This window comes from Leeuwenhoekiella blandensis MED217 (assembly GCF_000152985.1).
Classification (GTDB): domain Bacteria; phylum Bacteroidota; class Bacteroidia; order Flavobacteriales; family Flavobacteriaceae; genus Leeuwenhoekiella; species Leeuwenhoekiella blandensis.
Genome location: NZ_CH672395.1, coordinates 631,549 through 746,891 on the forward strand (window position 1 = coordinate 631,549; position 115,343 = coordinate 746,891).

Genomic DNA, 115,343 nt, shown 5'->3' on the forward strand with positions numbered 1-115,343 from the left:
TTAGATGATGCTGAATTAACTTCAGGATCTTCAGTTTATGAAGTGCCAATTACAATTGATAGCACCACGCTCGTAAAAGCTGCTGTTTTTGAAAACGGAAAGCAAATGGGCGATGCGATGAATAAGTTTTTTGACTTTCATCAAGCCGTTGCAAAGCCGGTAACGTATAAATTTGACTACAATGCGAATTATGCTTCAACTGGGGCAACAGCTTTAGTTGATGTGCTGCGCGGAAGCAAATATTTTGAAGACGGTCGCTGGCAGGGATGGATCAATAATCCGGCTGTGGTTACGATCGATTTACAGGAATTGAAATACGTGCAGCAAGTGGTTGTAGGAACTTTAGAAGAGCAGGGAACCGGGATTTATTTTCCAGAGGAAGTGAAAGTTGAAGTGTCTCAAGATCGGGCAAACTTTCAGCAAGTAGCGCAAACCACACGAGATTATCAACCCAATCCGGGCGCAAAGATTGAGAATTTTAAACTGGATTTTGAAGCGCAGCAGGCACAGTACATTCGCGTAAGTATTCAGCCTTTGTCTAAAACTCCAAAAGGAGGCGGCGCGTGGTTGTTTGTAGATGAGATTTTAGTGAATTAAGAGAAAATATAAGAGCATGAATTATTTAAAAGTTGCTTTGTTCGTCGCATTATGCTTCGGTTTTGTGGCAACTGCGCAGCAAAAGGATTACACCCAATATGTTAACCCATTTATAGGTACTTCTAATTTTGGAGCTACCCATCCGGGAGCGATCGCTCCGCGCGGGATGGCGAGTGTTTCGCCATTTAACGTTGCTGGGCCTCAAAATGTACTGGAAAAAGACAGCCGCTGGTTGTCTAACCCTTATGTGAACGAGAATACCTTTTTAACCGGTTTCAGTCACCTTAATATGAGTGGTGTGGGCTGTCCTGATCTAGGCGTGATTTTGAGTATGCCCACTACAGGCGAACTCAAAACAGCGCATTTAGAGTATGGTACGACCTATAAAAACGAAGAAGCAAAACCGGGATATTATTCGGTTGACTTAGATAAATATGATGTCAAAACCGAACTCACCGCAAGCACGCGCGTGGGTGTGAGCAGGTATAGTTTTCCTGCCGGAAAGGCCAATCTTTTATTGAATTTAGGCCTTGGTCTTACTAACGAACACGGTGCGATGCTTAAGTTCAATTCACCTACAGAGATTGAAGGCTACCGTATGGTAGGTTCGTTTTGTTATAATAATGCTGAAAGTGCCTATCCGGTATATTTTGTTGCGCGCATTTCTGAAGCACCACAAAATTTTGGTATTTGGGATAAACCGGCAACCTATGAAGGTGTAGAAGCGCAGTGGATGGGTTATAACGGAAAGACGCGTCTCAAAGAGCAATTTATGCGTGAAGTGGTGGGAGATAGTATTGGCGCTTATGTGCAGTATGATTTTGAAAAGCCTACGCAGGTCGTGATGAAAATCGGCGTTTCTTATGTGAGCATAGCAAACGCACGTGAGAATCTTGATAAAGAAGTGGGCGATGCATCTTTTGACGAGGTGTATGAGCAAACCAAAAAAGCATGGAATGATAAATTGAGTGTTGTAGAAGTAGAAGGGGATGATGCAGACGACAAAACCATTTTCTATACCGGCTTGTATCATACGCAGATAGCGCCAAGTATTTTGAATGACAGTAATGGGGAGTACCCCGCGATGAAAACCCGGGCGACTAAAAAAACAGACGGTACCCGTTATACGGTGTTTTCGCTATGGGATACCTATCGTAATTACCACCAGTTGATGAGTTTGCTGTATCCGCAGGAGCAATTAGATATGGTGAATTCTATGCTTGAGATCTATGATCAAAATGACTGGCTGCCCAAGTGGGAACTTAATGCAACCGAAACTTTTACGATGGTTGGTGATCCGGCAGCGGTTGTTCTAGCAGATACATACCAAAGAGGAATCACTGATTTTGATGTGGAAAAAGCTTACTCGGCAATGCTAAAAAGTGCTGACGCTAAAGAGAATAATCCGTTGCGCCCGGGTATAGCTGAGTACATTGATAAGGGTTATGTAAGTGTCGACTCTGACGTTGCGGGTCCTGTTTCTACCACTCAGGAATATAATATTGCAGATTTTAGTATCGCTCAATTGGCTGAAGCGCTAGGAAAAAAAGAAGATGCTAAGCGTTTTACGAAGCGCGCGCTTTCGTATAAAAAACTGTTCAATAAAACATCCGGTTTTTTGCAACCTAAAATGTCTGACGGCACTTGGTACGAACCTTTTGATCCTCTTGCCGGTGCTAATTTTACCGAAAATCCGGGCTTTATAGAAGGTAATGCGTGGCAATATTTATTTATGCAGCCACACGACATCAAGGGAATGATCAAAATGATGGGTGGTGCAAAAAAGTTTGAGGCAAAGCTCGATGCACTTTTTGCGGAAGATCAGTTTGATATGGCTAATGAGCCTGATATTGCGTATCCGTTTTTATACAATTACCTTCCGGGGAAGAGTTATAAGACTCGTGAAAAAGTAGCTGATTTGATCGATACGTATTTTACTAATAAACCTGCCGGGCTTCCGGGTAACGAAGATACCGGGACGATGAGCGCCTGGCTCATTTATGCGATGATGGGCTTTTACCCGATGACTCCGGGCGAAGCAACCTATACACTTTCGGCACCACAATTCAACAAGGTTACTATTCATTTGAATTCTGATTTTTATGCTAACGACACCTTGGTGATACAAAATGTTTCAGAAAACCCAACAAAGGTCTCTGCTGGTTTTTCAATCGACGGAAAATCTATCAAAAAACAAGCAATCACGCATAAAGAATGGGTGAATGCCAGGGAGGTGATTTTTGAGTAAGATGCTCAATATATTTTGCAATTTGATAACAAATTGCAAATACCAGAGCCCTGCAATTGATGTTATTTAGCTTCTTACAGCCGTTGTCTATCGAATCTTTTTTGAAATAGTTAAGAAAATTGGGAATTTCATCCTTAGAAAGCTAGATATTGTAGCGCGGTGATGTAGAAATTTCAAAAAAAGTTAGCTTTTCTAAACATTTTTAAAGTCAGCAAAACTCATTCAGTAGATATGGATTTACAGGTTAAAGATTCAGCATTGATCAAATATGAACCCGCGGGAAAGTTTGAAGAAACGCGTTTTGAAAAGATACACAACATCAGCTTTCAGAATGCTACCGATGCATCAGTGATCGTAGCGCAGGAAATTGCAGATTTAATAAAAAGCAAGGAAGCTGCAGGTGAAAAGTGTGTTTTAGGCCTTGCCACAGGTTCTTCCCCAATTAACGTTTACGCAGAACTTGTGCGTATGCATCAGGAAGAAGGCTTGAGCTTTAAAAATGTAATCACTTTTAATCTTGACGAATACTGGCCAATGGATAAGTCAGACGTGCAAAGTTATCATTACTTTATGCACGAGCATTTATTCAATCACGTGGACATTCCTGCAGATCAGGTGAACATCCCTGATGGGACGATCTCTCAAGAAGAGATCAAGCCGTTTTGTATCGCTTACGAAGAAAAAATTAAAGCTGCCGGAGGACTCGATTTTCAACTTTTGGGAATTGGTAGAACCGGTCATATTGGTTTTAACGAACCGGGGTCGCACTTTAATAGTGGAACCCGAATGATCACCCTAGATTATCTAACCCGTGCTGATGCTTCAGGAGCTTTTAGAGGTTTGTCTAATGTGCCTAAAAAAGCGATCACAATGGGGATCAATACGGTACTTGGCGCTAAGCGAATTGTACTTTTAGGATGGGGGCAAAATAAAGCTGAGATCTTAAAAGAGACCATTGAAGGTGAGATTTCTTCACACGTTCCGGCGACTTATCTTCAGGAGCACGAAAATACCACATTTGTGCTTGACGACGCAGCTGCTTCTGAATTAACCCGAGTGAAAACTCCGTGGTTAGTGGGTACTTGTGATTGGACTAAAGAATTGACTGCAAAAGCAGTGTTTTGGCTTTGCCAAAAAGTAAATAAAACGATTTTAAGTCTTACCGATAAAGATTATAATGACAACGGAATGTCAGACCTATTGGCGCTTCAAGGTTCTGCGTATAATCTCAATATCGAAATGTTTAACAAGCTGCAGCACACCATTACCGGATGGCCGGGTGGTAAGCCGGGAGCTGATGATACTAACAGACCAGAGCGTGCAACCCCAGAGAAAAAACGCGTGATTATTTTTAGTCCGCACCCTGATGATGATGTGATCTCTATGGGAGGTACTTTTGACCGTCTGGTAGAACAAGGGCACGAGGTGCATATCGCTTATCAAACTTCTGGAAACATCGCAGTTTCAGATCACGAGGCTTTGAAGTTTGCCGAAGTTGCAGCCCAAATTGGTAACGGAGATAAAGAAAAATTTGCTGCAATTGCAGAGCAAATAAAAAACAAACAACGTAACGAGATCGATCCGGTTGAAGTACGCCAGTTAAAAGGAATCATCAGACGCTGCGAATCACTAGGAGCAACCCGTTTTGAAGGTGTTGCTGATGAGCACGTACACTTTTTAGATCTTCCGTTTTACGAAACAGGAGGAATTAAAAAGAATCCCATGTCGCAAGATGATGTGGATATTGTAAATGAACTAATCGCGAACGTTAAACCGCATCAAATCTATGCTGCGGGAGATCTTGCAGATCCGCACGGAACGCATAAAGTATGTTTAAATATTATATTTGAATCGCTTGAGCAACTTAAGGGCGAGGCGTATATGAACGACTGCTGGGTGTGGTTATACCGCGGCGCGTGGCACGAGTTTGAAATGCACGAGATCGAGATGGCAGTTCCTATGAGCCCTGATCAGGTGCTGAAAAAGAGACAGGCCATTTTCTATCACCAATCACAAAAAGATGGTGTGATGTTTCAAGGAGAAGACCTGCGAGAATTTTGGGTGCGTGCAGAAGATCGAAATAAAGAAACTGCTAGTAAGTACAGAGCTTTAGGTCTTGCCGAATATGCAGCGATGGAAGCATTTATGCGTTATCATTTTTAAGTTGAAAATAGCCAAAAAAGAACTTTAACGTAAACGAATATTCATCTATGGTAGCTTTAGAAACACTTGATTATGCCATTATCATTGGCTTTTTTGCAACAACCCTGATTGTCGGACTTCTCGTTGCAAAAAAATCAGGTAAAAGCTCTTCTGAATATTTTCTTTCAGGCAGAAACATGCCGTGGTGGTTGTTAGGGGTCTCTATGGTGGCCACAACTTTTTCTACCGATACGCCTAACTTGGTTACTGATATTGTGCGTAATCAAGGCGTAAGCGGTAACTGGGTTTGGTGGGCATTTTTGATCACCGGTTTACTTACTGTTTTTGTCTATGCAAAACTCTGGAGAAAGTCTGAAGTCAACACCGATATCGAGTTTTATGAATTACGCTACGGCGGAAAACCAGCGAAGTTTTTACGTGGTTTTCGAGCAGTGTATTTAGGTGTGATTTTCAACGTAATGGCGATGAGTGCAGTAACACTAGCCGCTATTAAAATCGGGCAAATTATGCTTGGTTTAACACCGTTAGAAACCATAGGATATGCCGGATTGGTTACCGTGATCTTTAGTACGATAGGAGGGTTTAAAGGAGTTGTTTATACCGATTTTATTCTCTTTTTTGCTGCAATGGCAGGTGGTATTGGCGCAGCATATTACTGTGTGAATCTCCCAGAAGTTGGTGGGATGGAAGGCCTAATGGCGAATGAAGCGGTTATTAACAAAATAAATATACTTCCTGATTTTAATGATACTACGACCTTGATCTCACTGTTGATTATCCCGCTTGCGGTACAGTGGTGGAGCGCTTGGTATCCAGGTGCAGAACCTGGTGGAGGTGGTTACATTGCGCAGCGTATGCTTGCGGCTAAAGATGAGAATCACGCGATTGGAGCAACCTTTTTCTTTAATGCTTTGCACTATGCGTTGCGTCCTTGGCCGTGGATCTTAGTAGCCTTAGCTTCAATTGTAGTATATCCTGATATTGCAAGCATTCACGAGGCATTTCCCAATATTGTGGAAAGTAAATTAGGTGATGATTTGGCGTATTCTGCTATGTTGACCAAACTACCAAGCGGATTGTTAGGCTTGGTGATGGCGTCACTGATCGCAGCCTATATGTCAACAATTTCAACGCATTTGAACTGGGGTTCATCGTACGTAGTAAATGACTTTTACGCGCGCTATGTCAAACCGAAAGCCTCTCAAAAAGAGCTGGTAAATGTAGGCCGAATTTCAACAGTATTGTTGATGGTGGTAAGTTCAGGGGTTGCGTTACTGTTGACTAATGCATATCAACTCTTCAACATTATCTTGATGTTTGGAGCAGGTACTGGATTGATATTTATTCTACGCTGGTTTTGGTGGAGAATCAACGCGTGGAGTGAGATCTCTGCAATGTTCTCATCAGGAATTATTTCCATTCTTTTCAACTTTACGTCTTTAGGAGTGGTGCTCTTTGGTACCGCCGAAGCAGATGGTATTTTGCCTAATTGGTCAACCTATCCTGTTGTAGTGCTTTTAACTTCAATTGTTTGGTTAGCAGTTACCTTCTTGACGCGCCCTGAAAAGGATAAAACCTTATTTGATTTTTATAAACAAACACAACCCGGTGGTCCCGGTTGGGAGAAAATTATTATTAAAGCACGTGCCCAAGGTGTTGCTTTAGTGACCAACAATCAAAAATGGTCTGTTCCTGCGGGTATTTTAGCCACATTGGTAGGTTGTGTCACAATATATGGTGCGCTTTTTAGCACCGGATACTGGATTTACGGGTATTATACCCAAGCCAGCATCCTAACGTTACTCACGCTGATTGCAACCATAGCCCTGGTGAAGCTATGGCAGCGCATAAAAACGAGAGTTTTTTGAGTTTTTTTAAATTGTTTCTGGTGAAAAGGGTGCTCGCAAAAGCACCCTTTTTTTGTTTAAGCGCAGACCTGCTTTGGGATTAACTTCAAACTAATTTAATATTTAATTTTTAAATCAAGTACAACGTTTTCAAAGGCTGGAGGCGATTACACCTACTTTACAAACATTTAAAAAAATCTTAATATTTAGCGTTACTAAGCTACGTTCAGCGGTTATTCAGCGATTATTTTTCAAATCTGTTTAATGTTCTTTTAGTTTTAAAAAGCTTATTGTTGAAATTCTAACGTAAAGTTTGCGTTTTTCACAAAGCGATACCAAAATTGATAAAGAACCTTATGTGTTATATTTATTTGAAGAAGTTGTTTGCCACTGTGTTCGTGCTTGTTTTCGCAGTGGCGCAGCTTTGCGCTCAAGAAGAAGTGCCTGCAAATGCAGTCTATAAGAATGCGCAGGCGCCAATAGAAGATCGCGTTACCGATCTCGTAGAGCGTATGACCATCGAAGAAAAGGTAGGACAACTCACCACACTTTTGGGATGGAAAATGTACACAAAAACTGGTAATTCAGTTAAAGCCAGTGAGGCTTTAAAAGAGGCGATTGCCATTCAAAAAATAGGCGCTCTTTGGGGCGTGATGCGTGCCGATCCTTGGACGCAAAAAACTTTGTCAAATGGGCTGAATCCGGAACTCGCTGCAAAAGCGACTAACGCCATTCAAAAAGTTGCTGTCGAAGAAAGCCGATTAGGAATCCCATTATTTCTGGCGGAAGAAGCGATGCACGGCCATATGGCTATTGGGACTACCGAATTTCCATCAGCTATCGGTCAGGCGAGTACCTTTAATCCGCAATTGAATAAAAAAATGGGAGCGGCAGTTGCAAAAGAATTGCGCGCTCAAGGTGCCCACATCGGTTACGGGCCTATTTTAGATTTAGCACGTGAACCGCGTTGGTCTCGGGTAGAAGAGACCTTCGGCGAAGATCCTTATTTGATTTCTGAAATGGGATTGGGTGTCATCGAAGGCTTTCAAGGTGAAGGAATAGAAAATCCTGAAAGTGTAATTTCTACTTTAAAGCATTTTGCTGCATACGGCGTTTCAGAAGGTGGTCACAACGGTGGTGCAGTACATATTGGGCAACGCGAACTCATGCAAGATTATATGTATCCGTTTAAAAAAGCAATCGATGCTGGTGTGCTTTCTGTAATGACGGCGTACAGTTCGGTTGATGGAATTCCGAGTACTTCAAACAAAGCCTTGCTTACCGGTTTATTGCGCGAGCAATGGGGTTTTGAAGGGTTTGTGGTCTCAGACTTAGCAAGCATCGAAGGTATTAAAGGTGATCATCACGCGGCTGCAACTTTTGAGGATGCTGCTGCCTTAGCGATGAACGCCGGTGTAGATGCAGATTTAGGCGGAAATGGTTTTGATGATGAATTGCTCAACGCTTTTAAAAATGGAAAAGTTTCTGAAGCGCGCTTAGACGAAGCCGTAAAATATGTATTGCGTTTAAAGTTTAAAATGGGGCTTTTTGAAAATCCGTATGTAGAAGAAAAGGCGCCTAAAAAAGTGGTGCGTAGCGCGGCACATATTGCGATCGCAAAAGAAATGGCGCTGGAAGGCGTGACCTTACTTAAAAATGAGAATGGGTTGCTTCCGCTTTCTAAAGAGCTTAAAAAAATTGCAGTGATCGGTCCTAACGCTGATATGATGTATAATCAATTAGGCGACTATACTGCACCACAAGAACCCGAATTTATCGTAACGCCTCTGGAAGGAATTCGTGCCAAAATGCCAAAGGCTGAAATCACTTATGTAAAAGGAACAGCCATTCGCGATACCACTCAAACTGATATTCCTGCGGCGGTTGCAGCGGCCAAAAGCGCTGAAGTAGCTATTGTGGTGCTCGGTGGTTCTAGCGCTCGTGATTTTAAAACAGAATACTTAGAGACGGGTGCAGCGACCGTTTCCTCAAAAGAGGATCAAGTTTTAAGTGATATGGAAAGTGGAGAAGGTTATGACCGTTCTACTTTAGATCTTATGGGAAAACAATTAGAGCTTTTACAGGCGGTAGAAGCGACAGGAACTCCCACAATATTAGTGTTGATTACCGGCAGACCTTTGTTGATCAATTGGCCTGCCAAACACATTCCTGCGATCATAGACACGTGGTATCCCGGCTCACAGGGAGGTCACGCGCTGGCAGATGTTTTATTTGGTGATTATAATCCGGCGGGGCGTTTGCCGGTCTCGATCCCAAAATCGGTAGGGCAATCTCCGGTGTATTATAACCACTGGTGGCCTAAACGCCGAGATTATGTTGAAGAAACTTCGGCACCATTATATGCTTTTGGTCACGGCTTGAGCTATACCACTTTTGACTATTCAGATTTGAAAATTTCGCAAAGCGGAAATGCTACAAACACAACCATTGAAGTTTCGGTTGAAGTTACAAATACCGGAGATCGGGATGGAGACGAAGTCGTTCAACTGTACCTGAGCGATGTGGTGAGTAGCGTGGTCACTCCGGTAAAACAATTACGCGGATTTGAACGCATTCATTTGGACAAAGGCGAAAGCAAAACAGTGACTTTTATCTTAACACCGGCAGAATTAGCGCTGTTTGATGCCGAAATGAATCATGTAGCCGAAGCCGGCGAATTTGAAGTTCAATTAGGAGCTTCTTCTCAAGATATTAGACTTAAAGAACGTTTTGAACTTTCAGAATCTATACAACTTACTAACAACTAACAATACTTATGCGGGACCTTTCATACTCTAAGTTTTTTTATGTTTTAGCTGTGCTGCTGGGATCCCTATCCGGCAGCAACGGCTTATTTGCTCAAGGGGGTAATTTGCACGAACAATCCAAAATATATCAAGCACCTAGCGATCCTCAGGTAAAGGAAAAACTTTCCGTTTGGGGAGATCAAAAATTTGGAATGCTTATTCACTGGGGTGTGTATGCAGTTCCCGGGATTATCGAAAGCTGGCAAATTTGCTCTGAGCCTTGGCTGGAGCGTCCTGAAGGAATCTCATACAACGATTACAAAAAATGGTACTGGAATCTGAGTTCGGTTTTCAATCCTGTGAATTTTGATCCGGATCAATGGGCCGAGGCTGCAGCTGATGCCGGAATGAAATATGTGGTTTTTACTACGAAGCACCACGACGGTTTCAATATGTTTGATACCCAGCAAACCGATTATAAAATCACCAACGGACCTTTCAAAAACCATCCAAAAGCCAATGTCGCCAAATATGTATTTGAGGCATTTAGAAAGAAAGATTTTATGATCGGCGCTTATTTTTCTAAACCAGACTGGCATTCGCAAGATTTCTGGTGGGATAAATATGCAACACCAGACCGTAATGTGAATTATGACATCAGAAAGTATCCTGAAAAATGGAAAAGCTTTCAGGATTTCACATTCAACCAGATCAGTGAGTTGATGCAGGATTATGGGTCTATAGACATTTTATGGTTAGATGGTGGCTGGGTACGCCCGCGTGAGACGGTGACCGATGAAGTGCGCGCTTGGGGAGCTCCAATTCCAGAATTCAGTCAGGAGATCGATATGCCACGCATCGCAAAAATGGCACGCGAAGCACAGCCGGGAATCATCTTTGCAGACCGTACCGTTCACGGGCCTTACGAGAATTATCAAACTCCTGAGCGTTCGATCCCGGAAACCAAACTAGATCATCCTTGGGAAACCAATATGACCTTAGGAAATAACTGGGGTTATGTGCCTAATGATAACTTTAAAACTTCGGCAAAAGTGATTCACAGTTTAATTGAAGTGGTAGCCAAAGGTGGAAACATGCTTTTAGGTGTTGGCCCACAACCAGATGGTTTGCTGCCTCCTGATGCGCTACCTATTCTTACTGAAATAGGAGATTGGTTAGATACAAACGGTGAGGCAATTTACAGTACCCATGCAATTGACAATTATCACAGTGAGGCAACGTATTTTACGGCAAACGACAAAAATACCTTTGCAATAACTTTATTGACCGAAGGTGAAGCGGTACCCAATACGGTGAGCTGGGAAGGTAACCTTCCTAAAAAAGGAAGCAGTCTTAAACTGGTAAGTACCGGAAAAAAAATAAACTATACGATTAAAGATAATGTGGTAACTGTAAGGCTTCCTGCTTCAGTAAGAAACACCGCAAAAGCAGCGCTTGCATTTTCTTATAAATCAGAATAAACGCTTTTTATGAATAGATTCTATATTCCTTTTTTAAGTTTTTTATTGTGTGGTCTTGTGGCCTGCGAATCTTCAAATGATGGTGTCCCTGAGCCTTATGGTGCAGTGCCTTCAGAAGATCAACTCGCTTGGTATGATATGGAAATGAATGCCTTTATTCATTTTACCATAAACACCTTTACCGATAAAGAATGGGGTTATGGAGACGAATCTCCAGAGCTTTTTAATCCATCTGCATTGGACACTGATCAGTGGATGTCTGTTCTGGAAGAAACCGGTTTTAGCGGAACCATTCTAACTGCAAAACACCACGACGGTTTTGCTTTATGGCCTTCTGCATACACGGAGCACGATATAGCGTCGAGTCCGTATAAAGATGGAAAAGGGGATTTAGTAAAAGAAGTTGCAGAAGCAGCCAAAGCACATGGATTGGAGTTTGGCGTTTATTTATCACCTTGGGATCGTAATCGTGCCGATTATGGTGAGGAATCTTACATCAGATATTACCGCAATCAACTTAAAGAGTTATTCACCGGTTACGGACCTGTTTTTGAAATGTGGTTTGATGGTGCTAACGGAGGTGACGGCTATTATGGCGGCGCCAATGAAGAGCGCAAGATCGATCGTCAAAATTATTATGATTGGCCCACAACGTTGAAAATGGTTGATTCTATGCAGCCGCCTGTGTTGTTTTTTAGCGATGCAGGACCAGATTTGCGTTGGGTAGGAAATGAACGCGGAATTGGCGGAGAGACCCATTGGAACACCATTACAACAGATACGCTTTATGCCGGTAAAGCAGGGATTGAAGAACTCTTGCAAAGTGGAACTAAAAATGGCAAAAGCTGGATTCCGGCAGAGGTAAATACTTCGATTCGTCCGGGGTGGTTTTATCACGCTTCAGAAGATTCGCTGGTGCGTTCTCCAGAAAATTTATTTGAATTGTATCTGACTTCGGTAGGTCGCGGTTCAACCTTATTATTGAATATTCCGCCAGACCGTCGCGGTTTATTTCACGAGAATGATGTGGCGTCACTTCGTGGATTCAGAAAAATATTAGACAGCGTTTTTGCTGAAAATTTAGCCGAAAAAGCCACTGCTACCGCAACTCCTGTGCGTGGCGATAAGCCAGTTTATGCTGCAGACAAAGTGCTTGATGGCGATGCAGAAACTTATTGGGCAACAAATGACGGTGTAACTACCGGAAGCATCGAACTGAGTTGGGAAGCGCCGCAAACACTGAATTATATTTCGCTTCAAGAGTATATTAAACTAGGTCAGCGCGTGGCTGCGTTTACGGTTTCGGTTTGGGAAGATGGTGCTTGGAAAGAAGTGCAAAACCAAACAACGATCGGGCATAAACGCATCCTGAAATTAAACGGAGTGGAAACGTCAAAACTTAAAATCGAGATCACCGAAGCACTAGCTTGCCCATTGATCTCTAACATCGAAGTATACTAGATTCTATGCAAGTTGTAAGAACAAACTTTTTCGCTTTAGTCTTAATTGTGTTGAGTTTTGGCTTTGCTCAAGCTCAAGATGATGCATCATTCAAAATAGAAAATGGCTCTTTTGTATATAATGGGAAGCCGACGCCTATTTACTCTGGCGAGATGCATTATGAGCGTATTCCGAAGGAATATTGGCGTCATCGCATTCAGATGATGAAAGCGATGGGTTTGAATACCATCGCCACCTATGTGTTCTGGAATTATCACAATCCGGCGCCCGGAGTTTGGGATTTTGAAAGCGGAAACCGCAATGTAGCCGAGTTTATTAAAATCGCCAAGGAAGAAGAGATGTTTGTCATTTTACGCCCTGGACCTTATGCCTGCGGTGAGTGGGAATTTGGCGGGTATCCTTGGTTTTTGCAAAACATTCCGGGACTTAAAGTGCGTGAGAACAATGCGCAATTTTTAGCAGCTTGTAAAGAATACATCAACGAACTCGCTAAACAGGTGGCGCCTTTGCAGGTCAATAATGGAGGAAACATCATTATGACGCAGGTAGAGAATGAGTTTGGTTCGTATGTGGCTCAGCGGGAAGATATCGCTCCGGAAGATCATAAAGCATACAAAGAAGCTATTTTTAAAATGCTGAAAGATGCCGGTTTTCAGGCACCATTTTTTACTTCTGATGGTGCGTGGCTTTTTGAAGGCGGAAGTCTTGAAGGCGTATTACCCACAGCTAATGGAGAAGGAAATATCGATAACCTGAAAAAGGTGGTCAATAAATTTAATAATAACGAAGGGCCGTATATGGTTGCTGAGTTTTATCCCGGTTGGTTAGATCATTGGGCAGAGCCTTTTGTGAAAATTAGCGCTTCAGATATTGCAAAACAAACTGAAGTGTATCTCAAAAACGGTGTGAATTTCAATTTTTATATGGCCCACGGCGGAACCAATTTCGGTTTTACCTCAGGAGCCAATTATAATGATGAACACGATATTCAGCCGGATATTACCAGCTACGATTATGATGCGCCAATTTCTGAAGCTGGTTGGGTAACTCCTAAATATGACAGTATTCGCGCATTGATGCAAAAATATGCACCGTATGAGATCCCGGCGGTACCGGAGCAAATTCCGGTGATTGAAATTCCACAGATTCAATTGGCAAAAACAACGGATGCGCTTACGTTTATCAAAAAGCAAAAACCAGTGACGAGTGATAGTCCGCTTACGTTTGAGCAACTCGAGCAAGGTTTTGGTTATGTGTTGTATAAAAAACGCTTTACGCAACCTATCACCGGAACGCTTAAAGTGCCCGGGCTACGCGATTTTGCGACCGTTTATGTAAATGGTAAGAAAGTAGGCGAACTCAACCGCGTCTTCAACTCGTATGAAATGCCGATTAAAATCCCTTTTAATGGGAGTTTAGAGATCTTGGTAGAAAATATGGGCCGCATCAATTACGGAGCAGAGATCGTAAATAACCTTAAAGGAATTACCGCTCCCGTGAGTATCAATGATTATGAGATCACAGGTGGTTGGGAGATGTATAAAGCGCCTTTTGCGGAAGTGCCGGAAGTTATAAATTCAACGGAAGTAAAAACAGGAAGACCGGTCGTGTATTCCGGAAGTTTTGATTTGAAAAAGCAAGGAGATACCTTTCTTAATATGAGTGAAATGGGTAAAGGAATCGTTTTTGTAAACGGACATAATTTAGGGCGTTATTGGAAAGTAGGCCCACAGCAAACGCTGTATGTTCCCGGGTGCTGGTTGAAGAAAAAAGGCAATACCATTACCATTTTTGAACAGCTTAATGAAGTTGCGGCGACTTCTATATTTGCACAAAAAACACCGATTCTTGAGGATCTAAAAAATTAAACAAAGCCCCTATGTCAAAAAAATATATCAAAGAAGCTTGCGTAGAAAGCCTGGCTCAGGCTATTAAAGCCGAAGAAAAAGGAGCAGACCGCTTGGAGCTTTGTGCTTACCTCGCTTTTGACGGTTTAACGCCGGCTCCAGATCTAATTTCTGAAGTGATCAAGGCGGTTAAGATCCCGGTACGCGTGATGATCAGGCCGCGTAATGGCGACTTTAATTACAATGAAGAAGAGCTTGAACATATGAAAGCCTGCATAGCATTTTGTAAGAAAGAAGGCGCTGAGGGTGTAGTTTTTGGCGTTTTAAACGAATCTAAGAAACTCAATATTGAGGCTATTAAAATGCTTACTAAAGCAGCAAAGCCTTTAAAAGTGGTGATTCATAAAGCCATTGATGCAACACCAGATATTGACGCAGCTTTAAAAGAGCTTTTGCAGGTTGAAGGTGTAGATACTTTACTCACTTCTGGAGGGAAATCTAATGCGTTTGATGGGGCGGAAAATTTAAACCGACTAATAACAATGGCGGGAAATAAACTTCAGATTATGCCTGCCGGAAAAATCACTCAATTCAATTTAACCGAACTTCATCATCTCGTGGAAGCAGAAGCATATCACGGAAGATTGATCGTTGGAGAATTAGCCTAATCAATGCATTCAGAAAAGATCAAAGTACAAGTAGTCGTTTTAATTTTAGGTGTGTTTACTGCGTGTCAAACGAGCGAAACGCCTAAATTAAGTATCGTACAAGAAGGGTTTATTTATGAGGAAGCACCTTTTCCGCAGTGTCACGCTTCAACCTTGGTTGAGGCCCAGGACGGAAGTATTATCGCAGCTTGGTTTGGTGGGGAATACGAGCGGCATCCCGAAGTAAGTATTTATCAAAGTAAACTAACGGATACCGTTTGGTCAACACCGCAAAAAATCGCTGACGGTAAGGTAGAAAACGATACACTGAGTTACCCTACGTGGAATCCCGTGCTTTTCAAAAATGCCGAAAATACATTGATGCTGTATTACAAAGAAGGTCCGTCGCCATCTTCCTGGTGGGGAAAATTGAAAACTTCTGAAGATAACGGCGCTTCGTGGTCAGCATCAGAGCAATTACCCGATGGCATTTTAGGTCCTATCAAAAATAAGCCTATTCAACTTGCAAACGGAAGTATTGTAAGTCCGTCTAGCGTAGAGTCAGAAGATGGTGCAGTTTGGAAATCTCATATCGAATTATCAAGCGATAACGGCTATACCTGGGAACGCGTTGCGATACCTTCAGTAGATACAGTTAAAGTTATTCAGCCTACCTTGATTCAGCTTCAAAATGGAAATCTGAAAGCACTTTTACGCAGTGATCAAAATTACATTTTAGAAAGTGAAAGTTCAGATCAGGGAAAAACCTGGTCAGAAGCTACCAAGGGAACGATGCTTAATCCCAACAGCGGGATTGATGCGGTTACGCTTAAGAGCGGAAATTTTCTTTTGGTTTACAATCCTACCGAAGCCGGAGCTGATTGGTCAGACGGGCGCAATAAACTCAATCTGGCGTACAGTACAGACGGTTCGCATTGGGAAGACGTGTTGCAGTTAGAAAATGAGGCTGAAGGCGAATTTAGCTACCCTGCGATCATTCAAGATTCAGAAGGTTTGGTGCATATTACATACACGCATAACCGGTCAAAAATTAAATACCTGCAACTTAAGCTAGAGTAGTCTAGACCAAGGTTAATTTAATTCCCATCTCGCGAATACGCTCTGCATCAGCGGCAGATAGGTCCTTATCTGTGATGATCTCGCTGATCTCATCAAGCTCACAAATCTTTGCCAGACTGCGCTTTCCAAATTTTGAAGAATCGGCTAGAATGATGGTTTTTTGAGCAGCTTCCATCATTTTTTTATTAAGAATGGCCTCTTCAATATTGGTTGTGGTACAGCCAAAATCCAGATCAATCCCGTCTACGCCCATAAAGAATTGATGCGAAGAGATGTGGTTGAGAATGTGCTCGGCATAGTGACCGGTAACAGAGCCAGAGCGGTGTCTTATATTTCCACCCAACTGAATGATGTCTATATCGCGATGTTTCATCAACTCAATCGCAACGAGAAGCGAGGAGGTGATTACGTTGAGCTTGCCAATGGGTTTAATCGCTTTCGCCAGCTGTTGTACGGTTGTTCCGCTTGCGATAATGATAGAATCGTTTTCCTGGATGCGTTGAGCAGCCGCTTCTGCAATCAAAGATTTTTCTTCGGCAGATATTGAAGCTTTTTCGCTTACGTCGCGCTCATTCATATAAGGATTTTCTAAAGAGGCACCACCGTGCGTTCTAAAGAGTAAACCTTTATCTTCCAGAAGTTTCAAATCTTTTCTTATGGTTACGGCTGAGACATCGAGTCGCTCACAAAGGGTCGCAACTTTAACATGTTTCTCTTTTTTTAAAAGATCTAAAATTTCCTGATGACGTTCCATTACTATAAGGTTTGAGTGCATAAAAGCACTACAAATATAAGGTCTTAAAGCGTTTTTAAAAACGCTTTCTTTTAGTTTCGTTTTTAATCGTTATTGTGAATTTTAACGAAACTTTAACTTTCAAATGAAATCGATTTAGTATCATTTTATATATATTTGGCAGCATAAAGAAAAATTAAGAAACCAAACGATGGCGAATATATTTGCGCGTGAGCATTTGACAGGACAACTTTCACAAACCAAAAAATGGGATGTGATTGTGATTGGAGGAGGAGCTACCGGACTGGGTGTTGCTTTAGATAGTGCTACTCGAGGCTATAAAACCTTGTTGTTAGAGCAGGTAGATTATGCAAAGGGAACTTCTAGCCGAAGTACAAAATTAGTGCACGGTGGCGTGCGCTATCTTGCACAAGGAGATATTGACCTGGTTAAAGAAGCTTTATACGAGCGCGGATTATTGGCGCAAAACGCACCGCATCTGGTGAAGAACCAAAACTTCATCATTCCAAACTACAGATGGTGGGAAGGAATTTATTATACCATCGGGTTAAAAGCTTATGATTTTCTAGCCGGAAAATTGAGTTTAGGAAAATCGAAGCATATCAACAAAACCAAGACTACAGAGCGTCTTTCAACCCTAAGACAAAAAGGACTTTATGGTGGAGTCGTATATAAAGATGGGCAGTTTGATGATTCGCGTTTGGCGACGAATATCGCACAAACCGCAATTGAAAACGGAGCTACTTTACTCAACCATTTTAAAGTCATTGATCTTTTGCAAAACGATACCGGTAAAGTCATAGGTGTCGAAGCGAAAGATACCGAAACCGATGCGCATTACAGGTTTTCAAGTGATGTGGTGATCAATGCAACCGGAGTATTTACCGATGAGATCCTGCATATGGAAAACGCCGAAGCTAAAAAATCGGTAGTGCCAAGTCAGGGGGTGCATCTAGTTTTTGATAAATCATTTTTGCCGGGAGACGATGCGATTATGATCCCTAAAACCAGTGACGGTCGCGTGTTGTTTGCTGTGCCTTGGCATGATAAAGTGTTAGTGGGTACTACAGATACCAATCTGGATGATCATAGTTTGGAGCCTCAGGCACAGGAGCAGGAAATTGAATTTATCCTACAAACCTTCAATAATTATTTGAATAAAAAAGTGACGCGCGCTGATGTACGCAGCATTTTTGCCGGTTTGCGTCCGCTTGCTGCGCCTAAAGATGATTCTGAAAAAACAAAGGAAATCTCGCGTAGCCATAAAGTGATCGTTTCAGAAACTGGATTGATTACCATCACCGGCGGAAAGTGGACGACCTATCGCAGAATGGCGCAAGACACGATAAATAAGGCTATTTCGCTTAAAAAGCTTCCGAAGAAAGCCTGTGAAACTGCGCATTTAGCAATTCACGGAGCAACGGCTACAGAAGATCGTACCAATCATTTATACATCTATGGTAGTGATCAAAAAGGGATTGCGAGTCTGATAAAAGAACAACCGGAATTGGGTGAGAAATTACACGAGCGTCTTCCGTTTTTGAAAGCGGAAGTGATCTGGGCCGTGCGTTATGAAATGGCGCGTACAGTTGAAGATGTGTTGGCTAGACGCGTGAGAGCTTTGTTTTTAGATGCGGCTGCTGCCCGTGAAATGACTGCTGAGGTAGCGCGATTGATCGCAGCTGAGCTGAATCGTGATGAAGCCTGGAAACTTAATCAGATAGAAGAATTTACAAAATTGGCTAACCACTATTGCATTGAAGGCAATACGGTTACCGCATAAATAAAATCGGCACTACGGCTTTAACGTCGCAGTGCCTTAATCTTTAAACCTATATTATACAACATGGACCAGTTTATATTATCCCTGGATCAGGGAACAACAAGTTCGCGCGCAATCGTTTTCGACAAGAAAGGTGGAATTGTGTCGATAGCTCAGAAAGAATTTAAACAATACTTCCCTAAACCGGGTTGGGTAGAGCACGATCCTCAGGAGATATGGTCTACGCAGGCAGGTGTTGCAGCAGAAGCAACGGTTTCTAAAGGTTTAAATGGAAAAAATATAGCAGGGATCGGGATTACCAATCAGCGGGAAACAGTTGTTGTTTGGGATAAAAACACCGGTGAACCCGTATATAACGCGATCGTTTGGCAAGACAAGCGTACGGCAGATTATTGCGAAGAACTGAAAGAAAATGGCAAGGCTGAAATGATTCAGGAGAAAACCGGATTGGTGATCGACTCGTATTTCGCCGGGACCAAAGTAAAATGGATTTTAGATAATGTGAAAGGTGCACGCGAAAAAGCCGAAGCCGGAGATTTGATCTTAGGAACGATAGACACGTGGTTGATCTGGAAATTCACCAAAGGTGACTTACACGTGACCGATGTCACTAATGCGTGTAGAACCTTGCTTTTTAACATCAATACGATGGAATGGGATGAGGAGCTTCTTGAGCTTTTTGATGTTCCTAAAAGTATGCTTCCGGAAGTTAAAGATTCTAGTGAAGTGTATGGGCATACCAAAACCACCATTTTTGCATCTAAAATTCCTATTGCCGGAATCGCGGGAGATCAGATGGCAGCATTGTTTGGGCAGATGTGTACCAAAAAAGGAATGGTTAAAAATACCTACGGAACGGGTTGCTTTATGTTGATGAACATTGGAGATAAACCTATTCTTTCTAAAAATAATTTATTGACCACGGTTGCCTGGAGAATTAACGGTAAAACCGAATACGCACTCGAAGGAAGCATTTTTATTGGTGGTGCCGTAGTACAATGGTTACGCGATGGTTTAGGAATTATCAATAAATCTGAAGATGTAGAACCGCTGGCAGAGTCTGTTGAATCTACAGATGGCGTATATTTTATTCCAGCATTTGCCGGTCTTGGTGCACCGTATTGGAATCAAAAAGCAAAGGGAACTATTTTTGGCGTAACCCGCGGAACCACTGATGCGCATATCGCACGTGCTTCGATAGAAGCGATCGCTTATCAAACGATGGATATTCTAAAATCTATGGAAGCTGATTCAGGAATTGATATTAAAGAACTGCGTGTTGACGGTGGCGCTTCAGTAAATGAAACCTTGATGCAATTTCAGGCAGACGTATTAGATTCAATAACAGTGCGTCCTAAAATCACCGAAACTACTGCTCTGGGAGCTGCATATCTTGCAGGTCTTGCCGTAGGCTTCTGGGAAAGTAAAGAAGAGATTCAAGAGATGTGGCAAGAAGATAAACGCTTTGAGCCTGTTAAACCTAAGGAGGATGTAGAAGCCGGGATCAAAGGTTGGTACCGCGCAGTTAAAGCACTAGAACACTGGACTAAATTATAAGAATTATGACACCATTTATAGCAGAAGTTTTAGGAACGGCTTTATTGATCCTTTTAGGAGGAGGGATTGTAGCTAATGATATTTTAAACAAAACCAAGGGAAATGGTGGTGGTTGGATGACCATCACCACCGCTTGGGGACTTGCAGTTTTTGTAGGTGTTGTTGTTGCCGGCCCATATAGTGGGGCGCATTTAAACCCAGCGGTGACCATTGGTCTGGCAGCCGGTGGATTGTTTCCGTGGGCAGATGTACCTACGTATCTCGCAGCAGAATTTATTGGGGCGATGATTGGTTCGTCCTTGGTGTATGTGATGTACAAAGACCATTTTGATGCTACCGAAGACGGCGGACTCAAACGGGCAGTTTTTTGTACAGACCCGGCGATCCCAAACAATTTTAGAAATATAGTAAGTGAGATTTTAGGGACTTTCGTGTTGCTTATTTGTGTATTCTATTTTTCTGATGCAGAAATTGCCGACGGTACAGGAACTAAAGTGGGTCTGGGTTCTATAGGAGCGATTCCTGTGGCATTCGTCGTGTGGGGAATTGGTCTTTCTTTAGGAGGAACCACTGGTTATGCCATCAATCCCGCTCGGGATTTAGGTCCGCGTATCGTGCACGCTATTCTTCCTATAAAAGGAAAGATCGATAGCGGTTGGAGTTACGCTTGGATTCCCATAGTAGGTCCAATTATCGGAGCCGTGCTGGCAGCTTTACTCTTTTTAGTCTTAAACTAATTTATATCTAAAAAATCATTTTATGAAATTATTGAAAACGGCCTTAGCGCTGTGGTGCATTCTCGCACTTCAGCAGCTACAGGCACAGGAAGACTTACGCTCTTCTGATCTTGAAATTACTGATTCTACAGCAACCGAATACAAGCCTTTTTCGTTCAATCTGAAGGCAAAAAATATGCACTTATGGAAGGGTTTGCGCGTTACCGATGCTCCGGTTCTGGATGTAGATCTTAACTATACCTCACGCGACGGCAAGTTTAAAGCCGGACTTTGGGGCGGTGCGGGTGTTACAGGATACTACACCGAATTTGATTATTATGTTTCCTACAGCACCAATGGTTTTTCACTTAGTGTTTGGGATATCAACAACTACAGTGATTTTCCTGACGCCGGAATCTTTGATTATGACCGAAGCACAACATCTCATTTTATCGATGTAACCTTAGGCTATGAGTTTAAGCCGATTCCTTTAAAGCTTTCCTGGAGTACCATCGTGCAAGGACGAGATACGTATCTTGCTGATAATGGCGAGTTGAAGAATGCCTTTTCAAACTATGTTGAGGTAAGCTACGGTCTGATTCAGAAAAAAGACTGGTCGCTAAGCGCATTTGTAGGTGGGGCCTTTTCTTTTGAGAATGAAGCGCACTTTTATGGTGATAAACCTAATGTTACCAATCTAGGGATTATTTATGCTAAAGAAGTTCCTGTGCTTAAGAAATTCACCATCCCAATGGCTGCAACCGCCATGTGGAATCCCGAGCAAGAGTATGGCGCGATCGAAGTTGCTATAACCTTATTCTAAGAATTAATAAATTTTCTAATGTCTTTATTGGCACCATAAAGTACCAAGATGTCGCCATGCTCTAAAAGTAATTGGGGGGTGGCGACACTTTGAACATCAATAATCGTTTTGGTCTTTCCTATTTCGCTGTCTACACGAGCATTCTTCAGTGTAGTTAGAACAAGAAGATTGTAGCGTTCTCTAAACTGTACCTCTTCAACAGTTTTATTTTCATAATGCTTAGGCAATTTTACCTCTACAATACTGAAATAATCATTCAACTCAAAAGAGTCTACTACGCCGCGCATACATAATTTTTTTGCCAGACGCTCTGCACTTTCTTGTTCAGGATGCACGATCTCATCTACACCAATGGCGCTTAACACATTTTCGTGCAAAGGATTTACTGCACGACTGATGAGTTTTTTCACCTTCAGGTTTTTAAAAAGTGCGGTAACCATCACATTGGTTCCTTGGTTTTCCCCAATGGCAACAATGACCATATCGGTATCTTTAAGTGGTAAACCAGAAACGGTAGATTCATCTGTCGCATCAAGGCAAATGGTGTGCGTGATCTTTTCTTTTAAGGCATCTACGCGATTCATTTTAATATCAATGCCAATAACTTCGTTTCCTTGCCCGGTAAGTTTTTCGGCTAATGAAGCTCCAAAACTTCCTAGTCCCACAATGATATATTTCATAATCTAAAGCTTTTAGTTGATCAAAATTTCTTCGGTAGGATAGCGGTAAGCTTTGTATTTCATTTTTCTGAAAAGTGCGATCAGAATGGTAAGCATACTTACTCTCCCTATAAACATAACTACGATTAAAACACCTTTACTTCCTGCAGAAAGATTAGCGGTAATTCCTAAACTAAGTCCTACTGTACTGTATGCTGAAAAGCATTCAAAAGCGATGCTCAGCAAGGTTTTGTCAGGGTCAAATGCTGCGATAGCGATCACCGCAAAACCAATAACCACTAGCGATAGCGAGATAATGGCAAAGGCTCTTCTTACCGAAATATCTGCGATCTCTCGTCGATAAACTTCAATACGTTCTTTTCCTTTAGCGAGACTTAAAAAGTTTAAAGTGGCAATGGCAAACGTACTGGTTTTGATTCCACCTCCTGTTGAAGCCGGCGAGGCACCAACCCACATTAACAAGAAAATCATCATCAGGGTAGAAAAATGCAGCTGGTTCATATCTAAGGTGTTGAAACCGGCAGTTCTGGGTGTTGTTGCTCCAAAAAGCGCGGTAACCAATTTTCCAAATTCGTTATGTTCTGCCAGTGTATTTTGATATTCGTTAGCATAAAATACGGCAGTTCCTAAGAGCGCTAACGCAGAGGTTGTGATCAAGGTGATGCGACTGCTCAAACTTAAAACCCAGGGTTTGTAGATGATTCCGCGGTTGCGATATTTGATCGGATTTATGATCTTATATTTTAAATATTTTAAAACATTGATCACTATTGGGAATCCCAATCCGCCAAATACAAACAGTGCTATGAGCGTGAGCTGTAAAAAATAATTATATCTAAAGTTGATGTCGTAGATCCCGTTAGATAAGGTAGAAAAACCAGCGTTACAAAATGCAGAAACAGCATGAAACACCGAGAAAAAGATGCGGTCTGTAAGGTCTTGGAAGTTTTCGGCTTTAAGACTGATGAATATCAATACGGCACCTACCGCTTCGATAGAAAAGGTAATGACTAGAATACGCTTTAACGTAGAAAACACTTCGCCGATCTTATTAGAATTATTCATATCGCTCAAGACAACTTGATTCTCAAAAGAGGACATTCCTTTAAAAAAATAGCTGAAATAGCTCGCAAAAGTCAAGATCCCCAATCCGCCTAGTTGAATGAGAAAAACAATAATATTTTGTCCTAGAGGAGTGAAATAACTTCCGGTATCTACAACGATAAGTCCCGTTACGCAGACGGCGCTTGTTGAGGTGAACAACGCATCTAGAAATGAAATTCCCTCGTAAGTTGCTTTGGGCAACATCAGTAAAAAAGTGCCTAATAAAACGATCGCGATAAAACTGGCGATAAAAAGCTGTGCCGGGTTGAGATGACTTTTTTTATAATCGATACGTTGCTCTGCAAACTCTCGTATGAATGTGAGTAAAATCGCGGCTTTCACCCATTTGTCATTGTATAAAAAACTCAGGTGGTTGTGTGCTTCGGTACCCAAAAAATGAATGCCAATAATGTACAAAATGACCAGAATACTCAAGGCGTCAAATAGGATGACCTGGGTGCTTAGTCGTTTTGATTGTGTGAAGTAACGTACCAGTGTGGTAGCTATTCCTATAAAAAGAATAAAAAGGTAGTAGGCATTTAAAAAGGTTTGAATGTGTTTTGATTGTTCATAACCAAAGTCGAGAATGAAAGCAAAAACACCCAGCAGACTTAATATAAAAACAGTGCGAAACAGCGTCTGTAGCTTAAACACGTTAGCTAATGTCTCTCTCAAAGCTTTTCTATTAAAATTACGGGGCAAATTTACGGTATTACGACATACTCCTCATTTTTAGGTCTTAAAATAAACCCAAAGTTGGGCCGACTTATTTTCGGCTGAAAAGGATAAGGCTTCAAGGGTTTTTAGCTGAATTTAAAGCCGTATTTTTGCGAAAAATTGAATAGCGATGGAAGCAAAGGATACAGCGCGTTTAGAATTGTCTGAAGAACAAATGCGTGATTACGGTTATAAAGTGGTAGATGCTATTGTAGAGCATCATCTTAACCAGCATAAAAAGAAACCGGTAGCACAAGCGAGCCGAGAAGAAATGGATTCTTTATTGCGAGAGCACGCTCCAGAAGCGCCAACTTCGGCAGACGAGGTGTTTGATACTGTAATGGAAAAAGTGATGCCTTTTACAAACATCATGAGTCATCCTAAGTTTTATTCTTTTGTTCCCGGGCCTAGCAATTATGTGAGTGCGATGGCAGATGCTTTGGCTACAGGATTTAATGTGTTTTCTGGAGGTTGGGCAGCTTCGCCGGCAGCAGCAGAGCTCGAGATTATCACCATAAACTGGTTGCTGAGTTTATATGGTTTTCCTAAAAAACGCGGTGGCGGAATTTTCACCAGCGGTGGCTCGATGGCAAATCTTACTGCATTGATCACGGCACGCAATATTAAGTGTGGTGATGATTTTTCTAAAGCAGTGATTTACCTTTCAGATCAGGCGCATTCTTCAAACATCAAGGCGATTCGCGTGATGGGTTTCAGAAAGGAACAAATACGCTTAATCCCAACCGATATTGAATTTAAGTTCGCGATCAATAAGCTGAAAAATGCGATTAATAAAGACCGTCTCGCCGGTTGGAAACCGTTTTGTTTACTGGCTTCAGCGGGTACAACAAATACGGGAACTGTAGATCAATTGACCGAACTGGCCGCGATTGCAAAGGCCGAAGATTTATGGTTTCATATTGATGGGGCGTATGGTGGCGCAGCAATTCTGGCTAAGAATGGAAAGCAATTGTTGAAAGGTGTTGAGAAGGCCGACTCGCTAACGGTAGATCCGCACAAATGGTTTTATCAGCCTTATGAAATGGGATGCTTGCTTGTGCGCAATCACAAGTGGCTAAGCGGAACGTTTACCGAAGTTCCTGAGTATCTTAAAGATGTAGAAGGTAATAGTTCTGAGATCAATTTTTACGACCACGGAATCCAATTGACGCGTCGATTTAGAGCGCTTAAATTTTACATGAGTATCAAAACCTTTGGCCTAAAGGCCTTTAGAGAAGCGGTGCAATACAACTTTGATCTGTGTGAAAAGGTAGAGAGCATTCTACGGAAAAGTAAAAAATGGGAAGTGGTTTCTCCGGCTACTCTGGCAGTGATCAATTTTAGATACAATCCTATTGATCAAAACCTATCTGAGCAGGAGCTTGATGCGCTTAACACCAAAATCTCTGAAGGTGTTGTCAATTCTCGAGAGGCGATGCTGGTTACCACTATTCTTAACGGGCAGACCGTTTTACGTATGTGTTTGATCAATCCGCGTACGACGCTGGCAGATGTAGAAGAAACCATCGCATTGTGCGAGAGCATGGCAGAATAAGTACTCGGTAATCGAGGTTTTAATTCTTTATATACTAAAGGCTAAAATGGACTATTCTTCCATTTTAGCCTCTATTTTTTCTATAGGAACCGGAGCATTAGCACCCTTGGTTCCGGCTACGAGAGCACCAAGCGCACAAGCAAATGCTAAAGATTTTTCGGGTGTGTTTTCAACTTTAAAAAGTTGGTAGATGAGTCCGGCTAAAAATGAATCCCCGGCACCCACGGTATCCACAACTTGGGTGCTGTAACCGCTATTTTTGGCGATAGCTCCATTTTTATAAAGTAGAGCACCATCAGCGCCTAGAGTAATACAAATAATATCGGTATTGGTAAGTTTACTTATAGCTGAAAGTTGCGCTTCAATACTAAGATTTGAGATGTCTAAAAACTGAGCAACTTCTTCAAGCTCCTCGTCATTCATTTTGATCATTTGTGCTTGCTTCATAAACTCGATGAGCGTTTCCATCTCATAGTGTGGCGCGCGCAAATTCACATCAAAAATAGCATAGTTAGCCAGCTGAAGCAGGCTGTTAAGCGTTTCGCTAGATTCTTTACTACGAGCTGCTAAAGAACCAAAAATAAATAGATCGGCATTTTTAACGGCTTTACTATTTTTTTCGGTAAGCCTAATAGTATCCCAGGCAACCGGTTTTTTTATAGTGTAAGAAGCACTGCCTGAAGCATCGAGAGCGACTTCTACTTGGCCGGTTTCTAGTTTATGATCTTCCTGAATGAGATTTTGATCGAGTTCAAAAGTTTTGATGGCTTCACGGGTTTCTTCAGCTAAAGCATCTTGTCCCAATTTACTGATCATTTGCATCGTGACGCCCAGACTTTTCATACGCAAGCACAAATTGAGCGGAGCGCCGCCTAAAGCTTTTCCGTCAGGAAAAACATCCCATAAAATTTCACCGAAACAAATTGCGTTTAAATACTCTTTCATTATCCCAATATTTTTTCTTCTAGTTCTTCCAAGGAAATTCCTTTGGTTTCAGGCATCATAAATTTGGTAAACAATAATTGTAAAAACATCATAAACGCAAAAAAGGCAAAAATTGGCCACGGATTGTCTTTGAAAATTCCGTTTTCCCCATCTAGGAAAACCGGAGTTAAAAGCGTGATCAAAGCGGCAAAAACCCAATGCGTTCCCGTTCCCCAAGATTGCCCGTAAGCACGTACTTTATTAGGGAAAACTTCAGAAATAAATACCCAAATTACGGCACCTTGACCCACTGCGTGTGAAGCGATAAAGATCAAGATAAAAGTGAGCAACACTGCCGAACTCGCTCCGCTGTAAAAACACCAAGCAACCGTAACGAGACTGATGATGTAACCAAATGAGCCAATAAACATCAACGTGCGACGTCCCAAACGATCGATCAAACCAACACCAACAAATGTAAAGACCAGATTCACGACGCCGATTGAAATAGAGTTTAGTAAAGAATCTTCAGTAGCTAAACCGGCTTTTACCAAAATTTCAGGGGCATAATACAGAATAAAATTAATCCCGGAAACCTGATTGAAAAAGGCGATTAAGAAGGCCAGAATCAGTGGTTTTTTAAAACGCGCGGTAAAGAGTTTTACATCATCGGTAGTTTTTGCTAATTCGGTTTTAATGCTGTCAATTTTACGCTGTGTTTGCAATTTGTCATAAACCTGATTAAGCACGGCAAAAGCAGCTTTTTCATCCTTTTTCTTATGAAGCAGCCAGCGCGGACTTTCAGGAACGGTCATTACCAGAACCGTATATAAAAACGCAGGAATCGCTTCAACACCCATCATCCAGCGCCAGTCATTTTCACCTTGAAAACCTTCTAAAAGATAATTTGAAAAGAATGCGATAAGAATACCTAATACCAGATTAAATTGATACAGAGCGACCAGCTTACCGCGATTAGAAGCGGTTGTGATTTCTGAAATATACGTAGGCGCAGCTACGGAAGAAGCACCAACACCCACACCCCCAATAAATCTAAAAAAGGAAAATAAATAGGGGTCGGGAGACAAGGCAGAACCTAAAGCCGAAGCAAAATAGAGAATCCCGATCCAGAATAAAGTCTTTTTACGCCCGAACTTGTCACAAGGGATTCCGCCGGTCAATGAGCCCAGAACGGTACCCCAAAGTGCCATAGACATAATGAACAGGCCGTGAAACCAAGGTGAGAGATTCCATAATTCTTTAACCGGTAAATTAGCTCCAGATATTACTACGGTGTCAAAACCAAATAAAAAACCGGCAAGTGCTACCGTGACAGACCATTTTTGTACTGCTTTCATAAACTTGTATTCAATTAATTATTGTCCTTCCAGATCGAAGGAATAGGGGTGATTTTTAAATTTTTCACTTCGTCTTCAGTAGTGATACTGAATTGCGTGTAAGGCTTATTTGGGAAAAACTGTGCGGTGATCGCATTAGCGCCGCTATCTGCAAAAAATTCTATCGAAGACGCATCCAGAAAAATTTGAAATTCCGCTGAATCGCTGTCGATGAAGTCAGCAGGAGCTTCCATTATTGGGAGTGCAAATTTATCTGAAAAATCGGTTAAGCCACTTTTGCTTCGGTCCAAACTGTATTTTGAGGCTTGTGCGTCAAATGAAATAGTAATTTTCTCATCTTCTGCATTCCCCAGAACAATAGTGAAATCTTTAAGTGGTTTGGGTAGCTCAAAGGAGACTGCTGATTGGTTGAGGTCTTTATGTGAAAATGAAGATGTGTTTTCCTCTTTTGAAATTTTGATGGAAGCTTCGCTTAAACCTTCAGTAATTGAAGCTACCGGAGTATTTGCTAAAAAGTAATCCTCATTTTTATGTAAGCTCACTTGCTGTGGAAGCGTCATAGCGCTGCGCCATTTTTCGGTAGGTGTTTCTTGGCCGTATTCCCAGTTGCTCATCCAAGCAATAAACGTGCGTTCTTCATCAGGTAAGTTGTTGTAAGTGATCCCGGCATAATTATCACGGCCAAGGTCGATCCATTTTTCATCGGTTTGGTTGGTTGTAAACTGTTTTCCGTCAAAGTCACCAATAAAATATTGTGTTCCCGAACCGCCGTTAGGAGCGCCCGGATTGATGCTGATAAACAAAACCCATTTGGTCTCGCCGGTTTCTTTTACGATCAACGGAAATAAATCAGGACATTCCCAAACGCCACCGTGAGCACCGATGTCTTTGCCAAATTCGCTGAGGTAAGTCCAGTCAATTAAATTATCAGAATTGTAAATCATCGCACGATCGCCGGCAACTAGCACTAAAATCCATTTATTAGAGTCTTCGTGCCAGAAAACCTTCGGGTCTCTAAAATCTATAAGGTTTTCGTTATTCGGCACAACGGGATTGCCGGCATACTTTGTAAACGACTTTCCGTTATCAAGACTGTAAGCAATTCCCTGATATTGATAATCTGAAGTTTTTGCCTCAGCACCTTTGGGTTCGTGATAGGTGAACATGGCGATCAGCGGCGGGTTTTCGGCAGTGCCTAAGCCAGAAGAATTGTTGTGATCAACCACGGCACTTCCTGAAAAAATGTAGCCTAATTCATCCGGCTCAAGTGCAATTGGCTCGTTTTTCCAATTTTTTAAGTCCTCACTGGTCGCGTGCCCCCAATGCATAGGTCCCCAAACGGTAGAATCTGGGTAAAATTGATAGAAAAGATGATAGGTTCCGTCATTGTAAACCAGACCGTTAGGGTCGTTCATCCAGTGTGCTTCGGGCGAAAAATGATATTGTGGGCGAAAATTTTCGTGATATGATTTAACTGCCGTATCTTTAGGGGTATCATTTGCGGTGTTTTCTTTTTTACAAGAACTCATAATTAGTGTGATTAACAGAATGGAATGTACATATTTCATGATAGACTACATTAATTAAACCTTTCGGTCAACAAGAGTCGAAATTTAAAACAAATTAAGAGAACTTAATCGATTTAGTCGCGTAAATTTGCCACAAGTAGTAATTATCAATAGTCTTTCAAGATAGACAAAAAGAATTAAACCGATTTTTCAAATTATGAAAAGAAAGTTAACCCTAAAATCAATAGCAAAAGAGCTGGGTGTTTCGATCTCTACCGTTTCAAAAGCGCTTAGAGACAGCCCGGAAATCAGTGAAGAAACGCGTGAGAAGATCAAAGCTTACGCAAAACTTTATAATTACAAACCCAACAATATTGCGTTGAGTTTAAAAAACCGTAAGACCAATACGATAGGAGTTATTATTCCTCAAATTGTACATCACTTTTTTACTACCGTGATTTATGGTATCGAGCAGGAAGCGCGAGAAAATAATTATAATGTGATCATCTGTCTGTCAAACAACGCTTTTGATAAAGAAGTTCTTAATATGGAGCTTTTGGCCAACGGAAGTACAGACGGATTTATTCTTTCTGTATCAAAAGAAACAATGATGAAAGAAGATTATCATCATTTAAATGAAGTGATCGATCAAGGAATGCCGGTGGTTATGTTTGACCGTGTGGTTGAAGGTATTCAATGCGATCGTGTATTGATCGATGATAAAGCCGGAGCTAAGAAGGGAGTTTCTCATATGATACGTTCAGGATGTCGTAAGATAGGAATCATCACAAGTGAAGATTATGTAAGTGTAGGACGTCTGCGTACTGAAGGTTACCTTGATGCTCTTGATGATTTTGGAATCAAGGCAGATGATAATCTTATCTTGAAGCTTGATAATATTGATGACCTTTCAGATAAATCTAAAAAGCGCATCGAAGATTTTATAACCAACAATGATCTTGATGGTGTGTTTACCGTAAACGAATTATTTGCAGTGCACGCTTCACGGGTGATCAATGCATTAGGTAAAAAGATTCCAGATGATATTTCTTTGGTATGTTTTACAGACGGTCAGTTGTCAGAACATGCTGTGCCAAGCCTAACCGCTGTAAGTCAGCACGGGGAAGAAATGGGGCGTAAAGCAGCTTCTATTCTTATCAATAAATTAGAAAGCGCTGAAGACGAGGAAGAAGAATATAGCACAACCTATATTGATACCAGTCTTGTAGAGCGTGAATCTACTAAAGAAGTAACGCGCAGATAAGGATGGGTAAAAAAGGTTTTATTTTTGACTTAGACGGAGTAATTGTAGATACGGCCGGATTTCACTACTTAGCGTGGCGAAATCTGGCTCATGAATTGGGTTTTGAATTTACCGAAAAGCAAAACGAGCGTTTTAAAGGTGTGAGCCGGGTGCGATCTTTAGAAATCCTTCTGGAGATAGGAGGAGTGCAAGCTACTCAGGAACAAAAAGACGGATGGCTCATTTCTAAAAACGAAGAGTACCTGAGCTATATCTCAAAAATGACTGCAGATGATATTTTGCCGGGTGTGCTTAAAGTACTCAATTATCTAAGAGATAAAAACATACCTATGGCGTTGGGCTCTGCAAGCAAAAATGCACAGCCTATTTTAAAGCGTGTAGGGCTTTTTGAGCGTTTTGACTGTATTGTTGATGGTAACCACGTTACCAAGGCAAAACCCGATCCAGAGGTTTTTACCATTGGGGCAGATGAATTGGGAGTTGCTTATGAAGATGCGATAGTTTTTGAAGATTCAATTGCAGGAATTCAAGCAGCAAACCGCGTCAATATGGTGAGTGTGGGTATTGGCGATGCTCAGGTTTTGAACGAAGCCGATCATAATTTTAATGATTTTACAGAGATCGATACCTCATTTTTAGATCAACTAATCAACGCATAAACTATGAATCAAGATTATATCATTCCTGCTCCCTGGGCAGTTATAGAAGAAGGATTTGAAAAGGAACGCGTAAAATCTTCAGAAAGTCTTTTTAGTATCGGAAACGGTGCTATGGGACAGCGCGCTAACTTTGAAGAAGAATACAGCGGAAAAACCTTTCAGGGAAGCTATATAGGAGGTGTTTATTATCCTGATAAAACTCGAGTTGGCTGGTGGAAAAACGGCTATCCAGAGTATTTTGCAAAGGTGCTTAATGCTCCGAGCTGGATCGGGATCAAAGTAACCGTAGATGGTGAGTCTCTCGATTTAAATACCGTAAAGACGGTGTCAAAATTTCGTCGCGAACTCAATATGAAAGAGGGTTGGCTGGGACGTAGTTTTGAAACCGAATTGCAAAACGGAACACAGCTGAAAGTGAAAGCAAAACGCTTCCTGAGTTTAGAACACGACGAGTTGGGCGCGATCCATTACGAAGTGACCCCGCTCAATAAAGATGTGAGTATAAGTTATGAACCGTATTTAGATAGTGGTATTACCAACGAAGATACCAACTGGGATGATAAGTTTTGGAATACGCTTGACGTAGAAGAAGACGGAAACAAAGCCTACATTACAGCGCACACGATGAAAACGATGTTTTACGTGTGTACGGCAATGTCAAACACTTTTACCGTTGATGGGAAAGAGATTTCATTAACGCTTAAAACCAACAAAACAGAAACCTATATTGGCCACGTTTATGAGACCGATATCAGAGAAGGAGAGACTTTTGCTATTCAGAAATATGCAGGTTATATCACTTCCTTCAATCACGATAAAGACGAATTAAAGCAAGCTGCAGAAGCTGTTCTTGATACCGCTTTAGAAACAGGTTTTGAAGGTTTATTGAACAAACAAAAAGAAGACTGGGCGGCGATCTGGTCGATGGCAGATATTGTTATCGAAGGAGATGTCAAAGCACAGCAAGGTATTCGTTTCAATATTTTTCAGCTGAATCAAACCTATTTGGGTAAAGATGCTCGATTGAATATTGGGCCCAAAGGATTTACCGGTGAGAAATACGGCGGTTCTACCTATTGGGATACCGAAGCCTATTGTTTGCCGTTTTATATGGCGACCAAAGATCAGCAGGTAGCGCGTAATTTGTTAACCTATCGTTATAACCATCTTGAGAAAGCCATTGAAAATGCTGAAAAGCTAGGTTTCAAAAATGGCGCAGCCTTGTACCCGATGGTTACGATGAACGGCGAAGAGTGCCATAATGAGTGGGAAATCACTTTTGAAGAAATTCACCGTAATGGCGCGATGATCTTCGCGATCAGAGATTATGTCAATTTCACAGGTGATTTTAGCTACGTTCCAGAAAAAGGTTTAGAAGTGATGATCGGGGTAGCGCGTTTCTGGAAACAACGAGCAACCTGGTCAAGCACAAAAGAGCAGTTCGTGATCCTTGGCGTGACCGGGCCTAATGAATATGAGAACAACGTAAACAATAATTTTTACACCAATTATCTGGCAAAATGGTGTTTGAATTATGCAGTTGAAAACGCCAAGAAAGTAAGCAAAGAGTTTGCTTCTGATTATAAACGAATTGTAGAAGCTACTGGGATTTCTAATGAAGAATTGAATTCGTGGACCGAAGTAGCAGAGAAGATGTACTTACCTTTTTCTGAAGAAAATGGCGTGTATTTACAGCAAGATGGCTTCTTAGATAAAGAATTGGTAACCGTAGCCGATCTGGATAAAGCCGAGCGCCCAATCAATCAAAAATGGAGTTGGGACCGCATCTTGCGATCACCTTACATTAAGCAAGCCGATACGCTACAAGGTTTTTATGTTTTTGAAGATGATTTTTCTCAGGACGAACTCAAAAAGCATTTTGATTTTTACGAGCCATTCACAGTTCATGAATCTTCGTTAAGTCCTTGTGTGCATTCGATTCAGGCGGCAAAATTAGACCAGATGGATCAAGCGTATGCGTTTTATTTGCGCACGGCACGTTTAGATCTTGACGATTATAATAAAGAAGTGCACGAAGGACTACACATTACCAGTATGGCGGGAACTTGGTTGAGCATTGTTGCCGGTTTTGGCGGAATGCGCATCAAGAACGACAAGCTTTCTTTTGCGCCAAAAATGCCAAAAGCCTGGGACGGTTTTTCTTTTAAATTGAATTTTAGAAATCAGATCGTGAAAGTAGCTGTTTCAAAAGATAAATATACCTTCAGCCTGGATGGAGGAGATGATCTTGATATTTTGGTAGACGGAAAAGAGATTACCATTTCTGCAGATGAGCCTACCGAAGTTTAGTACTATACTATAGTTTTAATTGAAGCCTTTGTTCTGTAAAGAACAAAGGCTTTTTGTTTTATATGTTAATATGAACTTATACCGACTCAAAAATAGACCGGCACTTCAACAAGAAGGTAAAGCATTTAAAAAGCAAGAGAAGCTCAATACGCTTTTAGCCGAATTGGAAACGCGCAACTTACCTGAATCTTTAAGCAATACTATAAATAAAAAGGTCGAAAAACTCAATGATCTAGAAGGCTCAGAAAAGGAATTGTATAAAGCGTATATAAAATTTCAACATAACATCTTACGGTTGCTCAAGGAGGAAATAGGCATTGTTAAAAAGGGCCATTATAAACAAATGTGGACGGCTTTAGGGATGAGTGTTTTTGGAGTGCCGTTAGGGGTAGGCTTTGGTACGGCATTAGGAAATATGGGATTTTTAGGTATAGGTTTTCCTATCGGAATGGTTATAGGTGCAGCTGTTGGAACTAAAAAAGATAAGGCAGCAGCAGCAGAGGGGAAGGTGCTTGATGTAGAGATTTAGTTGTATTTTCGTTTTATACTCAAATCTAGTTTACGTCGTATGGATGAGCTATTAACCTATTCAATTTCAGTATTCACGGGCTTTTTTGCCATTATGAATCCGGTTTCTAACATTCCTATTTTTATATCGCTAACCGAAGGCGCCAGCAAAGCCGAAAAGCAAAAGGTGAATAAAAAAGCGGTACTCGTCGCATTTATCATCATCGCTATTTTTGTGATGGTTGGTAAATTTATATTCGAGCTTTTTGGGATCACAATTCCAGCTTTTAAAATCACCGGAGGAATTTTAATTTTCTTTGTAGGCTTTGAGATGCTTCAATCTAAAAGGTCAAATGTTAAGCACTTAAAAGAGCCTAATTTTGACGAGAATATTGCGGTTTCACCACTTGCGATTCCTATTCTTGCGGGACCCGGGACGATCGTAACCGCGATGAACTTTGTATCAAACGCCTCGTATGTAAATATTGGTCTGGTTATTTTGATCTTCGGTTTAATGTGTGCGCTTACCTATGTTGCCTTCAGTTTAAGCGATTTTATTGCGCGCAAATTAGGAAACAACGTGATCTCTGTAATAGGCAAAATCATGGGATTGATCATCGCCATTATTGGTACCACTATGGTGATTCAAGGATTGAAACTTACTTTTGATTTTCTAGCTTAGGTTTATTCTAAAGGAGAATCTTGCTTCAGCGGTAAGTAGATGTCTGCTTTCCAGTCGAGTTCATTTCCGCCCATATTCGGGTTGTTGTAGAATATCTCGACCGGCTTCTTTTCAACCTCTAGATTGTTGTTTTTAGCATATTCCAGTAACGCATACCATGCACGGTCTGAGGTGATATAATTACCATTATAAACCGCGTGAACTGCTTCCTTCTGAAACAGACGTTTGTACTTGATATCTTTTGAAATGGGTAGATTCTCAGACCGAATTATAGGGAAGCAAAAGTTGTAGGAAATACTATCGGTTTCAGTATCCCAGTCTGTAACTTCAATGATCGGCGGGCCGTTTAGTTCTACATTGTTTTTAAGCAAAACATCACCTATATAGCCGTAATATTGCATCATTCCACGTGCTTTTTCTACCTGTAATCCTTTCAGCGGAACATAGGCGACAAAGGTTGAACGTGTTTGATCTAAGCCGGTAACTTCGATGTTGATCTGGTCTAAATGCTCCCGAAGGATCTCAAAAAAAGTTTCAACATTTTGAGTGCTTCTCTTTCTAAATAGCGTGTTTTGAAAAGGAACCGTAAGCCTGTTGATCAAACTATGGTCAAGATCTTTTACTCCAACGCTTACTTGAGTAACAGAGTCGTTGATCATTTTAGCCTCGTAACTATAATTCACTACCGAATCGCCAAAATGCCGCTGTTGTACCACTTTATGTAGTCCGTCTTGAGCTATGATCTCGCTGTCGGGCACATCATAATTCCAGCTTTTTACTGATTGTGTGACGGTACCCGGTGTGGTCACGACTTTAAAATTGATGATGTAATCGCTGGGTTTTATAAAAAGATACCAGATCAAGGCTACGGCAACTATGATTAAGAAGCCAACTCCGATTTTTTTAAGCATAATTCTTAGTTAGAAGCTTGAGCCGTATTTGATTTCATTTGTAGATTTTGCGCAACAAACTGTCCTAATTGACGCCCTTGTTTAAGCCCTTCTTCAATTGCTGCACGATAGTGAATTCCACCATAAAGACGACTTAAAGCGGCTTCTGAAGAAGCATTTCTAAACGAATCAAAACTGCGTACGGGCAAACCATAAGCGGTTTCTGTATCATCGTCAAACTGAAAATTATCTCCGTAAATTTGGGTAAGCACTTCTGCCGCTGCTCCTGAAACTACAGAGTGACCGCTGCTGTATTCTGGGAATGGCGGAGTTTGTAAAACAGGTGCCCAGGCATCGTCAATGTATTGATTGATGAGCGTCTCAGGACGGATGAGGTTACTGCGGTATTTCTCATCCCAACAGCTGATGAAGCCGTCAAAAAGGGCTACAGAAGTCTTGGTGTACACATAAACCGTTTCCATCAAGTCAGCATTGACTTTTTTGGTAGCGATTTTTACAATCCCGATCCAGTGACCGCCGGGCGTGATCTTTTTGGTCGCAAACATTAAGTGTCCTTTGTGTGTAGATACATAAGGATTGCAATCCCAAAATTTGGCGATTTCCATTTTTTCTGAATCATCACCTTCTTCGGTCATAGCGTTACGCACGTCATAAACTTCCATCAATTGTTTGTGAAATTCAGAACCTTCTTCCATAGAAAATTCAGGTGGAGGAATCGGCATAAATTGATCTGCAGAATCAATTACCAGCGTTCTGATTTTCATCCAGTGTGGCTCAATGCCGTCCATATACGCGGGAGGCGTAGGTTGCCAACGCGAAGGATTATCAGGGTTAACTGAGAATTTTGGCATGGTACGCGTTTGCTTGTACATATCACCATCCATCCAAGCTTTGATGTGATCAGCAACTTGGAGTCCGTAAGCTTTTGAAGCGGCCAACTCGGTTGGGTTTTGCTCTTCCCATTGCATATACAAACTGTCACGCATTTCGGTAATGCGATCTTCAGAAAAGATGAGGCTTTTAGCCATTTCCATCTGTGCAACAAGCGCAGCCACATCATAATTTACAGCAGTCTCAGCATCAGGTTTTGGCGTTTCTCCTAATTCGTGAATTTGACCCGCGAGACTTTTATACTCAGGATGATTTTGCACCAAAACTTCGTAGGCAGCCATATTGGAGTAGGCGTAAATTCGGCTGGCCACTGGTGGCGAAAAAATATCATGAATGATCACCTCGGTAACTTTATCTACAGCATTATTGTAGTCGTCTGGAGTTACGGTTAAAGGTGTTTCCTCTTTAGTACACGAAGCAAATGCTACAGTGATTAAAAGAATTGAGCAGATTTTTTTCAACATAATCTTCAAATTATTTTAGGGAAATCTTGATGAAAACGATTTCTTAAACTTAAAATTTTAGGGGTACAACAGGTTGTACACTAGTTTAATTTATAAAGTTGGCTGGTGGCGTTGTTAGGCGTCGCAAGTAAATACTTTTGACCATTTAATGAAAGTATTGAAAGATCTCTTATTGATTTTCGTGCAAAATCTAAACCGATTTGATCTCCCGGAATCACCGTATTTTCATTTTTGATCAGGGCGCCGTTAAAGCTGTCTAATCTTCCGTGAAAGGGCTGTACACCAAAGTAATTTCCGGCTGCAAGAACTTCTTCTTTACCATCATTATCGAAGTCAAATTTACAAAAACTTAACACCGGTGCAACCTGAAAATCACGACCTAAAGCTACAAATTTAAATTTGCCGTCGTCATTACGCAGATAACCGGTTTCTAAGGTTTGTACTTCCAGTTTTGTACTTGTTTCTAACTGTTCTTTGCTAAGAATTTGTTCGATGGTTTGACCGGCAAAATCTCTGTAATTCTGGTACTTTTTTCTGAAAGAAACCACTTGAGAAGCCAGCGCATCAAGTCCCATTAAAGGATAATACTTGCCTTCTTTGGCTGTAGTAACAATAGTTTCCGTTTGGCCATTATTGTCAAAATCATTGTAAAACATCACCATAGGAGCATCGGCCGAAGCTTTAAATTTGCTGTTTTTTCCCCAGTTCCCAACCAGGTAATCTTCATCACCATCGCCGTCAATATCAAACGGAATCACGCTTTGCCAAAGTCCGTTCAGATTATCGGTTCCTAAATCGACTTTAGTTAATCTGCCATTTTTATTTTCTAGAAAAGTGGGTGCCATCCATTCGCCAACGACCACAAGGTCTAACTTTCCGTCCTTGTTAAAATCACTCCAAACGGCAGCGGTTACCATTCCGAGATCTTTAAATTCTTGCACTACGCGGAAACTTCCGTTTTCATTTTCTAAAAGATAGGAAACCGGCGTTTTACCAAAACTTCCTGTTATGGCTTGTGTTCCGGCAAAAACATCAAGATCGCCGTCCCCGTCATAATCATAAGTTGCAAGAACCGAAGTATTGTCAAAAAGCTCAGGCATTGTAGCTGAAGAAAAAGCTGCGCCGTCGTTAAGGTAAAGTCCGTCAATCAAGGGTTTTGCTCTGTTAAAAAAGTCGCCACCTGCTGTACCGGTCATCAAATCGTTTTTTCCGTCTTGGTTGAAGTCAGCGATAACAGCGGTTACCTCTTCATTGATCGAATCCTTTTTAATGCTAGCAAATTCTGTTTTTACAAAAACTGAATCCTGTTGAATAAAGACTTGTGACGGAATGTATTTCGATCCGCCAAAAAACACGTCATCGTTCCCGTCTCCATCAAGATCGCCAACTGCAACAGCCGGACCGCGATCACCTATTTGATAAGGAATTAATTTCTCACGATCAAAGTCGGAATAGGCATCTTCAATGTGTGTAAAATCAAGGCCTAAAGAATCGGTTACTTTTGAGAACAGCTTTTGCTGTTTGGGTTTTAAACGGTTGTAATCAAAAGTCTGTGTGTTTTCTTGATTCACTACAAGACTTTGATTGGCACTGATGTCTTTAAGCATTTGACTTGTCTTATCGGGCCAAATGATTCGCACAGAGTCAACGGTTTTGGCATCGCCTAATCCAAAATGGATCATTGGTTCTGAAGAAGCCTGAAAACCACGCACGGTAAAAAGTTCTTTAAACTGCTTGATTCCGTTAGCATACGCATACACTTTAGCGCCGATGGCATAGGTGTTTGAGCTTTGCGTTTTCAGTTTTAGCTTAAGATAATTGGCTTTCTCATCGGTTTTATTGATGTAAAAGGTAGGCGAAGCATTGATGTTATTAGTGATTAAATCCAGGTCGCCGTCATTATCAAGATCGGCGTAGGCCGTCGCTCCGGAAACAATGGTGTCTTTTGCGATCCATTTACCAGACTGATCTTTGAATTGTAAATCGGCGCTTCCTTCATACACATAATTATGTGTTACTCCAGAAGGCATCAGATCGAGCGCCTTAGTGTCGATCAATCCGGTGTTATTGATCTTACTTTGAATCTGCTCGTTTGATACAAACTTGATGTAATCGAGGTCGTTCGGGCGTTTTGGGATTCCGTTAGAGATAAAAAGATCCTGCTGCATATCTTGATTAAAATCGGCAAACAAAGCGCTCCAACTCCAGTCTGTAGCGGCGACTCCGCTCAATAACGCGCTTTCTTGGTAATCCTTCCCGTCACGATTGATGAACAACATATTTCTCGTAAACTGATAGTGGTACCCATATCGATCTGTGCGCAAGCGCTGCGTCTGAATATTATCATCACCTTCGGAAGCTTTCAAAACGTTCTCATCCTGCGGAAGCATATCTAGCGAAATCAAATCGGGCCAGCCGTCGTGATTGAGATCAGCCACGTCGCTTCCCATCGAAAAACGGCTGGTGTGGCCAAAATGATTTTTTAAATCTTCGGTAAAAGTGCCATCACCGTTATTGATGTAGTAATAATCATCTTCGTGAAAATCATTACCAATATACAGATCTGGATATCCGTCAAGGTTAAAGTCAGCAACCGCAATTCCTAATCCGTAGCCATTAATTCCACCATAAATTCCTGCTTCTTCACTAACATCGGTAAATGTTCCGCCGTCGTTACGCATCAGGCGATCTCCGGTTTGTTGATTGCGTTCGTAACGTAAATCTGCCTTTCCAAATGAACTCTGTGTATGCACCGCGTGATTGAGAATGTAGATGTCTAGATCGCCATCCAGGTCATAATCTAAAAATGCGGCAGAAGAAGAATAGGTGTCCAGATCAAGACCATATGCTGCAGCGCGTTCGGTAAATGTGCCATCGCCGTTATTGATAAAAAGTTCGTTGTATCCGTCCAATCCATTGAGGCCAACCACCGCACATACATAAATGTCTAGAAAGCCATCACCGTTTACGTCACCCATAACGGCACCGGTGTTCCAATCGCTGTTTCCTGCAACTCCGGCTTTTTCGGTTATATCTTCAAATTTTAGATTTCCCTTGTTCAGATACAGTTGATTTTTAACCTGATTTCCTGAAAAGTAAATATCTGGCAAGCCGTCATTATTGATATCGCCAATTGCGAGTCCGCCGCCATTATAAAAATAGAGGTAGTCCAGAATATTCATATCGTCAGTTGCCTCGAGTGTATTTTTAAATGTCACCCCTGTTTTTTCAGGGCTTGGATTTAAAAATAATTCCGGCTCGTCTTTACAAGAAACCAGCGATAAACCTAAAATGAGCAGTGAGAAAAACTTATTCATTGAGCACAAAGGTTTTTGGTTTTTGATCATTAACCGAAGCGATTAAATAGGTAGTTCCATTTTTATCTTTGAAGGTAGCAAGATGCTTTACTTCTCCTTTTACGAAAAAGCCGCTCTTGTCATAATTCTGCCAAGCATAAGATGCATCACCTTCATTGAGTAATACGTTACCAAAGCTGGCATCTAGCTGAGAATATTGCGGTTTGAACTCAAAGTTGTTGCCCGCCATAATCAAATCGGCTAAACCATCTTTATTAATATCGGTCGCGACAATATCGCAAACGCATGACAATTGCGTTTGATAGGGAAGTGGCTTTAAACTGAAATTACCCTTACCATCATTTACAGCGATCATAGATTGCGCATATTTTACCGATTTTTTAATCGCATTCTGAAGGCTTTCTTTTGAGAAAATCTCGTCAATATAACGGTTTGCATAATCTGAAGCTTTGAGGTTTTGCTTTTTAAGCGAACTCATTTGCGCGGTGATCTCTTTCTTTTGATGTAACGGGTAATCCTTCCCATTTTTATGCATCGTAGTGATTTGCTCGATCGTTCCGTTGTTGTCAAAATCGTTGATGTACATAGACATTGGGCGTTGCTCAGAAGGGAGATAGTGTAGATTTTCTCCTTCATTACCCAATACTAAATCCATATCACCGTCATTGTCGATGTCAACCGCTGCGATAGTGTTCCACCAGCCAGTTTTATCGCTTAAACTTGTTTCTTTTAGCGAAAGTCGTCTTCCTGAATTTTTATATACAAGCGGTGCACCCCATTCTGACACCGTGATCAAATCAGCTTTACCGTCTTCGTCTATATCCAGCCAAAGTGCGTCAGTCACCATTCCTGCATCTTTGGTGTCGTAAGCCAAACGCTCGGTCGCATCTACAAAAACACCATTGCCGGTATTTTCTAAGAAGAGTTGTTTAGGGTCTACCCCATAAACGCCAACCACGCTGCGAGAGCCTATAAACACATCCATATCGCCGTCGCCGTCAAAATCGTAAGGCGCAACAACGCTCATATTTTGAAATGCTGAAGGCAACTCTTCGGGGGCTTTGTTGAAGTTTCCTTTGCCGTCGTTTAAATACAATCTAGGTTTTAATTGTTCTTTTTTACCTACTTCATTTCCGCCGGAAGCAACCATTAAATCCAGATCACCATCACCATCGGCATCAAAAAGGGCAGCAGCGGTGTCTTCATAAAAAGCATCTTCAGTAAATACCGACTGATTTTTGATATTCAGCTTGCCTTTGCCTTGATGTAAATACAGCGTTCCTGCGCTTCCACTAGGAGCTCCCACATAAACATCTTCATTACCATCGCCATCAACATCTCCTATAGCTAGCGCCGGACCTTCCTGCGAAAGTTTTTTAGCGATCAAACCTTCGTAATCAAAGTCGTTATAATTGTTTTCGGTATTTGCTTTGAGCTTCTCGTTGCTTAATTCGGTAAGCAATTGAGCTTGTGGCTGTCGCTTTTTTGGAATGTAGGTTTCCGTAGCATCAGCTTGAGCTAAAGCTAAAGTTTGATCGGTCGCAACTTGGGTTAAAAGCTGTGTTTTATCATTAGGCCATAAAACGCGAAGTGAATCAATAGTTTGCGTAGCGCCTAAACCAATTGTCATTTTATAATCTACAGAAGATTGAAACCCACGCACTGGATACAATTCCTGAAAAATCTCCTGATCATCAAAATACAAACGCACCGAAGCACCTACGGCAAATGGGTTTTGCTCCCCGCCTTTAAAGGTTAGGCTCAAATAGTGGTTTTGCGTTTGTTGCGCAGCTTCATTGCGGTAAATGAAGGTTTGCATATTTACGTTGTTCACAACCAGATCGAGATCGCCATCATTATCCAAATCCCCGTATGCTGAACCATTAGACATACTCGGCATATCAAGTCCCCACTTTTTACCGGCATCTTCAAAAGTCAAATCTTTTTTATTGCGATATACCGCATTAGGTAGCGGCTTTTTAGGCATTTTATCAATGATCGAATCTATCGCTTGACGCTTACCGGTCATCGCCATATTTTGAATGATCTCATTGGCAAAAAAGTCAACAAAGTCAAGATCAGTCAAATCGTGGTTGATTCCGTTGGTGACATAGATATCACGATATCCGTCATTATCTAGGTCGACAAGGAGTCCGGCCCAACTCCAGTCGGTAGCATCTACGCCACTGTAATAGGCGGTTTCAGAAAAGGTGCCGTTACCATTATTTACTTGAAGTGTATTCTGAATAAACTGCTGATAAAAATCTTTACTCTGTTTGAGTTTGTACACATTATAATTGTCAAACTCCATTACCGATTTTACACGCTCTTCCGGCTCGGGAAGCATATCGGTAATAAAAATATCTTGCAGTCCATCGTTATTGATATCTGCCATATCAACACCCATCGCAGATAGAGATAGGTGGGAAGTCCATTCTTTTATTTCTTCTTTAAAAGTGCCATCTTTTTGATTGATGTAGAGATAATCACGCTCGTAGAAATCATTGGAAATATAGATATCCGGATACAGGTCATTGTTGATGTCTGTGATCATCACGCCAAGGCCAAAACCAATTAAACTACCATAAATACCGGCTTCTTCACTAACATCGGTAAAAGTTCCGCCGTCGTTACGCATAAGGAGATCGCCCACACCTTTAAAAACATCAGGAACATTCTCCCAGTTTTCTGCACGCGTATCGCGCTGCTCAGCATATCCCAAGCCGCTTACAGGAACGTTGCTGTTATTTAAAATATACACATCAAGGTCACCATCTTTATCATAATCAAAGAAACTCGCTTGCGTAGAAAATCCTGATTTTGCAAGATTAAATTCCTGTGCTTTTTCGGTAAAAGTGAGATCACCGTTGTTGATGTACAGGTCATTGTCGTGGTTGTTACCTTTCATATTTCCGGCATTGCTCACATAAATATCCAGCAAACCATCAGCATTTACATCTGCCATCACCACGCCTGTAGACCATGGCTTGTTTCCGCCTACACCGGCTTTTTCGGTAATGTCTTCAAACTTAAAATCTCCTTTGTTGAGGTAAAGTTTGTTCTGGCCCATATTAGCGGTCAAGTAGATGTCTGCAAGGCCATCATTGTTGATGTCTCCAATAGCAACACCACCACCATTATAGAAATTTCGGTATTTAAAAATATTGAAATCGCTCTGATTTTTGATAGCATTCACAAAGTCGATACCGGTTTCCTCGGTAGACATTGTGGTAAACAAAGTAGGCTCTTGATCAATTACAGCATCATTTTCTTGCTTATCCTGATCACAAGCAGCGAAAGCTAAACAAATACCGATAAAGTATATTTTCTTAAAACTAATCATGTGCAGTCTCTTTTCTAATAAAAAGCGGTTTATCATTATTACGACCTATAATGTAAAGAAGGTCGTCTTTAATTTTCAGTTTTGAGTTGCTGCGGGCAGCGCCTCTAAGGTCAATATTGTGGTTGCCGGTATAGTTGAAACCCGTTCCTGTATTCAGCAAAAACACACCGTGTGAGGCATCGAGTCTGCCCAATTGGGTGCTGATCTCACTGTCATTTCCTAAAAGCAAGATGTCTAGTAAACCATCAGCATTAAAGTCTTCAGTGATCATTGTTTTTACACTCGAAATCTGTGCCATTTGTGGTAAAGCTTTTGCTTTAAAGCTTAAATTTCCTTGGTTTTCAAAATACGTGGTCTCAAGCGTAAATACTTGCTTTTTTTCAGCTTTTTCAAGTTTTTCTTCAGAAAGTAAATCAATGATGCCGGCTTTTGCAAAATCGTGATAGCTCAAGAATTTCTTATTCAAGAACGGAAGCTGCTTAACCAACTCATCTTTAGTCGCCAAAACGGTTTCGGTTCCCTTATAGAAATAGGTAGTGATCGGATCTATTTTACCGTTTTTATCAAAATCGAAACGATACAGATTCAAGGGTTTTTCAACAGAAGCGGTCAGGCGGGTATTCAAGCCCCAATTGCCGACAATCAAATCGATATCGCCATCGCCGTCAAAATCTTCAGCACGAATGCTATTCCAGAGGCCGTTTGTGTTGTTAAGACTTTCTGAGTTTAAAAGGCTTAGATTTTTACCCGAATTCATAAAGATCATAACTGGCATCCAGTGGCCGCAGACGATGGCATCTTTAAAACCGTTGTGGTCAAGATCGACCCAGATAAGATCCTTTACATTTCCTGCGGAAGAAAAGTCGGGAGCGTAGCTTGATGTAACATCAGTAAAATTTCCATTACCGTCATTTTTAAGAAGGAATTGCTGCGGAGTAGCACCAAAGTGTTGAGGGACCAAATCGCTGGTTAAAGCAAGATCTGTGTTGCCGTCGTTATCAAAATCTACAGCAGTGATCGCTGAAGCATTAAGCGTCAAGCCTTCAAATGCATTACTCACTTTTGTAAAACCTTCTTCCGAATTTAGGTAAAGGCGAGGCGTGAGTTGTCTTCCGCTGGTAAATTCATTCCCGCCGCTGGCAATGATAATATCGAGGAACTCGTCATTGTTGACATCAACAAGTGTCGCAGTGGTGTCTTCGTTGATCGCGTCTTCTTCACTTTTTGGGAGGAACGCTTCGGTGAAACTTCCGTTTTCTTGCTGGATGAAAATACTTGTTTGTTGCGCTTTGGCACCTAGAATCAAAATATCGTCAAGACCGTCATTATTCAAATCTCCGGTTTCTATTGTCGGACCTGTGTTGGTGCTGGCATAAGGAACCAAAGGATCACGACTGAATTCAATAGCGTTTCCGTCTTTATGTAGAAAGTCAATTTGAGTAGTGTCTTGGACCCAAACAAGATCAGATTTGTAGGCCTTTTCAAGGCTTGATGTTGATGCGTTTTTTTCATCTAAAACAAGATCAGCCTTCACGTTTTTAATTATTTGAGATGTTCCGGAAGGCCAGAGCACTTCTAACGAGTCTAACTGCGAGGCGTTGCCTAATCCAACAAAAATGAAAGGAGCAACTGCCGACATAAAGCCTCGTGTGGTATAGTTTTCAAAAACCTGAATATTGTCAGAACTATAAGCGGTGACTTTGGCACCAATGCCAAACGTGTTGGGTGCAGTTCCTTTAAAATGAATGGAGATTCCGCTCGTGCCTTCGGCGGTTTCCACAGTGGTGTTTTTTAAAATAGATGCCTGCTGATTGACGTTATTTACGACCAAATCAAGATCGCCGTCATTGTCCAGGTCTCCATAAGCAGCACCATTGCTGAAGGTTTTTTCATTAGAGGTCCATCGTGCGGTAACATCTTCAAAAGTGCCGTTGCCTAAATTTTTATAGGCATAATTGGCTGCATTTATTTCTGGAAGTTTGTTGATGAATTCCATCTCAGCTTCAGACATATTTTTGCCTAAACGCTTTTGAATACTTTCGTTAGAGATGAAATTCACAAAATCCATATCGTTTGTAGCACCTAAAATTCCGTTTGCGATATAAATATCTTTAAAGCCGTCATTATCAAAGTCGGCCATTAGAGGGCTCCAGGACCATTCGGTTGCAGCGATACCACTTTGAAATGCCGTTTCTGCAAATCTTCCATTGCCTAAATTGAGCTGTAGGGTGTTTTGCATAAATTGGTAATCGTAACCGTTTCTTAGCTGATTTTGATAAATAGGATAGGCATATTCATTACCCGATGCTTTCAAAACCTGAAGATCTTCGGGCAACATATCTAGACTTAAGATATCTACATTTCCATCGTTGTTGATATCTGCAATGTCGCTTCCCATTGAAAAATGTGAAGTATGCCCAAGTAAGTTTTGTGTCGTGTTGACTTCAGAAAAGGTACCATTTTGATTGTTGAGGTAGACATAGTCATTCTCAAAAAAGTCGTTTGCAATGTAGATGTCGGGATAACTATCGTTGTTTAAATCTGCTACGGAAACGCCTAAGCCATAACCAATTTTACTGCTGAAGATGCCGGCTTGTTGGGTTACCTCGGTAAATTTCCCATCGTCATTGCGATAAAGTTTATCTCCGCAAAGACTGTCTGAAACCTTGCGAATCGCGGCTCTACCATAGTTTGAGTTGGGATGAACAGAATGATTGAGCAAATACATGTCAAGGTCGCCATCTTTGTCATAATCAAAAAAACTAGCTTGTGTAGAAAGCCCCGCGAAATCCAGTCCATATTCCGAGGCAGCTTCCTTAAATGTTGGAATTCCATTGGTGGTACCTTGATTGACGTAAAGTTTGTTGTGGCCTTTTAAATCCAAATGTCCGCTCACAGTACAAACATAAAGGTCTAAAAGTCCGTCTGCATTGATGTCTACTGTAGTAACACCTGTATTCCAAGAAGTAGATGAAGTATCTATGCCAGCATTGCCGGTAATGTCTTTAAAATGGAAATCCCCTTGATTAAGGTATAATTTATCTGATACCTGATTTCCTGTAAAATAAATATCTAGAAAACCATCGTTATTAAAGTCGGCTAGTGCTGTTCCGGCTCCATTATAAAAATAAAGATAGTTGAGAATATTGAGTTGAGGTGTGCTTTTGAGTGTGTTGGTGAATGTAATCCCAGAATCTGATACCGACTCAAATTTTGGAGTCTTGGTCTCTGTGCTGCACGATATACTTAAAGCAAGCAATACACTTAAAAGAAAAGGGTACAATCTTGTCATAGGTTTTACGCGCAGTTTAGGGAAAATATGGAGTTTGATTTAAAACTAGGAGACTTCAGTTTAAAACAAAAACTATTTGAGAGATAAAAGTTGGATAAATCGTTTAATTTAAAAGGAGGGTCAAAATTGACCCTCCTTTCTTATTATTTGTGTGCTAAATCTTAAGATCTAGTAACCCGGATTTTGAGTCAAGTTCGGGTTAAGAATAATTTGACTTGCAGGAATAGGGAATAAGTTTCTGTTTTCATTTCCTATTTGAGAATCTGCTTTCAATTCCCATCCTCTGGTGTATTGACCAAAACGAATCATATCATTACGTCTCCAGAACTCAGCATAAAGCTCGCGACCTCTTTCATCTAAAATATCTTGTTCTGTTACCGAAGTAAAAGGAGTAGCCTCACGAAGACCACGTAGCACATTCATCATCGCAGTAGGATCTTGACCTGCTCTAAACATGGCTTCAGCTTTCATCAAATACGCATCAGAATAACGGAAGAAAATCTCGTGCTCCACAAAACCTCCATAACGTGCGTTGTACTTTTGAACACGAATTCCTGTAGACTCACTGTTATTGATGAGACTAGGGTTTCCATTACCATCTGTGAAATCTCTTTTAAAGGTAAGCGGGTTTCCACCACGGTCGTTAAGTGCAGAACCGTCATAATCATACTGTTGACCTACTAAGAATCCAAAACCAACATTTGATCCATCTGCATATCCATCATCATTAGAATCTGTAGCACCATCAAAAGAACCAGCAGGTAAACCTTCGGTAGGAACATAACCACGACGCTCTTCTTGACCAGAACCAGGAGTGTTTACGTTAGCATCACCTTCAAACATATCATAATATTCTGCAAGTGTTGCAAAACCATTCCAACCACCACCTGCAATTTCAGGTGCTTGATTATAGTGAAGACCATTCCAGATGCGGTTACCTACAGAAGTAGGAATAAACCAGATCGTTTCATCATCTAATTCATTTCTGAAAATATCAAAGTAGTCATCTTCAATAGCATAACCTTCTGCAGTAATAGCATCTACAAGATCGATTACCTGTTGCATATCTGCGGTAGTCGGCTCGCCGCCTACATAAATGTGTTTGTTAAGAAGCACTTTTGCCAATAAATAACGTGCAGCGGCTTTAGAAGCTCTTGCGTGATCTGAAGTTGCTGTACCTACTCCTGATCCAGGTCCTAAAGCAGGTAAACCAGCGATAGCTGTATTTAGATCAGCAATGATATAATCTACAGCCTCTTGACCCGTGATCACTTCTGGATTGTCTAGAAGCGATGCTTCGGGATCACGAATGGGCACTTGACCAAAGTTATCCAGTACAAAAAATACCCCTAAAGCTCTTAAGAAAGAAGCTTGAGCGCGTTGCTGCTCGTTAGGATTAGATAAGTCTGATAAGGCTTGTGAAGCCGCAAACTGAGTTTGGTTCCACTGGTTGAACGTGTTTGTGATATACTGGTGATCTGTTCTCCAGTCGTGCTGGTGAAGCTGTCTCCAGATACCATTATCACCCCAGTCTGAACCTCTGGTAGGAACCAACGCAGCATCTGTTGTTACTTCACTTAATGCGAAGAAGTCAGCCTGGTTACCAATGATACCGTTTAAACTGTTATAAATTCCGTCAATGAATAGATCTACATCACCCACACCTTGAAAGTCTGGCGATTGTCTAGAGTCTGTTTCTTCAATTTCTAGGTCTGTACAAGAAATAGCTAACCCAATGGAAAGGATTCCTACTAAAAACCTAGAAGTTTTAAAATGTTGTTTTAAATATTTCATAGTTATTTTTTATTAAAATCTTGCGTTAACACCTAATGTGAATGTACGTGGTCTTGGGAATGCTGCATATTCAATACCTGCGGTAGGAATATTCGAAGCATTAAGACTTCCTGTATTTGTAGAAACTTCAGGATCCAAACCAGAATATCCAGTGATTAGGAATACGTTTTGACCAGTTACAGAGAAACGTAAAGAATCAAATAAACCTTCACCACTCATAGGTACGTTGTAACCTACGCTTAAAGTTTGCAAGCGTACAAAGTCTCCTTTTTCTAAGAATCTTGTTGATACGGCTACAGAAGAACCAGGAGCTTCTCCGCTCGTTAATACATCTGTAGTAACGTTTTTAGCAATCGTAATACCACCCGCGTTAAAGAACGCATTATCCGTCGCATTGTAAACAGAGAATCCAAACTGACCGTTGAAATAGGCCGCGAAATCAAAGTTTTTGTAAGTAGCATTTAATGAAAGACCTGCGGTCCAGTCTGGTTGTGCATCTTCACCAACAAACTTCTTATCTGCATCTGGATCACCTTCTCCGTTACCATCAACGTCTACATAGGTTGGGTTTCCGTTTTCATCAAAACCGGTAAACTCTGCCATATAGAATGAGAATAAAGGTTGTCCTGCTTGAAGACGCTGAGCAAATGCTCCTGTTAAACCATTACCGTTAATAGGTCCTGTATCAATAATACGGTCTGTATCTAACACTTCATTATGGTTGTAAGCAATGTTGAATGAAGATGAGAACGTGAAATCTTCAGTTTGTACGAAGTCGTAGTTCAATGCAAGTTCAACCCCTTGGTTTACTACTTTTCCATCTGTTAAGTTCTGGAATATCGTTTCGATTCCCGGTACCTGTGGAGCAGCAAGCGTGCTTAAAAGCAGAAGGTCTGTAGTTTCTTTACGATATAAGTTAAATGAGCCATTAAAGCGATCATTGTTAAATCCAAAATCAACTCCTACGTTTACATCTAAAGTAGATTCCCACTGAAGCGCTTCGTTATTGTTACCTACAAACTGAGTACCAGAGTTAGTAACTGTCAGGTTATCTGTGATTCCAATATCAGAGAAACGTGTTCTTCTGATGAAATTAGCATAACCTAATCCTTCCTGGTTACCTACAATACCTGCACCTAATCTTAATTTAAGAGTTGATACATTATCTCCGATGAAGTCTTCTTCGTGAATTTGCCAAGCAAAAGCACCAGAAGGGAAATAACCATACTGATTTTCTGGTCCAAAAGTAGAAGAACCATCCGCTCTAAATGTACCAGTGAACAAATACTTATCAGCAAGCGTATAGTTTACACGTGCAAAATAAGATTGTAATTCGTCTGTATTGTCAAACGTATTAGCAAAGTATGCTGTAAATAATTGTGTGTAATTTGTTCCAATTGGTTCAGAAACGAATGCTGAATCGAAAGGAGCGCCAAAGTCTATACGGTTTACATAATCTCTATTTTGATCGTAGGCAAAGTTTTGGAAAGATCCTGAGATTGTGTTTGCAATCAAACCGTACTGGTCTTCCAGTTGCTGAGCAGCTAAGCCCATATCAGACCCAAAACCAATACCACCTGCATTGATTCCCTCACGAGCAAACTCTTGATACGAGTAACCTGCAACTACGTCGATTTTAGAATTCTCAAACTGCTTGTTATAGCTTACAGTTGCTTCAAAAAGTTTGTTTGTTTGATCAAAAGTCCCATAAGTTCCTTGACCATTTCCAGATACACGGTTGATACCTGCTACGTCTGGAGAGAACAAGGCGATAGTTTTAGCATCACTCTTGTCATAACCTCCGGTTACTTTTGCACTGATGGCATCGGTGATTTTATATTCAGCAGAAAGGTTTGCTAAAAAACGATTGGTATTAGACTCACTTTGATAATAACGTAATAAGTTAACCGGGTTTAATAAGTTACTTCCCGGAGAAAAAGTCTCGTCGATAGGCCAAGTTGGGTTGGCAGTAATCGATGAACCGATTAAATCCCCTGTAGATCCTGCTTGACCACTTATAGGCGCATTGTCGTCATTTACACGTGATAAAGTCGTTTGTAAACTCAAAGTAAGTTTGTCATCAAACAAGCGCTGTGTCGCGTTTAAACGACCTGTGATACGCTCTTGTCCGGTGTTTCTAATAACACCTCGTTGATCTGAATAACCAAAAGAAGCACGAACGTTACCTGAGGTATAGCTGTGTGCGTAGCTCAAGTTATTTTGTGTAGAAATTGCATTTCTAGTGTAAAAATCTTGAAAATCAGAAGCAAATCCAAAGTCTAATAATGTTGGATCACCACCATAATCTGGTAAAGCATCAAGATATTGATCTGCAGTTAAAAGATCATACTCTCTAGCCGGAGATGAAAAGCTCACATTACTGCTTACTTCCCAAGCACCGCCTGAGCTACCGCGACCACTCTTGGTTTGCACGATGATTACACCGTTTGCACCACGAGAACCGTAGATTGCTGTAGCTGATGCATCTTTAAGAATAGAGATACTTTCAATGTCAGTTGGGTTTAAGAAACTCAAAGGGTTTCTAGAAGAACCACCACCTACACCTAAGTCACCTGCTGCAGGAGCTCCTGATGTTGTTAATGGTACCCCGTCAACTACAATAAGTGGGTTATTACCAGAACGTATAGAGTTTGAACCCCTGATACGTACATTAATACCGGCGCCCGGCTCTCCCGAAGATTGAGAGATTTGAACCCCAGCAGTTTTACCTTGAATTAATTGCTCTGGTGAAGCGATCACCCCTTGGTTAAAGTCTTCTGAAGTTACTGAAGCAACAGTACCTGTCGCATCCTTAACTGTAGTAGAACCATAACCAATAAGAACAACCTCGTCTAGAGCAGCAGCATCTTCTTGAAGTGTAACGTTAACGGTAGATCTACCATTAACGGCAACTTCTTGAGGAGCAAACCCGACATAACTAAAAACCAGGACGCTTCCTGCAGCTACATCGTTTAAGGTATAATTTCCGTCAAAATCTGTTGTTGTCCCATTGGTAGTTCCTTTTACGAGAACGTTTGCGCCCGGAAGCGGACCATTAGGTTCAGATACTGTTCCGGATACTGTTTGCGCTTGTGCCATACCTGCCAGTAAAAGCGAAGCGAAAAACAACATACTTCTAAGTATTACATGCTTCATAAGTTTGAATTTTAATTGAATTATTTTGGTTTTCCAATAATGTTTCTTGGTGACCAAATTTATATAAATAATTGATTAAACAAGGGTAACTACAACGTTTAAGTAGCGAAATCGATGTAGTTTTGAAAACTGTATTTTATACGCTTATTCGTAAAAATTTATCAAATAATTAATAATATTTGAAAATATAGTGAAAATATTATGGAATATTCACACCTATTGAACTTATGCTAGAAACAGCGCAGTGATTCTCTCAACGAAATTTCAGTAAAATTTTTTTCTCAAAAAGGGTAAAATTGTACCAATTTGAGGCAATATTGACCATAGATTATGCAAGTATTTTTCTCAAAAACGTCAATTTTCCTCTTTTGTTAATTAAAGGTTAAATTAACATTTAATCCGAACCAGCTAAATCGATTAAATTATAAAGATGAAAAGCCGATGTTTTAGCTTTAAGTGTGAATGAAAGTATCTTTGCGTTATGATTTATGATACGATAATTATTGGTGGAGGTGCAGCAGGTTTTTTTACAGCAATTAATCTGGCAAAACAACGAAGCGATCTTTCTATAATGATCCTAGAGCGTGGTGGGCAGGTTCTCGAGAAAGTAAGGATCTCTGGTGGTGGTCGTTGTAACGTGACACACGCAGAGTTTGACCCAAGGTCGCTCACTTCTTATTATCCCCGGGGTAATCGTGAATTGTTGGGGCCGTTTCACACATTTATGACTGGTGATACCATGGCTTGGTTTGAAGAGCGTGGCGTATCGCTTAAAATAGAAGAGGACGGGCGTATTTTTCCGCAGTCTGATAGCTCAGAAAGCATTATAGATTGTTTTATTAAGGAGGCTGAAAATTTAAATGTAGAGGTAGTAACAAAAACTCCTATTACAGCGATTACCCAGACTAATGATAGGTTTTCGATTAGTTCCAAATCACAGACCTACGAAGCTAAAACCCTAGTGATTGCTACCGGAAGTAATCCGAAAATGCTAAAAATTCTTGAAGACACAGGACTCGATATTGTACCTGCAGTTCCGTCTTTATTTACTTTTAATATTAAAGACGAGCGTATCAAAGACCTTGCTGGTTTAGCAACTGAAGCACGCGTTAGGTTACTCGATGAGCAGCAAAATGCATTAAAGGTAAATCATCCTACAATTGACCAGGAGGGAACTCAAGGTCCTGTTTTGATAACGCATTGGGGTATGAGCGGACCCGGTATTTTGAAACTTTCGGCTTGGGGTGCTCATCAATTGAATGCCTGCGACTATACGTTTACTATTGAAGTAGATTGGTTGCCCGAGATGGAAAGAAGTACATTTTCAGAACAACTAAAAGAAGACAAGATCAAATATGCAAAACAGAATGTCGCCAAGTGGTCACCTTATGGATTGCCTAAAAGGTTTTGGCAAAGTTTAGTTAAGGCTTCAGGAATACCTCAGTATCTAACTTGGGCAGATTTGAATAAGAAAATGATTCTTCAGTTAGCACAACAACTGCGTAGTGGTATTTTTCGCGTAAGCGGAAAAAGTACTTTTAAAGAGGAGTTTGTTACTGCTGGTGGCGTTAATCTTAAAGAAATTGATTTTAAAACGTACCAAAGTAAAAAAGTAGCCGGACTTTATCTCGCCGGGGAAGTACTCGATGTAGATGCGATTACAGGAGGTTTTAATTTTCAAAACGCCTGGACAGGAGGCTATATTGTAGCTCAAGACTTAGCAAAACGTCTTTAATTTAAGCGCCAGATCTCAAAATTGAGTGCAGTAGCATAGGCTACCCAAATAAGATAAGGCAGAAGTAAGTAGGCTGCTTCAGGTTTAACTACTTTAAACCATTTAAAAGTGAAAAGAAGTAGAATAAACAAGCTTATTATTATAAGAAGTGCAGGCACTACGAGATGCATTCCAAAGAAAAGGATAGACCAGGAGGCATTTAAAATAAGCTGAAAGCCAAAGTGATAAAGTGCGGTTTTCACCCATTTATGATAATAGCCTTTATTCCAAACCATTCCTGCGGCGGTTCCCATTAAGATGTATAGCACAGTCCAGACCGGTGCAAATAACCAATTGGGCGGAGTAAATACCGGTTTAGTTAGGGTAGGATACCAGGTAGATACGCTGCTCTGTGTGGCAATGGCACTCAAAAAACCTACGATCAAACAGATCGTGATCATAATAAGAATTCTAATTGCTCTTTGTGTAATCATCGTACTAAGCATTGTGACTAATTTAGACAATATTTATGATTTTCAAATTCTAAAAAGTTATGTTGAGGCTTTCAAAACTTTTTAGAGAGGTTATATTTGCAGTATGACAACTACCAAATTTCATCCTGAATCTTACACTCAGGCATTAAAGACACAATCAGTAAGTTATGAATCGCCCAGTAACATAGCTTTAATTAAATATTGGGGGAAGCACGGTGTGCAAATTCCTAAAAATCCTTCTATAAGTTTTACATTGAACAATTGTAAAACAACTACAAAACTAAGTTTTGAGAAACGTACCAATTTTGATGAGGCGTACGATCTTAAGGTTATTTTAGACGGAAAACATAAGCCGGGTTTTGAACCTAAAATTCATCAGTTCTTTGGGCGGATAGATGAGTATCTTCCATTTATAAAGGAGTATCGTTTTACAATAGATACGACAAATAGTTTTCCGCATAGCTCCGGGATTGCATCCTCAGCGAGCGGTCTTAGCGCTTTGGCTTTGTGCCTTATGGAAATGGAACGCGAGATGCATCCTGAGATGTCTCTGAAACGTTTTAATCAAAAAGCATCATTTATTGCACGCTTAGGTTCAGGTAGTGGTTGTAGATCACTAGAAGGTCCGTTGGTAGTTTGGGGTGAACACGCAGATATTGAAGGAAGCAGTGATGTATATGGCGTTCAATATCCTTATGAAGTACATTCGGTATTTGATCATTATCAAGACACTATTTTATTGGTTGATAAGGGAGAGAAGCCGGTAAGCAGCACAGTAGGGCATAATTTGATGCATAATCATGCTTATGCCGCTAGTAGATTTGATCAGGCGGTTGAAAATCTTGCACTTCTGGTGCCTATTCTAAAGGAAGGAAATCTGGACGAATTTGTGAGTTTGGTAGAAAGTGAGGCACTTACATTACACGCGATGATGCTTACGAGTAAGCCTTATTTCATCCTGATGAAACCCAACACCTTAAAGATCATCGATAAGATCTGGGAATATCGCCGCGACACTTCTATTCCTGTTTGTTTTACTCTTGATGCCGGTGCAAATGTTCACGTTTTGTATCCTAAAAAAGATAAGGAAGCGGTTCAGGAATTTATTAAGAATGATTTAAGTATATATTGTCAAGATAATAGGTATATTTTTGACAACGTGGGAAATGGAGCAATTAAATTGTAAATTTGTTCTGGCCTAAAATGGATAGCTTTATGAAAGGACCTTTATTTTATTCAAAAATTTTACTTTTTGGTGAGTACGGAATCATCAAAGATTCAAAAGGTTTATCAATACCTTACAACTTTTATAAAGGTGCTTTGAAGGTTGACGCAAATCCTGATGAGGTTGCGGTTAAATCCAATCAAAGTTTAGGTCGCTTTGCTTCATATCTTCAGCAATTGCAAGAGACCCAGCCAGAATTGGTGCAATTTGATATCGAAGCATTACAGGCAGATGTTGCAAAAGGAATGTATTTTGATAGCACCATTCCGCAGGGATATGGTGTAGGAAGTAGCGGAGCACTTGTAGCTTCGATCTACGATAAATATGCCTTTGACAAAATCACGATTCTTGAAAATCTCACTCGAGAGAAACTGCTTAAGCTAAAAAAAATCTTTGGGGAGATGGAATCGTTCTTCCACGGAAAATCTTCTGGTTTAGATCCGCTTAACAGTTATTTGAGTCTTCCTATTCTTATTAATAGTAAAGACGATATTGAACCGGCGGGAATTCCTTCTCAAACCCCAGATGGTAAAGGAGCAGTATTCTTGCTCGATAGTGGTATTGTAGGAGAAACCGCTCCTATGATCAATATTTTTATGGAAAGCATGAAGAAAGAAGGTTTCCGTAATATGTTGAAAACACAATTTGTAAAACATACCGATGCGTGTATTGACGATTTCTTAAAGGGAGATGTAAAATCGCTTTTTGGTAATGTGAAACAGCTTTCTAAAACGGTACTGCGCAATTTTAAACCTATGATTCCTGCGAGTTTTCACGAACTTTGGCAGCAGGGACTCGAGTCAAATGATTACTATTTAAAACTTTGCGGTTCTGGTGGAGGCGGTTATATTTTAGGATTTACCGAAGACATCGACAAAGCCCGTAAAGCGCTTGCCGGGCACAAAGTAGAGGTGGTCTACAACTTCTAGAATTTTTCTTTTTAAAAATACACGTTTATGTCACGCATAAGCCGAAGAAACAAACTGTTACTTCTTAAATTTCTGAGTTTGTTTTCGGTGGTGCGCGGATACAATATTCTTATCATAGTGATTGCGCAGTATCTAGCGTCGATTTACATTTTAGCACCTGATTTGCCATTGCACGAGGTGCTTTTTGATTGGAATTTATTCCTTATCGTTTTATCTACTTCGCTGGTAATTGCAGGCGGTTACATCATTAATAGCTTTTACGACAGTGAGAAAGACTTGATAAACCGTCCTAATAAAACCAAGTTGGATCATTTGGTGAGTCAGAAAAAGATACTATCGCTCTATTTTGTGCTAAACTTTGTGGCGATAATTGTGGCGAGCTATGTTTCGTTCTTTGCTGTGCTGTTTTTTTCTGCCTATATCTTCGGAATTTGGATCTACTCTCATAAACTCAAGAAAGTCTTGTTCTTAGGAAACCTTGTTTCAGCATCTCTCGCGCTTACGCCCTTCTTTGCGGTATTTATTTACTACCGAAATTTTGAAAAAGTCATTTTTGTGCACGCTGTATTTTTAGGCTTGATTATTTTGATGCGCGAACTCATCAAAGATCTAGAGAACTTGAAAGGGGATTTAGCTTTAAATTACAATACGTTTCCTACGGTTTATGGAGAGCGTTCAACCAAAGCTTTGATCTCGTTGCTTACAGGGGTCATAGTGATTCCGGCTTTTTTACTCATCAATAAATTTGATGTGGGTTTGATGCAATACTACTTCTATGTGAGTACGGTTTTGCTAATGGTTTTTTTATATTGGTTGTGGCGTTCTGAGGTGAAATTGCACTACCTCCTCCTTCACAATATTCTCAAATTCATTCTCGTGCTTGGGGTCTTCAGTATTTTGCTTATCGATCCTGATGTGGTGCTTAATCGTATCGTATAAAAAAAGGCCATCCTAATGATGACCTTTCGGGCTAATTCAAATAAACAAAATGGTTTAAAGCTCTTTTACGATCTTATAACTTAGATTGAAAAATCGGTTTCCTGCGATAGCAACTTTTGCTTGTTTATAATTTAATCTGCTTTTGATGTAATTTTCGATCGCCTGATCTTGAGTTTCTACATCAAGAACGACAATGCTGCCTTGAGCAGTTACCATAAAATGAATTTCACTATTTAGGCTGTTTTCTTTTAATTCAAAATCAGGAGTTCCTAAAAGTTCAACTACTTGCTGGCGTAATTGCGCACTTGCAGTCTCAGGTTTTGGGTCTGTGTTGGCGATCAAACTTGTAGTGGTTAGCATTACCAAAAGCGCCGCTAGAATTTGTAATTTTTTCATTTTTCTTTTTTTTGTGATTGATGATTCAAAAGTAGTTGGAGTTTCTGTTTTAAACGGTGTTTATAGCGTTACCAAAGCAGGGTGAAATCCTTCAGTTTATGTAAAATTGAGATTTGGTTACAATTTCTAAACCTTTCCATTTTATGTAATTGAAACCGAGAATAACTGTGAGTTTAAGGTCTTTTAACTATATTTTGGTACAAACTTCTACGTGAAGTGTGCTATTAATTATTCAGCTGAATAATTTGAAATTAAGATTTGTGAACTTAAGGTTATGGCAACTTAAATTTTAGCCGGTAGGTGAGCGGTTTTAATTTGATTCTCTAGAGCAAAAACAGGTTTAAAATAGGTGTTGTTCATTCAAATTTACAGCCTGTAGGAATTTATTTGTTTCGATTTTTAAATACTTATCTTTGCGCCAAATTTTAGAATTATGAGCAGACATCAAGAGAGTAAGAAGGGCGGGAAAGCGTCTGGTCGTGGAGCAAATAATAATCGTGCAAAAAGTCACGCACGAGGTAATGCGCCAATAAAAAAGAATGCTACGGGAAGTAGCCGTACAGCGACTACGAGTTCTGGAAAAGGCGGTATACGTCTTAATAAATACATTGCAAATAGCGGTATTTGTTCACGTCGTGAAGCCGATTTGTATATAAGTACCGGGCAAGTTACCGTTAACGGGGAGATCATCAATGAGATGGGCTTTAAAGTAAATCTTGATGATGATGTGCGTTTTGACGGGCGTCGTATTAATCCTGAAGCAAAAGCGTATGTCTTATTAAATAAACCCAAGGGTTTTTCGGTAACCACAAGTAATGCTAAAGGAATGACGGTGATGGATCTTGTGGCAAGCTCTACAAAATCACGTATTCAACCGGTGGGGCGTCTTGGCCGCAATGCAACTGGTTTGTTATTGTTTACCAATGATGATAAGGTGATGAAAAAACTTACCAATTCTAAGACCGGACTCCCTAGACTATTTCATATTGAACTGGATAAAAACCTAAAGGCTGAAGATCTTGATAAAATCAAGAAGGGTCTTACGGTTGATGGGAAACGCTTAGAAATTGAAGACCTGAGTTATGTTGACGGAGCGCCCAAAAAGGAAGTAGGACTTAAAATGCGTAACGTAGGTAACAGTATCATACGCAGTATTTTTGAGCATTTAGGCTATCAAGTAGTGCGTGTAGACTGTGTAATTTTGGGTACGTTGACTAAAAAAGATCTACCTCGCGGTAAATACCGTCACCTAAAAGAGCAAGAAATACACAACTTAATGATGCTGTAAAACAGTTATTTGCGTTTGAAAAGTGATAATTAGCATATTTTTTACATTACCTTAAGAAATGAGGGTATTGTAATTCGAATTCTTTTTTTACATTTCACTTTTCAAACGATTTAATGAATACTAAGTACATCGATCTTATAGATCAATCTTTCTACTTTCCTCAAGAAGAATTTAAACTTGAGGGCAATCAGCTTGAGTTTCACGATATAGATTTAATGGCGCTCGTAAAAGAATACGGAGCTCCTTTGAAATTCAGTTATTTACCTAAAATTTCAGAAAATATAAACAGAGCTAAAGGTTGGTTTGCAGATGCTATTGCAAAACACAACTACAAAGGCTCCTACAATTACTGTTATTGTACTAAAAGTTCGCACTTTAAACACGTGCTAGATGAGGCGCTTAAAAACGATATTCATATCGAGACCTCTTCTGCTTTTGATATTGATATCGTAAACAAGCTGAAAGAAAACGGTAAAATAACCGAAGATACTTTTGTGATCTGTAACGGGTTTAAGCGCGATCAATACATCAATAATATTGCAGCACTCATCAATGGCGGGCAAAAGAATTGTATTCCTATTATTGATAACTACGAAGAGATCAACTTGCTTACCGAAGGTATCAAGGGAGATTTCAAAATAGGAATACGTATCGCTTCAGAAGAAGAGCCTAAGTTTGAGTTTTATACCTCCAGGTTAGGAATTGGCTATAAAAATATTGTTCCGTTTTACGAAGAGCAAATCAAGAACAACGATCAGGTAGATCTTAAGATGTTGCATTTCTTCATCAATACAGGAATTCGCGATAATGCGTATTACTGGAACGAGTTGAATAAATGTCTTAAGGTATATATTCGTCTTAAGAAAATATGCCCTTCGCTCGACAGTCTAAACATTGGCGGTGGATTTCCTATTAAAAACTCACTGGCTTTTGATTATGATTATGCCTATATGGTAGACGAGATCATCAATCAGATCAAGATCACCTGCGACGAGGCAGAGGTGCCTGTACCTAATATTTTTACTGAATTTGGAAGTTTTACCGTTGGCGAAAGTGGCGGTGCGATTTATGAAGTGTTGTATCAAAAGCAACAAAACGATCGAGAAAAATGGAATATGATTAACTCATCGTTTATCACCACCTTGCCAGATACTTGGGCAATAAGCAAGCGCTTTATTATGCTTCCGGTAAACCGTTGGGATGAAGAATATGAGCGTGTTTTGCTAGGCGGTCTCACCTGTGATAGTGATGATTACTACAATAGTGAACAGCACAGCAACGCGATTTATTTACCAAGATATAAAAAAGATAAACCTTTATACATCGGCTTTTTTAATACCGGTGCATATCAAGAAACCATAGGAGGCTATGGCGGACTTCAACACTGTTTAATCCCACAACCTAAACATATTCTGATAGATAGGGATGAAAATGGTAACTTAACAACCCGTATATTTAATGAACAACAAAAAGCAGAACAATTGCTTAAGATTTTAGGTTATGAGTACAACTAAAAATTATGCTGGCATTCCTGATGAGTTTGCCAAACTTGAAACTTCAAAAATTGTACTAATCCCGGTGCCCTACGATGGTACGAGTACTTGGGGGAAAGGAGCAGATAAAGGGCCGCAAGCCTTTTTAGAAGCATCTGAAAATATGGAGACGTATGATATCGAGACTGATACCGAAGTGTATCAACAAGGTATCTATCTCGCTCCTGCAATAACCGAAGCAAGTTCGCCAGAGGCCATGGTAGCCGAGGTGCATAAAACAACCAAAGATTTTATCAAGCGCAATAAGTTTGTGACCCTTTTTGGCGGGGAGCATTCAGTTTCTATTGGAGCGATACGCGCTTTTAATGAGCTTTTTGATAACTTAACCGTGTTGCAAATTGATGCACATGCAGACTTGCGTCAAGAGTATATGGGAAGCAAGTGCAACCACGCTTGCGCAATGTATGAAGCCAGCCAGACTACAAACCTTATTCAGGTAGGAATTCGCAGTATGGATGCTCTTGAAAAAACTGTGATGGATGAAGATAAAACCTTCTTCGCTCACGAGATGGTTCAGGATGAATATTGGGTTGATAACGTGATCGATCTTTGTACAGATAATGTATTTATCACCTTTGATCTTGATGGGCTAGATCCTTCAATTATGCCGTCTACAGGAACTCCTGAGCCGGGCGGATTGTTCTGGTATGAAACAATGGATTTTTTAAAGCGCCTTTTTGCTGAAAAAAATATCGTAGGGTTTGATATTATGGAGCTTTGTCCTACCGAACACGATAAATCTTCAGACTTTTTAGCAGCCAAATTGTATTACAAAATGCTGAGTTACAAATTTGAAGGGGAAGATGTTGAAGACAATTATGACAATACATACGTTTCTAACACAAGCAAGGGAAGCGTTAATAAATTTGATTTAAATGACGATGAAGACTAAGGGAGCGATCTCTCAATTTATAGAAAAATACTATTTACACTTCAATGCTGCTTCTGTAGTTGATGCTGCAAAAGCCTATGAAGAGCAATTGAATAACGGAGCCAAAATGCTCGTGTCTCTTGCTGGTGCGATGAGTACCGCAGAGTTGGGGAAGATCTTTGCAGAAATGATCCGTCAGGATAAAGTGCAGATCATTTCTTGTACGGGTGCTAACCTTGAAGAAGATATCATGAATTTGGTAGCGCATTCGCATTACAAGCGTGTGCCTAACTATCGTGACTTGACGCCGCAAGAAGAATGGGATTTGCTTGAAAATGGTCTCAACCGGGTGACCGATACCTGTATTCCTGAGGAGGAAGCGTTCCGCAGATTACAGCAGCATATCTATAAAATTTGGAAAGAAGCAGATGACGCCGGTGAGCGTTACCTTCCACACGAGTTTATGTATAAAATGTTGTTGAGCGGTGTTTTAGAAGAATATTATGAGATCGACCTAAAAGACTCTTGGATGTACGCTGCAGCAGAGAAAAATTTACCAATTATCTGCCCGGGATGGGAAGACAGCACGATGGGTAACATCTTTGCTTCTTATGTATTGAAAGGCGAATTGAAAGCGTCTACAATGAAGTCTGGTATTGAATATATGACCTTCCTTGCAGATTGGTACACGAACAATTCTGAAAACGGAATTGGATTCTTCCAGATCGGTGGTGGTATCGCAGGAGATTTCCCTATCTGTGTAGTGCCAATGCTTTACCAAGATATGGAACGTGAAGACACGCCATTCTGGAGCTATTTCTGCCAGATCTCTGACTCTACTACCAGTTACGGTTCGTACTCAGGAGCGGTTCCTAATGAGAAAATAACTTGGGGTAAATTAGATATCAATACGCCAAAGTTTATCATTGAGAGTGACGCAACGATTGTTGCACCACTTGTTTTTGCCTATCTGCTAGATATGTGATCTTTGAGATTTAACGATAAAAGAAGAAGCCTCCTAATTCAGTTTAGGAGGCTTCTTTATTTTGTCTTATTCTTTGATCGCTTTATTCTGCGTTTTCCAATCAATTAATGGGGAAGGGTAGTAATTAACCTCCATCAATTCTAAAAATGGAGCTTGATTTCCTAAACGCACTTTATAATTCTCCCAGTCTCTCTGCTCGGGTTGCGACCAGTTCAATTCGGCATAGCCAATAGCTCTGGGGAACGCGAGGTATTCGAGTTCGCTTATCGTACTTATCGTTTCCGACCAAAGTGGCGCTTCAATACCCAGAATATGTTCTCGCGGAATATTTTCATAGGCTTCCGGTTTCCATACATACGCTGTATTTACGGGAACGTAACCGGCCCAGTTCAGTCCGTATTCCGATTTCAGATCGTATTTCATATCTAAATAGGCTTTTTTTGCAGGAGACATAATTACTTTTAGATTTTTGGCAACGGCCAACTCGGCATTTTTCTGACTTTGCCAGAATTGAGCGATTGAAGTGGTGTCGATATCTGCGGTAGCGACCTCATCCCAACCTATCATTTTCTTATCATATTTCTGAACGATTTGCTCCACCTTGTTCACAAAATAGATATAATCATCTTTCTGAGTCACGTGGCTTTCATCGCCGCCAATGTGAAAATAAGGTCCCGGTGTGATCGCTGAAATTTCTCGTACCACATCATCTATAAAACTATACACGGTGTCTTTGCGGGTGTCAAATGTGCTAAAACCTACTTGAGTTCCGCGGTAGATTTTTGGGGTTTTCCCGTTTCCATTCAAAAAAGGATAGGCTACTGAAGCCGCATTGGTGTGGCCGGGCATATCCACCTCAGGCACGATCGTCATATGATGTTGAGCAGCATAGGCCACGATAGCTTTGTAATCCTCTTGTGTGTAAAATCCGCCGGGTTCATTACCTACTTCGGTTTCTCCGCCGATCTCGGTAAGCTTTGGCCAGGATTTGATCTCGATGCGCCAGCCCTGATCATCAGTTAAGTGCAAATGCAACACATTGTATTTGTAATAGGCAAGTAGATCGATATATTTTTTTACATCCTCAACCGTAAAAAAATGTCGGGCAACGTCAAGCATTGCGCCACGATACTCAAAAAACGGAGTGTCATTAAGCGCCCCGGATGCGATGGGCCAAACGGGATAATCAATGATAGAATCATTGGCCTTTAAAGGCAAGAGTTGTCTAAGCGTCTGTACACCTCTAAAAGCAGCTTCAGCACTCGCGGCATTAAGGATGATAGAGTCCTTATTGATTCTCAAGCCGTAACTTTCCTTATTTAGTTTAGAAAGACTGTCTGATTGCTTGATATAAACCACACTTTCCTGCTCGGGAAATTCAGTATTTACAGGAACTTGTAATTGGGTGATCTGTTTAATTTTTTCGGCTAAAAATTTACCAACTTCAGGAAAGCCTAAACTGTCTGGGGTTGTACGTATTGCAGTAAATTGATCTAGTGGAAATGCGCTATAGGTCGCTTTGAGCGAAACGGGTTTAGGAATCAAATCTGCAGTAGATAAATCAGTTTTGGGAAGATTTAAAACACGAGGTTCTTTTTCAGGTTTACACGAAAAGAGCAAGACAAGCATAAAGCTTATTGCAAATACGGAAGGGCGAATTTGTGACATTAAAGTAAAATAAATAGTACTCCTGCTAAGCCGGAGAAATTAAGGTTGGTAAAAGGTTTTATTGGCGTTACCAAAGAGTCTAACATTCTTTGGCTTGCCTCATAATTGAAAACTTGTTTAAAAAGACTATCTCGGCACTTGCTCCGAGGATTATTTAGTGGCATTAATGAGCTTCTGCTCTACGCGCACGTACTGCAAATTAAGGTTTCAGGACGTATTTTTAATAATTAACGCCACAAATCTGTGATTTGCTTAAACGGGTAGGCGATAACAAAATCTGGCTTCTTAAGATTTCCTTTAGAACAATTGCTTATTTTCGCAGCCTTATTTGTTAGTATGTCATACCGTCTTACAGTAGTCGTTCCTGTTTACAATGAGCAAGATAACTTGCTTCGAGTAGAAAAAGTTTTCAAGGATTATTTTGAAATCGCAGCCGTACCTACGCAGGTATTGTTTGTGAATGATGGATCTAAAGACCGAAGTCAAGAACTCATCGAAGAAATTTGTGCGCGTAGTGAAGGATTTCAGTTCATATCTTTTGCTCAAAATTGTGGGTTGAGCGCTGCGATAAAAGCAGGCTTTGATTACACCACCACACCACTTGTAGGCTACATTGATAGTGACTTGCAGACGACTCCCGAAGATTTTAATATTCTTATAAAATATGCTGAAGAATATGACTTGGTTACCGGGCATCGCGCAGACCGAAAGGATTCTTTTGTGAAAAATATGTCCAGTACTATTGCTAACAATATTCGGCGTGCATTTACGCATGACGGGATGGACGATACCGGCTGTCCGTTAAAGATTATTAAGACAGATTATGCAAAGCGTATTCCTATGTTTAGAGGATTGCACCGCTTTTTACCTGCGATGATTATGTTGCAAAACGGGAAAACTATACAGGTGCCTATACGACATTTTCCACGTATAGCGGGTACAGCAAAGTTTGGTCTTTGGAACCGTCTCTTAGGTCCTTTGATGGATTGCTTTGCTTATCTCTGGATGAAGAAAAAATACATCAACTACGACGTAGCAAAACGATCTGATGGATAGTCCGTTCTGGATATATATCATTGGTTTTGTTGCTCAGTTAATGTTTTCGGGCAGACTGGTCATTCAGTGGTTTTTAAGTGAAAAACAAAAGCGGGTATTAACGCCTTCAACGTTCTGGTGGTTGAGTTTGGGTGCTTCTTTTTTACTTTTCGTTTATGGGTATTTACGAGAAGATTTTGCCATTATGTTGGGGCAGTCGATCACCTATTTTCTGTACATACGCAACTTGCAATTGCAAGGACAATGGACCAAATCTCCCAAAGCCCTACGCTGGTTTTTGCTTATTTTTCCGGTTTTGCTGGTGATTTATGGGTATAATAACGGAGATTACGATGTAGATAAACTTTTTAAAAATGAAGATATTCCGCTGTGGCTTTTGCTTTTAGGGAGCATCGCTCAAGTGATTTTTACACTGCGTTTTATTTATCAATGGATCTATTCTGAGCGAAAGAAAAAATCAAGTTTACCACTCGGGTTTTGGCTGCTCAGCTTCATTGGTGGTTTACTTATTCTTACCTACGCAATACTCAGAAAAGATCCCGTTTTATTTGTAGGACATCTTATGGGCGTTTTTATTTACTTTAGAAATATGCGTCTTTCTATAGGTATTGATAAAGAATGAAAATTTCAGAAAAATACTATCCTTATCTTTTAATAGCCGCGTGCCTGCTGCTGTTTTTCCCGCATCTCGATGTGTTGTATGCCAACATTATGGAAGCGCGTAATTTCAATACCGCGCGTGAAATGCTGGAACATAACAATTGGGTATTGACCACAATGAACGGTGAAGCGCGTTATGAAAAGCCACCTCTGCCCACGTGGCTAGCTGCGATTTCTGCGGGTGTTTTTGGAATCACCAAGTTATGGGCCTTGCGGTTGCCTTCAGCGATTATTAGCACGGTTTTAGTGCTCTTTAGTTTCTCGCTTTCGCGGAAGCGTTTAAAGCTAAGTGCAAAGCAAAGTCTTTATGCAAGTATGATTCTTGCTACTTCTTTTTACATTTTATTCTCTGGAAGAAACGGTACCTGGGACATTTTTGCACACGCGTTTATGCTAGGTGGTATTTATTTCCTCTTTCAGTTTTTTAATACGACCGTTCAAAAATATCGCAACGCCGCACTAGCCGGTCTGTTCATCGGGCTTTCGTTTATGAGTAAAGGGCCGGTAAGTCATTTCGCTTTATTCCTGCCATTTTTAATTGCCTATATCTGGGTGTTTAAATTAAGAACTTATAAAAATCGAATTTCCCCATTTACGTTATTGCTCTTGATCACACTAGGCTTGAGTTCGTGGTGGGCACTAGTCATTTATTTTGGTGATGCCGATACGGCTGCGGTAATAGCCGACAAGGAAACTACCGCCTGGGCAAACCGTAATACGAGACCTTTTTACTATTACTGGAGCTTTTTTACACAAAGCGGAATTTGGACCATTCCGGCATTTGTGAGTCTGCTGTATCCGTATTTAAAAACCCGGGTTGCTAATCTTAAAGCCTATCGTTTCAGTCTAATCTGGACTTTTGCGGCTGTGGTGCTTTTATCCTGTATCCCTGAAAAAAAATCAAGATATCTATTGCCGGTGCTTATTCCGTTAGCTTTAAATACCAGTTTTTATATCGAATATCTGGTGCGTCGTTTTTCAGTATTAAAAGATAAACGAGAAACGTTTCCCGTTTTTTTCAATTTCGGAATCATCGCTACAGTCGCTATTTTAGTCCCGGTAGCCGGCTTTTTTTTGCTGCAGGACAACCTCAAAGGTTTATGGATCTGGTATGTTCTTTTGAGTCTGGCGACGTTAATCATCGGGTTTTTAATGTTTCGGTTTTTGGCAAAGCGAAAGATAGAGCGTGTCTTTTTCCTGGTGATCATTTTCACGTGTGCCGTAGTTACTTTAGGGTTTCCGTTAGTTCGTGCGAGTTATACTAATGAGGATTACGCCAAGCTAGCGCCAAAGGTAGCAACACTTCTAGAAGAAGAACTTCCGCTGTATTTATTTGAAAATTCTTCCCCAGAACTTATTTGGGATCTTGGGCAGCGGGTGCCGGTTTTAAGAGACCGCGAGGGGTTGAAATTACCAGAAAATGATCGTTTTTATTTAATTGTAGAACAAGAGCGCGAAGCAGAAATTACGGAGTTATTAAATACGTATAACTTAGAATTAATGCGCTGCTACGACGGAAACATTACCACCAAGGCAGATCGTAATTACAAAACGCGAAGAATAGGCTGTTTGTATCTCGTTGAAGCCAAAAATTAAACCTGAATTTCCTGTGTTTTCTTACGGGATAACTCCCAAGTAAAAAATCCTAGAACTATCAGATATTCCGCAGCGATCAACCATGGGTTTTCGTCAACCTGATCGATTTTATAGGCTGAATAACTTAGGAAAACGATAAAGCTCCAAACCAGTGCGAAACGGTAACGCGTGAAAACAGAAAGCACTAATGGAGTCGCAACATACCAAGGATGAACAGTAGTGGAGCATAGGAAGTATAAGGAAGTTCCTAAAAGTAGTGTGCTCATCAATTGTTGCTTGCTATTGCTTTTTCTGAATAAAGCGAGGAGCAGTAAACCGAAGATGACCACAACTGGTAGTATTTTCCCGGCAGTTGCAATAATGTTGTATCCTTTCACTTGAAAGCCGATCCATCGAATGATGTAATATACACTGGCATTGAATTCAAATTTTTGAAACCAAAGTCCGATGGTTTGAGAGAAATGTGCGACTAATTCTTCCGTAAAAAACGGTGCAAAGCTGAATATAAAAACTGCGATTACAACAGCATAATAGCGCACTAATTTCCAGAGCGATTGCAGCGGTTTTTCAGTGAGATACTTAAAAGGTTTTGAGTTTTCTTCAGTTTTTGAATGTGCTGCTGCCAAATACTGAAAGAATAACGGAAGCATCAGCAACGGCAATAATTTTACAGAAATGGAAAGCCCCATCAAGAGCGCCGACCAGAACCAGTTTCCTCTGAATAAAAGATAGAGAGAAGCCATCAAGAAGAATAACATTACACCTTCAAAGTGCAGATTGCCGGTAAGCTCGATGATGATAAACGGATTTAAAAAATACCAGAAGATTTGATGTGCGGGTAGGTTGAGCTGTTTGAGTAATTTCCTTCCGATCCATAGAATGCCTATATCTGCGGCGAAACAGGATAGGCGTAAAACGATCACTCCTCCTAGAATCGAGTTTCCGCTTAAAATACCCGAAAGCCAAAAGAAAAACTGATTTACAGGTGGATAATTTGAAAAGTGTTTCCGGCTTAAAGCGCCCATTCCATCTAATAATTCCTGAGCTTGAGTGATGGGCAGCTGCCCTAAAGCTTGCCATTGATCTGGTGTATTTAGATAAGGGTTGAGTCCTTCTGCAAGTAATCTTCCATCCCACAAAAACCTGAAATAATCTTGAGAGAGATTCGGAATTGCCATAAGGAATACAAGTCGCGCAACAATCCCTAGAAAGAGCAAGATCTTAAAATTGAATTTTAAAAGAGGGATGAGTTTATAGCTCAAAAAAAAGGCGCCGGCATAAAGGCTGATGAGTCGCGTAAAATCGTGTCGCTCCAGGTCATAGGCAAAGGCTGCGTAAAACCCCAAAAGCGTTACCGCCATTGCGAGCTGAATTTTATAAGCTTTTAATGTTTCAAGCATTAAGAAGTAGTTGAAATCCTAAAAATACAGAAACTATTTGGCTTTAAAATCTCAATTAGATTCGACTAAAGATCGACTTAAAAGCGACAAATCCGAATCCTGCAAAAAGCATCAGGTGAAAAAGAATAAGTCCGAAGTCGTTTACAAGAAATGCGCTATAAATCGCGAAGCCAAAATAAAGAAAGAGCAAGCTCTCTAAGATCATATTTTTTGACAAACACTTTTTTAAGTAGATGTTTGATTTCCACTGGTTGCTCAAGGAACTGATGTTGAACTTTGGCGTACGTATAAATTCTGATTTTTTACCAAAATGGCCTTCTAAAACAGCGAGAGAGTTGTGTACACTAAAACCCATTGCCACCGAAAAGAACGTGAAAAACATCCCAATGTACTTGAAGAAATTCTTGATTCCGCCGCCGTGAATACGCTTGTACGTAACCCAATAGCAACCAAAAAAAATGACTGTACTTATTGCAAATCCGGCGATCACGTTAAAATACCAACTGTAGGCGGGGTTGTTATTTTTGATGTATAAAATAGGAACGCTCAAAACGGCTACAAGCAATACTAAAAGAAACATACTGCTGTTGAGCAAATGAAAAAAGCTATGAAATTTAGTCTTAAAACTTACCGTGGGATCTTTTAGCAATTTCCCATAAAGCTTCTGAAAATTCTCTGCTGCGCCTTTATTCCATCTAAATTGTTGCGAGCGTGCGGCACTTATCGCAACCGGTAATTCTGCCGGAGTTTCAACATCTTCCAGATATTTGAAATCCCATTTTTTTAATTGTGCGCGATAACTGAGATCAAGATCTTCGGTTAACGTGTCGCCTTGCCAGTTGCCGGCATCCAGAATACATGTTTTTCTCCAGATCCCCGCGGTACCGTTAAAGTTGATAAAATGATGCCCAAAGTTGCGCCCTACTTGTTCCAACACAAAGTGAAAGTCTAAAGCAAAAGCCTGAATTTTGGTAAGCAACGAATAATCTCGGTTGAGGTGCGCCCAGCGTGTTTGTACCACACCTATTTTTTCATCTTTAAAATATGGGACCGTCTTTTGTAACCAGTCAGAATTCGGTACAAAGTCTGAATCAAAAATCGCGATAAATTCACCTTTAGCAATTGCAAGCCCCTCTTTTAAAGCTCCGGCTTTAAAGCCTTTTCTATTGCTGCGCGTGATGTGTTGGATGGGGATTCCTGCTGCCTGTAAAGCTTCAATGGTGTTTCGTGTGGTTTGCAGGCTTTCATCGGTAGAATCGTCTAAAACCTGAATCTCCAATTTGTCCTTCGGATAGTCCAATTTGCTGATGTTTTCTAGCAAGCGTTCTACGACATACAGTTCATTATACAAAGGCAGTTGAATGGTCACAAATGGAATTTCTTCCGCTTTTGAAAAGTCAAAAACCGGTGCATCATCTTTCTTTTTTTTCGCTTTTAAATAATTTAAAAGCAGGTTGAGTTGTGCCAGGCTATAAAGAAAGATCACTGTTAGCGCGAGCGTATAAATGATGACAATTGCGGTTTGCATTACTTAAAACTGTACTTAAAAATCCAGACTAGAATTTTCACACCGGCAAATATAGCACCTTTGACCGTTCCTGAAACTTTAGAGACGCCTATGCGGTTGCGGTATTTTACCGGTATTTCTATATACGAAAGTTTTTGTTTTAAGGCTTTAAGCTGCATTTCTACCGTCCAGCCGTAGGTTTTGTCTTCCATTTGTAAAGCAAGTAGCTTATCATACTTAATTGCTCTAAACGGCCCTAGATCTGTAAATCGCGCATTAAAAAACCAGCGCATTAAAGTAGTCGCGAGCCAGTTGCCAAAACGTTGTGGGAAGGTCATACTTCCGCTTTCGCGAAAGCGTTTTACGCGTGCCCCAATAACAAGATCGATATCCTTTTCAATTATGGGAGTGATGAGTTCGTCGAGTTGTTCAGGATAATCGCTATAATCTCCGTCTAGAAAAACTATAATGTCTGGTTTTTGCTCTTGTGCAGCAACATACCGCATTCCTTTTAAACACGCATAGCCATAACCGGGTCTGTCTTCCCTTAAAATTGTAGCTCCGGCTTCGACAGCACGCGTTTCGGTTTGGTCTGTTGAGTTGTTGCTTACAACAATGATCTCATTTACGTGCCGCGGAATGTCACGCACGACCAGACCAATAGAATCTTCCTCATTAAATGCGGGTATAATTACCTTAATTAGGGTCATGAACAAAAGAGGTGTTTAAACGCGCAAAAATGCAACTTTCAAATGGTTTGATTGTTAGGTCGGTTTTTTGGGGACACACTTACGATATTAAATCTCTTAAGGATTCACGGTTTGCGGGATTTTTAAAAATTTAACATTTTGATTCAAAACCTTTTAAGTTTAAATCTCGTAAGTATAGATAATTAACACTTAGATCGATTTATATGCAAATCTAACGATCTGAAGAAACCATTTCATGTTGTATTGATTAGCCTTAATACTAAAATATTAAAGATTGTTTGTTTGTTATATGATTTGTTTTGAAGGCGGGAGCGCGAGTTTCCGCCTTCTTTATTGGCGTCGCCAAAGGGTTTTGTATTCCAAGGCTTGCCTCGAGATTGAAAATTTGTTTTAACGAATACCTGATGGTATTGTCTTGAGGTGGTTTACTTAATTCGCTGATTGCGCCCGACAATGAAGTAAAGTATAGATCCTAGGAAATTGAAGAATATGACAATAAGCACCCAAACGATTTTATTGTTTCCCGAAAACTCGTGGCGCACAATATCGATCAAAGCGATAATGGGAAGTATTAAGCCAAAGATGCCAAAAATTAAAATCAAAAGTATTTGCCAAGGACCTATCATTCCGAGTATCATAGTGTGAAAAAGTTTAGTTGTTTAAGATACATTATAAAATTTAGTTTTGATTTAGATAGTCCATTAAATCAACATCATTGCCCAGAAGTACTTCGCGGCTGTTGATGCGTTTTTCGGTAGAAGCATTTTCTAATTTTAAAACACCACGCGGGCAAACTGCTGAGCAAATTCCGCAACCTACACAGCTCGCACGTACAATGTTTTCACCTTTTTGGGCATAGGCGCGTACATCGATTCCCATCTCACAATAGCTCGAGCAATTTCCGCATGAAATGCATTGACCACCATTTGTAGTGATCCTGAATTTTGAAAATAAGCGCTGCTGAAGTCCTAAAATTGCAGCCATTGGGCAACCAAAGCGGCACCACACCCGGTTACCAAAAATAGGGTAGAAGCCGGTGCCAATAACCCCGCTAAAAATACTACCGATTAAAAAACCATAAGTTGTGCGCAGGCTTTCTGCCGGAATTAAGAATAGCGTGCTTCCGCTGGAAAAATGAATTCCTATCAAGGCTAAAACAATGACCAAATAACCTATTGCACCGTAACGCGCGTCTTGTTTTAATTCTTCCTTTTTAAAAAGCCAGATCAAACCGAAGAGTACCGTTAGAAAAACAGCGACCGCGATGAGAAAGACATCTTTGGTTAACCAGTATTTTTCAGCGTCGTAGCCAAGATACGTAGCGACAACGGCAGTGGTCATAACCACCACAAAAACCAAAACACTGTGTACGACCCAGCGTTCTACTTTCCACGCAAATTCACTTTTATCACTTAAATGTCTGAAGGAGTCACCGGCAGTTTCTGCAAGTCCGCCACAACCACACACCCAACTGCAGTACCAGCGTTTACCATATTTGTAAGTCAATATTGGTGTAATGATAAAAATTGAAGCAATACCAAAAATTAGAAGCGCCAGACCAATAGTGCCCGAAGAGATGAAGCTATCCACGCGATACTGTTCAAAATTATAGTAATTGAGTGGCCAGATATTTTTAAGGTCATAGTACGGCAAACTAAAATCATCACTATTCAGTCGCGCCATAAACTCCGGGATTAAAAACGCAAAGGCAGTTTGGAAAAACATCACACTTATAGTTCGTAAGCGTTCGTAGCGGTTGTGGCGGTATTTCCATAAAAACTTAATACCAAAACCTAAAATAGCAATCGTGTAGAGGGTACCATAAACAAACCATTGGCTGGCCGGATTTCCACTTAATAATTTACTTAGCGGATCAAATAAAGCAATGAGTCCGAAGTTTTTCCCTTCGGTATTTAAGCCTAAAAGTTCAGCCTTAAAATAAAGCACAATGTAAAATCCGGTTAGTGCGAGTCCGGCAATCCAGGCGAGAAAACCCCGACTTGAAACCGATTTAAACCAGACGCCGTCATTTTTTATTCCTGCTTGCTTATCAGAATAAGCACCGTAGGAGAATAAGACAATTCCGCCAAATAGGGCACTCAAAGCAATTGAAAGCCACAGAGTCTTGCTAGGTAGTTGCAGATTGAAAACAGCTAGGACGAGAATGAGCAATCCGCCCACGCCAAGAGCCGTGCCTAATTTTTGAATGACGTTTAGCGCTGCCGGTGGTTGACCTGTTAAAGCCATATCGCGTTGTACTCTACTCATGATTTTTAAATTGTTTAGAAGTGCTAAAAGCGGCTTTGATTTCAGGAAAATAAGATCGGTAGAACTCAGGATCAAAATTGGCTTGATCAAGATTTTGGACTACAGCGTCAACCGATTGGTGCGTGTTGAGCCAATGATCTAAAACCTCATGTCGCAATCTAATGCCAAAGGTATTAATCCCTAAAAACTCCCTGTTTTCCTTGTGGTATGCTATCGTAATACATTTAGTATTGTCAGGATGCTTCCAATGAAAATGCGCTTCATAGGTTTTTTTATTTTTACCACTAAATACCCAACCGTAGGTTTGATATTCAATATCAAAAAATTTTGCGCTGTTAAACCAATTTCCGGGATTGTATTCAAAAGGATTTCCGCATATGGTTTGCGCGACTGTCTCGCCCATCATCCGGCCGGTGTACCAAACCGCCTCAACCGGTTTGCGTAAACCTATCGCTTCGTGTTGCTGTGCACAATCGCCAATGGCATAAACATTCTTAATATTGGTTTGAAGTAAACGGTTTACCAAGATTCCTTTGTCGGTTGCTATGCCGCTACCTTCTAAAAAGTCGATCTTAGGTTTAACACCGGTTGTGATCCCTACTAGATTGCATTGAATTTCTTTTCCTGATTTTGTGCGTATACCTTTTACGTTACCTTGTTCATCGCCAAGAATTTTATCTAATTCTTCTTCGTGAAGCACATTGATATGATGACTTTTTATATGCTCAGAAATCAGTTGCGCATCGGGGTCGGGTAAGACACTAGACCAAAAGCCTTTTTCCCGCACAAGCATCGTAACTTCTATCTTGCGCGTGTGCAGCATTTCGGCGAGTTCAACGCCTATTAGTCCACCGCCTACAATAATCGCTTTTGGACAAACTTCATTATTTGGCGCATTTTTCTCGAGTAACTCAAGATCTTGTTTAGAGACCAAACCTTGAACACCTTTGAGCTCCAGACCTTTCCAGTCGTAAGTTGCAGGAACTGATCCGGTTGCAAGGATCAGCGTATCGTAAGTCATCGTTTCATCTTCAGCGAATAGCAGCGTTTTATTTTCTGTGTCTACTTTTTCGACATAAGCCTGCTTGAGATCTATTCGGTTTTTAGACCAAAAATGATCTTCATAAGGTTTTAAATCTTTGAAGCGCATATGTCCCATATACACATACATCAAGGCCGTACGCGAAAAAAAATGTTCGCTTTCCGCAGAAATGATCGTGATTTTTTTATTAGAATTTTTGCGAATGTGTCGTGCCGCGGTTATCCCGGCGATCCCATTACCCACAATGACCACATGCTCCATAAATAACTAGGTTATTTGTACAAGATAACAACTTAGAAGGCTCTCAATTGCTTTTTAACTGCAATTTTAGACGAAAGAAAATCGGGAAGCTATCTGTTTTTTCTATTATTTTTAAAGCGATGAAGAACTATGTGCATAGTATTGCGTTACTTATTTTAGGTTGTTGCCTGCTGGGCTGCTCGGCGACCACGGTGGTTTCAGAAAAAATCAATGGGGTGAGTTTTGTGGCGTCGCGCGACACACTTCAGAAAAAACATATTATCCCATTGCTGGAGGTCCATGCAGATTATGCTGCGATTATGCCCTTTGGTTTTGTGCGTGATAAAAACCATCCTGAATTACATTTTAATTCAGAACGGCAATGGTTTGGGGAGCGTTATGAAGGCGTAAAGCAATATATTGAGCTGCTGCATGAGAATGAGATAAAAGTGATGCTGAAACCTCATATCTGGATTTGGCGTGGCGTTTTTACCGGTGATATGGAAATGGATTCTGAAGCCGATTGGGTTCTTTTTGAAAACAGTTATGAAGAATTTATACTCCTGTATGCGCAACTTGCTGAAGAAACCCATGCAGATCTGCTATGCATTGGGACCGAGCTTTTCAATTTTGTAGATCAGCGGCCAGACTTCTGGAAGCAATTGATCAAAAAAGTACGAGCTACCTACACAGGGAAGATCACATATGCCGAAAATTGGGATAAAGTAGATCGGGTAGCTATTTGGGAGGATCTGGATTTTATTGGCGCTGATGCGTATTTTCCGGTTTCTGAAGCGCAAACGCCAACTATTGAAGATGCTCTTGCAGGTTGGAAACCACATAAAAAATTATTAGCATCACTTTCAAAACAATACAGCAAGCCTGTTCTTTTTACCGAATTCGGCTACCGAAGTGCAGACTATGCAGGTAAAGAACCTTGGGCGAGCGATCGCTACGAAGGTAAAATGAATAGTGAAGCTCAAGCGCAATTGTATGAAGCTTTATTCAAAAGCTTTTGGGACGAACCATGGTTTGCCGGTGGCTTTGCCTGGAAGTGGTTTCATAATCACGATCGGGCCATTCAACAAGAGAATAATAGATTTACGCCGCAGGGAAAGCAAGCTGAGGAAGTTTTAAAAAAATGGTATCAAAATTCTGTTAACTGATTGATTCAAAGTGTCAAACTCTTGCCAATTGGTAAGAGTTTAAGAGCTGTTGTTGAGCCTACTTTTTAGTTTTGGGTTACTAACTAAAAAGAACCATTATGTCTATTCTTACAATTTTAATTTCTATCCTTTTACCACCACTTGGAGTGGCGATGGCCAAAGGCATTGGCAAAGATTTTGTCATCAATGTCATCTTAACCATATTAGGTTGGCTGCCGGGTGTGATACACGCATTTTATGTGAATAGCAGAGGCTAAGAAAACAATATATTTAGAAAGAGTTTTATAAGTACATTTATAAAACTCTTTTTTTATGCGGAAATTTTTCTTTCTATGCTTTTTTCTTTTGACGACCGGCTTGGTTTTAAATGCGCAAACCAATTTTAAGAAGAATGCATTAACAGCAGCTATTGTGGTGAGTGATGAGGCAAAAGCCTTGCATTTTTACAGGGATATTTTGGGGATGCAAGAAGCAGGAGGTTTTGTGATCGATTCAGTCTTTGCCAAAAATCTTGGGCTCTCCAAGGGAAAATCTTTTAAAGTAGCGCTTTTGAGCTTTTTAGATACTCCGGAATCTTCACAGCTTAAAATCGTATCCTTTACTGAAGTATTGAAGCAAGAAGCGGCGGCGGTTTACGATGCGGTGCAAGAACAGTTTGGGTTGCAGTATTTAACCTTGCAAGTACATTCGCTAGATCCTATTATGGCGCGTGCAAAAAAAGAAGGCGTGCAACCTCAAGCTGCAACGCCTTTAAAACTTGATGATCACGTTTACCTTGTACTTTTACGAGATCCTGACGGAACTTTTGTTGAGGTTATAGGTGATTATTCGGGATAGTTTACCGGTTCTTTTTCATTTCTTTGAGATATTCTTCAGCGATATCTGTTTTTTGCTTTTCGGTAAAAACCTTTCCGGCTAGTTGAAAAAAGCTGTGTTCCTCATCTTCCAGATGGTGTTCTACTTTTTCACAAAGTTGTTTCGCATAGACCAACCAAGCAGGAGAATCAAGATCTGTTTCATCAATTTTCTCGATGAGTTCGTCCATTTCGTGATGCTCTGCAATACCGTGTCTGGCGTGCTCTTGCATCATGTCGTTATGGATGAGTGGTGAATAAAACGTGCGTTCTTCAGCATCTGCGTGTACCTTCAATTCTTTTTTTAGGTCTTCCCACATTTGTTTTCGACCCTTAGATTCTCCCGAAGTAGAAGTGACAAGTCGGCAAAGTTCGCGTTGCTTATCGTGGTCTTTACGAATGGCTTCAAAAATGTTCATTGGTGTAGATTTTTTGTTTCTACTGAAATTACACTTACCGAAACGCTTATGCTGTTAAGAAAGTATCAAATTTTACAACTGAAGAAAATAAATTAGCTTCAAGAGTAATAACGCTACTTTTTAAGATGTTTACAGTAGTACGCGAGTAATTCCTCGGCAGAAGCGCCAAACCACTTTTTAACGTAGATTGCCCAAAAGTGATACTGCACATACCAAACCCCATACTTCTCATACATTCGCGCCGAAGATTTAATAGGATGTTGAATCACGACAAAACTGTTGCGCGCATACAATTCATTGATTAAAATGTTATCTTCATAAATGATGTAGCTTTCATCGAAACCGCCAATCTCATCAAAGAGTTGGCGCGTGATAAACTGACTTTGATCACCACCACGACAAGCCCTCCAACTGAATTTGGTGAACCAACTCGCCAGTTTCAACCACCAGTGTTTGCTGTCAAATTGCATTTTAAAACAGCCTGCCGGATTGCCATTTGCCACTTCTTTTTCAATCAACACATCAAAATGCTTTGGAGGAAAAGAATCTGCATGTAAAAAATACAGAATATCACCTTGTGCAACTTCTGCTCCAGCATTCATCTGTTTAGCGCGACCACGTTGCGAAGAGATGATTTGTAATGCAATTCGGTTAGCTTTAGCAAACTTTTTTGTTATTGTAATGGTATCGTCTGTGCTTCCACCATCAACCACGATTATCTCTACGGCAAGCACGCGTCCCACGTTGTTTTTAAGGTGCGTTAAAAGACAGGGTAAATGAGCAGATTCATTAAGAACCGGAATAATGATACTTATCATTCAAAAATGTTCTGGCAGGTTTTAGATTGAAGGGGATTTTCAAATCTAATGGAATTCAATTAATTATAATAACAATTAGAATTATTGTTCGTTCAACTTCCAGTCGTAATTCTTGTAAGAGACATTTGTGCCTGAGTTGATCTTTGTTGTGCTGTATTGATTTACATAGTCAATAATCGTTGGTGTTTTATCACTGATGAAATCCTTTTTATACCAGTCAAAAATCGAAGAAAGCTTTGCGCTGTTTTTTGAAATTTCGTTTTTATCAGAGTTGATAAACTCCTCTGTAGCACGATCTAATTGTTCATTGATCTTTCCTGCAGTATAAGCTTCATCCAATAATTTTGGACAAGACATTGAAGCGCAATTGATGGCAAAATGAATGCGAGGTTCATTCATTTTACGTAAAACGCCGTTTTCAATTCCGCCTAAAGAAAGGGTTTTATTTCCTACGGGTACAATGCTTTTGGTCCACGCACCATTGATGTCTTTGATACTTTCTACGGGATAATTGTTCAAAATCAAATCTACTGTATAGGCATTGTAAAGATTGATGTAGTAAGCCAAAAGTTCCTGTACAGACCATTCCTTTGAAGGTTCATAAGAAGAAAGCTGTTCTAAATAATTGTTCAGTTTACTTCGGTCTTTTTCAAAACCTTTATAATCTACCATTCCATTTGCATCCACGTGTTTTTTAAGCAATGCGTCCCAGGTGCTGTGGTCTACATTTTCAACTGAATTAGCCGTGGAAGAGGTGAGTTTGTCGGGAGCTTGTTTCGTAGGCTGGCCGCCACTGGTGATTCCGGCAGCAGAAAGTAAATTGCAGCTGTGTAGGGTGATGGCTAATATTATAAGTATGCCGATGCGTTTCATAAGTAAATACATAAACTAGATTGTTTAACAATATATACGCAAGATAACGGGATGCAGATTTGAGCAGCGTCATATTAACAGCATCCTTAACAGATTTTGTGTAAAATTTACAGTTTGTAGCTCTTAAATGTGTTTATGGTATTGATTTATTGAATATTAGCTAAAATATTGCATATTAATTTCTGTGCCGTTAATTATCGTAATTTTGCAGCGCAAAAACTACCTTACCTAAAAAGGATTAAGGTGGTTCAATAGGAAACAAAAGCGTTTTCAAAACCCGTTTTGGGTTTAAGCACAAAGTAAGATTTATGAGTATTGTAGCTATTGTAGGGAGACCTAATGTGGGAAAATCCACTTTTTTTAATCGCTTGATTCAACGTAGGGAAGCTATTGTTGATTCGGTAAGCGGTGTTACTCGTGACCGTCACTACGGAAAAACCGATTGGAATGGTAAGGAGTTTTCGGTAATTGATACCGGAGGTTATGTACGTGGAAGTGATGACATTTTTGAAGAACAGATCGATAAGCAAGTAGAGCTTGCGATCGATGAAGCAGATGCCATTATTTTTATGGTAGATGTAGAAGCCGGCGTTACCGGGATGGATGAGGATGTAGCCACGTTATTAAGACGCCAGTCAAAGCCTGTATTCCTCGTCGTAAACAAGGTTGATAACGCGATGCGTCAAGATGATGCTGTTGAGTTTTACAATCTGGGATTAGGAGAATATTATACGATTGCGAGTATAAGCGGTAGTGGTACCGGTGATTTACTCGATGCAGTTGTAGAAGTGTTACCGGAGAAAGTTGAAGAAGAAGAATCTGTGTTGCCGCGCTTTGCGGTGGTAGGTAGACCTAATGCCGGGAAGTCTTCGTTTATCAATGCGTTAATAGGTGAAGATCGTTATATCGTAACCGATATCGCAGGAACTACACGCGATGCCATTGATACCAAATACAATCGTTTTGGTTTTGAATTCAATCTGGTAGATACTGCAGGAATTCGTCGTAAATCAAAAGTAAAAGAAGATCTTGAGTTCTATTCGGTGATGCGCTCGGTACGTGCCATTGAGCATTGTGATGTTTGCTTATTGGTGGTAGATGCTACACGAGGTTTTGACGGGCAGGTGCAAAATATTTTTTGGTTGGCAGAACGTAACCGCAAGGGTATTGTGATTCTCATCAATAAATGGGATTTGGTTGAAAAGGAAAACAAAACAATACGTGAGTTTGAGAAACATATACGTGCGCAGATTGAACCTTTTACCGATGTGCCTATTGTGTTTATTTCAGCATTGACAAAACAGCGTGTTTATAAAGCGATCGAGACTGCGGTAAAAGTTTATGAGAGTAGAAGTACACGCATCAAAACCAGTGTGCTCAATGATTATATGTTGCCTATAATTGAAGCAACTCCGCCACCGGCGACTAAAGGGAAATACATCAAAATAAAATACTGTATGCAGCTGCCTACGCCGCATCCGCAATTTGCATTCTTCTGCAATTTGCCGCAGTATGTAAAAGACCCGTACAGACGTTTTGTAGAAAATAAATTACGTGAGGAATTTGATTTTGAAGGTGTGCCTATCGCAGTGTACTTCCGTAAGAAATAGGATAAGGATTCAATAATTGATTGTAAAAACCCACATTTTTTAAAAAATGTGGGTTTTTACATTAAACCTTTTATGTTTTTTGCAGTCCTAGAATAAACGTACAATGTACATATATTACCTTTATGAAGCAGATTATACTCTTAATCGTTGGACTGCTGGCACTACAACAAGGTGCTGCGCAAGATTTTCAATTAAACGGAACCATAAAAGATAATAATGGAGTTCCTTTAGAATCTGCCACGGTTTATGTCGAAAAAATAAGTGACAGTACGCTGGTTACTTATGGAATTTCAGACCGGGAAGGTTTTTTTGAGATGGAAGGCAGAACCGATCAAGAGCAACTGAACCTATTTGTTTCTTATGCAGGATTCAAACCTTTGCGTCAGGTAATAACGATAAAACCGAATATCGCTTTAGGCGAAATCAAACTCGAAGTCCAAGACAACTTGCTGGATGAGGTCATCGTCGTTGCAGACCGCGCACCAGTGACCCTTAAAAAAGATACGCTAGAGTTTAATGCCAACTCCTTTAAAACCCGACCCGATGCCAACCTCGAAGAATTATTGAAAAAGCTTCCGGGTGCAGAAGTAGATTCTGATGGAGCGATCACCATAAATGGAAAACCGGTTTCTAGGATTCTCGTTAATGGGAAAGAGTTTTTTGGAGACGATCCTAAAATCGCGACAAAAAACCTTCCGAAGGAAATTATTGAAAAGCTTCAGGTGGTTGACACCAAAACCAAAGCTCAAGAATTTACCGGAGAATCTGGAGATTCTGAAAATAAGACAATCAACATTACCATTAAAAAGGATAAGAATAAAGGGTATTTCGCCAGAGGAACTATTGGCGGTGGTACAGACGGCCGCTATGAAATGAGCGGGATAGGGAACATATTTAAAGACAATATGCGCACCACCATTCTTGCAGGTTCTAATAATATAAACAGTTCAGGATTTGAGTTTGATGATATTTATGGGATGATGGGCCGCAGCGGTGCGCGTGCGGTTGCTTCAGGAAATCGAAGTGGTGGCATCACAAAATCTGAAACTGCAGGAGCTAATTATAGCAATGAATGGTCTGATAAATATGAGTTGAATGGGGATTACTATTTTGACCGGTCTAATACCGATACTCGCAACCGCACCGAGCGTGAAAACATTCTGCCAGATACTACTTATTATTCAAATTCAGAGAATACCAGTAATGCTATAAACGACAGGCATCGGGCAAATGCACGCTTTGAAGTAGAGTTTGACACGCTTACCCGTTTGTCATATTCACCGCGTTTTAATACCAGTAAAACAAAGTCTTTGCGCAGTACGATGGCAAATTCTTTAGATGGAAACAGAGATTTGGTAAACAATACAGAAACTTCAAGTCAAGATGATGTTTATAATTTGAATTTTAGAAATGAGATTGACTTTATAAAACGTTTTGGAAGTCGTGGCGCCTTTTTAAGAATGGAAGTTTCGCAGAATTATGACAATCAGGAAAATGACAACTTTTACTATTCTGAAAGTGAGTTTTTTGGTGATGATGCACGTACCGAAATTCAGGATCAATTTATAGATGAAGATGAGAAAGAATACCAATACGGTTTAGAAGTTGAGCAGCGTCTCGTGCTGGCTACTGACTTTTTTATGGATCTGGCCTATGATTTTTCTTCCTCAAGGTCTACAAATAAACGCTACATCTATGATGCAGATGCGAGTGGTAATTATACGGTGCTTAACGACAGTTTGAGCAGTGATTTTGAAGTGAACACCTATAGACATACACCCAACATTGGTTTTAATTATGACCACGAGGCCTGGCGGATCAATACCAATGTAGGTTTGTTGAACACGATTCTTCAGAATGAAAACTTGCTCAATCCGGCTAATTTTGACAATACGTATAACAACTTGTATTTAAGCGCGCGAGTACGTTATGAGCTTGAACGTTCAAAAAGTATTTCGGTAGATTATCGTACCAATGCAAATACGCCTTCTATTCGCCAGCTACAACCCGTAGCAGATAGAACCAATCCTTTAAATATCGTAGTGGGTAATCCTGCATTGCGTCCGGCTTATAGTCATAATATTGGAGCTAATTTTAGAAGTTTCAATTTTGGTGCCGGTGGCGGAAGCGGAATCTTCAGTTCGTTTGATCTTAGCTTTACAGAAAATCAGGTAGTTTCTGTAAGTACTATTGGTGACGATTTAAGACGTACGACAACCTATGCCAACGTTGATGGGGCGATGTCTGCGGGAGCACGTATTTTCTATACTAAAAGCAGCCGCAAAGAGGAGAAAGAATTTAGATACAATTTCACCTTAAGGGGTAATTTTAGCCGAAACGTAGGTTTTACAAATGGAACATTATTCAACTCTGAGCGTTTTAGTCTTTCTCCCGGAGTGCGTATGACTTATGCCATTCAAGAGGTTTTTGAAGTCAATCCAAGTTATAACCTGACGTATAACGATACCAGATACTCAATCAATGAAAACCGAAACGAAGACTTTATCAATCACCGTGTAGGTTTTGAAGCGACTACTTTTTGGCCAAAGAATGTCATTTTTGGTAACGACATCAGTTATAACTACAACGGAAACGTGTCTCCCGGATTTCAGAATTCTTCCATTTTATGGAATACCAGTTTAGGCTATCAATTTCTTGATGAGAAAGCTACACTGAAACTTAAAGTTTATGATGTGCTCGATCAAGTAGTAGATACACGACGTATCATTGGTGACGATTACATTCAGGATACAAACAGTTTGATTCTAACGCAATACGCGATGCTAAGTTTTACGTATAAGTTGAGCAACTTTGGTGGTCAATCAGGTAATCGACGAGGTGGCCCGCCTAGAAGACGTTAATCTATTAAATGGCTCAGAAGTAATACGTTTTACGTTAAAGTTATCTTAAACTCGATAACTAATTTTTTAGTTATTTAAGAAATCTATTTATTCGTGTATCAATCAAAAAACAATCATGATCAATCGTTATTTAATTGCCTTAGTGCTAGGCATGTTCTTTTTAAGCACATCTGCCCAAGATTTTCAAATCACCGGTAAACTTATTGACCAGGAACAGAAAACTCCTTTAGAAGCGGCAACTGTTGTTCTAGAAACCCTTCAGGATAGTACCGTGATCAGTTACACCATAAGTGATCGCAATGGTCTCTTTGAACTAAGCGGAAAGTCTAATATTCAAAAGGCAAATCTATTTGTCACTTTTGTAGGTTATCAATCTTACGAGCAGCAAATTGACTTTACTAACGAGCGTAGTATTAATCTAGGTGATATTCCGCTAGAATTTCAAGTAGAGTCCTTAGGTGATGTTGTGGTAAAAGGGAGAGCTGCGCCTGTTGTGATCAAGCAGGATACGCTTGAATTTAACGCAGCCTCTTTTAAAACCAAACCCGATGCAACGGTAGAGGATCTTTTAAAAGAATTACCGGGAGCAGAGGTAGATGCCGATGGTCAAATACGCATCAATGGGAAACCGGTTAATAATATTCTGGTTAATGGTAAACCGTTCTTTGGCGATGATCCTACCATTGCTACACGTAACCTTACCAAGGAGTTGATCAATAAAATTCAGGTTGTTGATACAAAAACAGAGTCTGAAGAATTTGCCGGTGAACAAGGCGATAGTGAAAATAAAACCATCAACATCACCATTGATGAAGATAAGAATAAAGGACTTTTTGGCCGGGTAGCTGCGGGTGGTGGCACCGATAATCGTTTTGAGTTTGCAGGTATTGGAAATTACTTTGACAATGATCTGCGTTTCAGTTTGCTGGGAAGCGGAAATAACATCAATTCACCTGGATTTAGTTTTGGAGAGATCGAAAAGATGTTTGGTAATGCAAGCTATATTTCAGTAAGCAGCAACGGAGGTTTTAATGTAGGTGGAAGAAGTTTTGGAATGGGGCAAGGTATCGTCAACTCGCGTAACGCAGGGATGAATTTTGCCAATGATTTTGGCGAAGCGATAGAGACTTCTGCAGATTACTTTTATTCGGGAGCCAATAGTTTTAATGAAACCGACAGGGTACGTGAAAACATCTTGCCAGATAACCGCTTTACCTCAATAAGTGATTCTCGCACCGATTCTAATACCGATAACCATTCTGCAAACCTTAGGTTTCAAGCCGAAATAGATTCGACATTTATGGTAGAATTTCGTCCTTCTCTTAACTATACGCTAGGAACCAACAGCAGTTCGGGAAGTTCAGTAACCACAAACGAAGCCGGAGACTTGGTAAATGACAGCGAGTACGACAACTTTAATGATCGTACGACGCGTAATTTGAGTAATCGTCTTACCGCGACCAAACGTTATGGAGAAAAGGGGGGATTTATTCGAATCAATGGTAATCTTCAGTTAGACGAGACAGAAAGCATCGATTTTACCAATTCAGAAACCAATGTTTACGGTACCGATGCCAGTCAGATTCTACGAAATCAGCGTACCGATGGTGATAATAATACAGACGGAATTACTACAAATGTAAAGTGGCGCATTCCGCTTATTTCAAAAAAACTCTTTTTAGAGACCGAGTATGAGTTTAAGAATGAAAACCGCACTAATACGCAGTTGGTCTATGATTTTGATGCTGCCAGTCAGTCGTACAACCAACTCATCACTCCGCAGAGTACCGATTTTGAAAGTACAAACCGAAGTCATAAACCTCAATTTGGAGTAAGCTATAATTCAAAAAAACTCCGCGGAAGCATTAATGCAGCGTATGTAGCCCGAAAATTAACAGGTGAGGATTTGTTGACTGATGAAACCGGAAACCGAGTGCGTGATATTGATTTTGAGAATAATTTTAACGCCCTTGAAGCAACAGCTCGGTTGAACTATAATTTTACACAAAAACTAAGTTTGTGGTCTGCTTATAACTTAAGTAATAACGCACCAGATGTTAGACAACTTTCTCCCTATTTAGATGTTTCAGACCCGATTAACACCGTTCAAGGTAATCCTAACTTGAGTCCTACCAATAGCCATAACTTCAATATGGGAGTCAACAATTATGATTGGGAGACTAGAAGTGGATTGTACTCTTATTTTGGCGCTACGTTTACTAATGATCAAGTGGTGAACCTTACTACTGTAGATGATAATTTTGTGCGATCTACCACTTTTACAAATGTAGATGGGGTGTATAATGCTTACGGAAATCTAGGCTATAACAAAGACTACAAGCTGGATAGTCTTAGAACGTTAAAAGTTGAAGTAGGAATGAGTGGTGGTATCAATCGTTTTGTGAACTTTTTCAATGCAGATCAATATGCCAGTATCACTAAATCTATTTCGCCTAGTTTAGGCTTACGTTTTACCTGGACCGATTGGTTTGAGCTGCGTCCTGAATATAGAATTAGCTTTAATGAGACGACATTTAACCGTGATTTCTTTGATGGGCAAGAATTTACGCAGCACAATGCGCGCCTACGTACTACAACCTATTTCCCGGAGTGGCTTACTTGGGAAAATGATATTAGATATACTTACAATCCAAATGTAGGAGCAGGATTTCAGCGGGACGCGGTATTCTGGAACACGTCATTGGCGTATTCTTTCCTGAATAATAAAGCAATAGCGACCTTTAAAGTGTATGATTTGCTCAATCAAAATACCAACTCAAGACGTACAGCCACCCAATCCTATATTGAAGATGTGCAGAGTACTGTTTTACAACAGTATTTTATGTTGAGCTTCAGCTATAAATTCAATACGCTGGGTAAAAAAGGAGAAGTTAGAGAGAATGGTTGGTGGGATTAATCAGGTCAAGTGTGACTTTGTATAAATTCTGGTTAATCATTTTAGATTTTAGCCAAGCATAAAAGCTTATAGCAAATAGGTCTTCACGCTCGAGACCGACCCATTCAAATGAACGATCAACTTCTTTGGTGAACGTATCAGATTGAACGTGCTTAGGGTTTGTGTAATAAATGCTCGCTAGCTTGATGAAGGTTAATACACGTTCTTCTCCAAGAGCTTTGAGTCTGTTGTAAAACCTTTTATGTAAAGATTTTTGTTTTTGCAAAACCAAATCCAGCTTGTCTAATTCTATCAGAAGTAGAAAGCCTATAATTTCTTTTTTAACTACCCAAGTAAGACCTTGATGTCTTTCATAGTAGTGGTCACTATGCTGAAATTTTTTATAGATCTGATAGGCATCTTTATATCTGTTTTGATGAAAATAGAGTGTTGTTAAAAGGAGTTGAACTTGAGGTTCGTTACTTTTGATGTTTTCGCATAATTCAATAGCCGCTAAAGGGTTGCCTGAATAATTTAAAGTGAGCGATCTAAGAATTAATGTTTGATTACGAAATTGATAAAGATATCTTTTTGATAAAATAGAATCAAGCTCATCTAAAAAGTCTAATGTCTTTTGGAAATTTTTATTTCTAAAGCTATTTGAAGCCATTAGATAGAGAATCTGTAAGTGATAATAGCTATGCTTATTTGAAGTTTTTTTTGTGTTTACGTGGCGAAAAGCTTCTTGCATTAAAGGTGAAATATCATAGTAATTACTTTCAGCTTCGGCAGTGTCGCAAAGAAGATCCATGAATTGGAAAAGAGACTTGTATGTGAAATCCTGGTTAGGAATTATATTAAAATAATCTAGTACTTCTTTTAGAGCTATATTTTTATTAGTTGTACCTGCTCTTAATTTACGTTTTAAAGTTGCGTAGGCCTGTTTAAATTTAAGCGTGGTGTTCAACATCCTTAAATTTCGATCGCTATTATCTAAAATTGAGTTTAGGTTGATTTCTGGCAGTATAGCTGCATATTGCAATTGTGTATCATAAATTTCGTGTAGCGCAGTGTGTAGTTCAAATTCAAAAGCAAGTTCTTCAGCCTTTGAAAGTGTTTTCCACCCAAGTTTAAAGAGCTTTTTTTCAAATAAAATGCGACTGGATAATAGAAGTTTTAAAGTGTCTGATTCTTCACTTGATTCCTTAGCAAAACTTTTGGATGCTATAAATTCAAGTAGACTATCACGCAAACGCTTACTTAGGGCGTGGTAAGCATTCCGATTCATTTTCTTATAAAGTGTTTGCGGTAATTCTTTGGTTTTACCCTGACAAATCATTTTGAATAAAAGTATGTTTTTAGCATCTCCTCGTCGGTTCTTCTTTTTAAGGAATTGTACTGCTTCCTTTTGTTCTTCATCCGAAAATGTACTTATCAATTTGAAAAGGTTGTTCATTAAATAGTAAGTATTAATCGCTATAGTTACAGTAAATATAGTAGTTGCTGCGTATCAATTTACTTTTAAATCATAAGTATTTCTAAAAAACAGGTTTTCCTGATTTAGAAGCTACTCTCACATTTGTAGTGTAATTCTCAAAACAAATATTATGAAAACTACATTTGAAAACGAAAAGAATGTTCTTTCTAATGAAAGTAAAGGTTCAGCATTCCAAAATTCAACAAAGCCCACTGCTGCTTTCGTTTCAGCTGCTTGGTCTGCATTATTTATAGGCATGCTGTCCTACTGCATCGGTTTGTGGAATGCTTCGATGCTTTTAAATGAAAAGGGGTACTACTTTACAATCTTACTCTTTGGGTTATTCTCGGTAATTTCTGTACAAAAGAGTGTTCGGGATAAGCAAGAAGGAATAGAAGTGACAGATATTTATTATAGTATCAGCTGGTTCACCACAATAGCGTCAATTCTTCTTTTAATAATAGGGCTGTGGAATGCTAACTTAGAGTTGAGCGAGAAGGGATTCTACGGTATGTCTTTTACATTGAGTTTGTTTGCAGCGGTTACGGTACAAAAGAATACAAGGGATCTTAAATTATTCTCGAAAAACTCATAGCGATTAAAAGGGCTCATATGAGCCCTTTTAATTATTGATTTTCAAAAGCCTTTAAATACCTTATTAAATTAATTAAATGTGCTTCAGAATGAATTTTCATAAGGGTGTTGAAATACCATAAACCGTCATTCAGGCTGGTGTTTTTGAGGCGCCAGGCGACTTCGCTTAGATCAATGATCAGATCTGTTAGATCGTCAATCGCATCTTCTTCCAACAGTTCTGGATCTTGATCGGTTTTAAAAGAAATAGTACTCGAGCGATACCAACCAAACTCCGGGAAATTTACTTTCACATACGCGTAAACTTCAGCATAGTCTAGACGTTGTACTTCTTTATAAAGTTGCTCGTCAAAGTTGGAGTTTAAATTCAAATACAAAGCGTATAAGTCTCCCAGAGATTTTTTGAGACTTACCAATTTGTTGGGGTCAGCAACTGGTTCACTTCCGTATTTTGTGATTTGATGTATGAGTTGAAGAAAAGATTCCAAATGAAATTTCTTTTAAGAATTAAAGGGATCGGTTGGGTCATTGCAATTTAGAAGGATAGCAGGTAGTATTTACCAACCTCCGGAAGCACCACCGCCTCCAAAGCCGCCACCGCCGAAACCACCTCCAAAGCCGCCGCCTCCACCGAAGCCACCACCAGAGGATCCTCCGCCAAAGCCACCGCCTCCGAGTCCGCCGCGACCTAGACTGCTCAAAATGATGACGTCTAGTAAACTGCCTGCACCGCTACGTCTACCACCGTTTCTGCCGTTTCCGCCACCGCGAGAACGACTTAGGATAAAAATGATAACGAAAAAGATGATGATAATGGGTAGAAAATTGCGAATACTGGGACCGTTATTTTCCTGTCTCGAACCTTGGTATTCGCCTTGAAGCATTTGAAAAAGTGCATTTGCAGCTTGGTCCAGACCCGCGTAATAATCGCCTCTTTTAAATTGAGGGATCATAATACGGTTGATCACCTGTTCGGCCATACGGTCTGTGATGATCGTTTCGATCCCATAACCGGTGTTGATATCAACTTTACGATCTTCGGTGGCCAGTGTGATCAGGATTCCGTTGTCTTTCCCTTTTTGACCAATGCCCCATTTTTGGCCCCATTTAGCTCCAAGAAAGCTGATGTCTTCACCTTTGGTACTCGGGATGATCACCACCACAATTTGCGTTGAGGTAGTATCACTATAGCGTACAAGTTTATTTTCAAGTGCTGCCTTTTGACCAGAATTTAAAAGATCTGCATAATCGTAAACACTGGTTTGTTTGCTTGGTACTTCCGGAATATCAAATTGCGCTAATCCTTTCGCCGAAAGGCAAAAAAGAAAAGCAAGCAAAAGCATCGTTCTAATAGAACGTATTTGAGGTAAATAGATCAAGAGGTCGATATTTCGTCTGAAAGTTCATTGATGTCATCATCGTCCCAAGGGAAGAAATGCGCCAATTGATCGCCGGCAGAACTGATGCCTTTAACCAATCCGGTTTTGAACTTTCGGTTTTTAAATTCGGTTTGCATGAGATCTTTGGTGCTTTGCCAGAAATCATCAGGAACAACTTTATTGATGCCGCGATCACCACAAATGGCAAACTTTTTGGCATCAACTGCAACATAAATGAGGACGCCATTTTCTTCTTTGGTGTTGTCCATTTTAAGCTGATGAAACAAAACTTTTGCGCGCTCTAGTGCTTCTTCATCACAAGTGCGTTCTAAGTGCACGCGGATCTCTCCAGAAGTTTTGAGCTCGGCCTGGCGAATGGCTTCAACAACTTCTTGTTCTTCTTCTGCCGTTAAAAAGTCTTCAACTACAGATGCCATTATGCTGCGTCATTATTGAAATCAAAATCAACTTCAGGAGCAGTTTGCGCACCTTCTTCAGCTTCAAAATATTCCATCTCTTCAAAGTTGCCAATGATGTTATTTACGATGTTATTCGGGAAGGTTTTGATGTGCTTGTTATAAGGTTTGATCGCTGCATTATAACGGTTACGCTCTACGTTGATACGGTTTTCTGTACGCTCAAGTTCGTTAATCAATTCCTTAAAATTCTCATTTGCCTTAAGGTCAGGATAGCGCTCTACGGTTACAAGCAATCTGCTTAACGCCGAACTCAAACCGCTTTGTGCTTGCTGAAATTGTTCTAACTGTTCAGGAGAGATATTTGTTGGATCAATATTTACCGACGTCGCTTTGGAACGCGCTTCGATCACATCGGTAAGGGTTTTTTGCTCAAATTCAGCATAGCCTTTGGCTGTGTTTACAATGTTAGGAATAAGGTCTGAACGACGCTGGTAAGCACTTTCAACATTACCCCATTGAGCGGTTGCATCTTCTTGCAACTCGATACCGGTATTGTAAAAACCTTTAAAAAATGAATAGCCAATGATAAGAAGTATGACCACTACGATTAGCGCGATAATTCCTTTTTTCATGATGATTGATGTTTGTTAGATTAGAGTTGATCTTTTAATTGTTGAAGCTGGGCTTTGATATTTTCCAGCTTTCTGATGAGATCAAATTTATTGATGGTTTCTTGTTTGTTTTCTTTTAAATGCGTTTTTGCACCTTCAAGCGTAAAACCGCGTTCTTTTACCAAGTGGTAAATAAGCTCCAGATTCTTGATGTCTTCCGGTGTGAACTTGCGGTTACCTTTTGCATTTTTCTTCGGTTTGATGACATCAAACTCTTTTTCCCAAAAACGAATGAGTGACGCATTGACGCCAAAGGCATCAGCGACTTCACCAATACTGTAATATAATTTTTCGGGCAGTTCGACGTGCATTAATCCAGAGATTGATTTTCGAGTTGTGCTTTCTGTAAAATTACATCAAACTCTTCAGGCGAAAGGTTTCCGTAGTAAAAATTAATCGGGTTTATACGCTGCCCATCTTTGAAGATCTCATAGTGCACGTGCGGCGCTTCAGACCGGCCGGTGCTTCCTACAAAACCTATAAGATCACCACGTTGCACCTTTTGACCTCTGCGCACATTGTATTTGTAAAGATGCGCATACAGACTTACATAACCGTAACCGTGGTCGATGCGTATGTGATTTCCGTAACCTGTAGCATTGTTGTCTGCACGTTCTACGACACCATTTCCTGTGGCATAAATGGGGGTTCCACGCGGAGCGGTAAAATCCATTCCCCAGTGCATTTTGCGTTCTTTGGTAAATGGGTCAGAACGCATCCCGTAACCCGAAGCAATACGCGTCAAATCTTTATTGGCAACAGGCTGAATTGCAGGAATCGCGTTTAAGAATTTTTCTTTTTCTTCGGCCAAAACGGCGATTTCGTCAAGCGATTTGCTTTGCACTACGAGCTGTTTGGTAAGAATGTCTAAACGTTTGTTAGACTCAATAATAAGTTTTGAGTTGTCATAGCCTTCAAGATCTTTATACCGGTTAACTCCACCAAAACCGGCTTTACGCTGCTCATCAGGAATTGGATTGGCTTCAAAATACAGTCTGTAAATATTGTTATCCCGTTCTTCAACTTCGCTCAGTACGGTTTGAACCTGATCTAACTTTTTATTAAGTACGCCATATTGCGTTTTCATATTTTGCAATTCCCGCTGAAGCGCTTTTTCACGAGGCGTTTCTAGATTAGGAATGTTTAAATAAATAACCAGAAGTATAAATCCCGCAAGAAAAGAAGCGCCTATAGATAACAAGGCGTAACCCAACTTACGCCCCTTGCGTTTCTCTATTTTTTTATAGGAAAGCGTCTCTTTGTCGTAATAATATTTAACCTTAGACATTAGTTAATTTATTCTATTTTTGCGTTAAAATATATGCTTGTATCCCGCATTTAAATAAGGGGTAACGAACAAATATAAAAAATAGTTTGCCGGTAATCATATTTTGGCAAAAGCTACTCTAAAATTCACTCATGAAATCCCAAGAAATACGCGATCAATTTCTATCTTTTTTTAAGTCCAAAAACCATTCCATCGTGGCCTCTGCGCCCATGGTGATCAAAAACGATCCTACGCTGATGTTCACCAATGCCGGAATGAACCAATTTAAGGAATTTTTTCTGGGTAACGGAACTCCAAAAGATACACGTGTCACTGACACTCAGAAATGTTTACGCGTGAGCGGAAAACATAATGACCTGGAAGAAGTGGGGAAAGATACCTATCATCACACGATGTTTGAGATGCTGGGGAACTGGAGTTTTGGAGATTATTTTAAACAAGACGCGATCGATTGGGCTTGGGAATTACTTACCGAAGTTTATAAGATCGATAAGAATAAACTTTATGTAACCATCTTTGAAGGTGATGATTCAGAAGGGCTTGAGCGTGATGCTGAAGCGTATGATATGTGGAAAAAGCACGTAGCTGAAGACCGTATCTTGAATGGAAATAAAAAAGACAATTTCTGGGAAATGGGCGATCAAGGTCCTTGCGGACCCTGCTCTGAAATTCACGTGGATTTACGTTCTGAAGAAGAAAAAGCAAAAACTCCCGGAGCAGAATTGGTCAATGCAGATCACCCGCAAGTGGTAGAGATCTGGAACCTCGTTTTTATACAATTCAATAGAAAAGCAGACGGTTCTCTTGAAAACCTTCCGGCGCGACATATTGACACCGGGATGGGCTTTGAACGTCTGTGCATGGTGCTTCAGGATAAAACGTCAAACTACGATACCGATGTGTTTACACCGCTCATTCGTGAGATCGAGACCATCGCGCATTCAAAATATGGTCAAAGCGAAGAAACAGATATCGCCATTCGTGTGATCGCAGATCACGTGCGCGCAGTAGCATTCTCAATTGCAGACGGCCAGTTGCCAAGTAATACAGGAGCAGGTTATGTGATTCGACGTATTCTGCGCCGTGCCGTGCGTTATGGATTTACCTTTTTAAATACCAAAGAGCCATTTATTTATAAATTGGTTAGCGTTTTGGTAGATGAGATGAGCAAAGCCTTTCCTGAACTTAAAAAACAACAGAACCTTATTTTCAATGTAATTAAAGAAGAAGAGCAGAGCTTTTTACGCACCTTAGATCAAGGTTTGGTGTTGCTTGATTCTATTATTGCAGAAACTAAAGGAAAAGAAGTTTCAGGAGCCAAGGCCTTTGAATTGTACGACACTTACGGTTTTCCGATAGATCTTACTGCATTGATCCTTTCAGAAAAGGGATATACGCTTGATGAAAAAGCATTTCAAACCGAATTACAAAAGCAGAAAGACCGTTCTCGTGCTGCCGGAAAAATTGAAGCAGGAGACTGGACGATAGTTGAAGAAGATAGCGAGGAAGAATTTGTAGGATACGACACGCTGCAAACTCCGGTGCGCATTACCCGTTACCGAAAAATAAACACGAAGAAAGAAGGAGACCAATATCAGTTGGTTTTTAATCTTACTCCGTTTTATGCTGAAGGCGGCGGTCAGGTTGGCGATAAAGGATATCTGGAAGCGGCCAACGGCGATGTGGTTTACATCACTGACACCAAGAAAGAAAATAACTTGATTATTCACCTTTCTAAAAACCTTCCGAAGAATTTAAACGAGACCTTTACCGCGGTTGTTGATGCAAAACAGCGTCACAGAACTCAGGCAAATCACTCGGCGACACACTTGCTGCATCAGGCATTGCGTGCCGTTTTAGGAACACACGTAGAGCAAAAAGGTTCTATGGTGCATAGCGGTTATTTACGTTTTGACTTCTCGCACTTTTCAAAAGTGACTGCCGAAGAACTTAAGGATATCGAGCAGTTTGTAAATGCGCGCATTCAGGAGCAATTACCGCTTGAAGAGCAGCGTGCGATCCCTTACGATCAGGCGATCGCAGAAGGTGCGATTGCCTTATTTGGTGAAAAATATGGTGATGCCGTGCGTACCATTCGTTTTGGGAAATCTATGGAATTGTGCGGGGGAACCCACGCTGAAAACACTGCCGATATTTGGTATTTCAAGATCAAATCAGAAAGTGCTGTAGCTTCTGGAATTCGTCGTATTGAAGCGATTACCGGTGATGCAGTGATGCAATATTTTGAAGAGCAGGATGAACAGTTAGAAGCGGTGCGCAGTTTATTGAACAATGCTAAAGAACCGGCAAAATCTATTGAAAGCCTTCAGTCTGAAAATAACGAGCTTAAAAAGCAATTAGAAGTGCTTCTTGCTGAAAAAGCAAAGAATGTAAAAGGCGAATTGAAAACTGAAATTCAAGAAGTGAATGGTGTTCAATTTCTTGCCAAAGAAGTCGATCTCGACGCAAACGGAATCAAAGATTTGGCATTTCAGTTGGGCGGTGAAGTAGATGATCTCTTTCTTTTATTGGCATCGCGTCAAGGCGGAAAGGCATTGTTAAGTTGTTATATTGATAAGGAATTAGCTAAAGCGAAAGACTTAAATGCAGGAACCATCGTACGCGAGTTGGGTAAATTTATCCAAGGAGGCGGTGGCGGTCAGCCATTTTTTGCAACCGCAGGAGGAAAAAATCCTGACGGCATTGCTCAAGCGCTGAACGAAGTAAAAACGTATTTGGGTTAAAAAGTAAGATTTGAAATTACAAACAACCATACCTTTAAAACCGAGTGGTAATCCTATAGATTATCACTCGCGTTTGTTTTTGGTAGGAAGTTGTTTTGTAGAAAATATAGGAGCCAAGCTTACGTACTATAAATTTCGGACTACGATAAATCCATTTGGGATCTTATTTCATCCAGAGGCGATCGCGCGATTTTTAGAATTGGCGGTTTCTAGTAAGCAACTTTTTGAAGCTGATCTTGAAGAACTACAAGGCAGGTTTGTAAGCTTTGATGCACATTCCGCATTAAGCGCTTCATCAGCAGCTGAAACTACCCAATTATTAAATGAGGCACTTGTTGAGACCAAACATCAGCTAGCGGAAGCATCGCATATTGTGATCACTTTGGGTACGTCTTGGGGGTATCGGCATTTGGAACAGGATAAAATTGTTGCCAATTGTCATAAGATTCCGCAGAAAGCTTTTCAGAAAGAATTGACTTCTGTTGATGCCATTGCAGCAACTACAAGACGTATGCTTTCAGCAATTGCTAAAGTGAATTCGCAAGTGCAGGTGATTTTTACTGTTTCGCCCGTGCGACACACTAAAGATGGTTTTGTAGAAAATCAGCGTAGTAAAGCCCATTTGCTTGCGGGAATGCATCAGGTTTTAGATGACTCACAGCATATGGCGTATTTTCCGTCGTACGAACTTATGATGGATGAGCTTCGCGATTACCGTTTTTATGACAGAGATTTGATCCATCCCAATGCTTTGGCGGTTGATTATATCTGGGAGCGCTTTTCTTCGGTTTACTTTTCTGAAGAAACCCAAAAAACAATGCAAAAGGTTCAGGAAGTTCAGCAGGGTTTGGGGCACAAAGCTTTCAATCCAGATTCTGAAGCGCATCAGAAATTTCTCAAAAACTTAGAGGCTAAAAAACGTGCGTTACAAGCAGATTTTCCTCATTTTCAATTTTAAATACGGCAATTGCCTTATGGATTAGTGCTTTGATTTACAGGAGTTTTGTTCTGTATTTTAAACCTAAAACCATGAAAACAATTACAAGAATTACTTCAGTTTTACTTTTTAGCCTACTCGTTCTAACCGCGTGTTCAAAAGATGATGATGGCGGTACAAGCGCAGCCGGCGATGGCGAATTGACCGCTACTGTTGATGGCGCTTCTTTTGAATCCTTTCCCGAAGCTACAACCGCGGTGGAGAGCAATGCCGGCGGAGTACAAACCCTCACCATTTCCGGCGGAACGATGGATTCTGAAAATATTCAGATTATGATTATCGGTTTTGAAGGCGTGGGCACCTATGACCTTAATGGCGTGAGTCTGGGCAGTTATACCTATCTCGAAGATACCTCAAACTTTAATAGTGCGATGGTGTTTACCACTTCAACAGGTGCAGCTTCTAACGGCGAAATCAAGATCGCCGAATATACTGCAGGCGGTACGGTAACGGGAACCTTCAATTTTACCGGTTACTTAACGAGTAACACCAGTCAAACCGTTGCCGTAACCAACGGAGCGTTTAATGTGACTATTCAATAATATATAAAATCTCAAGTGTTGAGGTTTTTACGTGAAGTCAGGAGTTGGATTATACCTTTTTCTGACTTCTTTTTTTTTCTACAAAGCCAAGTGTTTTTGAAATAATAAGGCAATTGCCGTATTGATTTCGGCTTGATAATCAGGCAATTTTGAGCCTGTAAAAACTTTTAACCTGTACAATTATGAAACTTAAATTATACCATTTAAAAAATACCTTACTGCTGTTTTTTGTCACTGCAATGACTTTTGCTCAAAAAGCAGAAGCACCGGATTATACCTATGATGTGGGAGCCGGAATTAATGATATGACGCTTACTTTGGGTGGAACGCTCGTTGTTTGTACAAACGACGGTCTGGCTGGGATCAAACCGGGATCAAATGAGTTGGTTTTCAATTTTACCGATTATGGAAGCGTAAAGCCTGAAGAAGTACAATATATTCCAAATTCGCCCTATTTGATGGTAGATCAAAATGGAGTAGGCGGTATCAAAGCCTTATCGGGTTTTTCAAGCAAGAAAGCAGTGATCGATTATATCTCTGGTGAGGTTTTGTTCAGTACTGAAAAATACGACTGGAAAACCGTGCAAACTGCAGATGTGATGATGCCAGAGAACAAACTCGTGATCAGCGGACTGCAAAAAGGCGGTGGTCAGGCAGAATCTGTAACTCCAAAAATCGCAGTATATGACTTGCTCACCGGTGAGCTTGATTATTCTTTTTTCTTGATCAAACCAGGAAAAACCACAGCTAAATATTTTGCAGTTAGTGGAACGCCGCTATTGCTGAAGGATAAATTACTTGTGCCTACCACGCAAGGTATTTATGCTAAGACCAAAACCGGAGAAACGCTTTGGGAGAATAAGGTGAAAGGTGTGAATTGGATGGTTACTAACGAAGATGAAAGCGATATCTATGCCATTGAAATGAACGATGCAAAGACCAATACGCAAGTGTATAAAATAGGGGCGAACGGAGCGGAAATTTGGAAAGATGCTCCCAAGGTTCAAGGTGTGGTGAGTAATTTTCAAATCCTACCTCAAGGGCTTATCGTGGTAAGTGACAAGGACACTTCGGGAAAAAGTATTTTAGCGGGTCGTTCAGAATCTAAGATCAACTTTTTGAGTGCTTCTACCGGCGAAGATTTGTGGGATAAAGCGCCAAAAACTAAAGGTTTTGTACAGCATTTTTACGTGATGGATGATGGTGTATTATTCGGTATTTATGAAGGTGGAATCAATAAAGTTTCTTTTGATGGAACTCCTTTATTTAAGAAACCGCTTAAAACAGGAGAAGATATCAAGTTGATGGCAGAAACCCCTAACGGACTCATCTATATCACTTCTGAAGATGCAAATATTGTTGACCTAAAAACCGGGGATCAGGTTTGGAAAAAACCGTTGAAATACAAAAGCGTTAACAGCGTGACTTCAGCTTTTGATGCGAAAAACAACCGCTACTTGATCAATGCAGACGATGAGCTATTTGCGATAGATGCAGAAAGTAGTGAGATTTCGACCTTAGCAAAAGTGAAGTTTGAAGAAAAAGAATACCCGAGTACACTAAGCGTTCGCGATAACGGAATTTACTTAGGTAGCGATCAAAATATGGCTTTGCTTGATTTTGATGGCGACACACAATATCACACCTATCTAAAATCTCCAGGTCGCAGTACTTTTGGTAAAATTGTTGGGGGTGTTACTGCAGTTGCCAGTACAGCGTTAACTATGACCTCTGCAATGGCAGCAGGTGCTAATATGCGTGGTCACGCGGTTAATACCAATAATCTTAGAAATTATAATGAATACGGAAGAGAGGCTAAACGTGCGCAGGATATGTTTGCTGGTATGGCAGATGCTTCTTTTGAATATCTAAACAAACGTTTTAAGGCTTCAGCAGCGACTGAAAATGCACAATTTATCTTGACTAAACTTGATGATGGTACGGGGCTTGCAAAAGTGAGTAAAGCCAACGGCGAGATAGAAAAAGAGATCATTCTAGAAGATAAAAAACCGGAATATAAGGTTGATGATTATGGTGGTGTGCTGTATTACAAAGCAGATAATAAAACCATCTATGCCTATAATTTAAACTAAAAAACTCCCGAAGTGCTTATCGAGTGCTTCGGGATTCTTAATTGCTAAAAGATGCATCTCATTTTTATCGTTGTGGGTTTAAGTATCCCGTTAGGGTATTTGATTTTTAGAGTGGTAGAACGTCAATTTGGCTATCGTTTTTCTAAAGCCAAAATTGCCTTTTTTTATAGCTTCGCTGCGATGGTGTATACACTTGTTGCGTTGCTTGCTAGTTTTTTACACCTCTATTTTCTACAGTTTTATATCGCTATTCCTGCTTTGATTACCGCATTCTTATGTTTTTATAGAGCAAAGCAGTTAAGCTTAAAATCAAACCATAAACGCTTTGTTTTAATACTGCTGGTGTTGGTAAGTATCTGGTGTTGTATTCAGCTTATAAATTCATTTTAGATGGAAAAGTTCAACTCAACTGTTTTATTAAAAGTTGCGAGACCCGACAAGTCTAATGCCGCATTGTATCTAAATGCGATGTTTTTATTGATGCTGTTGGCAGTAGGTTTTGTAACACCGTGGAGTATTGTGATGGCTTATTTTCTTGAGACCATTATTATTGGGATATTAAATGCATTGAAAATGGCTCTTTGCGTCGCGTACAAACGACACAATGGCGGCACACAAGGATTTGGGATCATTCTCTTTTTTCTGGTGCATTATGGTTTTTTTGTGGCGATACAGAGCATTTTTGCTTTTACATTTTTTGAGTTAGGAGGAAGCACCTTTTTTACAGATGGTATTTCAGTTTTAAAGAATTACTGGACGCTACTCCAATTAGATGGTATGTGGCTTTTGCTCTTGAGCATAATTCTCAATAACTGCTTTTCTTTTATAACCGACTTTCTGGGAGAAAAACGCTACCTGAAATTTACAGCTAGTGAGTTGATGATCAAACCCTATTTGCGCATATTCATTCAGCAGTTTGTGGTAGTGCTTTCTGGTTTTTTCTTAGTGTATCTCGATGCCGGTTTTATTGCAGCGGTTTTGCTTATTGTGATTAGACTTGCGATTGATTTATTTCTGGTGAGTTTGCGAGACAATTCGGCTTCTATAGATAAAATGGCAGATTGGTATGCTTCAAAAAACGTTGAAGTTTCTGCGGAGGAAGTTAAAAAGCAACTCAAAATTTTTACGGAGTAAGTAATGCATTAAGCCTATGATTTTAGAAAGTGCGCACGTGTTGGGTTTTTTATTGGCGGTTTCGCTTATAGCCGCTGGTATGGTTTTGATTTGTTTTTGTCTACGAAAAAAGGATCGCTTAGCATCTGCTTACCGCTGTCAACAATTACAATCGAAACTTGAAATACACCAAATTCAAATAAGAACGAGAGCGCTTAATTTGAAACAATACGACTTCCAAGAGTATAATCTTAAGGAGATACTTATGTGTCAAATAAGTCCAAAATGGCATTCAAAGGCTTGAAAAATAAAAAAATAGGGTTATTTTACGTGTTTTTTTATAGTGCTAAAATTATGATGTTTAGGATTCTCATTGCCACTTTTTGCTTGCTAAGTTTTCAGGTGAAGGCTCAAATCAATCAAAATAAAGTTGATAGTTTAAAAACAGTTATTGCACAGAGCAAAGCTGAAGATAAAACTGAAGCATACGTGAGGCTTATTGAAGTCTTTGAGTACAAGGAAAATGATTCAGCAGATTACTACACACGAAAACTCATTCAATACGGGAAGAGAACTAAACAATTAAAACCTGAAATTAGGGGCTTGCTCATTAAAGCCAAGTTCTTTATTCAGACTTCAACATATGATTCTGCGCATTATTATTATAAGAAGGCTTGGGCACAATTAGAGAGTTTTGAAGATTATCAACTGAAGTCAATTTACTATGGCGATCAAGGAGTTTTAAACTTTTATCAAGGAGATTTTAAGCAAGCCTTAGAGAATTTTAGCAATGCGCTAGAACTTGCTAAATCAAATAAAAAGAAGGACGATGTGCTTACCTTTTTGAATAATAAAGCTTTGGCAATGTCATATCTAGGGCAAGCTGAAGCTTCTATTGATGTTCACGAAGAAGCAATAAATCTGGCTAAAGAGCTTAAGGATTCTACAGCATTAGGTCGGTCTTTAAATAATCTGGGTCTCATTTATGAAGATATGGATGCGCTTGAAAAGGCTTTGGAGTTCTATGAAAAAGCGCTGGTTATAAAAGAGAAACACGGTACGCCACAAGATATTTTAAATGGAAAGTATAATGTGGCCAATATGCATAGGGAGTTGGCTGAGGATATTCAAGATACTGTAATGCTCAATAAATCTGAAGCTGAATTTGAAAACTTAATTCTTGAGGCTGAAAAGGAGAATTATGGTAAACTTGTCTTGTTTGCAAAAACTGCTCTAGCTCAAGTCGCTACTTCTAAAGGTCAATTTGAGCGAGCAATCGAATTATATAAACCCGTAATAGATGGTGCTCTTGCTCAAAAGGATAATCAAACCTTGCGCGTGGTTTATCTTAATGTAGGTTCTAATTATTTTGAGTTGGAGAATTACCAGCAGGCAAAATACTATCTGGAGCTAGCAGAACCCTTTATAGTACAAGCTGAAAACCCAAGCGATAGCGCCAAGTTGTATAAAAATCTTGCTAAAACTTATTATGAATTAGGCGAGTTTAAGAAGGCCTATGAGTATTCAAACAACTATCAGAAAGCTTCAAAAACCTTGATAGATGAAGATCTTCAAGAAAAAATAACAGATTTTGAGGTCAAATATGAAACCGAGAAAAAAGAGAACCAAATCCTCGAGCAGCGTGCCCAGCTTGCTGAAAAGGATCTCGAAGTGCGCCGTAAAAATGCATTTATTTATGGCAGTCTGGCTTTAGCCTTTGTATTGGGACTTTTAGGCTACTTGATCTACAGCAGACAAAAATTGAAAAATAGTCAGCTGCAAAAAGAGCACGAACTTCAAGTCGCTTTAGCAAAGATCGAGACCCAAAACCGACTTCAGGAGCAGCGCTTGCGCATCTCAAGAGATCTGCATGATAATATTGGTTCGCAGCTTACATTTATCATTTCGAGTATTGATAATCTCAAATATCGTCTTAAAGATGCAGATTCAGTTATACTTGATAAATTGAGCAGTATAAGCGCTTTTACGTCAACGACCATCAATGAGTTGCGGGATACGATCTGGGCGATGAATAAAGAAAAAATTTCTGTCGAAGATTTACAAACGCGAATTTCTAATTTCATCGAGCGCGCCCAAAGCAGCAAAGATGAGGTGCAGTTTAGTTTTAGCTATAAAAATGAAGGGCCTGATAATTTTGCATTTACTGCGATCGAAGGTGTAAATATCTATCGCATAATTCAAGAGGCGGTTAATAATGCCTTAAAATATGCGCAAGCGCAACATATAAATGTAAGTCTGTTCACTCGGGATTCTGCGACATATCGCGTGTCTATCGTGGATGATGGTAAAGGTTTTGATATGCTAAATGCCTCTTTGGGTAATGGCTTAGCAAATATGAAAAAACGTGCTCAAGATATAAACGCAAAGATTGAGATTAGCTCAAACCAACCCGGTGGTACAAAGGTTTTATTAGAGTCGTGAAAAACACGCTTTTCTTGGTGATTTGAGGCAGACTACCAATATTGCTTAAAAAAACGTATTTTGTACGCTTAAAATAGGTTTATATGACTCCAAGCTCAGCCAGTATTGCGCACGCTTCAAACAATGATTTTTATGCCGATAATGAGAAATTATACGTCGCGACAGATTGTATCGTTTTTGGTTTTGACGATGGAGATTTAAAGTTGCTTATCTTTAAAAGACGTGTGGAGCCAGATTCTGGGATTTGGTCACTTATTGGAAGCTTTGTGCAACTTGATGAAGATGTAGACGATGCTGCACGAAGAGTTTTAAAAGAAATTACCGGGCTTGATCAAATCTTTTTAGAGCAGTCAAAAACCTATGGTAAAGCAGATCGAGATCCTGGATATCGTTGTTTATCTGTGGCGCATTACGCGTTGATACGTCTTCAGGATTATGATAAGGAACTTGTAGAAAGTCACGGGGCTTATTGGTATACGTTAAAAGAATTGCCCAAGTTGGCTCTAGACCACGACTTGATGGTTCAAGATGCTTTAGATAAATTAAGACGTAAAGCGCGACATCAGCCAATTGGTTTTGAGTTGCTTCCTGAAAAATTTACCATTCCGCAGTTACAGAAATTATATGAGGCAATCTATCAACGAGAATTGGATCCTCGTAATTTTAGAAAGAAAGCTTTATCACTTAAAGTGCTCGTAAAGCTTGATGAGAAAGATAAGTCGGGATCTAAACGAGGTGCATTTTTGTACCGCTTTGATGCTGAAAAATATGAAGAACTTTTGCAAAGTGGTTACAATTTTGAGATCTAATCAATAAAATAAGGCAAATGCCCTATTGCTTCTTGTGCCCGTTGAAGCTAGTTTAGCACTATCAATTACAATACTGTTTTTGAATATATCATCCGGAAAAGAGTTAGGGGACTTTTCCGGATTTTTTCTAACAATCTTCTAGCTTTCTATGTCTGTAAGAATAGCCATCGTTGACGACAAGATTTTTTTAGCTAAAGCAGTAGCTGAAAAGCTTTCCTTTTTTGAAGATTTTAAGCTGAAGTTTATCGCGGCTCACGGCGCCGACTTGTTGACCAAGCTTGATGAAAATTCAAATATAGACCTGATATTGATGGATATTGAAATGCCGGTGCTCAATGGTATCGAAGCGACTGCTTTAGTCAAGCAAAAGTATCCGCAGATCAAGATCATTATGCTTACCGTTTTTGATAATGATGAACATATCTTTAATGCGATCAAAGCCGGGGCAGATGGGTATTTACTAAAAGAAACATCTCCAGACATTCTTGAAAAAGGAATTAGAGAAACACTCTCTGGCGGGGCTGCCATGAATCCTTCAATAGCGATGCGTACGCTCAAATTATTGCGCAATCCAGAGTCAATAAGTAATCTGCAAGAGCGCGAAGAAATCTCGTTATCTTCAAGAGAGGTCGAAGTTTTAGAACAGTTGAGTAAAGGTCTGAGTTATACTAAAATTGCCGAAAATCTGTTTCTCTCGCCAAGCACGGTGCGTAAACATATCGAGAATATTTATAAGAAATTGCAGGTGCACAGCAAGATCGAAGCTGTAGAAAAAGCCAGACAAAACAATATTATATAATATGCTGTTAAGATTGGCAGCTTCCTTTTTTCTTTCCGTAATTAATAGATAAATTGAAAGGATTCTTTAATCTTTCATTATGCGGAAAGTCTTAATTGTAATTCTTCTTCTCGTTCTCGGGTATTTCACCTATCAATATTTTAATACTAAAAATGAAAAGCGCGATCAATTAATTGAAGCGACGCAGCTCATTGAAAAGGAAATTAAAAACGTAGGCAAGCTTGTAGTGACCGAAGGTTCTTTTGCGCAGGTTTTTACTTATAAAGATTCAAAACAGATCTTTAATTTGGTTGAGGCAAATAAAAAAGCTTTAGTAGTGATTAATGCTAAAGTGACTATCGCATACGATCTACGCGCTTTAGAGACTGAAGTTGATCCCGAAAATAAGATCATCACGATAAAAAAAATTCCGGATCCAGAGATCAATATCAATCCCGATATTGAATATTATGACGTTTCGCAAGATTATTTAAATCAGTTTGAAGCTTCAGATTATAACAAAATTAAAAAGCGCGTGATGGTTTCGGTTAAGAAAAAAGTTGAAGCTTCAGAGTTGCCTAGCAATGCCCAAAACCGACTCCTTGCCGAGCTTGCCAATATTTATGTAGTGACCAATACTTTGGGTTGGACCTTGCAATACAACACAACACCTATCAATTCGTCACAAGAATTGAAAACACTTTTAGACTAGTTCTAGTCCGTCTTCAATTAGATGTTTAACCTTAGGATTTTGCACTTTGACTTGTTCTAAATGTTGAAGGATTTCAGTCATAAAAGAGGTATGGTTCTCATCCTTAGCGAGTTCATACAATTCTACCGAAAGTAACCAGTCTTTGGGGTGGCTTTTTTTCAGAATGTCGAGAACAGCCTGAGGCGAAAACTTAGTGTCTTTTCCTTCTCTGTAATTACGCACAGCAAGATAGAGATCTTCCAACTCTTGGCGTTGTGCGCTCATTTTTGGCTTTGCTGTTGTAGAAGAAATCTTATGTTGAATTAAATCAAACGAATTAAAATCTGCCGGTCCCGCAAAAGCTGAAGCGATCCTTTTGCCCACTGCGAGATGGTAAATTCCCCACTCGGGCTTAAATAAAATACGTTCGCCAAGACTTACGGTACACTCTTTAAAACTGATGAGAATGATTTTTCCTTTAAGATTCCGTGTTCCGGTAATGATCTCCCCACTAACCGTGATGCCACCTTCAAACTCAAGGTTAACATTATTTCCTTCAGAGATTTTATACGCCAGTAAATCCTTGGGGCTCATATCTTCAATAGCGAGATTGATGCCTTTAAGTTTACCTACAGCGCTTCCGTAGCCATCAGGGTGATTGATCGTGCCGTGACCTACCAACTCTTTCTCGTGATAACTCAACGCACTTTTTCCTTGTGTTTGCACATAAGAAACCCGGTCTTTATGAAGGATCATTTCTGTAAACACTCCAGAAATTTGCAAACCGGTACTGAGTTCTATCGTCCCTAAATTTTTACTGTCAATCAGTTTTTGCAAACCTTCGGGACCGCCGGTGCGCAACGCCATGCTGTTGGCAAATTCCTCAAGGACTTCGCTCAAAAAGGCAAAATTAGGTGTTACATAAAGTTGAGGTTGCGGTTTTGTGATGTCAAATTCCTGTTGGGCAGCGTCGATTGCGTAGGGGAGTTTTTTCACTTTATCGGTCATACACCAAGCACTTTCTCCAATAGAAGAAAGCAAGCCGGCTCCGTATATTTTTGGCTGTTCCGGAGTTCCTATGAGTCCGTATTCAACTGTCCACCAATGCAGATTTCTTATCAGCGCCATTTCACTAGGCGTTCCCATATTATTTTGCAGAAAATCTACGCGTTGTTCTACCTTTTCAATTTCGCTTTGCGGCGTATCTTCCGCTTCTTTTAAGATTGAAAGTTCGCGTAAAGCTTCATACAACTCATAATCTTTAGCTGAAGAAATCGCTTTACACCCAATTTCACCAAAGCGTCTTAGATATTCAGCATACTCAGGATTGGCAATAATAGGCGCGTGGCCGGCGCCCTCGTGAATGATATCTGGCGCGGGAGTATATTCAAGATGCTCTAGCTGTCTGATGTCTGAAGCAATAACCAAAACATTATACGCCTGAAACTCCATAAATGCCGCCGGTGGAATAAACCCGTCAACAGCGACTGCTGCCCAGCCAATTTCTTTTAAAATGCGATTCATTCCATACATATTGGGAATGTGATCGATAGAAATCCCGGTTTGTTTGAGACCATCTAAATAGGATTTGTGTGCAACGGTACTAAGGTATGCGACGTTTTTACGCATCACATAACGCCACACCGCCTGGTTGATCGCGGTATAATTGTCGTAATTCTGCGGTTTAATGTATTGCTTTAAATGCGCAGGAAGACGCTCGATAAGTGGATTAGTTTCTATATTTTTATCTAAAACCTGACTCATAAACTCAATGCTTCTTGATCCTTAAATTGGGATTAATTACGGTAATGTTCATGTTCTACAGCACGTTGAAAACAACGAAATAGTTCAAATTGCTTTGCCGTAATTTACTAATGAAAAATAAGAATATGTTTATAAATAATGTTCTTATATCTATAAATTTGATAAATTTTTAATAGAAACTACTTTTTACTGAAAATATATGCCAGAATCTTATGTAACGCTTGATGTTAAAAAAGCTGTGGGAACTATCACTTTCTACACGCCTCATCATAATGCACTTCCTACCGAAATTCTCAAGAAATTAGAACATACTATTACCGAAGCCGGAGCGCGTAGTGATTTGCGTGTATTGGTTATTAAAAGTGGGGGAGATCGTACATTTTGTGCGGGAGCAAGCTTTAATGAGCTCATTGCTATCGAGAATGAAACGCAAGGCAAAGATTTTTTTATGGGTTTTGCGCGGGTCATTTTAGCGATGCGTAAATGTCCATTACTTACAATTGTGCGTGTTCAAGGTAAGGCTGTGGGCGGCGGAGTAGGTCTGGCTGCTGCTGCCGATTATTGTATGGCAACCAAATACGCTTCAATTAAATTGAGTGAGATCAGTATTGGGATTGGTCCCTTTGTGATAGGACCTGCTGTAGAACGTAAGATCGGAGTTTCGGCATTTTCACAGGTGACCATCAATGCGCAGGAATTCTATGCTGCAGAATGGGCGAAGGAGAAGGGATTGTACGCCTCGGTTTTTGAAACTGTGGAAGCTTTGGATCAAGCCGTGGAAAAATTAGCAGGAGATTTAGCAAGCTATAATCCTGAAGCCTTAGCCGAAAGTAAAACAATGTTTTGGTCCAATACTGAGCCTTGGGAAAAGCTTTTAGAAGCACGAGCGGCAACAAGTGGCAAACTGGTGTTGTCTGACTTTACACGGAAAAAACTTCAATCGTATGCATAAAAAAAGCCCTCAATTGAGGGCTTTTAAATAGTTTATTACTTCTTAATTAGAAGCCATTTGCTTCGGTGGATATTCTTGCATAATCTCACCTACAATTTCGTCAATACGTTCTTGCTTACGCTCTACATTACGCGCTAAATATCCGGTGCCTTGACCTTGCCATACCAATTCTTTCTTGGTAGCGTCAATCAGATCTATATATAATGTACCTTCGGTAGTTCTAGAAACGGTGTTTCCAAAACCGCCGCCCCACGGTCCCCAAGGCCCCCAGGCACCCCAGCCCCAACCGTAATTGTTGTAAACGTCTACGCGTTCTTGGGCAGTGGTGAAAATACTCACCAGCATAGAAGGATTATCAGATTTCACGAAGCCTTTAGCAAGCATTTCAGTTTCAATTGCGCGTAAAATTCTTCTCTTGTCTAAGTCAGATATTTCAGCTTTATCAATCCCCGGTTTAAAAAATGCAAAGGTCTTGTAATTTGTAAAGTCGGCACTTTGATCATAGTCAGAAGCGACACGTACAGAACTACAAGCCGATAGTAAAGCGACTACAGCAAGTAGTAAAAAGGGTTTAATTTTTCTCATAATTATAATTTTAAATGTTTGAATCAGCCGAAATAGAACGAGCTCTATTCTAGGGATTAAGCATCAACTATTATACCAAGAATAATAATTTATTGGCACCGCCAAAGGTTTAATGCTCCGAGGCTTACCTCGAAATTGAAAATTTGTTTCCAAGCAATACCTCAAGGGCTTGCCCTGAGGTAGTTTATTCTCGATTTTTGTCAAAACCGTAGGGACAATGCCTACAACCGCTTTTACAACAATATCCTCGTTTTAGGAGGTATTGCTCAGTAAAACATCGGTAGCCTTCTGGCGTCAAATAATAATCTCCTTCTTCTAAAGGGATTCGTTTTTTAAAAGAATTCACGCTATTAAAGTTATGAAAAGAAAAGATAGTCCTACGTGAAAAAATGCTTAAAACTACTTCTTGATTGTATCTTAGTACAATTATAAGCCACCTATGCCAATTTATATTGTTATCCCAAAATTCTTTAAAAAGTTCTCTGGTTGTGCAGTTTGGCCTTTTGTGTTTTTAAAGAGTCACCGTCTTAGGGAGGATAGAGTTTTTTTGAATCATGAGAAGATTCATTTAAAGCAGCAGCTGGAGTTGCTCGTCGTCTTCTTTTATTTTTGGTATGTCTTAGAATTTTTGTTGCATTTAGTACGTTTGAGATCGAGGTATGCCGCGTACCACGCTATAAGTTTTGAGCAAGAAGCCTATGCAAAAGAAAATGACCTTAACTACTTAAAGCAAAGGCCGTTTTTTGAGTTTTTGAGGTATGTTTAGTATTCGTTGATCAAAGTAATCGTCAAATCTGCGTATTGGGTATTTGCAGCGCCATTCGCTCCCGCATAAACACCACTTGTTTGTCTACCAAAATGTCCACGATCTGCATTATAACGTGCCCATTCTCTACCTTGCACGTTAAAAGTATATGTTTGTCCGGCAATCAAATCAACATTGATAATGATCACAAGACTTTGAGCCAGGCTATAAAATGATTGACCCGGAAAAGCTTTAGATACTGAGGTAACATATTTTTCGCCAATGGTAGTTCCGTTTTGTTGTATTCTTATAGAGCCTTGGCTTGCACCGTCCTGTTGCTCGTTGATATAATACGTGTTAAAATCGCTTCCATTTTGCTGAAGCCGTGACTGAAATGTTGAATTAATAGGAGTTCCACTAGAGTGATATCCATTAAGAATCAATTGATATTTTCCAGTTGTTGGTGCTGTAAATGAAATGTTTGTAAGGCCAGGGATGTTTACATAAACCGTTGTGTTATTATCTGCTCTAGCATCTGCATTCTGTTTGTATTGGACAGAGTAACCACTTTTGAAAATCCTAGACCATATTGTTCCATTCCAATAATAAAGGCCGGGTTGTACCCTTGTCGTGCCAGATCCGGCTGTAGCTGTGTTGTAGACAAACAATCCAGTAGCTGGATTTTGAATAGTCGTATTATCTGTAATTGAGTTCAAAGAGACTCTATTGAGTAAAAGTCCACGATTGTTAGCGCCTAAATCTAAAGAGGCGCTGCTATTTGGGGTGCGGTTACTTATACCTACCGAACCAGTAGAAGCAATATTGATATCATCTTGATAAGCTCCCGGAGTATCATTTTGAATGCCAATTTCTAATAAGGCATTTTCATTGGATGATCCGTTGCCGCTGCCATCATCAGAAAAGTTTAAATAGCCATAATCACTATTGTTATTAGATCTGCTCTTGAAGACTATAGAAGATGCTCCTCCTTCATTTCCGTGTTCTAAAACAAGTGTTCCTGTACTAGCCGAAGCAGCAGTACCTGTATTTTCAAAAATGTGAAGTTTGGCGTTTGCGTCTGATAAACCAACCCCTACATTTTGATCGCTATCAAGCGAAAGAACAGGAGCATTGTCAATATCAAATCGTAATGCATTAAAGGTTGTAAACAAGAAAGGATCATTATTATCAGATACAGATGCTCCCTGCAAATTTAAATAGCGTCCGACACCATTATCAAAACGTAAAATGTTCTCGTCAAGGTTCACTGTTCTAGTTTCAGGGAGGCTTCCGTCGCTAGTGTAAATATTCTCTCCAGAACCACCAACAGCTACCCACTGGGTACTATCCCAGTAATAAAAACCTTTTCCGGTCGTGGTATTGGTGTTGTAAACCAAAAGACTTTCACTATTGGTCAAATCTTCGGTAACTGGAGCTGCTGTTGATAAATCTGCGATGTCTACTCTTGGGATCAATATCCCTTTATCAGTACTCGAAATGTCTAATAAAGAACCTCCAGCTGGCGAAGTAGTACCAATTCCTACTTGAGCCTGAGCTATTGAAGTAAATAAGAATAGAAAAAGAATGATCCTAGGGAAAATCAAACGTATTTTCATAATGTTAGGGGATTAGGGGTGTATTCAGTATTATTTTAAATAATTATTATTTTAATCGGTTTATATTAAGATATGTGCAAATATACTCATTGCTTCATTATGATTAAACGATTTGACGAAATTGTTTAATACTTTTCTTACTTGACGCTGAGTAGGTTGCGGTTGTATAGCGTAGATTCTAGGCTAAGGCTTAATAAAGACTAGGATCTTCTTATTAAACTTGTTCTGTGTACGTTAACATAAATCTTATTTTTGCGTTTTAATTACGTAAAATGAGTGATGTAGGTTTTTTTGAGAATGATTTTTATGACCTGACTATAAGTGCATTAAATGGATTTGTAGGAAACGAATTTAACCTAGAAGTAGCTATCAAACGCGAAGATCAAATTGACACATTTGTTTCTGGCAATAAGTTTAGAAAGCTCAAGTATAATTTGATTGAAGCTCAAAACCTGCGTCAAAAAACACTTCTTACCTTTGGCGGAGCATTTTCTAATCATATCGCGGCTACCGCCAGAGCCGGTCAGCGCTGTGGTTTTAAAACGATCGGAGTCATACGCGGTGAAGAATTGGGCATTACCTTAGATCAAACGCTTCAGCAAAACCCTACCTTGAAGTTTGCTTATGAATGCGGAATGCAATTTGAATTCGTTACACGTAAAGCTTATCGGGAAAAAGAAAGCGCAGCATTCAACCAAATGCTTAAGGAGCAATTTGGTGATTTTTATAGCATTCCAGAGGGAGGAACAAATGCACTCGCTGTAAAAGGCTGTAAAGAGATTTTATCAGAAAACACAAAAGATTTTGATTACATCGCTTGTGCTGTGGGAACAGGAGGAACTATTGCGGGCATTGTAGAAGCCAGTCTTCCGCATCAAAAGGTTTTAGGTTTTCCGGCTTTAAAAGGTGATTTTCTAAATGCTGAAATTAAAAAATATACTTCAAAAGCCAATTGGGAACTTATCAATACGTATCATTTTGGAGGCTATGCAAAAGTGAATGAGGAGCTTGTTCAGTTTATAAATGATTTTAAAAAGCAGCACGGGATTCAGCTAGATCCTGTGTATACCGGTAAAATGATGTTTGGTCTTACAGATCTTATGCGCAATGGGTTTTTCTCTAAAAATACCCGTATTTTAGCCGTTCATACTGGAGGCCTGCAAGGTATTGCCGGAATGAATGCTAAACTTTCAAAAAAAGGATATCCTCAGATTATTTGATATGATAAAAAAGGTTTTTTCATTAGTACTAATAAGCGTGCTACTCGTAGGTTGTGGCGGGAGCAAGCGTGCAGCCAAGCGTAAAGTTAGCGTACGTCCTTCAAGGTCAAATGAAGTTCGTAATACCAATAGAACAGCTCCGGCAGAAACCTCACGAGAAACTGAAAAAGCATACGTTTATGCTCCTTTCGATAAAGTTGAAGATTATATTGAGCATTTTGCTCCTATTGCTAAGGAAGAAATGCGCCTCTATAAAATTCCTGCGAGTATCACGATGGCACAAGCCGTTTTAGAGTCCGGGGCCGGGAATGGAAATTTGACTAGAAAAGCGAATAATCATTTTGGTATCAAATGCCATAACTGGACAGGCGATGTCGTGTATCACGATGATGATGCAAAGGGAGAATGTTTCAGAAAATATAGAGATCCTAAGTATTCTTTTAGAGATCATTCTTTATTCTTAACAGGAAGAAGTCGCTATGCAGATTTGTTTGATCTGGATCCCGATGATTATAAGGGTTGGGCGCGCGGTTTGCGTAAAGCCGGTTATGCGACCGATAGAAAATACCCTGAAAAACTCATAGCCATCATCGAACGCTATGCGATGTATAATTATGATGCAGAAGTTTTAGGGACAAAAATAAAAGAGTATAAACCAGAACCTTCTAACGCGGTTTCTATTCATACGGTTAAAAAAGGAGAGACGCTTTACAGTATCTCGCGTATGTATAATCTTACGGTAGACGAGCTAAAGAAGAATAACGGTCTAAAAAATAACACAATAAGTATTGGGCAGCAGCTAAATGTTACCCCACAGTATAACGGATTTTAATGATGATTTATAAAAGAAGTAGCGCATTATTTGCAGAAGCACAAGAGGTAATTCCGGGAGGTGTAAATTCGCCGGTAAGAGCTTTTAAAGCGGTTGGAGGAGACCCCATTTTTGTGAAAGAAGCAAAGGGTGCTTATCTATTTGATGAAGACGGAAATAAATTAATTGATTACATCAACTCTTGGGGTCCTATGATCCTAGGTCACGCCTATCAGCCCGTGGTTGATGCAGTGATTGAAAGAACCAAGAAAGGAACCTCTTTTGGAACACCCACAGAGCTGGAAACACAGATCGCTAAACTTGCGGTCAAGATGGTTCCGGGTATTGATAAGATTCGTTTTGTAAACAGCGGTACCGAAGCTTGTATGAGTGCGGTGCGTCTCGCTCGCGGTTTCACCGGAAGAGATAAAATCATAAAGTTTGCCGGTTGTTATCACGGGCATTCAGATTCATTCTTGATACAAGCGGGAAGCGGAGCTGTGACTTTTGGTTCGCCCAATAGTCCCGGCGTTACTCAAGGTACTGCAAAAGATACGTTGCTTGCCGAATACAATAATCTGGATCAAGTACGTGAAATTTTTGAAGCTAATGAAGACGAAATAGCAACAGTTATTTTAGAGCCAATTGCGGGAAATATGGGATGTATCCCTCCGGCTGAAGGTTTTCTTGAAGGATTGAAAGCCTTATGTGAAGCTCACGGGGCATTACTCATTTTTGACGAGGTGATGACTGGTTTTAGACTGGCTGCCGGTGGAGCGCAAGAGTTAACCGGCGTTCAAGCAGATATTGTAACCTTTGGTAAAGTGATAGGCGGCGGTTTGCCAGTTGGTGCTTTTGCAGCGCGCAACGAAATTATGAACCATCTGGCACCTTTGGGTCCGGTGTATCAGGCAGGAACGTTAAGCGGAAATCCACTGGCTATGGCTGCTGGTCTGGCGATGCTTGAGGCTTTAGACCGTGACCGCGAAATCTTTAAGCGATTAGAAGAAAAAACCGAATACCTACATAAAGGAATTGCGCAGGTATTAATTGAAAACAAAATCACGCATACCATCAATAGAGTGGGGTCGATGATTTCAGTACATTTTGCTGAAGAGGCGGTAACCGATTTTGCTTCGGCATCTGCGGGTGCAAACGATACGTTTAAAAAGTTTTTCCACGGTCTGTTAGCCGAAGGTGTTTATATCGCTCCAAGTGCGTATGAAACTTGGTTTATTACTGATGCGCTTACTTACGAGGATCTTGATGCAACTATAGCTGCCGTGGCTAAAATAGCACCCACGCTTTAAATTTAAGCTTACTTAAAAATAAAATCCCCGCATTTTGCGGGGATTTTTTTGGTATTGCCAAAGGAGTTCATATCTCAAAGCTTGCTTCAAAAGGGTAAACCTGTATCTAACAATTTCTTCAAGAGGCTTAACCTAAAACCTATTTACTTACGCCATCTCTCTTGAGATCTGCGTTTTTGAAAACGGTCTCTTCGTTTGCCATCTCGCATCGCCATGCGCTCGTGACGTTTCATTTTAAGTTTACGCCATTCGTCAAACTGCTCTTCATTTAAAATGTTTTGCATTTTTTCTTGGTGAGCGATTTGCTTGTCTAGCATCGCCTTATGACGCTCTTTAATTGACGCGCGCATTGCTGCAATTTCCTCCTCCGTTGGTTTTACACCTTTTTCTCTAGTACTTCTTTTAGCGCTACGTTCTTCCCATTGGGCTTTGCGCTCTTTCGCTTCAGCAAGGTAGAGGTCATAAACTCTTTCTTGCTGCTTATCGTCTAGAACAAGTGCTAGCGTAAGACGTTTTGTTTGCATTTCTGCGGTTTCTTCTGGTGCGGTATTCATCATTTTTTTAAGACGCTCTCCGCGTGTATGTTCTTGAGCAAAACTTACAGTAGCTACAAATAATGCTGCAATTGCGATCATTTTCTTCATATCTATTAATTTTTATGTTATATCTCTAAGACTTTTATAATTTGAAAAGGTTTATTTAGTGAGCTGATTTTAACGTTTGAATTAAAACAAAAAGCCCGACTCAAAACTGAATCGGGCTTTCACGTTATTTAGAAAATGCAGGAGTTAATCTACTAGAGTAACCGTTAGATGCTCTCCTTCTTTTTCAACCTTAGCGAGTTTTTGCTTGGTAAGGCCTTTAATTCCTTTATCCCATTTTTTATTGCTTAAACCAGAAGCTTCTTTTAAAGCGTCAAGTGCAATGCTTTGCTCCTTTTTCAGAATAGTGAAAATGGTTTTTTCTTCTTCTGTTAATTCCACTTTTTTGCGCTCAGGCTTCATTTGTGGGAAGAATAGTACTTCCTGTATAGATTGATTATTGGTCAAGAACATAATCAAACGATCCATCCCTATTCCTAAACCAGAAGTTGGTGGCATCCCATATTCGAGGGCTCTTAAGAAGTCCTGATCAATAAATTCTGTCGCTTCATCGTCACCTTTTGCTGCGAGTTTAAGTTGCTCTTCAAAACGCTCACGCTGATCAATAGGATCATTCAATTCTGAATACGCATTGGCGATCTCTTTACCGCAAACCATTAATTCAAAACGCTCGGTTAGCTCAGGATTTTCACGATGTTCCTTACACAACGGACTCATCTCTTTTGGATAGTCTGTGATAAACGTAGGTTGTATGAAGTTACCTTCACATTTCTCACCAAAGATCTCATCGATCAATTTACCTTTACCCATAGTTTCATCAACCTCAAGTCCCATTCCTAAAGCTGCCTCGCGAAGTTCTGCTTCAGATTTTCCTGTGATATCAAAACCAGTGAATTGTTTGATTGCATCAGTCATCGTAACGCGTTTGTAGGGCGCTTTAAAATCTACTTTGTGTTCTCCAAAGGTAGCTTCAGTAGTACCGTTAACCGCTGTAGCGCAATGCTCGAGTAGCTTTTCGGTAAACGCCATCATCCAGTTGTAGTCTTTGTAGGCTACGTAGATTTCCATAGCGGTAAATTCAGGATTGTGGGTGCGGTCCATTCCTTCATTTCTGAAGTTTTTTGAGAACTCATAAACACCATCAAAACCACCCACGATCAATCTTTTTAGATACAGCTCGTTAGCAATTCTCAAATACAACGGAATGTCTAATGCGTTGTGGTGCGTAACAAAAGGTCGCGCTGCAGCACCTCCGGGAATAGATTGTAGAATAGGAGTTTCTACTTCAAAATACCCTTTATCGTTAAAGAAATTACGCATTGCAGCAAATAGCTTGGTGCGTTTTACAAAAACGTCTTTAACCTTTGGGTTTACCACAAGATCTGCATAACGCTGGCGATAACGCATTTCAGGATCGTTGAATTTATCAAATTCGTTTCCGTCTTTATCCACTTTAGGTAATGGTAATGGTTTAAG

The 115,343-nt window shown here is 40.1% G+C and carries 90 protein-coding genes (2 of these 90 only partly in view); 52 read left to right on the top strand and 38 right to left on the bottom strand.

Translation table 11 applies throughout. The features are described from left to right. The 10 genes from MED217_RS02770 to MED217_RS02815 form a co-directional block, all read left to right on the top strand. On the top strand, positions 1 to 597 hold the 3' end of the coding sequence (locus tag MED217_RS02770) for a glycoside hydrolase family 20 protein (RefSeq protein WP_009778954.1). 1,725 nt of this gene lie to the left of the window's left edge; 597 of the gene's 2,322 nt are visible here — the last part of the coding sequence; the start codon falls outside the window, past its left edge; it ends in the stop codon at positions 595 to 597. A 16-nt stretch (positions 598 to 613) separates the two neighbouring features. Beyond that, positions 614 to 2,845, top strand: coding sequence for a GH92 family glycosyl hydrolase (locus MED217_RS02775; RefSeq protein WP_009778955.1), 2,232 nt, complete (start codon positions 614 to 616; stop codon positions 2,843 to 2,845). Positions 2,846 to 3,076: 231 nt separating this feature from the next. Then, positions 3,077 to 5,008 carry a glucosamine-6-phosphate deaminase gene (nagB, locus tag MED217_RS02780; RefSeq protein WP_009778956.1) on the top strand — a complete coding sequence of 644 codons (1,932 nt, stop codon included), beginning with the start codon at positions 3,077 to 3,079 and terminating at the stop codon, positions 5,006 to 5,008. Between the two features lie 47 nt (positions 5,009 to 5,055). Next, a complete protein-coding gene (locus MED217_RS02785; RefSeq protein ID WP_009778957.1) occupies positions 5,056 to 6,876 on the top strand; it encodes a sodium:solute symporter family protein in 1,821 nt (606 codons plus the stop codon). A 335-nt stretch (positions 6,877 to 7,211) separates the two neighbouring features. Further along, positions 7,212 to 9,623, top strand: a complete 2,412-nt coding sequence (locus MED217_RS02790) for a glycoside hydrolase family 3 N-terminal domain-containing protein (RefSeq protein WP_009778958.1) — start codon at positions 7,212 to 7,214, stop codon at positions 9,621 to 9,623. Between the two features lie 8 nt (positions 9,624 to 9,631). Continuing rightward, positions 9,632 to 11,083 (top strand): alpha-L-fucosidase, encoded by a 1,452-nt coding sequence (locus tag MED217_RS02795; protein ID WP_009778959.1) that lies wholly within the window; start codon positions 9,632 to 9,634, stop codon positions 11,081 to 11,083. 9 nt (positions 11,084 to 11,092) lie between these two features. Beyond that, a complete protein-coding gene (locus MED217_RS02800) occupies positions 11,093 to 12,544 on the top strand; it encodes an alpha-L-fucosidase (RefSeq protein WP_009778960.1) in 1,452 nt (483 codons plus the stop codon). A 5-nt stretch (positions 12,545 to 12,549) separates the two neighbouring features. Next, positions 12,550 to 14,412 carry a glycoside hydrolase family 35 protein gene (locus MED217_RS02805; RefSeq protein ID WP_009778961.1) on the top strand — a complete coding sequence of 621 codons (1,863 nt, stop codon included), beginning with the start codon at positions 12,550 to 12,552 and terminating at the stop codon, positions 14,410 to 14,412. Between the two features lie 11 nt (positions 14,413 to 14,423). Beyond that, entirely contained in the window at positions 14,424 to 15,059 is a 636-nt protein-coding gene (locus tag MED217_RS02810) for a copper homeostasis protein CutC (RefSeq protein ID WP_009778962.1), read from the top strand. Between the two features lie 3 nt (positions 15,060 to 15,062). Further along, complete coding sequence (locus tag MED217_RS02815; protein ID WP_009778963.1) at positions 15,063 to 16,118, top strand: sialidase family protein; 1,056 nt, start codon at positions 15,063 to 15,065, stop codon at positions 16,116 to 16,118. Between the two features lies 1 nt (position 16,119). Here the strand turns inward: MED217_RS02815 and MED217_RS02820 are convergent, their stop codons facing one another. Continuing rightward, positions 16,120 to 16,872, bottom strand: a complete 753-nt coding sequence (locus MED217_RS02820) for a DeoR/GlpR family DNA-binding transcription regulator (RefSeq protein ID WP_009778964.1) — start codon at positions 16,870 to 16,872, stop codon at positions 16,120 to 16,122. Positions 16,873 to 17,062: 190 nt separating this feature from the next. Here MED217_RS02820 and MED217_RS02825 point away from each other — a divergent pair, with 190 nt between their 5' ends. The 4 genes from MED217_RS02825 (at position 17,063) to MED217_RS02840 (ending at position 21,751) form a co-directional block, all read left to right on the top strand. Further along, entirely contained in the window at positions 17,063 to 18,655 is a 1,593-nt protein-coding gene (locus tag MED217_RS02825; protein WP_009778965.1) for a glycerol-3-phosphate dehydrogenase/oxidase, read from the top strand. A gap of 63 nt (positions 18,656 to 18,718) precedes the next feature. Further along, on the top strand, positions 18,719 to 20,212 hold the full coding sequence (gene glpK / locus MED217_RS02830) for a glycerol kinase GlpK (RefSeq protein ID WP_009778966.1): 1,494 nt from the start codon (positions 18,719 to 18,721) through the stop codon (positions 20,210 to 20,212). Positions 20,213 to 20,217: 5 nt separating this feature from the next. Continuing rightward, positions 20,218 to 20,949 (top strand): MIP/aquaporin family protein, encoded by a 732-nt coding sequence (locus MED217_RS02835; RefSeq protein ID WP_009778967.1) that lies wholly within the window; start codon positions 20,218 to 20,220, stop codon positions 20,947 to 20,949. A gap of 22 nt (positions 20,950 to 20,971) precedes the next feature. Next, the gene (locus tag MED217_RS02840) at positions 20,972 to 21,751 is read left to right on the top strand and encodes a hypothetical protein (protein ID WP_009778968.1); all 780 of its coding nucleotides are present in this window, start codon (positions 20,972 to 20,974) and stop codon (positions 21,749 to 21,751) included. Here MED217_RS02840 and MED217_RS02845 read toward each other — a convergent pair. Then, positions 21,748 to 22,431 (bottom strand): potassium channel family protein, encoded by a 684-nt coding sequence (locus MED217_RS02845; protein WP_009778969.1) that lies wholly within the window; start codon positions 22,429 to 22,431, stop codon positions 21,748 to 21,750. The two genes, MED217_RS02840 and MED217_RS02845, sit on opposite strands and share 4 nt — an antisense overlap. Positions 22,432 to 22,443: 12 nt before the next feature. After that, positions 22,444 to 24,210, bottom strand: a complete 1,767-nt coding sequence (locus MED217_RS02850) for a TrkH family potassium uptake protein (RefSeq protein ID WP_230199234.1) — start codon at positions 24,208 to 24,210, stop codon at positions 22,444 to 22,446. Between the two features lie 172 nt (positions 24,211 to 24,382). On the opposite strand from MED217_RS02850, the gene MED217_RS02855 reads away from it, so the two are divergent. Next, entirely contained in the window at positions 24,383 to 25,807 is a 1,425-nt protein-coding gene (locus MED217_RS02855) for a pyridoxal phosphate-dependent decarboxylase family protein (RefSeq protein ID WP_009778971.1), read from the top strand. Between the two features lie 51 nt (positions 25,808 to 25,858). Here the strand turns inward: MED217_RS02855 and MED217_RS02860 are convergent, their stop codons facing one another. From MED217_RS02860 to MED217_RS02870, 3 genes are read right to left on the bottom strand one after another with little or no spacing between them, the layout of a single operon-like run. Continuing rightward, on the bottom strand, positions 25,859 to 26,752 hold the full coding sequence (locus MED217_RS02860; RefSeq protein WP_009778972.1) for a carbohydrate kinase family protein: 894 nt from the start codon (positions 26,750 to 26,752) through the stop codon (positions 25,859 to 25,861). Continuing rightward, positions 26,752 to 28,089 carry a sugar porter family MFS transporter gene (locus MED217_RS02865; protein WP_009778973.1) on the bottom strand — a complete coding sequence of 446 codons (1,338 nt, stop codon included), beginning with the start codon at positions 28,087 to 28,089 and terminating at the stop codon, positions 26,752 to 26,754. Before MED217_RS02865 ends, MED217_RS02860 begins: the two co-directional genes overlap by 1 nt. A 14-nt stretch (positions 28,090 to 28,103) precedes the next feature. After that, entirely contained in the window at positions 28,104 to 29,618 is a 1,515-nt protein-coding gene (locus MED217_RS02870) for a glycoside hydrolase family 32 protein (RefSeq protein WP_009778974.1), read from the bottom strand. A 196-nt stretch (positions 29,619 to 29,814) separates the two neighbouring features. Between MED217_RS02870 and MED217_RS02875 the strand changes: the two genes are divergently transcribed. The 5 genes from MED217_RS02875 to MED217_RS02895 all read left to right on the top strand — a co-directional run bounded on the left by MED217_RS02875 (position 29,815) and on the right by MED217_RS02895 (position 35,019). Continuing rightward, entirely contained in the window at positions 29,815 to 30,861 is a 1,047-nt protein-coding gene (locus MED217_RS02875) for a LacI family DNA-binding transcriptional regulator (RefSeq protein WP_009778975.1), read from the top strand. A 2-nt stretch (positions 30,862 to 30,863) separates the two neighbouring features. Further along, positions 30,864 to 31,520, top strand: coding sequence for a beta-phosphoglucomutase (gene pgmB, locus MED217_RS02880; RefSeq protein ID WP_009778976.1), 657 nt, complete (start codon positions 30,864 to 30,866; stop codon positions 31,518 to 31,520). Positions 31,521 to 31,523: 3 nt separating this feature from the next. Next, entirely contained in the window at positions 31,524 to 33,830 is a 2,307-nt protein-coding gene (locus MED217_RS02885; RefSeq protein ID WP_009778977.1) for a glycoside hydrolase family 65 protein, read from the top strand. Positions 33,831 to 33,900: 70 nt separating this feature from the next. Further along, positions 33,901 to 34,359 carry a hypothetical protein gene (locus MED217_RS02890; RefSeq protein WP_009778978.1) on the top strand — a complete coding sequence of 153 codons (459 nt, stop codon included), beginning with the start codon at positions 33,901 to 33,903 and terminating at the stop codon, positions 34,357 to 34,359. A gap of 39 nt (positions 34,360 to 34,398) precedes the next feature. Further along, positions 34,399 to 35,019 (top strand): MarC family protein, encoded by a 621-nt coding sequence (locus MED217_RS02895; RefSeq protein ID WP_009778979.1) that lies wholly within the window; start codon positions 34,399 to 34,401, stop codon positions 35,017 to 35,019. Between the two features lie 2 nt (positions 35,020 to 35,021). On the opposite strand, the gene MED217_RS02900 is transcribed toward MED217_RS02895, so the two are convergent. The 7 genes from MED217_RS02900 to MED217_RS02930 form a co-directional block, all read right to left on the bottom strand. After that, positions 35,022 to 35,930: a GyrI-like domain-containing protein gene (locus MED217_RS02900; RefSeq protein ID WP_009778980.1), complete on the bottom strand. Its 909-nt coding sequence runs from the start codon at positions 35,928 to 35,930 to the stop codon at positions 35,022 to 35,024. A 5-nt stretch (positions 35,931 to 35,935) separates the two neighbouring features. Next, positions 35,936 to 37,285 carry a vanadium-dependent haloperoxidase gene (locus tag MED217_RS02905; protein WP_009778981.1) on the bottom strand — a complete coding sequence of 450 codons (1,350 nt, stop codon included), beginning with the start codon at positions 37,283 to 37,285 and terminating at the stop codon, positions 35,936 to 35,938. A gap of 80 nt (positions 37,286 to 37,365) precedes the next feature. Further along, complete coding sequence (locus MED217_RS02910) at positions 37,366 to 40,602, bottom strand: VCBS repeat-containing protein (RefSeq protein WP_009778982.1); 3,237 nt, start codon at positions 40,600 to 40,602, stop codon at positions 37,366 to 37,368. Next, on the bottom strand, positions 40,595 to 43,945 hold the full coding sequence (locus tag MED217_RS02915) for a CRTAC1 family protein (RefSeq protein WP_040533171.1): 3,351 nt from the start codon (positions 43,943 to 43,945) through the stop codon (positions 40,595 to 40,597). Before MED217_RS02915 ends, MED217_RS02910 begins: the two co-directional genes overlap by 8 nt. Then, positions 43,938 to 47,237 (bottom strand): VCBS repeat-containing protein, encoded by a 3,300-nt coding sequence (locus tag MED217_RS02920; RefSeq protein ID WP_009778984.1) that lies wholly within the window; start codon positions 47,235 to 47,237, stop codon positions 43,938 to 43,940. The genes MED217_RS02915 and MED217_RS02920 overlap by 8 nt, the downstream gene beginning before the upstream one ends. A gap of 168 nt (positions 47,238 to 47,405) precedes the next feature. Next, on the bottom strand, positions 47,406 to 49,031 hold the full coding sequence (locus tag MED217_RS02925; RefSeq protein ID WP_009778985.1) for a RagB/SusD family nutrient uptake outer membrane protein: 1,626 nt from the start codon (positions 49,029 to 49,031) through the stop codon (positions 47,406 to 47,408). Positions 49,032 to 49,043: 12 nt separating this feature from the next. Further along, positions 49,044 to 52,187, bottom strand: a complete 3,144-nt coding sequence (locus tag MED217_RS02930) for a SusC/RagA family TonB-linked outer membrane protein (RefSeq protein ID WP_040532550.1) — start codon at positions 52,185 to 52,187, stop codon at positions 49,044 to 49,046. Between the two features lie 481 nt (positions 52,188 to 52,668). On the opposite strand from MED217_RS02930, the gene MED217_RS02935 reads away from it, so the two are divergent. Next, entirely contained in the window at positions 52,669 to 53,922 is a 1,254-nt protein-coding gene (locus MED217_RS02935) for a BaiN/RdsA family NAD(P)/FAD-dependent oxidoreductase (RefSeq protein WP_009778987.1), read from the top strand. On the opposite strand, the gene MED217_RS02940 is transcribed toward MED217_RS02935, so the two are convergent. Beyond that, a complete protein-coding gene (locus MED217_RS02940; RefSeq protein WP_195891550.1) occupies positions 53,919 to 54,395 on the bottom strand; it encodes a TspO/MBR family protein in 477 nt (158 codons plus the stop codon). The two genes, MED217_RS02935 and MED217_RS02940, sit on opposite strands and share 4 nt — an antisense overlap. Positions 54,396 to 54,498: 103 nt before the next feature. Between MED217_RS02940 and MED217_RS02945 the strand changes: the two genes are divergently transcribed. Genes MED217_RS02945 through MED217_RS02955 form a run of 3 tightly spaced genes read left to right on the top strand, consistent with a single transcriptional unit; the run spans position 54,499 to position 57,488 of the window. After that, complete coding sequence (locus MED217_RS02945) at positions 54,499 to 55,581, top strand: diphosphomevalonate decarboxylase (RefSeq protein WP_009778989.1); 1,083 nt, start codon at positions 54,499 to 54,501, stop codon at positions 55,579 to 55,581. A gap of 29 nt (positions 55,582 to 55,610) precedes the next feature. Further along, the gene (locus tag MED217_RS02950) at positions 55,611 to 56,549 is read left to right on the top strand and encodes a mevalonate kinase family protein (protein ID WP_009778990.1); all 939 of its coding nucleotides are present in this window, start codon (positions 55,611 to 55,613) and stop codon (positions 56,547 to 56,549) included. 27 nt (positions 56,550 to 56,576) lie between these two features. After that, on the top strand, positions 56,577 to 57,488 hold the full coding sequence (locus tag MED217_RS02955) for a geranylgeranylglycerol-phosphate geranylgeranyltransferase (RefSeq protein WP_009778991.1): 912 nt from the start codon (positions 56,577 to 56,579) through the stop codon (positions 57,486 to 57,488). Positions 57,489 to 57,542: 54 nt separating this feature from the next. Here MED217_RS02955 and MED217_RS02960 read toward each other — a convergent pair whose 3' ends face one another. Then, positions 57,543 to 57,884, bottom strand: a complete 342-nt coding sequence (locus tag MED217_RS02960) for a hypothetical protein (protein ID WP_009778992.1) — start codon at positions 57,882 to 57,884, stop codon at positions 57,543 to 57,545. Positions 57,885 to 58,317: 433 nt separating this feature from the next. On the opposite strand from MED217_RS02960, the gene MED217_RS02965 reads away from it, so the two are divergent. The 4 genes from MED217_RS02965 to MED217_RS02980 all read left to right on the top strand — a co-directional run bounded on the left by MED217_RS02965 (position 58,318) and on the right by MED217_RS02980 (position 62,581). Then, a complete protein-coding gene (locus tag MED217_RS02965; RefSeq protein ID WP_009778993.1) occupies positions 58,318 to 59,172 on the top strand; it encodes a pseudouridine synthase in 855 nt (284 codons plus the stop codon). A 113-nt stretch (positions 59,173 to 59,285) separates the two neighbouring features. Continuing rightward, entirely contained in the window at positions 59,286 to 60,686 is a 1,401-nt protein-coding gene (locus MED217_RS02970) for an arginine decarboxylase (protein WP_009778994.1), read from the top strand. Then, positions 60,673 to 61,617 carry an agmatinase gene (gene speB / locus MED217_RS02975; RefSeq protein ID WP_009778995.1) on the top strand — a complete coding sequence of 315 codons (945 nt, stop codon included), beginning with the start codon at positions 60,673 to 60,675 and terminating at the stop codon, positions 61,615 to 61,617. The genes MED217_RS02970 and speB overlap by 14 nt, the downstream gene beginning before the upstream one ends. After that, a complete protein-coding gene (locus MED217_RS02980; protein ID WP_009778996.1) occupies positions 61,607 to 62,581 on the top strand; it encodes a deoxyhypusine synthase family protein in 975 nt (324 codons plus the stop codon). The genes speB and MED217_RS02980 overlap by 11 nt, the downstream gene beginning before the upstream one ends. A gap of 66 nt (positions 62,582 to 62,647) precedes the next feature. Here MED217_RS02980 and MED217_RS02985 read toward each other — a convergent pair whose 3' ends face one another. Beyond that, complete coding sequence (locus MED217_RS02985; RefSeq protein ID WP_040532552.1) at positions 62,648 to 64,249, bottom strand: family 20 glycosylhydrolase; 1,602 nt, start codon at positions 64,247 to 64,249, stop codon at positions 62,648 to 62,650. Positions 64,250 to 64,585: 336 nt separating this feature from the next. On the opposite strand from MED217_RS02985, the gene MED217_RS02990 reads away from it, so the two are divergent. The 3 genes from MED217_RS02990 to MED217_RS03000 are packed head-to-tail and all read left to right on the top strand — an operon-like array spanning position 64,586 to position 67,561. Next, the gene (locus tag MED217_RS02990; protein ID WP_009778998.1) at positions 64,586 to 65,305 is read left to right on the top strand and encodes a glycosyltransferase; all 720 of its coding nucleotides are present in this window, start codon (positions 64,586 to 64,588) and stop codon (positions 65,303 to 65,305) included. Then, entirely contained in the window at positions 65,298 to 65,927 is a 630-nt protein-coding gene (locus MED217_RS02995; RefSeq protein WP_009778999.1) for a lipid-A-disaccharide synthase N-terminal domain-containing protein, read from the top strand. The genes MED217_RS02990 and MED217_RS02995 overlap by 8 nt, the downstream gene beginning before the upstream one ends. Then, complete coding sequence (locus MED217_RS03000; protein ID WP_009779000.1) at positions 65,924 to 67,561, top strand: ArnT family glycosyltransferase; 1,638 nt, start codon at positions 65,924 to 65,926, stop codon at positions 67,559 to 67,561. The genes MED217_RS02995 and MED217_RS03000 overlap by 4 nt, the downstream gene beginning before the upstream one ends. Here MED217_RS03000 and MED217_RS03005 read toward each other — a convergent pair. From MED217_RS03005 to MED217_RS03030, 6 genes are all read right to left on the bottom strand, one after another. Beyond that, positions 67,558 to 68,961: an MptA/MptB family glycosyltransferase gene (locus MED217_RS03005; protein WP_009779001.1), complete on the bottom strand. Its 1,404-nt coding sequence runs from the start codon at positions 68,959 to 68,961 to the stop codon at positions 67,558 to 67,560. The genes MED217_RS03000 and MED217_RS03005 overlap by 4 nt on opposite strands. A 55-nt stretch (positions 68,962 to 69,016) precedes the next feature. Then, on the bottom strand, positions 69,017 to 70,489 hold the full coding sequence (locus tag MED217_RS03010; protein ID WP_009779002.1) for a cellulose synthase family protein: 1,473 nt from the start codon (positions 70,487 to 70,489) through the stop codon (positions 69,017 to 69,019). Continuing rightward, positions 70,489 to 71,178 (bottom strand): glycosyltransferase family 2 protein, encoded by a 690-nt coding sequence (locus tag MED217_RS03015; RefSeq protein ID WP_009779003.1) that lies wholly within the window; start codon positions 71,176 to 71,178, stop codon positions 70,489 to 70,491. The genes MED217_RS03010 and MED217_RS03015 overlap by 1 nt, the downstream gene beginning before the upstream one ends. Before the next feature lie 425 nt (positions 71,179 to 71,603). Beyond that, positions 71,604 to 71,816, bottom strand: a complete 213-nt coding sequence (locus tag MED217_RS03020; RefSeq protein ID WP_009779004.1) for a PLDc N-terminal domain-containing protein — start codon at positions 71,814 to 71,816, stop codon at positions 71,604 to 71,606. Positions 71,817 to 71,856: 40 nt separating this feature from the next. Continuing rightward, positions 71,857 to 73,446 (bottom strand): 4Fe-4S binding protein, encoded by a 1,590-nt coding sequence (locus MED217_RS03025; RefSeq protein WP_009779005.1) that lies wholly within the window; start codon positions 73,444 to 73,446, stop codon positions 71,857 to 71,859. Continuing rightward, positions 73,439 to 74,749: an NAD(P)/FAD-dependent oxidoreductase gene (locus tag MED217_RS03030; RefSeq protein WP_009779006.1), complete on the bottom strand. Its 1,311-nt coding sequence runs from the start codon at positions 74,747 to 74,749 to the stop codon at positions 73,439 to 73,441. Before MED217_RS03030 ends, MED217_RS03025 begins: the two co-directional genes overlap by 8 nt. 119 nt (positions 74,750 to 74,868) lie before the next feature. Between MED217_RS03030 and MED217_RS03035 the strand changes: the two genes are divergently transcribed. From MED217_RS03035 to MED217_RS03045, 3 genes are all read left to right on the top strand, one after another. After that, positions 74,869 to 75,894 carry a glycoside hydrolase family 113 gene (locus MED217_RS03035; RefSeq protein ID WP_009779007.1) on the top strand — a complete coding sequence of 342 codons (1,026 nt, stop codon included), beginning with the start codon at positions 74,869 to 74,871 and terminating at the stop codon, positions 75,892 to 75,894. Between the two features lie 98 nt (positions 75,895 to 75,992). Then, positions 75,993 to 76,151 (top strand): YqaE/Pmp3 family membrane protein, encoded by a 159-nt coding sequence (locus MED217_RS03040; RefSeq protein WP_009779008.1) that lies wholly within the window; start codon positions 75,993 to 75,995, stop codon positions 76,149 to 76,151. Between the two features lie 55 nt (positions 76,152 to 76,206). Further along, positions 76,207 to 76,731 carry a VOC family protein gene (locus tag MED217_RS03045; protein WP_009779009.1) on the top strand — a complete coding sequence of 175 codons (525 nt, stop codon included), beginning with the start codon at positions 76,207 to 76,209 and terminating at the stop codon, positions 76,729 to 76,731. Position 76,732: 1 nt separating this feature from the next. Here MED217_RS03045 and MED217_RS03050 read toward each other — a convergent pair whose 3' ends face one another. From MED217_RS03050 to MED217_RS03060, 3 genes are all read right to left on the bottom strand, one after another. Then, positions 76,733 to 77,167: a hemerythrin domain-containing protein gene (locus MED217_RS03050; RefSeq protein ID WP_009779010.1), complete on the bottom strand. Its 435-nt coding sequence runs from the start codon at positions 77,165 to 77,167 to the stop codon at positions 76,733 to 76,735. A 113-nt stretch (positions 77,168 to 77,280) separates the two neighbouring features. Further along, on the bottom strand, positions 77,281 to 77,985 hold the full coding sequence (locus tag MED217_RS03055; protein ID WP_009779011.1) for a TIGR04283 family arsenosugar biosynthesis glycosyltransferase: 705 nt from the start codon (positions 77,983 to 77,985) through the stop codon (positions 77,281 to 77,283). Positions 77,986 to 78,066: 81 nt separating this feature from the next. Continuing rightward, a complete protein-coding gene (locus MED217_RS03060) occupies positions 78,067 to 78,870 on the bottom strand; it encodes a DUF547 domain-containing protein (RefSeq protein WP_009779012.1) in 804 nt (267 codons plus the stop codon). Between the two features lie 296 nt (positions 78,871 to 79,166). On the opposite strand from MED217_RS03060, the gene der reads away from it, so the two are divergent. The 3 genes from der to MED217_RS03075 all read left to right on the top strand — a co-directional run bounded on the left by der (position 79,167) and on the right by MED217_RS03075 (position 86,246). Then, entirely contained in the window at positions 79,167 to 80,468 is a 1,302-nt protein-coding gene (gene der, locus MED217_RS03065; RefSeq protein WP_009779013.1) for a ribosome biogenesis GTPase Der, read from the top strand. 122 nt (positions 80,469 to 80,590) lie between these two features. Continuing rightward, positions 80,591 to 83,329, top strand: a complete 2,739-nt coding sequence (locus MED217_RS03070) for an outer membrane beta-barrel protein (protein WP_009779014.1) — start codon at positions 80,591 to 80,593, stop codon at positions 83,327 to 83,329. 115 nt (positions 83,330 to 83,444) lie between these two features. After that, on the top strand, positions 83,445 to 86,246 hold the full coding sequence (locus MED217_RS03075) for an outer membrane beta-barrel protein (protein ID WP_009779015.1): 2,802 nt from the start codon (positions 83,445 to 83,447) through the stop codon (positions 86,244 to 86,246). Here the strand turns inward: MED217_RS03075 and MED217_RS03080 are convergent. Next, entirely contained in the window at positions 86,221 to 87,681 is a 1,461-nt protein-coding gene (locus MED217_RS03080) for a hypothetical protein (protein ID WP_009779016.1), read from the bottom strand. The genes MED217_RS03075 and MED217_RS03080 overlap by 26 nt on opposite strands. A 151-nt stretch (positions 87,682 to 87,832) precedes the next feature. On the opposite strand from MED217_RS03080, the gene yiaA reads away from it, so the two are divergent. Further along, complete coding sequence (gene yiaA, locus MED217_RS03085) at positions 87,833 to 88,297, top strand: inner membrane protein YiaA (RefSeq protein ID WP_009779017.1); 465 nt, start codon at positions 87,833 to 87,835, stop codon at positions 88,295 to 88,297. 31 nt (positions 88,298 to 88,328) lie between these two features. Here yiaA and MED217_RS03090 read toward each other — a convergent pair whose 3' ends face one another. The 6 genes from MED217_RS03090 to MED217_RS03115 all read right to left on the bottom strand — a co-directional run bounded on the left by MED217_RS03090 (position 88,329) and on the right by MED217_RS03115 (position 92,053). Further along, complete coding sequence (locus MED217_RS03090; RefSeq protein ID WP_009779018.1) at positions 88,329 to 88,784, bottom strand: hypothetical protein; 456 nt, start codon at positions 88,782 to 88,784, stop codon at positions 88,329 to 88,331. Positions 88,785 to 88,853: 69 nt separating this feature from the next. Then, positions 88,854 to 89,639: a TPM domain-containing protein gene (locus MED217_RS03095; protein ID WP_009779019.1), complete on the bottom strand. Its 786-nt coding sequence runs from the start codon at positions 89,637 to 89,639 to the stop codon at positions 88,854 to 88,856. A gap of 32 nt (positions 89,640 to 89,671) precedes the next feature. Then, positions 89,672 to 90,112, bottom strand: coding sequence for a TPM domain-containing protein (locus tag MED217_RS03100; protein ID WP_009779020.1), 441 nt, complete (start codon positions 90,110 to 90,112; stop codon positions 89,672 to 89,674). Continuing rightward, entirely contained in the window at positions 90,112 to 90,726 is a 615-nt protein-coding gene (locus MED217_RS03105) for a LemA family protein (RefSeq protein ID WP_009779021.1), read from the bottom strand. The genes MED217_RS03100 and MED217_RS03105 overlap by 1 nt, the downstream gene beginning before the upstream one ends. A gap of 20 nt (positions 90,727 to 90,746) precedes the next feature. Beyond that, on the bottom strand, positions 90,747 to 91,076 hold the full coding sequence (locus MED217_RS03110) for a MerR family transcriptional regulator (protein WP_009779022.1): 330 nt from the start codon (positions 91,074 to 91,076) through the stop codon (positions 90,747 to 90,749). Next, a complete protein-coding gene (locus MED217_RS03115) occupies positions 91,076 to 92,053 on the bottom strand; it encodes a M23 family metallopeptidase (RefSeq protein WP_009779023.1) in 978 nt (325 codons plus the stop codon). The genes MED217_RS03110 and MED217_RS03115 overlap by 1 nt, the downstream gene beginning before the upstream one ends. Positions 92,054 to 92,184: 131 nt before the next feature. On the opposite strand from MED217_RS03115, the gene alaS reads away from it, so the two are divergent. From alaS to MED217_RS03170, 10 genes are all read left to right on the top strand, one after another. Beyond that, the gene (alaS, locus tag MED217_RS03120; RefSeq protein ID WP_040532554.1) at positions 92,185 to 94,797 is read left to right on the top strand and encodes an alanine--tRNA ligase; all 2,613 of its coding nucleotides are present in this window, start codon (positions 92,185 to 92,187) and stop codon (positions 94,795 to 94,797) included. A gap of 10 nt (positions 94,798 to 94,807) precedes the next feature. Next, entirely contained in the window at positions 94,808 to 95,755 is a 948-nt protein-coding gene (locus MED217_RS03125; RefSeq protein WP_009779025.1) for a GSCFA domain-containing protein, read from the top strand. A 71-nt stretch (positions 95,756 to 95,826) separates the two neighbouring features. After that, a complete protein-coding gene (locus MED217_RS03130; RefSeq protein WP_009779026.1) occupies positions 95,827 to 96,336 on the top strand; it encodes a DUF6252 domain-containing protein in 510 nt (169 codons plus the stop codon). A 182-nt stretch (positions 96,337 to 96,518) separates the two neighbouring features. Further along, a complete protein-coding gene (locus MED217_RS03135) occupies positions 96,519 to 98,429 on the top strand; it encodes an outer membrane protein assembly factor BamB family protein (RefSeq protein WP_009779027.1) in 1,911 nt (636 codons plus the stop codon). Positions 98,430 to 98,480: 51 nt separating this feature from the next. Next, positions 98,481 to 98,819, top strand: a complete 339-nt coding sequence (locus MED217_RS03140; protein ID WP_009779028.1) for a hypothetical protein — start codon at positions 98,481 to 98,483, stop codon at positions 98,817 to 98,819. Continuing rightward, entirely contained in the window at positions 98,820 to 99,563 is a 744-nt protein-coding gene (locus MED217_RS03145; RefSeq protein WP_009779029.1) for a DUF6498-containing protein, read from the top strand. A gap of 333 nt (positions 99,564 to 99,896) precedes the next feature. After that, positions 99,897 to 101,984 (top strand): tetratricopeptide repeat-containing sensor histidine kinase, encoded by a 2,088-nt coding sequence (locus MED217_RS18430; protein WP_195891551.1) that lies wholly within the window; start codon positions 99,897 to 99,899, stop codon positions 101,982 to 101,984. Positions 101,985 to 102,067: 83 nt separating this feature from the next. Next, a complete protein-coding gene (locus MED217_RS03160) occupies positions 102,068 to 102,793 on the top strand; it encodes an NUDIX hydrolase (protein ID WP_009779032.1) in 726 nt (241 codons plus the stop codon). 148 nt (positions 102,794 to 102,941) lie between these two features. Next, entirely contained in the window at positions 102,942 to 103,592 is a 651-nt protein-coding gene (locus MED217_RS03165; protein WP_009779033.1) for a response regulator, read from the top strand. Positions 103,593 to 103,671: 79 nt separating this feature from the next. Continuing rightward, entirely contained in the window at positions 103,672 to 104,283 is a 612-nt protein-coding gene (locus MED217_RS03170) for a DUF4230 domain-containing protein (protein ID WP_009779034.1), read from the top strand. Here MED217_RS03170 and MED217_RS03175 read toward each other — a convergent pair. Continuing rightward, positions 104,275 to 106,026, bottom strand: a complete 1,752-nt coding sequence (locus tag MED217_RS03175; RefSeq protein WP_009779035.1) for an aromatic amino acid hydroxylase — start codon at positions 106,024 to 106,026, stop codon at positions 104,275 to 104,277. The two genes, MED217_RS03170 and MED217_RS03175, sit on opposite strands and share 9 nt — an antisense overlap. Positions 106,027 to 106,225: 199 nt before the next feature. Between MED217_RS03175 and MED217_RS03180 the strand changes: the two genes are divergently transcribed. Then, positions 106,226 to 106,978 carry an enoyl-CoA hydratase/isomerase family protein gene (locus MED217_RS03180; RefSeq protein WP_009779036.1) on the top strand — a complete coding sequence of 251 codons (753 nt, stop codon included), beginning with the start codon at positions 106,226 to 106,228 and terminating at the stop codon, positions 106,976 to 106,978. Positions 106,979 to 107,020: 42 nt separating this feature from the next. Here MED217_RS03180 and MED217_RS03185 read toward each other — a convergent pair whose 3' ends face one another. From MED217_RS03185 to MED217_RS18435, 3 genes are all read right to left on the bottom strand, one after another. Beyond that, a complete protein-coding gene (locus tag MED217_RS03185; RefSeq protein ID WP_009779037.1) occupies positions 107,021 to 107,563 on the bottom strand; it encodes a DUF4136 domain-containing protein in 543 nt (180 codons plus the stop codon). A 184-nt stretch (positions 107,564 to 107,747) separates the two neighbouring features. Next, on the bottom strand, positions 107,748 to 107,909 hold the full coding sequence (locus MED217_RS19090; protein ID WP_195891552.1) for a C1orf53 family protein: 162 nt from the start codon (positions 107,907 to 107,909) through the stop codon (positions 107,748 to 107,750). A gap of 416 nt (positions 107,910 to 108,325) precedes the next feature. Beyond that, positions 108,326 to 109,924 carry a hypothetical protein gene (locus MED217_RS18435; RefSeq protein ID WP_009779039.1) on the bottom strand — a complete coding sequence of 533 codons (1,599 nt, stop codon included), beginning with the start codon at positions 109,922 to 109,924 and terminating at the stop codon, positions 108,326 to 108,328. A gap of 272 nt (positions 109,925 to 110,196) precedes the next feature. Here MED217_RS18435 and MED217_RS03200 point away from each other — a divergent pair, with 272 nt between their 5' ends. The 3 genes from MED217_RS03200 to hemL are packed head-to-tail and all read left to right on the top strand — an operon-like array spanning position 110,197 to position 113,265. Next, positions 110,197 to 111,144 carry a 1-aminocyclopropane-1-carboxylate deaminase/D-cysteine desulfhydrase gene (locus MED217_RS03200; protein WP_009779040.1) on the top strand — a complete coding sequence of 316 codons (948 nt, stop codon included), beginning with the start codon at positions 110,197 to 110,199 and terminating at the stop codon, positions 111,142 to 111,144. Position 111,145: 1 nt separating this feature from the next. After that, positions 111,146 to 111,976 carry a glucosaminidase domain-containing protein gene (locus MED217_RS03205; protein WP_009779041.1) on the top strand — a complete coding sequence of 277 codons (831 nt, stop codon included), beginning with the start codon at positions 111,146 to 111,148 and terminating at the stop codon, positions 111,974 to 111,976. Positions 111,977 to 111,978: 2 nt separating this feature from the next. Then, positions 111,979 to 113,265, top strand: a complete 1,287-nt coding sequence (gene hemL / locus MED217_RS03210; RefSeq protein ID WP_040533186.1) for a glutamate-1-semialdehyde 2,1-aminomutase — start codon at positions 111,979 to 111,981, stop codon at positions 113,263 to 113,265. 143 nt (positions 113,266 to 113,408) lie between these two features. Here the strand turns inward: hemL and MED217_RS18440 are convergent, their stop codons facing one another. Together MED217_RS18440 and lysS are read right to left on the bottom strand one after the other, a co-directional pair. Next, positions 113,409 to 113,909 (bottom strand): DUF4890 domain-containing protein, encoded by a 501-nt coding sequence (locus MED217_RS18440; protein WP_009779043.1) that lies wholly within the window; start codon positions 113,907 to 113,909, stop codon positions 113,409 to 113,411. A 144-nt stretch (positions 113,910 to 114,053) separates the two neighbouring features. Further along, positions 114,054 to 115,343 carry the 3' portion of a lysine--tRNA ligase gene (gene lysS / locus MED217_RS03220; protein ID WP_009779044.1) on the bottom strand. The gene runs 405 nt beyond the window's last position, so the window shows 1,290 of its 1,695 coding nt (coding positions 406-1,695); its start codon lies off the right edge, out of view; its stop codon occupies positions 114,054 to 114,056.

Bases quoted from the DNA above. Each gene is read 5' to 3' on its own strand.
- MED217_RS02775 (WP_009778955.1), top strand. From the start codon at position 614: ATGAATTATTTAAAAGTTGCTTTGTTCGTCGCATTATGCTTCGGTTTT.
- nagB (WP_009778956.1), top strand. From the start codon at position 3,077: ATGGATTTACAGGTTAAAGATTCAGCATTGATCAAATATGAACCCGCG.
- MED217_RS02785 (WP_009778957.1), top strand. From the start codon at position 5,056: ATGGTAGCTTTAGAAACACTTGATTATGCCATTATCATTGGCTTTTTT.
- MED217_RS02790 (WP_009778958.1), top strand. From the start codon at position 7,212: ATGTGTTATATTTATTTGAAGAAGTTGTTTGCCACTGTGTTCGTGCTT.
- MED217_RS02795 (WP_009778959.1), top strand. From the start codon at position 9,632: ATGCGGGACCTTTCATACTCTAAGTTTTTTTATGTTTTAGCTGTGCTG.
- MED217_RS02800 (WP_009778960.1), top strand. From the start codon at position 11,093: ATGAATAGATTCTATATTCCTTTTTTAAGTTTTTTATTGTGTGGTCTT.
- MED217_RS02805 (WP_009778961.1), top strand. From the start codon at position 12,550: ATGCAAGTTGTAAGAACAAACTTTTTCGCTTTAGTCTTAATTGTGTTG.
- MED217_RS02810 (WP_009778962.1), top strand. From the start codon at position 14,424: ATGTCAAAAAAATATATCAAAGAAGCTTGCGTAGAAAGCCTGGCTCAG.
- MED217_RS02815 (WP_009778963.1), top strand. From the start codon at position 15,063: ATGCATTCAGAAAAGATCAAAGTACAAGTAGTCGTTTTAATTTTAGGT.
- MED217_RS02820 (WP_009778964.1), bottom strand. From the start codon at position 16,872: ATGGAACGTCATCAGGAAATTTTAGATCTTTTAAAAAAAGAGAAACAT.
- MED217_RS02825 (WP_009778965.1), top strand. From the start codon at position 17,063: ATGGCGAATATATTTGCGCGTGAGCATTTGACAGGACAACTTTCACAA.
- glpK (WP_009778966.1), top strand. From the start codon at position 18,719: ATGGACCAGTTTATATTATCCCTGGATCAGGGAACAACAAGTTCGCGC.
- MED217_RS02835 (WP_009778967.1), top strand. From the start codon at position 20,218: ATGACACCATTTATAGCAGAAGTTTTAGGAACGGCTTTATTGATCCTT.
- MED217_RS02840 (WP_009778968.1), top strand. From the start codon at position 20,972: ATGAAATTATTGAAAACGGCCTTAGCGCTGTGGTGCATTCTCGCACTT.
- MED217_RS02845 (WP_009778969.1), bottom strand. From the start codon at position 22,431: ATGAAATATATCATTGTGGGACTAGGAAGTTTTGGAGCTTCATTAGCC.
- MED217_RS02855 (WP_009778971.1), top strand. From the start codon at position 24,383: ATGGAAGCAAAGGATACAGCGCGTTTAGAATTGTCTGAAGAACAAATG.
- MED217_RS02860 (WP_009778972.1), bottom strand. From the start codon at position 26,752: ATGAAAGAGTATTTAAACGCAATTTGTTTCGGTGAAATTTTATGGGAT.
- MED217_RS02865 (WP_009778973.1), bottom strand. From the start codon at position 28,089: ATGAAAGCAGTACAAAAATGGTCTGTCACGGTAGCACTTGCCGGTTTT.
- MED217_RS02870 (WP_009778974.1), bottom strand. From the start codon at position 29,618: ATGAGTTCTTGTAAAAAAGAAAACACCGCAAATGATACCCCTAAAGAT.
- MED217_RS02875 (WP_009778975.1), top strand. From the start codon at position 29,815: ATGAAAAGAAAGTTAACCCTAAAATCAATAGCAAAAGAGCTGGGTGTT.
- pgmB (WP_009778976.1), top strand. From the start codon at position 30,864: ATGGGTAAAAAAGGTTTTATTTTTGACTTAGACGGAGTAATTGTAGAT.
- MED217_RS02885 (WP_009778977.1), top strand. From the start codon at position 31,524: ATGAATCAAGATTATATCATTCCTGCTCCCTGGGCAGTTATAGAAGAA.
- MED217_RS02890 (WP_009778978.1), top strand. From the start codon at position 33,901: ATGAACTTATACCGACTCAAAAATAGACCGGCACTTCAACAAGAAGGT.
- MED217_RS02895 (WP_009778979.1), top strand. From the start codon at position 34,399: ATGGATGAGCTATTAACCTATTCAATTTCAGTATTCACGGGCTTTTTT.
- MED217_RS02900 (WP_009778980.1), bottom strand. From the start codon at position 35,930: ATGCTTAAAAAAATCGGAGTTGGCTTCTTAATCATAGTTGCCGTAGCC.
- MED217_RS02905 (WP_009778981.1), bottom strand. From the start codon at position 37,285: ATGTTGAAAAAAATCTGCTCAATTCTTTTAATCACTGTAGCATTTGCT.
- MED217_RS02910 (WP_009778982.1), bottom strand. From the start codon at position 40,602: ATGAATAAGTTTTTCTCACTGCTCATTTTAGGTTTATCGCTGGTTTCT.
- MED217_RS02915 (WP_040533171.1), bottom strand. From the start codon at position 43,945: ATGATTAGTTTTAAGAAAATATACTTTATCGGTATTTGTTTAGCTTTC.
- MED217_RS02920 (WP_009778984.1), bottom strand. From the start codon at position 47,237: ATGACAAGATTGTACCCTTTTCTTTTAAGTGTATTGCTTGCTTTAAGT.
- MED217_RS02925 (WP_009778985.1), bottom strand. From the start codon at position 49,031: ATGAAATATTTAAAACAACATTTTAAAACTTCTAGGTTTTTAGTAGGA.
- MED217_RS02930 (WP_040532550.1), bottom strand. From the start codon at position 52,187: ATGAAGCATGTAATACTTAGAAGTATGTTGTTTTTCGCTTCGCTTTTA.
- MED217_RS02935 (WP_009778987.1), top strand. From the start codon at position 52,669: ATGATTTATGATACGATAATTATTGGTGGAGGTGCAGCAGGTTTTTTT.
- MED217_RS02940 (WP_195891550.1), bottom strand. From the start codon at position 54,395: ATGATTACACAAAGAGCAATTAGAATTCTTATTATGATCACGATCTGT.
- MED217_RS02945 (WP_009778989.1), top strand. From the start codon at position 54,499: ATGACAACTACCAAATTTCATCCTGAATCTTACACTCAGGCATTAAAG.
- MED217_RS02950 (WP_009778990.1), top strand. From the start codon at position 55,611: ATGAAAGGACCTTTATTTTATTCAAAAATTTTACTTTTTGGTGAGTAC.
- MED217_RS02955 (WP_009778991.1), top strand. From the start codon at position 56,577: ATGTCACGCATAAGCCGAAGAAACAAACTGTTACTTCTTAAATTTCTG.
- MED217_RS02960 (WP_009778992.1), bottom strand. From the start codon at position 57,884: ATGAAAAAATTACAAATTCTAGCGGCGCTTTTGGTAATGCTAACCACT.
- MED217_RS02965 (WP_009778993.1), top strand. From the start codon at position 58,318: ATGAGCAGACATCAAGAGAGTAAGAAGGGCGGGAAAGCGTCTGGTCGT.
- MED217_RS02970 (WP_009778994.1), top strand. From the start codon at position 59,286: ATGAATACTAAGTACATCGATCTTATAGATCAATCTTTCTACTTTCCT.
- speB (WP_009778995.1), top strand. From the start codon at position 60,673: ATGAGTACAACTAAAAATTATGCTGGCATTCCTGATGAGTTTGCCAAA.
- MED217_RS02980 (WP_009778996.1), top strand. From the start codon at position 61,607: ATGAAGACTAAGGGAGCGATCTCTCAATTTATAGAAAAATACTATTTA.
- MED217_RS02985 (WP_040532552.1), bottom strand. From the start codon at position 64,249: ATGTCACAAATTCGCCCTTCCGTATTTGCAATAAGCTTTATGCTTGTC.
- MED217_RS02990 (WP_009778998.1), top strand. From the start codon at position 64,586: ATGTCATACCGTCTTACAGTAGTCGTTCCTGTTTACAATGAGCAAGAT.
- MED217_RS02995 (WP_009778999.1), top strand. From the start codon at position 65,298: ATGGATAGTCCGTTCTGGATATATATCATTGGTTTTGTTGCTCAGTTA.
- MED217_RS03000 (WP_009779000.1), top strand. From the start codon at position 65,924: ATGAAAATTTCAGAAAAATACTATCCTTATCTTTTAATAGCCGCGTGC.
- MED217_RS03005 (WP_009779001.1), bottom strand. From the start codon at position 68,961: ATGCTTGAAACATTAAAAGCTTATAAAATTCAGCTCGCAATGGCGGTA.
- MED217_RS03010 (WP_009779002.1), bottom strand. From the start codon at position 70,489: ATGCAAACCGCAATTGTCATCATTTATACGCTCGCGCTAACAGTGATC.
- MED217_RS03015 (WP_009779003.1), bottom strand. From the start codon at position 71,178: ATGACCCTAATTAAGGTAATTATACCCGCATTTAATGAGGAAGATTCT.
- MED217_RS03020 (WP_009779004.1), bottom strand. From the start codon at position 71,816: ATGATACTCGGAATGATAGGTCCTTGGCAAATACTTTTGATTTTAATT.
- MED217_RS03025 (WP_009779005.1), bottom strand. From the start codon at position 73,446: ATGAGTAGAGTACAACGCGATATGGCTTTAACAGGTCAACCACCGGCA.
- MED217_RS03030 (WP_009779006.1), bottom strand. From the start codon at position 74,749: ATGGAGCATGTGGTCATTGTGGGTAATGGGATCGCCGGGATAACCGCG.
- MED217_RS03035 (WP_009779007.1), top strand. From the start codon at position 74,869: ATGAAGAACTATGTGCATAGTATTGCGTTACTTATTTTAGGTTGTTGC.
- MED217_RS03040 (WP_009779008.1), top strand. From the start codon at position 75,993: ATGTCTATTCTTACAATTTTAATTTCTATCCTTTTACCACCACTTGGA.
- MED217_RS03045 (WP_009779009.1), top strand. From the start codon at position 76,207: ATGCGGAAATTTTTCTTTCTATGCTTTTTTCTTTTGACGACCGGCTTG.
- MED217_RS03050 (WP_009779010.1), bottom strand. From the start codon at position 77,167: ATGAACATTTTTGAAGCCATTCGTAAAGACCACGATAAGCAACGCGAA.
- MED217_RS03055 (WP_009779011.1), bottom strand. From the start codon at position 77,985: ATGATAAGTATCATTATTCCGGTTCTTAATGAATCTGCTCATTTACCC.
- MED217_RS03060 (WP_009779012.1), bottom strand. From the start codon at position 78,870: ATGTATTTACTTATGAAACGCATCGGCATACTTATAATATTAGCCATC.
- der (WP_009779013.1), top strand. From the start codon at position 79,167: ATGAGTATTGTAGCTATTGTAGGGAGACCTAATGTGGGAAAATCCACT.
- MED217_RS03070 (WP_009779014.1), top strand. From the start codon at position 80,591: ATGAAGCAGATTATACTCTTAATCGTTGGACTGCTGGCACTACAACAA.
- MED217_RS03075 (WP_009779015.1), top strand. From the start codon at position 83,445: ATGATCAATCGTTATTTAATTGCCTTAGTGCTAGGCATGTTCTTTTTA.
- MED217_RS03080 (WP_009779016.1), bottom strand. From the start codon at position 87,681: ATGAACAACCTTTTCAAATTGATAAGTACATTTTCGGATGAAGAACAA.
- yiaA (WP_009779017.1), top strand. From the start codon at position 87,833: ATGAAAACTACATTTGAAAACGAAAAGAATGTTCTTTCTAATGAAAGT.
- MED217_RS03095 (WP_009779019.1), bottom strand. From the start codon at position 89,639: ATGCTTTTGCTTGCTTTTCTTTTTTGCCTTTCGGCGAAAGGATTAGCG.
- MED217_RS03100 (WP_009779020.1), bottom strand. From the start codon at position 90,112: ATGGCATCTGTAGTTGAAGACTTTTTAACGGCAGAAGAAGAACAAGAA.
- MED217_RS03105 (WP_009779021.1), bottom strand. From the start codon at position 90,726: ATGAAAAAAGGAATTATCGCGCTAATCGTAGTGGTCATACTTCTTATC.
- MED217_RS03110 (WP_009779022.1), bottom strand. From the start codon at position 91,076: ATGCACGTCGAACTGCCCGAAAAATTATATTACAGTATTGGTGAAGTC.
- MED217_RS03115 (WP_009779023.1), bottom strand. From the start codon at position 92,053: ATGTCTAAGGTTAAATATTATTACGACAAAGAGACGCTTTCCTATAAA.
- alaS (WP_040532554.1), top strand. From the start codon at position 92,185: ATGAAATCCCAAGAAATACGCGATCAATTTCTATCTTTTTTTAAGTCC.
- MED217_RS03130 (WP_009779026.1), top strand. From the start codon at position 95,827: ATGAAAACAATTACAAGAATTACTTCAGTTTTACTTTTTAGCCTACTC.
- MED217_RS03135 (WP_009779027.1), top strand. From the start codon at position 96,519: ATGAAACTTAAATTATACCATTTAAAAAATACCTTACTGCTGTTTTTT.
- MED217_RS03140 (WP_009779028.1), top strand. From the start codon at position 98,481: ATGCATCTCATTTTTATCGTTGTGGGTTTAAGTATCCCGTTAGGGTAT.
- MED217_RS03145 (WP_009779029.1), top strand. From the start codon at position 98,820: ATGGAAAAGTTCAACTCAACTGTTTTATTAAAAGTTGCGAGACCCGAC.
- MED217_RS18430 (WP_195891551.1), top strand. From the start codon at position 99,897: ATGATGTTTAGGATTCTCATTGCCACTTTTTGCTTGCTAAGTTTTCAG.
- MED217_RS03160 (WP_009779032.1), top strand. From the start codon at position 102,068: ATGACTCCAAGCTCAGCCAGTATTGCGCACGCTTCAAACAATGATTTT.
- MED217_RS03165 (WP_009779033.1), top strand. From the start codon at position 102,942: ATGTCTGTAAGAATAGCCATCGTTGACGACAAGATTTTTTTAGCTAAA.
- MED217_RS03170 (WP_009779034.1), top strand. From the start codon at position 103,672: ATGCGGAAAGTCTTAATTGTAATTCTTCTTCTCGTTCTCGGGTATTTC.
- MED217_RS03175 (WP_009779035.1), bottom strand. From the start codon at position 106,026: ATGAGTCAGGTTTTAGATAAAAATATAGAAACTAATCCACTTATCGAG.
- MED217_RS03180 (WP_009779036.1), top strand. From the start codon at position 106,226: ATGCCAGAATCTTATGTAACGCTTGATGTTAAAAAAGCTGTGGGAACT.
- MED217_RS03185 (WP_009779037.1), bottom strand. From the start codon at position 107,563: ATGAGAAAAATTAAACCCTTTTTACTACTTGCTGTAGTCGCTTTACTA.
- MED217_RS18435 (WP_009779039.1), bottom strand. From the start codon at position 109,924: ATGAAAATACGTTTGATTTTCCCTAGGATCATTCTTTTTCTATTCTTA.
- MED217_RS03200 (WP_009779040.1), top strand. From the start codon at position 110,197: ATGAGTGATGTAGGTTTTTTTGAGAATGATTTTTATGACCTGACTATA.
- MED217_RS03205 (WP_009779041.1), top strand. From the start codon at position 111,146: ATGATAAAAAAGGTTTTTTCATTAGTACTAATAAGCGTGCTACTCGTA.
- hemL (WP_040533186.1), top strand. From the start codon at position 111,979: ATGATTTATAAAAGAAGTAGCGCATTATTTGCAGAAGCACAAGAGGTA.
- MED217_RS18440 (WP_009779043.1), bottom strand. From the start codon at position 113,909: ATGAAGAAAATGATCGCAATTGCAGCATTATTTGTAGCTACTGTAAGT.